General features: G+C 63.2%; 101 protein-coding genes and 4 pseudogenes (2 of these 105 only partly in view). 59 read left to right on the top strand and 46 right to left on the bottom strand.

Annotated features, from left to right (window positions below):
• The 4 genes from PFZ56_RS08310 to selO form a co-directional block, all read left to right on the top strand.
• On the top strand, positions 1 to 427 hold the end of the coding sequence (locus tag PFZ56_RS08310) for a methyl-accepting chemotaxis protein (protein ID WP_372342496.1). It extends 446 nt beyond the left edge of the window; only the last 427 of its 873 coding nucleotides appear in the window; its start codon lies beyond the left edge, outside the window; it ends in the stop codon at positions 425 to 427.
• Between the two features lie 176 nt (positions 428 to 603).
• Positions 604 to 2,346, top strand: a complete 1,743-nt coding sequence (locus PFZ56_RS08305; protein WP_102862839.1) for a potassium/proton antiporter — start codon at positions 604 to 606, stop codon at positions 2,344 to 2,346.
• Between the two features lie 67 nt (positions 2,347 to 2,413).
• Complete coding sequence (gene mscK / locus PFZ56_RS08300; protein ID WP_102882056.1) at positions 2,414 to 5,767, top strand: mechanosensitive channel MscK; 3,354 nt, start codon at positions 2,414 to 2,416, stop codon at positions 5,765 to 5,767.
• A gap of 49 nt (positions 5,768 to 5,816) precedes the next feature.
• The gene (gene selO / locus PFZ56_RS08295) at positions 5,817 to 7,280 is read left to right on the top strand and encodes a protein adenylyltransferase SelO (RefSeq protein ID WP_170004061.1); all 1,464 of its coding nucleotides are present in this window, start codon (positions 5,817 to 5,819) and stop codon (positions 7,278 to 7,280) included.
• A gap of 1 nt (position 7,281) precedes the next feature.
• Here the strand turns inward: selO and PFZ56_RS08290 are convergent.
• Positions 7,282 to 7,359, bottom strand: a pseudogene (locus PFZ56_RS08290) (transcriptional regulator); the annotation flags it as partial.
• An 87-nt stretch (positions 7,360 to 7,446) separates the two neighbouring features.
• Here PFZ56_RS08290 and PFZ56_RS08285 point away from each other — a divergent pair.
• The 4 genes from PFZ56_RS08285 (at position 7,447) to trxC (ending at position 10,398) form a co-directional block, all read left to right on the top strand.
• Positions 7,447 to 7,887, top strand: a complete 441-nt coding sequence (locus PFZ56_RS08285) for an IgaA/UmoB family intracellular growth attenuator (protein ID WP_110651000.1) — start codon at positions 7,447 to 7,449, stop codon at positions 7,885 to 7,887.
• Positions 7,888 to 7,963: 76 nt separating this feature from the next.
• Positions 7,964 to 8,908 carry a hypothetical protein gene (locus PFZ56_RS08280; protein ID WP_110595410.1) on the top strand — a complete coding sequence of 315 codons (945 nt, stop codon included), beginning with the start codon at positions 7,964 to 7,966 and terminating at the stop codon, positions 8,906 to 8,908.
• A gap of 26 nt (positions 8,909 to 8,934) precedes the next feature.
• Positions 8,935 to 9,885 carry a hypothetical protein gene (locus tag PFZ56_RS08275; RefSeq protein ID WP_110595409.1) on the top strand — a complete coding sequence of 317 codons (951 nt, stop codon included), beginning with the start codon at positions 8,935 to 8,937 and terminating at the stop codon, positions 9,883 to 9,885.
• A 78-nt stretch (positions 9,886 to 9,963) separates the two neighbouring features.
• Complete coding sequence (gene trxC, locus PFZ56_RS08270; protein ID WP_102882063.1) at positions 9,964 to 10,398, top strand: thioredoxin TrxC; 435 nt, start codon at positions 9,964 to 9,966, stop codon at positions 10,396 to 10,398.
• 47 nt (positions 10,399 to 10,445) lie between these two features.
• Here trxC and PFZ56_RS08265 read toward each other — a convergent pair whose 3' ends face one another.
• Positions 10,446 to 11,216: a ParA family protein gene (locus tag PFZ56_RS08265; RefSeq protein ID WP_102882064.1), complete on the bottom strand. Its 771-nt coding sequence runs from the start codon at positions 11,214 to 11,216 to the stop codon at positions 10,446 to 10,448.
• Positions 11,217 to 11,561: 345 nt separating this feature from the next.
• Between PFZ56_RS08265 and PFZ56_RS08260 the strand changes: the two genes are divergently transcribed.
• The 23 genes from PFZ56_RS08260 to PFZ56_RS08150 all read left to right on the top strand — a co-directional run bounded on the left by PFZ56_RS08260 (position 11,562) and on the right by PFZ56_RS08150 (position 31,437).
• Positions 11,562 to 12,281 carry a beta-ketoacyl synthase chain length factor gene (locus PFZ56_RS08260; RefSeq protein ID WP_102882065.1) on the top strand — a complete coding sequence of 240 codons (720 nt, stop codon included), beginning with the start codon at positions 11,562 to 11,564 and terminating at the stop codon, positions 12,279 to 12,281.
• On the top strand, positions 12,257 to 13,078 hold the full coding sequence (locus PFZ56_RS08255; protein ID WP_102862828.1) for a 1-acyl-sn-glycerol-3-phosphate acyltransferase: 822 nt from the start codon (positions 12,257 to 12,259) through the stop codon (positions 13,076 to 13,078). Before PFZ56_RS08260 ends, PFZ56_RS08255 begins: the two co-directional genes overlap by 25 nt.
• Positions 13,047 to 13,319, top strand: coding sequence for a phosphopantetheine-binding protein (locus tag PFZ56_RS08250; protein WP_011058851.1), 273 nt, complete (start codon positions 13,047 to 13,049; stop codon positions 13,317 to 13,319). Before PFZ56_RS08255 ends, PFZ56_RS08250 begins: the two co-directional genes overlap by 32 nt.
• 9 nt (positions 13,320 to 13,328) lie before the next feature.
• On the top strand, positions 13,329 to 13,583 hold the full coding sequence (locus PFZ56_RS08245) for an acyl carrier protein (RefSeq protein ID WP_016962653.1): 255 nt from the start codon (positions 13,329 to 13,331) through the stop codon (positions 13,581 to 13,583).
• A complete protein-coding gene (locus tag PFZ56_RS08240) occupies positions 13,580 to 14,125 on the top strand; it encodes a hypothetical protein (protein WP_102862827.1) in 546 nt (181 codons plus the stop codon). Before PFZ56_RS08245 ends, PFZ56_RS08240 begins: the two co-directional genes overlap by 4 nt.
• On the top strand, positions 14,122 to 15,795 hold the full coding sequence (locus tag PFZ56_RS08235; RefSeq protein WP_170004057.1) for an AMP-binding protein: 1,674 nt from the start codon (positions 14,122 to 14,124) through the stop codon (positions 15,793 to 15,795). Before PFZ56_RS08240 ends, PFZ56_RS08235 begins: the two co-directional genes overlap by 4 nt.
• Positions 15,796 to 15,826: 31 nt before the next feature.
• A complete protein-coding gene (locus PFZ56_RS08230; RefSeq protein WP_102882201.1) occupies positions 15,827 to 16,585 on the top strand; it encodes a glycosyltransferase family 2 protein in 759 nt (252 codons plus the stop codon).
• A complete protein-coding gene (locus PFZ56_RS08225; protein ID WP_102882067.1) occupies positions 16,582 to 17,538 on the top strand; it encodes a glycosyl transferase in 957 nt (318 codons plus the stop codon). The genes PFZ56_RS08230 and PFZ56_RS08225 overlap by 4 nt, the downstream gene beginning before the upstream one ends.
• Complete coding sequence (gene hutH, locus PFZ56_RS08220) at positions 17,519 to 19,066, top strand: histidine ammonia-lyase (RefSeq protein WP_102882068.1); 1,548 nt, start codon at positions 17,519 to 17,521, stop codon at positions 19,064 to 19,066. The genes PFZ56_RS08225 and hutH (PFZ56_RS08220) overlap by 20 nt, the downstream gene beginning before the upstream one ends.
• Positions 19,056 to 19,481, top strand: a complete 426-nt coding sequence (locus PFZ56_RS08215) for a thioesterase family protein (protein ID WP_102862823.1) — start codon at positions 19,056 to 19,058, stop codon at positions 19,479 to 19,481. The genes hutH (PFZ56_RS08220) and PFZ56_RS08215 overlap by 11 nt, the downstream gene beginning before the upstream one ends.
• Positions 19,478 to 20,158, top strand: a complete 681-nt coding sequence (locus tag PFZ56_RS08210) for an outer membrane lipoprotein carrier protein LolA (protein WP_170004055.1) — start codon at positions 19,478 to 19,480, stop codon at positions 20,156 to 20,158. The genes PFZ56_RS08215 and PFZ56_RS08210 overlap by 4 nt, the downstream gene beginning before the upstream one ends.
• The gene (locus PFZ56_RS08205) at positions 20,142 to 22,484 is read left to right on the top strand and encodes an MMPL family transporter (RefSeq protein ID WP_170004053.1); all 2,343 of its coding nucleotides are present in this window, start codon (positions 20,142 to 20,144) and stop codon (positions 22,482 to 22,484) included. Before PFZ56_RS08210 ends, PFZ56_RS08205 begins: the two co-directional genes overlap by 17 nt.
• Positions 22,478 to 23,668, top strand: coding sequence for a sodium:proton antiporter (locus PFZ56_RS08200; RefSeq protein WP_170004051.1), 1,191 nt, complete (start codon positions 22,478 to 22,480; stop codon positions 23,666 to 23,668). Before PFZ56_RS08205 ends, PFZ56_RS08200 begins: the two co-directional genes overlap by 7 nt.
• Positions 23,655 to 24,902 carry an NAD(P)/FAD-dependent oxidoreductase gene (locus PFZ56_RS08195; protein ID WP_170004049.1) on the top strand — a complete coding sequence of 416 codons (1,248 nt, stop codon included), beginning with the start codon at positions 23,655 to 23,657 and terminating at the stop codon, positions 24,900 to 24,902. The genes PFZ56_RS08200 and PFZ56_RS08195 overlap by 14 nt, the downstream gene beginning before the upstream one ends.
• Complete coding sequence (locus tag PFZ56_RS08190) at positions 24,899 to 25,660, top strand: class I SAM-dependent methyltransferase (protein WP_110595402.1); 762 nt, start codon at positions 24,899 to 24,901, stop codon at positions 25,658 to 25,660. Before PFZ56_RS08195 ends, PFZ56_RS08190 begins: the two co-directional genes overlap by 4 nt.
• On the top strand, positions 25,657 to 26,142 hold the full coding sequence (locus PFZ56_RS08185) for a DUF3261 domain-containing protein (protein WP_170004047.1): 486 nt from the start codon (positions 25,657 to 25,659) through the stop codon (positions 26,140 to 26,142). Before PFZ56_RS08190 ends, PFZ56_RS08185 begins: the two co-directional genes overlap by 4 nt.
• On the top strand, positions 26,139 to 27,335 hold the full coding sequence (locus PFZ56_RS08180) for a beta-ketoacyl-[acyl-carrier-protein] synthase family protein (protein ID WP_102862816.1): 1,197 nt from the start codon (positions 26,139 to 26,141) through the stop codon (positions 27,333 to 27,335). Before PFZ56_RS08185 ends, PFZ56_RS08180 begins: the two co-directional genes overlap by 4 nt.
• The gene (locus PFZ56_RS08175; RefSeq protein WP_170004045.1) at positions 27,332 to 27,805 is read left to right on the top strand and encodes a hotdog family protein; all 474 of its coding nucleotides are present in this window, start codon (positions 27,332 to 27,334) and stop codon (positions 27,803 to 27,805) included. The genes PFZ56_RS08180 and PFZ56_RS08175 overlap by 4 nt, the downstream gene beginning before the upstream one ends.
• Complete coding sequence (fabG, locus tag PFZ56_RS08170) at positions 27,802 to 28,530, top strand: 3-oxoacyl-ACP reductase FabG (protein WP_102862814.1); 729 nt, start codon at positions 27,802 to 27,804, stop codon at positions 28,528 to 28,530. Before PFZ56_RS08175 ends, fabG begins: the two co-directional genes overlap by 4 nt.
• Positions 28,530 to 29,756, top strand: a complete 1,227-nt coding sequence (locus PFZ56_RS08165; protein WP_102882075.1) for a beta-ketoacyl-ACP synthase — start codon at positions 28,530 to 28,532, stop codon at positions 29,754 to 29,756. Before fabG ends, PFZ56_RS08165 begins: the two co-directional genes overlap by 1 nt.
• A 25-nt stretch (positions 29,757 to 29,781) precedes the next feature.
• Positions 29,782 to 30,231 (top strand): hypothetical protein, encoded by a 450-nt coding sequence (locus PFZ56_RS08160; protein ID WP_102882076.1) that lies wholly within the window; start codon positions 29,782 to 29,784, stop codon positions 30,229 to 30,231.
• 62 nt (positions 30,232 to 30,293) lie between these two features.
• Positions 30,294 to 30,740 (top strand): excinuclease, encoded by a 447-nt coding sequence (locus PFZ56_RS08155; protein WP_102862811.1) that lies wholly within the window; start codon positions 30,294 to 30,296, stop codon positions 30,738 to 30,740.
• Positions 30,741 to 30,945: 205 nt separating this feature from the next.
• Positions 30,946 to 31,437 (top strand): excinuclease, encoded by a 492-nt coding sequence (locus PFZ56_RS08150; RefSeq protein ID WP_102882077.1) that lies wholly within the window; start codon positions 30,946 to 30,948, stop codon positions 31,435 to 31,437.
• Here the strand turns inward: PFZ56_RS08150 and PFZ56_RS08145 are convergent.
• A complete protein-coding gene (locus PFZ56_RS08145; RefSeq protein WP_102882202.1) occupies positions 31,405 to 32,304 on the bottom strand; it encodes a LysR family transcriptional regulator in 900 nt (299 codons plus the stop codon). The genes PFZ56_RS08150 and PFZ56_RS08145 overlap by 33 nt on opposite strands.
• A gap of 168 nt (positions 32,305 to 32,472) precedes the next feature.
• Between PFZ56_RS08145 and PFZ56_RS08140 the strand changes: the two genes are divergently transcribed.
• Entirely contained in the window at positions 32,473 to 33,702 is a 1,230-nt protein-coding gene (locus tag PFZ56_RS08140) for an MFS transporter (RefSeq protein ID WP_394304649.1), read from the top strand.
• Between the two features lie 66 nt (positions 33,703 to 33,768).
• On the opposite strand, the gene hemE is transcribed toward PFZ56_RS08140, so the two are convergent.
• The 11 genes and pseudogenes from hemE to pilM all read right to left on the bottom strand — a co-directional run bounded on the left by hemE (position 33,769) and on the right by pilM (position 48,962).
• Positions 33,769 to 34,836 carry a uroporphyrinogen decarboxylase gene (hemE, locus tag PFZ56_RS08135; RefSeq protein WP_102862808.1) on the bottom strand — a complete coding sequence of 356 codons (1,068 nt, stop codon included), beginning with the start codon at positions 34,834 to 34,836 and terminating at the stop codon, positions 33,769 to 33,771.
• Positions 34,837 to 35,047: 211 nt separating this feature from the next.
• The gene (locus PFZ56_RS08130; RefSeq protein WP_025130304.1) at positions 35,048 to 36,466 is read right to left on the bottom strand and encodes an FAD-dependent oxidoreductase; all 1,419 of its coding nucleotides are present in this window, start codon (positions 36,464 to 36,466) and stop codon (positions 35,048 to 35,050) included.
• Positions 36,467 to 36,590: 124 nt separating this feature from the next.
• Complete coding sequence (gene gltB, locus PFZ56_RS08125) at positions 36,591 to 41,039, bottom strand: glutamate synthase large subunit (protein ID WP_170002095.1); 4,449 nt, start codon at positions 41,037 to 41,039, stop codon at positions 36,591 to 36,593.
• A gap of 348 nt (positions 41,040 to 41,387) precedes the next feature.
• On the bottom strand, positions 41,388 to 42,971 hold the full coding sequence (locus PFZ56_RS08120) for an AAA family ATPase (protein WP_170002093.1): 1,584 nt from the start codon (positions 42,969 to 42,971) through the stop codon (positions 41,388 to 41,390).
• A gap of 10 nt (positions 42,972 to 42,981) precedes the next feature.
• The gene (gene aroB, locus PFZ56_RS08115; protein WP_102862804.1) at positions 42,982 to 44,082 is read right to left on the bottom strand and encodes a 3-dehydroquinate synthase; all 1,101 of its coding nucleotides are present in this window, start codon (positions 44,080 to 44,082) and stop codon (positions 42,982 to 42,984) included.
• Between the two features lie 146 nt (positions 44,083 to 44,228).
• Complete coding sequence (gene aroK, locus PFZ56_RS08110) at positions 44,229 to 44,747, bottom strand: shikimate kinase AroK (protein WP_011058824.1); 519 nt, start codon at positions 44,745 to 44,747, stop codon at positions 44,229 to 44,231.
• 4 nt (positions 44,748 to 44,751) lie between these two features.
• Positions 44,752 to 46,011 (bottom strand): annotated as a pseudogene (locus PFZ56_RS08105) (type IV pilus secretin PilQ); the annotation flags it as partial.
• 191 nt (positions 46,012 to 46,202) lie between these two features.
• Positions 46,203 to 46,730: a pilus assembly protein PilP gene (locus PFZ56_RS08100; protein ID WP_102882083.1), complete on the bottom strand. Its 528-nt coding sequence runs from the start codon at positions 46,728 to 46,730 to the stop codon at positions 46,203 to 46,205.
• Entirely contained in the window at positions 46,727 to 47,350 is a 624-nt protein-coding gene (locus PFZ56_RS08095) for a type 4a pilus biogenesis protein PilO (protein ID WP_110651022.1), read from the bottom strand. The genes PFZ56_RS08100 and PFZ56_RS08095 overlap by 4 nt, the downstream gene beginning before the upstream one ends.
• Complete coding sequence (locus PFZ56_RS08090; protein WP_102882085.1) at positions 47,347 to 47,913, bottom strand: PilN domain-containing protein; 567 nt, start codon at positions 47,911 to 47,913, stop codon at positions 47,347 to 47,349. The genes PFZ56_RS08095 and PFZ56_RS08090 overlap by 4 nt, the downstream gene beginning before the upstream one ends.
• Complete coding sequence (pilM, locus tag PFZ56_RS08085; RefSeq protein ID WP_170002089.1) at positions 47,913 to 48,962, bottom strand: type IV pilus assembly protein PilM; 1,050 nt, start codon at positions 48,960 to 48,962, stop codon at positions 47,913 to 47,915. The genes PFZ56_RS08090 and pilM overlap by 1 nt, the downstream gene beginning before the upstream one ends.
• A 218-nt stretch (positions 48,963 to 49,180) precedes the next feature.
• Between pilM and PFZ56_RS08080 the strand changes: the two genes are divergently transcribed.
• Complete coding sequence (locus tag PFZ56_RS08080) at positions 49,181 to 51,613, top strand: penicillin-binding protein 1A (RefSeq protein ID WP_394304648.1); 2,433 nt, start codon at positions 49,181 to 49,183, stop codon at positions 51,611 to 51,613.
• A gap of 169 nt (positions 51,614 to 51,782) precedes the next feature.
• On the opposite strand, the gene PFZ56_RS08075 is transcribed toward PFZ56_RS08080, so the two are convergent.
• From PFZ56_RS08075 to rpmE, 3 genes are all read right to left on the bottom strand, one after another.
• Positions 51,783 to 53,051: a malic enzyme-like NAD(P)-binding protein gene (locus PFZ56_RS08075; RefSeq protein WP_102862798.1), complete on the bottom strand. Its 1,269-nt coding sequence runs from the start codon at positions 53,049 to 53,051 to the stop codon at positions 51,783 to 51,785.
• Between the two features lie 187 nt (positions 53,052 to 53,238).
• Positions 53,239 to 54,018 (bottom strand): thermonuclease family protein, encoded by a 780-nt coding sequence (locus PFZ56_RS08070; RefSeq protein WP_110595391.1) that lies wholly within the window; start codon positions 54,016 to 54,018, stop codon positions 53,239 to 53,241.
• A gap of 41 nt (positions 54,019 to 54,059) precedes the next feature.
• A complete protein-coding gene (gene rpmE, locus PFZ56_RS08065; RefSeq protein ID WP_011058815.1) occupies positions 54,060 to 54,281 on the bottom strand; it encodes a 50S ribosomal protein L31 in 222 nt (73 codons plus the stop codon).
• Positions 54,282 to 54,580: 299 nt separating this feature from the next.
• On the opposite strand from rpmE, the gene PFZ56_RS08060 reads away from it, so the two are divergent.
• The 10 genes from PFZ56_RS08060 (at position 54,581) to PFZ56_RS08015 (ending at position 67,456) form a co-directional block, all read left to right on the top strand.
• Positions 54,581 to 56,800, top strand: coding sequence for a primosomal protein N' (locus tag PFZ56_RS08060; protein ID WP_170002085.1), 2,220 nt, complete (start codon positions 54,581 to 54,583; stop codon positions 56,798 to 56,800).
• 211 nt (positions 56,801 to 57,011) lie between these two features.
• On the top strand, positions 57,012 to 58,748 hold the full coding sequence (argS, locus tag PFZ56_RS08055) for an arginine--tRNA ligase (protein WP_102882089.1): 1,737 nt from the start codon (positions 57,012 to 57,014) through the stop codon (positions 58,746 to 58,748).
• A 1-nt stretch (position 58,749) separates the two neighbouring features.
• Positions 58,750 to 59,457: an SPOR domain-containing protein gene (locus PFZ56_RS08050; RefSeq protein ID WP_016962745.1), complete on the top strand. Its 708-nt coding sequence runs from the start codon at positions 58,750 to 58,752 to the stop codon at positions 59,455 to 59,457.
• Between the two features lie 198 nt (positions 59,458 to 59,655).
• Complete coding sequence (hslV, locus tag PFZ56_RS08045; RefSeq protein ID WP_003186641.1) at positions 59,656 to 60,186, top strand: ATP-dependent protease subunit HslV; 531 nt, start codon at positions 59,656 to 59,658, stop codon at positions 60,184 to 60,186.
• A 57-nt stretch (positions 60,187 to 60,243) separates the two neighbouring features.
• A complete protein-coding gene (gene hslU / locus PFZ56_RS08040) occupies positions 60,244 to 61,581 on the top strand; it encodes an ATP-dependent protease ATPase subunit HslU (protein WP_110595389.1) in 1,338 nt (445 codons plus the stop codon).
• Positions 61,582 to 61,672: 91 nt separating this feature from the next.
• Positions 61,673 to 62,050 (top strand): gamma-butyrobetaine hydroxylase-like domain-containing protein, encoded by a 378-nt coding sequence (locus PFZ56_RS08035; protein WP_102862793.1) that lies wholly within the window; start codon positions 61,673 to 61,675, stop codon positions 62,048 to 62,050.
• A 258-nt stretch (positions 62,051 to 62,308) separates the two neighbouring features.
• Entirely contained in the window at positions 62,309 to 63,988 is a 1,680-nt protein-coding gene (phaC, locus tag PFZ56_RS08030) for a class II poly(R)-hydroxyalkanoic acid synthase (RefSeq protein WP_102862792.1), read from the top strand.
• Between the two features lie 130 nt (positions 63,989 to 64,118).
• Entirely contained in the window at positions 64,119 to 64,979 is an 861-nt protein-coding gene (gene phaZ, locus PFZ56_RS08025) for a poly(3-hydroxyalkanoate) depolymerase (RefSeq protein WP_102862791.1), read from the top strand.
• A gap of 108 nt (positions 64,980 to 65,087) precedes the next feature.
• Positions 65,088 to 66,770 (top strand): class II poly(R)-hydroxyalkanoic acid synthase, encoded by a 1,683-nt coding sequence (phaC, locus tag PFZ56_RS08020; protein WP_110595388.1) that lies wholly within the window; start codon positions 65,088 to 65,090, stop codon positions 66,768 to 66,770.
• Between the two features lie 65 nt (positions 66,771 to 66,835).
• On the top strand, positions 66,836 to 67,456 hold the full coding sequence (locus PFZ56_RS08015; protein ID WP_102862789.1) for a TetR/AcrR family transcriptional regulator: 621 nt from the start codon (positions 66,836 to 66,838) through the stop codon (positions 67,454 to 67,456).
• 68 nt (positions 67,457 to 67,524) lie between these two features.
• On the opposite strand, the gene PFZ56_RS08010 is transcribed toward PFZ56_RS08015, so the two are convergent.
• From PFZ56_RS08010 to PFZ56_RS08000, 3 genes are all read right to left on the bottom strand, one after another.
• Positions 67,525 to 68,352 (bottom strand): phasin family protein, encoded by an 828-nt coding sequence (locus tag PFZ56_RS08010; protein WP_170002083.1) that lies wholly within the window; start codon positions 68,350 to 68,352, stop codon positions 67,525 to 67,527.
• Between the two features lie 10 nt (positions 68,353 to 68,362).
• Positions 68,363 to 68,785, bottom strand: coding sequence for a phasin family protein (locus tag PFZ56_RS08005; protein WP_110651030.1), 423 nt, complete (start codon positions 68,783 to 68,785; stop codon positions 68,363 to 68,365).
• 198 nt (positions 68,786 to 68,983) lie between these two features.
• Positions 68,984 to 69,259, bottom strand: coding sequence for a polyhydroxyalkanoic acid system family protein (locus tag PFZ56_RS08000; protein WP_102862786.1), 276 nt, complete (start codon positions 69,257 to 69,259; stop codon positions 68,984 to 68,986).
• Between the two features lie 155 nt (positions 69,260 to 69,414).
• On the opposite strand from PFZ56_RS08000, the gene ubiE reads away from it, so the two are divergent.
• The 11 genes and pseudogenes from ubiE (at position 69,415) to PFZ56_RS07945 (ending at position 77,509) form a co-directional block, all read left to right on the top strand.
• The gene (gene ubiE, locus PFZ56_RS07995) at positions 69,415 to 70,185 is read left to right on the top strand and encodes a bifunctional demethylmenaquinone methyltransferase/2-methoxy-6-polyprenyl-1,4-benzoquinol methylase UbiE (protein ID WP_011058802.1); all 771 of its coding nucleotides are present in this window, start codon (positions 69,415 to 69,417) and stop codon (positions 70,183 to 70,185) included.
• Positions 70,185 to 70,808, top strand: a complete 624-nt coding sequence (locus PFZ56_RS07990; RefSeq protein ID WP_102882093.1) for an SCP2 domain-containing protein — start codon at positions 70,185 to 70,187, stop codon at positions 70,806 to 70,808. The genes ubiE and PFZ56_RS07990 overlap by 1 nt, the downstream gene beginning before the upstream one ends.
• Entirely contained in the window at positions 70,805 to 72,409 is a 1,605-nt protein-coding gene (gene ubiB / locus PFZ56_RS07985; RefSeq protein ID WP_102882094.1) for a ubiquinone biosynthesis regulatory protein kinase UbiB, read from the top strand. The genes PFZ56_RS07990 and ubiB overlap by 4 nt, the downstream gene beginning before the upstream one ends.
• 80 nt (positions 72,410 to 72,489) lie before the next feature.
• Positions 72,490 to 72,882, top strand: coding sequence for a phosphoribosyl-AMP cyclohydrolase (gene hisI / locus PFZ56_RS07980; protein ID WP_011058799.1), 393 nt, complete (start codon positions 72,490 to 72,492; stop codon positions 72,880 to 72,882).
• A 1-nt stretch (position 72,883) separates the two neighbouring features.
• Entirely contained in the window at positions 72,884 to 73,216 is a 333-nt protein-coding gene (locus PFZ56_RS07975) for a phosphoribosyl-ATP diphosphatase (protein WP_011058798.1), read from the top strand.
• Positions 73,217 to 73,241: 25 nt separating this feature from the next.
• Positions 73,242 to 73,523, top strand: a complete 282-nt coding sequence (locus PFZ56_RS07970) for a twin-arginine translocase TatA/TatE family subunit (protein WP_102862782.1) — start codon at positions 73,242 to 73,244, stop codon at positions 73,521 to 73,523.
• Between the two features lie 10 nt (positions 73,524 to 73,533).
• On the top strand, positions 73,534 to 73,974 hold the full coding sequence (gene tatB, locus PFZ56_RS07965; protein WP_102882095.1) for a Sec-independent protein translocase protein TatB: 441 nt from the start codon (positions 73,534 to 73,536) through the stop codon (positions 73,972 to 73,974).
• Entirely contained in the window at positions 73,971 to 74,765 is a 795-nt protein-coding gene (gene tatC / locus PFZ56_RS07960) for a twin-arginine translocase subunit TatC (RefSeq protein WP_102882096.1), read from the top strand. Before tatB ends, tatC begins: the two co-directional genes overlap by 4 nt.
• A complete protein-coding gene (locus PFZ56_RS07955; protein ID WP_102882097.1) occupies positions 74,762 to 75,469 on the top strand; it encodes a 16S rRNA (uracil(1498)-N(3))-methyltransferase in 708 nt (235 codons plus the stop codon). The genes tatC and PFZ56_RS07955 overlap by 4 nt, the downstream gene beginning before the upstream one ends.
• A gap of 123 nt (positions 75,470 to 75,592) precedes the next feature.
• Positions 75,593 to 76,603 (top strand): annotated as a pseudogene (locus PFZ56_RS07950) (methyl-accepting chemotaxis protein); the annotation flags it as partial.
• A gap of 33 nt (positions 76,604 to 76,636) precedes the next feature.
• Complete coding sequence (locus tag PFZ56_RS07945; RefSeq protein ID WP_371826193.1) at positions 76,637 to 77,509, top strand: methyl-accepting chemotaxis protein; 873 nt, start codon at positions 76,637 to 76,639, stop codon at positions 77,507 to 77,509.
• A 62-nt stretch (positions 77,510 to 77,571) separates the two neighbouring features.
• Here PFZ56_RS07945 and PFZ56_RS07940 read toward each other — a convergent pair whose 3' ends face one another.
• The 19 genes from PFZ56_RS07940 to hutC all read right to left on the bottom strand — a co-directional run bounded on the left by PFZ56_RS07940 (position 77,572) and on the right by hutC (position 101,371).
• Positions 77,572 to 78,306 carry an amino acid ABC transporter ATP-binding protein gene (locus PFZ56_RS07940; protein WP_102862777.1) on the bottom strand — a complete coding sequence of 245 codons (735 nt, stop codon included), beginning with the start codon at positions 78,304 to 78,306 and terminating at the stop codon, positions 77,572 to 77,574.
• Positions 78,299 to 79,258: an amino acid ABC transporter permease gene (locus tag PFZ56_RS07935; RefSeq protein WP_102862776.1), complete on the bottom strand. Its 960-nt coding sequence runs from the start codon at positions 79,256 to 79,258 to the stop codon at positions 78,299 to 78,301. The genes PFZ56_RS07940 and PFZ56_RS07935 overlap by 8 nt, the downstream gene beginning before the upstream one ends.
• Before the next feature lie 146 nt (positions 79,259 to 79,404).
• Positions 79,405 to 80,202, bottom strand: a complete 798-nt coding sequence (locus PFZ56_RS07930) for a transporter substrate-binding domain-containing protein (protein WP_102862775.1) — start codon at positions 80,200 to 80,202, stop codon at positions 79,405 to 79,407.
• Positions 80,203 to 80,427: 225 nt separating this feature from the next.
• Positions 80,428 to 82,998, bottom strand: a complete 2,571-nt coding sequence (mdoH, locus tag PFZ56_RS07925) for a glucans biosynthesis glucosyltransferase MdoH (RefSeq protein WP_110651039.1) — start codon at positions 82,996 to 82,998, stop codon at positions 80,428 to 80,430.
• The gene (locus PFZ56_RS07920; RefSeq protein ID WP_115582461.1) at positions 82,991 to 84,814 is read right to left on the bottom strand and encodes a glucan biosynthesis protein G; all 1,824 of its coding nucleotides are present in this window, start codon (positions 84,812 to 84,814) and stop codon (positions 82,991 to 82,993) included. The genes mdoH and PFZ56_RS07920 overlap by 8 nt, the downstream gene beginning before the upstream one ends.
• A gap of 276 nt (positions 84,815 to 85,090) precedes the next feature.
• Positions 85,091 to 85,528 carry a D-aminoacyl-tRNA deacylase gene (gene dtd, locus PFZ56_RS07915; protein ID WP_102862773.1) on the bottom strand — a complete coding sequence of 146 codons (438 nt, stop codon included), beginning with the start codon at positions 85,526 to 85,528 and terminating at the stop codon, positions 85,091 to 85,093.
• On the bottom strand, positions 85,525 to 86,496 hold the full coding sequence (gene pip, locus PFZ56_RS07910; RefSeq protein WP_102862772.1) for a prolyl aminopeptidase: 972 nt from the start codon (positions 86,494 to 86,496) through the stop codon (positions 85,525 to 85,527). The genes dtd and pip overlap by 4 nt, the downstream gene beginning before the upstream one ends.
• 217 nt (positions 86,497 to 86,713) lie before the next feature.
• Entirely contained in the window at positions 86,714 to 87,514 is an 801-nt protein-coding gene (gene hutG, locus PFZ56_RS07905) for an N-formylglutamate deformylase (RefSeq protein ID WP_102882101.1), read from the bottom strand.
• A 10-nt stretch (positions 87,515 to 87,524) separates the two neighbouring features.
• Positions 87,525 to 88,730: an imidazolonepropionase gene (hutI, locus tag PFZ56_RS07900; protein ID WP_170002079.1), complete on the bottom strand. Its 1,206-nt coding sequence runs from the start codon at positions 88,728 to 88,730 to the stop codon at positions 87,525 to 87,527.
• Between the two features lie 12 nt (positions 88,731 to 88,742).
• Positions 88,743 to 90,155 (bottom strand): amino acid permease, encoded by a 1,413-nt coding sequence (locus PFZ56_RS07895; RefSeq protein WP_110595380.1) that lies wholly within the window; start codon positions 90,153 to 90,155, stop codon positions 88,743 to 88,745.
• A 156-nt stretch (positions 90,156 to 90,311) separates the two neighbouring features.
• Entirely contained in the window at positions 90,312 to 91,850 is a 1,539-nt protein-coding gene (hutH, locus tag PFZ56_RS07890; protein ID WP_170002077.1) for a histidine ammonia-lyase, read from the bottom strand.
• Between the two features lie 116 nt (positions 91,851 to 91,966).
• Complete coding sequence (hutH, locus tag PFZ56_RS07885) at positions 91,967 to 93,490, bottom strand: histidine ammonia-lyase (protein ID WP_170002075.1); 1,524 nt, start codon at positions 93,488 to 93,490, stop codon at positions 91,967 to 91,969.
• A gap of 69 nt (positions 93,491 to 93,559) precedes the next feature.
• Entirely contained in the window at positions 93,560 to 94,390 is an 831-nt protein-coding gene (locus PFZ56_RS07880; RefSeq protein WP_110595378.1) for a glycine betaine/L-proline ABC transporter ATP-binding protein, read from the bottom strand.
• Positions 94,387 to 95,238, bottom strand: coding sequence for a proline/glycine betaine ABC transporter permease (locus PFZ56_RS07875; protein WP_102862765.1), 852 nt, complete (start codon positions 95,236 to 95,238; stop codon positions 94,387 to 94,389). The genes PFZ56_RS07880 and PFZ56_RS07875 overlap by 4 nt, the downstream gene beginning before the upstream one ends.
• Positions 95,239 to 95,310: 72 nt before the next feature.
• Positions 95,311 to 96,276, bottom strand: coding sequence for an ABC transporter substrate-binding protein (locus tag PFZ56_RS07870; protein WP_170002073.1), 966 nt, complete (start codon positions 96,274 to 96,276; stop codon positions 95,311 to 95,313).
• Between the two features lie 75 nt (positions 96,277 to 96,351).
• Positions 96,352 to 97,821 carry a cytosine permease gene (locus PFZ56_RS07865; RefSeq protein WP_170002071.1) on the bottom strand — a complete coding sequence of 490 codons (1,470 nt, stop codon included), beginning with the start codon at positions 97,819 to 97,821 and terminating at the stop codon, positions 96,352 to 96,354.
• Between the two features lie 145 nt (positions 97,822 to 97,966).
• Positions 97,967 to 99,649, bottom strand: coding sequence for a urocanate hydratase (hutU, locus tag PFZ56_RS07860; RefSeq protein ID WP_102882108.1), 1,683 nt, complete (start codon positions 99,647 to 99,649; stop codon positions 97,967 to 97,969).
• A 403-nt stretch (positions 99,650 to 100,052) separates the two neighbouring features.
• Positions 100,053 to 100,625, bottom strand: a complete 573-nt coding sequence (locus PFZ56_RS07855) for a HutD family protein (protein ID WP_102862761.1) — start codon at positions 100,623 to 100,625, stop codon at positions 100,053 to 100,055.
• On the bottom strand, positions 100,622 to 101,371 hold the full coding sequence (gene hutC / locus PFZ56_RS07850) for a histidine utilization repressor (RefSeq protein WP_102862760.1): 750 nt from the start codon (positions 101,369 to 101,371) through the stop codon (positions 100,622 to 100,624). Before hutC ends, PFZ56_RS07855 begins: the two co-directional genes overlap by 4 nt.
• Positions 101,372 to 101,478: 107 nt before the next feature.
• Here hutC and PFZ56_RS07845 point away from each other — a divergent pair, with 107 nt between their 5' ends.
• Positions 101,479 to 102,843: a formimidoylglutamate deiminase gene (locus tag PFZ56_RS07845; RefSeq protein WP_170002069.1), complete on the top strand. Its 1,365-nt coding sequence runs from the start codon at positions 101,479 to 101,481 to the stop codon at positions 102,841 to 102,843.
• 85 nt (positions 102,844 to 102,928) lie between these two features.
• Here the strand turns inward: PFZ56_RS07845 and PFZ56_RS07840 are convergent, their stop codons facing one another.
• On the bottom strand, positions 102,929 to 103,498 hold the full coding sequence (locus PFZ56_RS07840; protein ID WP_102862758.1) for a lipocalin family protein: 570 nt from the start codon (positions 103,496 to 103,498) through the stop codon (positions 102,929 to 102,931).
• Between the two features lie 36 nt (positions 103,499 to 103,534).
• Positions 103,535 to 103,789 (bottom strand): hypothetical protein, encoded by a 255-nt coding sequence (locus PFZ56_RS07835; RefSeq protein ID WP_011058771.1) that lies wholly within the window; start codon positions 103,787 to 103,789, stop codon positions 103,535 to 103,537.
• A 281-nt stretch (positions 103,790 to 104,070) separates the two neighbouring features.
• Between PFZ56_RS07835 and PFZ56_RS07830 the strand changes: the two are divergent.
• The 4 genes and pseudogenes from PFZ56_RS07830 to PFZ56_RS07815 form a co-directional block, all read left to right on the top strand.
• A pseudogene (locus PFZ56_RS07830) lies at positions 104,071 to 105,057 on the top strand (cache domain-containing protein); the annotation flags it as partial.
• A gap of 141 nt (positions 105,058 to 105,198) precedes the next feature.
• Positions 105,199 to 105,963, top strand: coding sequence for a methyl-accepting chemotaxis protein (locus tag PFZ56_RS07825; protein ID WP_371826192.1), 765 nt, complete (start codon positions 105,199 to 105,201; stop codon positions 105,961 to 105,963).
• A 168-nt stretch (positions 105,964 to 106,131) separates the two neighbouring features.
• Positions 106,132 to 106,404: a type II toxin-antitoxin system Phd/YefM family antitoxin gene (locus PFZ56_RS07820; RefSeq protein ID WP_102882112.1), complete on the top strand. Its 273-nt coding sequence runs from the start codon at positions 106,132 to 106,134 to the stop codon at positions 106,402 to 106,404.
• Positions 106,401 to 106,733 carry a type II toxin-antitoxin system RelE/ParE family toxin gene (locus PFZ56_RS07815; RefSeq protein ID WP_170002065.1) on the top strand — a complete coding sequence of 111 codons (333 nt, stop codon included), beginning with the start codon at positions 106,401 to 106,403 and terminating at the stop codon, positions 106,731 to 106,733. Before PFZ56_RS07820 ends, PFZ56_RS07815 begins: the two co-directional genes overlap by 4 nt.
• Positions 106,734 to 106,746: 13 nt before the next feature.
• Here the strand turns inward: PFZ56_RS07815 and PFZ56_RS07810 are convergent, their stop codons facing one another.
• The 5 genes from PFZ56_RS07810 to PFZ56_RS07790 form a co-directional block, all read right to left on the bottom strand.
• The gene (locus tag PFZ56_RS07810) at positions 106,747 to 107,349 is read right to left on the bottom strand and encodes a DUF924 family protein (protein ID WP_102882114.1); all 603 of its coding nucleotides are present in this window, start codon (positions 107,347 to 107,349) and stop codon (positions 106,747 to 106,749) included.
• Positions 107,350 to 107,352: 3 nt separating this feature from the next.
• A complete protein-coding gene (locus tag PFZ56_RS07805; RefSeq protein WP_170002063.1) occupies positions 107,353 to 108,363 on the bottom strand; it encodes a class 1 fructose-bisphosphatase in 1,011 nt (336 codons plus the stop codon).
• 174 nt (positions 108,364 to 108,537) lie between these two features.
• Positions 108,538 to 109,917 carry a DUF3999 domain-containing protein gene (locus tag PFZ56_RS07800; RefSeq protein WP_170002061.1) on the bottom strand — a complete coding sequence of 460 codons (1,380 nt, stop codon included), beginning with the start codon at positions 109,915 to 109,917 and terminating at the stop codon, positions 108,538 to 108,540.
• Positions 109,914 to 113,555, bottom strand: a complete 3,642-nt coding sequence (locus PFZ56_RS07795; protein WP_170002059.1) for a DUF2339 domain-containing protein — start codon at positions 113,553 to 113,555, stop codon at positions 109,914 to 109,916. The genes PFZ56_RS07800 and PFZ56_RS07795 overlap by 4 nt, the downstream gene beginning before the upstream one ends.
• 239 nt (positions 113,556 to 113,794) lie before the next feature.
• Positions 113,795 to 115,343 carry the 3' portion of a glycogen/starch/alpha-glucan phosphorylase gene (locus PFZ56_RS07790; protein ID WP_170002057.1) on the bottom strand. Its footprint extends 902 nt past the window's final position, so 1,549 of the gene's 2,451 nt are visible here — the last part of the coding sequence; its start codon lies beyond the right edge, outside the window; the stop codon is at positions 113,795 to 113,797.

Genomic DNA, 115,343 nt, shown 5'->3' with positions numbered 1-115,343 from the left:
CGAGGCCGGTCGTGGCTTTGCCGTGGTCGCCGACGAAGTGCGGGCCCTGGCGCACCGTACCCAGCAGTCCACCAGCGAAATCGAACGCATGATCGGCAGCATCCAGAGCGGCACCGAGCACGCGGTGGACTCCATGCGCAACAGCACCGAGCGCGCCGAGTCGACCCTGAACATCGCCCGCGGCGCCGGCCTGTCGCTGGACACCATCAACAGCGCGATCATCGAGATCAACGAACGCAACCTGGTGATCGCCAGCGCCGCCGAAGAACAGGCCCAAGTGGCCCGGGAAGTGGACCGCAACCTGGTGAACATCCGCGACTTGTCGGTGCAGTCGGCCACCGGCGCCAACCAGACCAGTGCAGCCAGCAACGAGCTGTCGCGACTGGCCGTGGACCTCAACAGCATGGTCGCGCGCTTCAGCCTCTGAAGCCGCTCGCCAGCCCCGCAACACGCCGGTAAATCGGCGCCGGAATTCACACCAAAAAAATCCGCCACTGTCATCAAAAGCTTTTTGACAGTGGCGCATTTCAACAGGTTAGAATCGCTGGCACGCAGACTGCATGGTCAGTTTGCGCCCGCCTTTTTCGCTCTGGAGTACTGCCTTTGAATGCGACGACCATCAACAGCCTGTTCTTGATCGGCGCGTTGCTGGTAGGTGCGAGCATTCTGGTGAGCTCACTTTCATCCCGTCTCGGCATCCCGATCCTGGTGATCATCCTCGCCGTGGGCATGAGCGCCGGAGTCGACGGCGGCGGCATCATCTTCAACAACTACCCGACCGCCTACCTGGTGGGCAACCTGGCCCTGGCCGTGATCCTGCTGGACGGCGGCCTGCGCACCCGGGTCGCGAGTTTCCGCGTGGCCCTGTGGCCGGCGCTGTCCCTGGCCACGGTGGGGGTGTTGATCACCACTGGGCTGACCGGCATGGCTGCCGCCTGGCTGTTCGACCTGAACCTGATCCAGGGGCTGCTGATCGGTGCCATCGTCGGCTCCACCGACGCCGCGGCGGTGTTCTCCCTGCTGGGGGGCAAGGGCCTCAACGAGCGGGTCACCGCCACCCTGGAGATTGAGTCCGGCAGTAACGACCCGATGGCGGTGTTTCTCACCGTGACCCTGATCGACATGCTCGCCAAGGGCCACACCGGCTTGCACTGGAGCCTGCTGGGGGACCTGATCCGCGAATTCGGTATCGGCGCGTTAATCGGCCTGGGGGGCGGCTGGCTGATGCTGCAACTGGTCAATCGCATTCATCTGGCCAACGGCCTGTACCCGATCCTGGTGGTGGCCGGCGGTCTGGTGGTGTTCGCCCTGACCAACGCCCTGCACGGTAGCGGTTTCCTCGCCGTGTACCTGTGCGGCCTGGTGATCGGCAACCGCCCGGTGCGCAGCCGCCACGGCATCCTGCACATGCTCGACGGCATGGCCTGGCTGGCACAGATCGGCATGTTCCTGGTGCTCGGGCTGCTGGTCACCCCCCACGACCTGCTGCCCATCGCCCTGCCGGCCCTGGGCCTGGCGCTGTGGATGATCCTGTTCGCCCGGCCGCTGTCGGTGCTGGTGGGCCTGGCGCCGTTCAAGGCCTTCCACGGCCGGGAAAAGGCCTTTATCTCCTGGGTCGGCCTGCGCGGCGCGGTGCCGATCATTCTCGCGGTGTTCCCGTTGATGGCCGGGCTGCCCAACGCCCAGCTGTACTTCAACCTGGCGTTCTTTATCGTGCTGATCTCGCTGCTGGTCCAGGGCACCAGCCTGCCGTGGGTGGCCAAGTGGCTCAAGGTCACGGTGCCGCCGGAGCCGGCACCGATTTCCCGGGCGGCCCTGGAGGTTCACGTCACCAGCGAGTGGGAACTGTTCGTCTACCGCCTGGGGGCGGAAAAATGGTGCATCGGCGCCGCCCTGCGGGAGCTGAAAATGCCCGAAGGCACACGGATCGCGGCCCTGTTTCGCGGCCAGCAACTGCTCCATCCGTCGGGTAGTACCGTGCTTGAGGCCGATGACCTGCTGTGCGTGATCGGCCATGAACACAACCTTCCAGCCCTGGGCAAACTCTTCAGCCAGGCTCCGGAGCGCGGGCTGGACCTGCGCTTCTTCGGCGACTTCGTTCTTGAAGGCGACGCCCAGCTGGGCGCGGTGTCGGCGCTCTATGGGCTCAAGCTCGACGGCCAGGACGCGGACATGCCCCTGGGCGCGTTCATCGCCCAGAAGGTCGGCGGTGCACCGGTGGTCGGCGACCAGGTGGAGTGGAACAACACCATCTGGACCGTGGCGGTGATGGACGGGAACAAGATCGGCAAAGTGGGCGTCAGATTCCCCGAAGGAAGTCGCCCCGGCCCCGGCCTCTTCCTCTAAACTGCGGAGCGCGTCAGACCTGGTCGCGACGCGTCTCCCCCCATTCCTATTTGCTTGACCGACTTCTATGCCTAACTTGCGTAAATTTTTCGCTGTTGCCCTGCTGGGTCTGAGTCTCTCTGTCGGCGCCGCACAGGGCGGCGATCCGCCCAGTGCCGAGTCGGTCCAGCAAAGCCTGGACAAGATCGCCGAACGCAAACTGCCGGAAGCCGATCAAAAGGCCCTGCAGACCCTGCTGCAAAACACCCTGAATCACCTGAACAACAAGCAGGACTACGAGCGGCGCCTCAACGACCTGCGCCAGCAATTGAGCAACGCGCCGCGCCAGACCACGGAAAACCAGCGCGAGCTGGCACGCCTGAAGGCCAGTAAAGTCGCACCGGTGGCCCAGCGCTATGGCTCGCTGGCGGTGTCGCAACTGGAGCAACTGCTGAGCGAACGCACCACCTTGCAAGGCGAGCTGCAAAAGGCCCTGGCCGACGCCAACACCCTGACCATCACCGCCCAGACCCGTCCCGAACGGGCCCAGGCGGAAATCAGCAACAGCCAGACCCGCATCCTGCAGATCAACGCCGCACTCAAGTCCGGCAAGGACGGCGGCAAGCTGCTCGGCGCCGATCAACGCAATCTGCTGAATGCCGAACTGGCGGCGATCAATGCCCTGATTCCCCTGCGCCGCCAGGAACTGGCGGGCAACAGCCAGTTGCAGGACCTGGGCAGCAGCCAGCATGACCTGCTGATGGAAAAGACCGCGCGCCTGGAGCAGGAAATCCAGGACCTGCAAACCCTGATCAACCAGAAGCGCCTGGCCCAGTCCCAGGAAACCGTGACCCAGCAGTCCATCGAGGCGCAGAAGGCCGGCAGCAGCAGCCTGCTGACCACCGAAAGCGCCACCAACCTCAAGCTCTCCGACTACCTGCTCAAGAGCACCGACCGCCTCAACGAACTGACCCAGCAGAACCTGCAGACCCGACAGCAACTGGACAGCGTGACCCAAAGCGACGCGGCCCTGGACGAGCAGATCAACGTGCTCAAGGGCAGCCTGCTGCTGTCGAAGATTCTCTACAAGCAGAAACAGGCCTTGCCACGCCTGAAGCTGGATCGCGACCTGGCGGACGAAATCGCCGATATCCGCCTTTATCAATTCGAGGTCAACCAGCAGCGCGAATTGCTGGGCAGCCCCAGCACCTACGTCGACAACCTGCTCAAGAGCCAGCCGCCGGAGCAGGTCACGCCGCAACTGCGCCGGACCCTGATCGAGCTGGCCATGACCCGCGTCGATCTGCTGGAGCGCCTGAACCGCGAGCTCAGCGCCCTGCTCAATGAATCCATCACCCTGCAACTGAACCAGAAACAACTGTTGAGCACGTCCCAGAGCCTGCGGGCGACCCTCGACGAGCAGATGTTCTGGATTCCCAGCAACAAGCCTCTGGACGCCGAGTGGCTACAGGACGTCCCTCAGCGCCTGGAGAAACAGATCACCACCCTGCCCTGGGCCTCCAGCCTCAGTGAGCTGACCGACGGTCTGGCGCAGCGGCCGCTGCTGTTCCTGCCCCTGGCGCTGCTGATCGGCGCCCTGCTGTGGCGGCGCAAGAACCTCTATGCGCGCCTGAACAAGGTGCACAAGGATATCGGTCACTTCAAACGCGACAGCCAGTGGCACACGCCCCTGGCGATCCTGGTGAACATTCTTCTGGCGATGCCGGTCACCCTGGCCCTGGCGCTGTGCGGCTATGCCCTGCAGATCGATGCCCGGGGGCAGAACGCCAACCTCGGTGCGGCGCTGCTGCAGATCGCCCAGGCCTGGCTGGTGTTCTACACCGCCTATCGGATACTCGCCCCCGGCGGCGTGGCCGAACTGCATTTCCGCTGGGAAAAACCCCAGGTGGAATTCCTCCAGGGCTGGGTCCGGCGCCTGGGGCTGGTGGTCCTGGCGCTGGTGGCCGTGGTGGCGGTGGCCGAGCACCAGCCCGCGGCCCTGGCCGATGACGTGCTCGGCATCGCCGTGGTGCTGACCTGCTACGGGCTGATGGCCTGGCTGCTGAGCCGCCTGTTGCTGAGCAGCCCGGCCCACGAGAATGCCTCGCTGTTCCGCAAGGCGTTGGGCCTGCTATTCACCCTGCTGCCAATCGCCTTGTTCATCGCCGTGTGCTTCGGCTACTACTACACCGCGCTGAAGCTCAGCGACCGCCTGATCAACACCCTGTACCTGCTGATGTTCTGGCTGGTGATCGAGGCAACCTTCGTCCGCGGACTCGGTGTTGCAGCACGGCGCCTGGCCTACCAGCGGGCCCTGAGCAAACGCCAGGCGGCCAAGGAAGCCGGGGAAAGCGGCGACGCGGTGGTCGAAGAGCCGACCATGGACATCGAGAAGGTCAACGAACAGTCCCTGCGCCTGATCCGCCTGGCCCTGCTGGGCGGCTTCATCGCCGCGCTGTACTGGGTCTGGTCGGACCTGATCACGGTGTTCTCCTACCTGGACAACATCACCCTCTACGAATACACCAGCGGCACCGGTGCCAACATGAGCATGGTGCCCATCAGCATCGGCGACGTGATCGGTGCGCTGATCATTGTCGGCATCACCTTAGCCCTGGCGCGCAACCTGCCAGGCCTCTTGGAAGTGCTGGTGCTGTCCAAGCTGAATCTGGCCCAGGGCAGCGCCTACGCCACCACCACCCTGCTGTCCTACGCCATTGCCGGAATAGGTTTCGTCTCGACCCTGGCCACCCTCGGCGTCAGTTGGGACAAGCTGCAGTGGCTGGTGGCGGCCTTGTCGGTGGGTTTGGGTTTCGGCATGCAGGCGATCTTCGCCAACTTCATCTCCGGCATCATCATCCTGTTCGAGCGGCCGGTGCGCATCGGCGACACCATCACCATCGGCAACCTGTCGGGCACGGTGAGCAAGATCCGCATCCGCGCCACCACCATCACCGACTTCGACCGCAAGGACATCATCGTCCCCAACCAGACCTTCATCACCGGGCAACTGATCAACTGGTCGCTGACCGACACCGTGACCCGGGTGACCCTCAAGCTCGGCGTCGACTACGGCTCGGACCTGGACCTGGTCAAGGAGCTGCTGCTCAAGGCCGCCCGAGACAACCCGCGGGTGCTCAAGGAACCGGAGCCTCAGGTGTACTTCCTCAACTTCGGCGAAAGCACCCTGGACCACGAACTGCGCATGCACGTGCGCGAGCTGGGGGACCGCAACCCGGTGGTGGACGAGGTCAACCGCTTCATCAACCGCGAGTTCAAGAAGCAGCACATCAACATCTCGTTCCGGCAGATGGAGGTCTACCTGAAAAACCTCCACGGCCAGGAATACAAGATGGTGCCCATCGAGCCGGAGGCCAAGACCATCGTCCCGATGCCCGGGGGCAAGCCGCTGCAGGAACCGCCGCCGAGCAAACTCGACTAAGGCCCCTATCCCTAGCAGAATGCTCGGACATTCTGCTGGGAGATGGCCGTTGAAAGCCCTCGACGAACTGACCTTCGACAACCGCTTCGCCCGCCTGGGCGACGCCTTCTCGACCCACGTACTGCCCGAACCCCTCGACAACCCCAGGCTGGTGGCCGCCAGCCCGGCGGCCATGGCGCTGCTGGACCTGGACCCGGCCGTGGCCGAAAGCCCGGTGTTCGCCGAACTGTTCGGCGGGCACAAGCTGTGGGCCGAGGCCGACCCCCGGGCAATGGTCTATTCCGGGCATCAGTTCGGTTCCTACAACCCGCAACTGGGAGACGGTCGCGGGCTGTTGCTGGGCGAGGTCTACAACCAGGCGGGAGAACACTGGGACCTGCACCTGAAGGGCGCCGGGCAGACGCCGTATTCGCGCATGGGCGATGGTCGTGCCGTATTGCGCTCGTCGATCCGTGAATTCCTCGCCTCCGAGGCCCTGCATGCCCTGGGCATCCCCAGCAGCCGCGCCCTGTGCGTGATCGGCTCGGACACCCCGGTATGGCGCGAGAAACAGGAACGCGGGGCGATGGTCCTGCGCCTGGCGCAGAGCCATATCCGCTTCGGGCATTTCGAATATTTCTACTACACGAAGAAACCCGAGCTGCATAAACAGCTGGGGGAGCATGTGCTGGCCCTGCATTTTCCCGAGTGCCTGGAGCAGCCTGAACCCTATCTGGCGATGTTCCACGAGATCGTCGAACGCAACGCCGAACTGATCGCCAAATGGCAGGCCTACGGTTTCTGCCACGGGGTGATGAACACCGACAACATGTCGATCCTGGGCATCACCTTCGACTTCGGCCCGTTCGCCTTTCTCGATGATTTCGACGCCCACTTCATCTGCAACCACTCCGATGACCAGGGCCGCTACTCCTTCAGCAATCAGGTGCCCATCGGCCAGTGGAACCTCAGCGCCCTGGCCCAGGCCCTGACGCCATTCATCAGCGTCGAGGCGCTGCGTGAAGCCCTGGGCCTGTTCCTGCCGTTGTACCAGGCCCATTACCTGGACCTGATGCGTCGGCGCCTGGGCTTCACCCAGGCCGAGGACGACGACCAGAAGCTGGTGGAACGCCTGCTGCAACTGATGCAGAACAGCGGCGTCGACTACAGCCTGTTCTTCCGCCGCCTGGGGGAGCAAGCGCCGGACCAGGCGCTGGCCCGGCTGCGGGACGATTTCGTCGACCGCAACGGCTTCGATGCCTGGGCCGAGCAATATCGGCAACGGGTCGCCCGCGATCCGCTCCAGGGCCAGGACCTGCGCCGGGAGCGCATGCACGCGGTCAACCCGCTGTACATCCTGCGCAACTATCTGGCGCAGAAGGCCATCGACGCCGCCGAGTCAGGCGATTACTCAGAAGTGCGTCGCCTGCATCAGGTGCTGAGCCGGCCTTTTGAAGAGCAAGAGGGCATGCAAGGCTATGCCGAACGTCCGCCAGAGTGGGGCAAGCACCTGGAAATCAGCTGCTCGTCCTGACTCAGGCGAAGGTCTCCATCGACACCTTGAAGCGCTCGGCCAGCCAGCGGATCTGCCGCAGGTTGAGCTGGCGCTTGCCGCCCGGCACTGGCAATTACGCATGGACCCGTCGACAGCGGATACGGATAATGCGCAACCCTGATTTCCAGTACCTGCAAGGATGCGCATGAACCTGTTCCTCACCCTGGTCGCCGGAGTCTTCACCGTCATTGGCCTGGTGTCGGCGATCATCTACCTGAGCCGCCGCGCCAAGTACCGCATGAACCTGCAGGACCTGCGCCTGCACGGCAAACCGCACCGCACCATCACCCAGGTCGAACTGGACGAACTGGCCAAACAGACCGCCAGCCTGCAGCGAATCCAGGGCCGCGGCGGCATGTCTTACCAGCCGGTCAGCGACAACGTCTACCTGATTGGCGGCGGCGCCGGGAGCGATAGCATCGAGCTGCAGTCCCAGACGCTGAAGCACATGTCGATCGGCGGCATCCCCGTGGAATTCCCCTACCCGATGGAAAATTTCCTGACCACCAAGAACCAGGCCGAAGTGGTGATCGCCAAGAAGTTCGCCGTGGTCATCGCCCTCAACGGGCATCGCCTGGCCCAGTGACACACTGAAAGCCTGGCTGCCACTTTCACCGCTCGCCCATGCCACTACCCCCGTCGATGCCCTGCAAGAGTCCACCATGAAAACTCGCTACCTGCTGCTGTTACCCCTGCTGCTCTGGCTGACCGGGTGCAAGGAAGACTTCGCCACCCTGCACTTCCAGGACTCGGTGCGCTCCGATCCCAAGGCCGGCCCGCAATTCTCCGACCAGTTGGTGCACGAGGCGTACAAGCAGAGTATTTACACGGCGCTCAGCGCCCAGGGCCTGGACCCGGATGCCATCGCCCTGGAGCGCGACAAGGAGGATGACAAAGTGATCCACCTGCGCCTGGTGGACTACTCCCTGAGCCCGGAACAACGGGGCCGCCTCAAGGCCGTCTTCGAGCAGGTTACCGACGCGCGCAAGGCCAGCTCCATGAACCTGCACCTGGAGTTGGACAACGCCCAGGCCAGCGTTACCCCGTCCGGCCCCAGCGGCCTGCCAGACAGCATCGACGCCACCCTCAAGTTCGACCCGGCGTTCGAGATGCTGCTGGACCGCAGCTACGACGACAGCCTGCGTGCCATCGTCAACCGCAGCGAAATCGAAGGCCCGGTCAGTTGCAAGATCACCGCACACCTGACAATGCCCACGCGCTTGAAACTGATCGGCTACGAAGCCCTTGAACAGGACAACAGCGAGCGCGGCCTGATCTCCTTGCTGACCCGCAGCGGCAGCATTGCCAAGGTACCGCTCAAGGTGCATTTCGATGACCCGGACCTGAACCGGCACATGCAGCAGAAAACCATCCAGGCCTGGCCTTCCAGCTCGAAAAGCACCCAGCCCGCGCCGGTGCCCCTTGACGAATTCGCCATCGTCATCGGCTCCATCGGTGTCCAGACCCTGACCTCAGCCCTGCCCTTCGACACCCGAAAGGACGAGCTGCAAGCGCTGTGCGAGCAAAAGATGCAGACCCTGGGTCGGCCATTCACCTTTCAAATGGGCCGGACCCTGGATCGCTTGACCCGCGTCGACTACCGCTAAGCGCCATGGCGCAACAAGGACCTCCATTGAACCGACGCCTCTACACCGCAGCCCTGCTGCTGATGCTGCTGACCGGCTGCAAGCAGACCTACCTCACCCTGCACTTCCAGGACACCGTGGGTAACCCCAAGCAGGCCCAGATCGTGCCGTACTTCGCCGAGACCATCACTCAGATGGCCGCCGGGATCGGCATCGAGCCTGACCACATCGGCCTGGAGATGGACCGCAAGGACGACAAGACCCTGCATATCAGCCTGGACAGCAGCGTGCCCGAAACCCAGCGCCAACGCCTGCGGGAGCTGTTCAGCGAGATTGTCGAGGCGCGCGCAGCCGGCACCTTCGAAGCCGTTCTGGAGATCGCCCCGGAAACCGGGAAATACACCAACCCCGAGTACCGCAAAAGAGCCATGGCCTTGCCGCGGCGCTTCTCGCTGGCGCTGGAGCCGGTGAAATACGCCGATGTGCTGTTTCATTACTCGATGGAGGAATTGATCAGCGGCAAGCTGTCGGCCACCGGCACGCCCAACGAGGCGTTTTGCCAATACCAGGCCACTCTCCAGGCACCGGGCATGCCGTTCAGCCAGATGGGCAGCAAGGCCGGGAGCGGAACAGGGGATTACAACGTGTATCTGGAGTGGAAAGACAACAAGCGCGAACCGGCGCAGTTCTTGTTCGGCAACATCAGGTTCGCCAACCCCACGCTCAACCAGATGCTGTTCGACAACCGCATCCAACTGTCTGCGATCAAGACCTCCTGGGGCACGCGCGAGGATCGCCGCGCCGACCGCGTCGGCTTCAGTGTCGGTTCCCTGGGCTTGCAGTACCACGAGGATGGAGAGATTTCTCCGTTGCAACACATAGGCTTCATGGGCAAGTGCGAGGGCATGGCCATGGACCTGGGCCGGCCCTTTACCTTTTACATCGGCCGCTCCATGGACCGTCTGGTCAGCGTCGAACTGGCCCCGCCCAGCACGTGAAGCCATGGCGGCGCCGACTTGATATTCACCCCGGGCGCCGCCATTTAAGGCGCTCTACCCTGTTTGCGGAGCCCAACCATGTCCGAGCCACTGCTGATCCCCTGCCCTCACTGCAACGGCCTCAACCGCATTCCCGCCGAGCGCCTGGGCGATCAGCCCAAGTGCGGGCGCTGCAAGGCCGAGGTGTTGCTGAGCAAACCCTTTGACTTGCAACAGGGCGACTACGCCAGCCAGATCAAGGGCGACCTGCCGTTACTGGTGGATGTGTGGGCTGACTGGTGCGGACCGTGCAAATCCTTTGCGCCGATCTTCCAGCAGGCCGCCGCGCAACTGAGTGGCAAGTGCCGGCTGGCCAAGCTGGACAGTGAAGCCAACCCGCAGCTCTCGGGGCAATTGGGCATTCGCTCGATTCCCAGCCTGATCCTGTTCAAGAACGGCCGGGAAGTGGCCCGCCAGAGCGGCGCCCTGCCCTTGCCGCAACTCTTGGGCTGGTTGCGCAGCCAGGGCATCTGAACACGCCCTGACAGGAGACTTGCACTCCTGCCACCGCGGCGCCGAGTTCAGGCGTTTTCCAGCAGGTTGTGCAGGTCAACGAATTGCTGGGTCAGCTTGTGTCGCGGATCGAGATAGATCAGCGGCAGGCTGGCCTGGTGGGATTCACGCATGCGCACCGAGCTGGCCAGGTACACCGGCAGCACCGGCAACCCCTCGCTGATCAGTTCGTCGAGCATCTGTTGCGGCAGGCTGGCCCGAGCCTGGAACTGATTGACCACGATCCCCTCGACTTGCAGGTCCTCGTTGTGGTCTTCCTTCAACTCTTCGATCTCCGCCAGCAGGCCGTACAGCGCCTGACGGGAGAAGCTGTCGCAGTCGAAAGGAATCAATACCCGATCAGCGGCGATCAACGCCGAAACCGCATAGAAATTCAGGGCCGGCGGGGTGTCGAGATAGATCCGGTCATAGTCCTCGGCCAATTCGTCCAGCAACTTACGCAGCTTGTTGATCTTGTGCTTGGCCTCAAGCTTGGGCTGCAGATCCGCCAACTCGGCGGTGGCGGTCACCACATGCAGGTTGTCGAACGGCGTCTCGTAGATATCCACCTGGTTCTTTTTCGAGAAGGGCCCGGAAGACAGGGTCTGCTTGAAGAAATCGGCAATGCCCATGGGAATGTCATCGCCGGTCAGGCCGGTGAGGTACTGGGTCGAGTTGGCCTGGGCATCCAGATCCACCAGCAAGGTGCGATACCCCTCGCTGGCGCTGACCGCCGCCAGATTGCAGGCAATACTGGACTTGCCCACGCCACCTTTCTGATTGAACACCACTCGCCGCATGTCTAAACCTCCGTGTATCAAAGATCACCGAGTGTAGTAGTCCTCCGCGCCCGTTAGCTACCTCGGCAACACAAGAGTTTCCCAACCTCCGCCACCCCTGGAACAGGCGATGCAAAGCCTCGGCGGCGAGGGATCGGGGCGCAAAGGAAACTCGATAGTGGCAAATAGACACCCATGATCGCGGCAGATTCGACGCTTTTGCGACCAACAGCCCAAGCAGCATTTGCTACAAGCCAGTCGCACCGGGATAATGCGCGCCACTGACGCCTTCGCGTCATCCAGGTCAATCGCCAATCGAAGCGATACACCGCGTCAAGGAAGCCCGCAGGGGCGGGATGAAATCAAGTGATCAAGTTCAACATCGCTCAATGGCGTGCATGGGCCCCTGGGCTCGAAAGCGTGGACGCCTGGCAGGCCTGGAGCCGTCAGCCGAGCCTGCCTGAGAGCAGCGATGCCGCTCCCGATGTGTCTTTTCTGCCCGCCATGCAGCGCCGCCGTCTCAGTCGCCTGGCGCGCATGGCTTTCAGCGTTGGCTGGCCCCTGGCCGAAGGCCTGGAGCAATTGCCGCTGGTGTTCATTTCCCGGCACGGCGAAACCCCGCGAACCTTCGAGATCCTCAGCGACCTGGCCGCCGAGCAGCCGCTGTCGCCCACCCAGTTCAGCCTCTCGGTGCACAACGCGGTGATCGGCCTGTGGTCGATCATGCGCGGCGAAACCAGTGAAATGACCGCCCTGGCCGCCGCCGGCGACGGCCTGGAACACGGCCTGCTGGAAGCCGCCACCCTGCTGGCGGACGGCGCTCCCCATGTACTGCTGGTGATCACCGAGGAACAGCCGCCCGAGGCCTACGCCAGCTGGATCGACGACGTGCCATTTCCCTATGCCCTGGGTCTGTTGCTGACCCCAGGCGACGACTGGCAACTGTCCCTGGACAGCCACGACGGTCAAATCCCCAAGACCCAGTGGCCCCATGCCCTGAACCTGCTGCGAACCCTGCTCGGCTCGCAGACCTTTTGCCAACATGCCTGGATGAATCGTGTATGGACCTGGCAACGCAACCACTGAGCGCCAAGGGCCGCAATGCCTACTACTGGCGCCTGCTGGCCACCGGTCTGAGCTTTGCACTGTTCGGAATAGGTGGTTTGTGCCTGCGCCTGGTGATTTTCCCGCTCCTGGCCTGCCTGCCCGGCGACGCCGCGAGCCATAGCCGGCGCGCACGCCGGACCGTCAGTCGGCTGTTCTGGCTGTTCATCCGCTTCATGGCCAAGAGCGGCGTGCTCACCTACGAAGTCCAGGGCGCCCACCTGCTCGGCCGTCCGGGGCAGATGATCATCGCCAATCACCCGTCGCTGATCGACGTGGTGTTCCTGATCGGTCTGGTGCGCGATGCCAACTGCGTGGTGAAGCAAAGCCTCTGGGACAACCCCTTCACCCGCAGCCCGGTGCGCGCCACCCAGTACATCAGCAACGACGGCAGCATGGACATGCTCGACAGCGCCTCCGGGGCGTTGCAAGCAGGCCAGACCCTGATCGTCTTTCCCGAAGGCACCCGTACCCAGCCGGGCGCCGCTCCCGCCTTTCATCGGGGGGCCGCGGCGATTGCCCTGCGGGGTGCGAAAATCATTACCCCGGTGGTGATCAAGGTCAGCCCCACCACCCTGACCAAGGCCGAGCCCTGGTATCGCATTCCGCAACGCCGTGTGCACTTCAGTTTTCACGTCGGTGCCGATATAGACCCACAGACCTTTGCCGCCCAAGGCCCCGCGCCTCAGGCGTCGCGCAAGCTCAATGAGCACTTGCACCACTATTTCATCAAGGAGCTCGCCAGAGATGAGCGATACACACCCGGATCTGATGCTTGAAATCAAACTGCTGATCATCGACGCCCTGGGCCTCGAAGACATCAGTGCCCAGGACATCGGCAACGATCAGACCCTGTTCGGCGAAGGCCTCGGCCTGGACTCGGTGGACGCCCTGGAACTGGGGCTGGCGATCCAGAAAAAGTACGGTATCAAGATCGATGCCGACGCCAAGGACACCCGCAACCACTTCAGTAACGTGGCGAGCCTTGCGGCGTTCGTCACTGCAAAACAGGCAGCTTGAGAACCGACCATGCAAACCCGTGACGACATCTTCAACACCCTGCGCGATGCCCTGGTCGAACTCTTCGAGCTTGAGCCTGACAGCATCAGCCTGGATTCCAACCTGTACCAGGACCTGGAAATCGACAGCATCGACGCCGTCGACCTGATCGACCACATCAAGCGTCAGACCGGCAAGAAAATCGCCGCCGAGGAATTCAAGTCGGTGCGTACCGTCAATGACGTGGTCGAGGCGGTCTACCGTCTGGTCCAGCCGGCCGCATGAGCCGGCTGATCGGCCTGGGCTTGTTGCTGGCCGGCCTGCTTTACCCCTTTGCGGTGTATTTCGGTATGGAGCACTTCGCTCCGTGGCAATTCGGCCTGCTGCTGGGCGGCCTGTGGCTGGCCCGGGCGCTGACCGGGGAACGTCGTCCCGGCAGCCTGTGGATGGCAGCCGCGGCGCTCGTCTTCTGCCTGCTGCTGGCGTGGTTCGACCACCCGGCGCTGCTGCGCTGGTACCCGGTGCTGATCAGCAGCTTCATGCTCGGCCTGTTCGGCCTGAGCCTGAAGTACGGCCCGCCGGTGGCGGAGCGCCTGGCGCGCCTTGGCGAGCCGGACCTGCCGGAAAAAGCCATACGTTATACCCGCCAGGTGACCATCGCCTGGAGTGTGTTTTTCCTTTGTAACGGAGTAATCGCCGCGGCCCTGACCCTCTGGGCGCCGCTGAGCTGGTGGACGTTGTACAACGGCCTGATCGCCTACGGGCTGATGGGTTTGCTGTTTGCCATTGAGTGGCTTTTACGACAACGGGTACGAGGCCGTAGATGAACTGGATTGCCCTTGAGCGGCTATTGCTCAGGACCCAAGCACCGCGGGTGGTCAGCGCCCACCCCGATATCGACCTGGAAGGCTTGCAGACCCGGGCCCTGGGCCTGGCCGCGGCCTTGCAAGCGCGCGGCGTGCGACGCCTGGCGCTGCATCTGGAAGATGCCGTCGACCTGGCCGTGGCCCTGCTGGGTGCCTGGCGCGCCGGGGTCAGTGTGTTGCTGCCCGCCGACCTGCAGGCCCAGACCCGCCAGCGCTGGGCGGCGGACGTCGACCTGTGGCTGACCGACCAGGACCCGCCCTTGCAGCCACTGCAGGCTGCGCCGCTGGAACCGGCGGAGCTGGACCTGGACGCCTGCCAACTGAGCCTGTGCACCTCAGGCTCCAGCGGCGAACCCAAGCGCATCGAGAAAAACCTGCGCCAGCTGGCCAACGAGGTCCAGGCCCTGGAGCACCTGTGGGGCGCCGACCTGGGCCCGGCCTGGATCATCGGCAGCGTCGCCACCCAGCACATCTATGGCCTGCTGTTCCGCGTGCTCTGGCCGCTGTGCGCCGGGCGTCCCTTCGTGCGCCGTCAATTGCCGTTCCCCGAAGACCTGCAACGGGCCAGCCGCGAATGCCCGGCATTCGCCTGGGTGGCCAGCCCGGCGCTGCTCAAGCGCATGGGCGACAACCTCGACTGGCCGGCCCTGAGCCCGGTGCGCCGGGTGTTCTCCTCCGGCGGCGCCTTGCCTGCCGAGGCCGCCAGCGGGCTGCAACAGCGCCTGCAGCAATGGCCGACGGAGATCCTCGGCAGTTCGGAAACCGGTGGTATCGCCTGGCGCCAAGGGCCAGAGCTGTGGCAGCCCTTTGCCGAGGTGCACCTGAGCCAGGACAGCGACGGCGCACTGCTGATTGCCTCGCCCTACCTGCCGCCCGGGCATGTCGAACACACGGCCGATGCCGCGCGCATCGCCGCCGACGGCCGTTTCGAGCTGCTGGGCCGCCTGGACCGCATCGTCAAGCTGGAAGAAAAACGCATCTCCCTGCCCATGCTCGAACAGGCCCTGGAGCAGCACGACTGGGTCGCGGAAGCGCGCCTGGGGGTGATCGAAGACAACCGCGCCTACCTTGGCGCCCTGCTGGTACTCAGTGAGTCCGGCCTGCATGCCCTGCGCAACCAGGGTCGACGCCACCTGACCCAGGCCCTGCGCCAGCACCTGGCCGGGCATTGCGAAGCCCTGGCCCTGCCCCGGCGCTGGCGCCTGCTGCGGCAAATGCCCCTGAACAACCAGGGCAAGCTGCCCCAGGCCGAGGTCCAGGCCCTGCTGTTGGCGCCGCGTCCGCAAGCGCCGGAGGTACTGGAGCAGGTGCAGCACGCAGAAGAGTGGCAACTGCAACTGGCAATTCCGCCAGACCTGGCCTACTTCAGCGGGCACTTCCCCCAGACTCCGGTGCTACCGGGGGTGGTGCAAGTGGACTGGGCCCTGGCCCTGGGTCAGCAATTGCTCGATCTGCCAGGCCGCTTCGCCGGCATGGAAGTGCTGAAGTTCCAGCAACTGGTGCGCCCCGGCGACCGCATCCAGCTCAACCTGCGCTTCGACGTCCAGCGCCAGAAACTGTATTTCGCCTTCCTGAATGACGGCGCCCCCTGCTCCAGCGGACGGATCATCCTGGAGGCCAGCTGTGGATAACGCCTCCCACTTCGCGGTTGCAGGCGCTGGCTTGCCAGCCAAGGGTCCAGCGCCGACCCACAAGCCCTGCGCCGTCATTCCGGTCTACAACCATGAAACCGCCGTGCCCGCCGTGGTCGACGCGCTCCTGGCCCGGGGCCTGCCCTGCGTATTGGTGGACGACGCCAGCAGCCCGGCCTGTGCGGCGGTGCTGGAACAACTGGCCGAGCGCGAGCAGGTGTTCCTGATTCGCCTGGCCATCAACCAGGGCAAGGGCGGCGCGGTCATGGCCGGCCTGCGCGAAGCCGCTCAGTTGGGCTTCAGCCACGCCTTGCAGGTGGACGCCGACGGCCAGCACGACCTGGCGGATGTGGATCACTTCATCCAACGCTCACAGGCCCATCCCGAGGCGCTGATCTGCGGTTATCCACAGTACGACGCCAGCGTGCCCAAGGGGCGCCTGTACGCCCGCTACCTGACTCACGTCTGGGTCTGGATCAACAGCCTGTCGCTGCAGATCCCGGACTCCATGTGTGGCTTCCGAGTCTATCCCCTGCCAGCCACGTTGGCCCTGCTGGACTCGGTGCAACTGGGGCGGCGCATGGACTTCGACCCGGAGATCCTGGTGCGCCTGTCCTGGCGCAACCAGCCCATGCACTGGCTGCCGACCCGGGTGCACTACCCCCAGGACGGCCTCTCGCACTTTCGCCTGTTCCACGACAACGCGCTGATTTCCAAGATGCACGCCAAGCTGTTCTTCGGCATGTTGCTGCGCCTGCCGCTGATTCTCTGGCGCCGGTGGCGTTCATGAGCCTGGAGCAACCCAAGGAGCCCGGCAGCGAACACTGGGCCGGCCATCAGGAGCGTGGCAGCTTCTGGCTGATGAAGCTCACTGCCTTCGGTGTACGGGTGCTGGGGCGCCGGGTGCTGAGCCCGGTGCTGTACGCCATAGTCTTCTACTTCTTCCTGTTCGGCCGCCGCGCCCGCCGCAGCATCTGGCAGTACCAGCAGCGCCTGGCCCAATGGAGCGGGCGCGATGAGTTGCGCCCCAGCCACTGGCGGGTGTTCGGCCAGTTCATGGCCTTTGCCGATGCCCTGCTGGACAAGCTCGATGTGTGGAACGGCAAGTTGCGCATCGAACAGATCGAAATCGTCGACCCGGCGCAGCTGCGCCATCAGCTGCGCGGGGAACGCGGACAGCTGCTGGTGGGCGCGCACCTGGGCAACCTGGAAGTCTGCCGGGCCCTGGCCGAGCTGGGCGAGCAAGTGACCATGAACGTGCTGGTGCACACCAAGCACGCCGAACGCTTCAACCGCCTGCTGGGCGAGGCCGGGGCCAGCAACCTGCGACTGATCCAGGTCAGCGAGCTGGACCCGGCGATCATGCTGCAACTGAGCCAGCGCCTGGATCGCGGCGAGTGGCTGGCGATTGCCGGCGACCGCGTACCGCTGCACGGCGGGCGCAACGTGCGGGTGGATTTCCTCGGCCATCAGGCCGCTTTCCCCCAGGGCCCCTGGCTGCTGGCCGGGCTGCTCAAGTGCCCGGTCAACCTGCTGCTGTGCCTGAAACAGCAGGGCCGCTACCAGGTGATCCTCGAACCCTTCGCCGAGGCCGTGCAGTGGAAGCGCAATGACCGCCAGCAGGTGATCGCCCAGTGGACCGCCCGCTACGCCGAGCGCCTGGGCCAGTACTGCCTGCAGGCACCGCAACAATGGTTCAACTTTTACCCATTCTGGAAGACCGATGACGACCTCGACCCATGAGCCGGTAACCTTCGGCGAACACCCCCTGCGCATCGAAGACGTGCTGGCCCTGGCCAACCGCCAGGTGCCGACGCGCCTGCAAAGCGACGCCGCCTGGCGCCAGCGGATTGCCAAGGGTGCACAGTTCCTCGACTCCCTGCTGGACAAGGAAGGGGTGATCTACGGCGTGACCACCGGCTACGGCGACTCGTGTGTGGTGGCGGTGCCGCTGCAGCATGTCGAGGCCCTGCCCCGTCATCTGTACACCTTCCACGGCTGCGGCCTGGGCAAGCTGCTGGACGCCCAAGCCACCCGCGCTGTATTGGCCGCACGCCTGCAGTCGCTGTGCCACGGGGTTTCCGGGGTCCGGGTGGAACTGCTGGAGCGCCTGCAGGCCTTCCTCGATCAGGACATCCTGCCGCTGATCCCGGAAGAGGGCTCGGTGGGCGCCAGCGGCGACCTGACGCCGCTGTCCTACGTGGCGGCCACCCTGTCCGGCGAACGCGAGGTGCTGTTCCGCGGCGAGCGTCGTGAGTCCGCCGACGTGCACCGCGAGCTGGGCTGGGAGCCCCTGGTGCTGCGGCCCAAGGAAGCCCTGGCGCTGATGAACGGCACCGCAGTAATGACCGGGCTGGCCTGCCTGGCCTTTGCCCGGGCCGATTACCTGCTGCACCTGGCCACCCGCATCACTGCCCTCAACGTGGTGGCCCTGCAAGGCAACCCGGAGCACTTCGACGAACGCCTGTTCGCCGCCAAGCCGCACCCGGGGCAGATGCAAGTGGCCGCGTGGCTGCGCCAGGACCTGGCCATCGACGCGCCGACCGCGCCCCTGCACCGCCTGCAGGACCGTTACTCGCTGCGCTGCGCGCCCCATGTTCTCGGCGTGCTGGCCGACAGCCTGAACTGGCTGCGGGGCTTTATCGAAACTGAACTCAACAGCGCCAACGACAACCCGATCATCGACGCCGAGGCCGAACGCGTGCTGCACGGCGGACACTTCTATGGCGGGCATATCGCCTTCGCCATGGACAGCCTGAAGAACCTGGTGGCCAACGTCGCCGACCTGCTGGACCGGCAGTTGGCGCTGCTGGTGGACGTGCGCTACAACCACGGCCTGCCGAGCAACCTGTCCGGCGCCAGCGCCGAACGCGCCATGCTCAATCACGGCTTCAAGGCGGTGCAGATCGGCGCCAGCGCCTGGACTGCCGAAGCCCTGAAAAACACCATGCCGGCCAGCGTGTTCTCCCGTTCCACCGAGTGCCACAACCAGGACAAGGTGAGCATGGGCACCATCGCTGCCCGCGACGCGATCCGCGTGCTGGAGCTCACCGAGCAAGTGGCCGCGGCCACCTTGCTCGCAGCCAACCAGGGCGTCTGGCTGCGCCGCCAGGAAGCCGATGCCCGGCCATTGCCACCGGCCCTGGAGGCCATGCACCAGCAACTGGCCGCAGACTTCCCACCGGTGATCGAGGACCGCGCCCTGGAGCGCGAGCTGCGCCTGTGCCTGCAACGTATCGCCGAACAACACTGGAGGCTGCATGCGCAGTAAGGGAGTGATCCACGCCGACACCCAGGTCCAGGTGCCGTTCTTCGACGTCGACACCATGCATGTCGTCTGGCACGGGCATTACGTCAAGTACCTGGAAGTCGCCCGCTGCGCCCTGCTGGACAAGCTCGGCCACAACTACAACCAGATGCTCGAATCCGGCTACGCCTGGCCGGTGATCGACCTGCAACTGCGCTACGTGCGCGGCGCGGTGTTCGGCCAGACCCTGAACGTGCGCGCCAGCCTGGTGGAGTGGGAGAACCGCCTGAAGATCAACTACCTGATCACCGACCTGGCCAGTGGCGAGCGCCTGACCCGCGCCAGCTCGGTGCAGGTGGCCGTGGAGATCGCCAGCCGGGAGATGCAGCTGGCCTCGCCCAAGGTGTTCACCGACGCCGTTGCCAGGGCCCTGCCATGAGGGTAGGAGCGAGCTTGCTCGCGAAGATCGTTGGTCTATCTGCCCGTTGCACAGGGCTAAGCACCCTGGTGCGGCGGTTCGCGAGCAAGCTCGCTCCTACGGTTTTGGTGCTGTGGTGTGTGCCGGGGTTGGCCCAGGCCTTCGATCTGCAACAACTGAGCGACCAGCTGTCGCGGCCGGAGGTGATCCACGGCCGCTTCATCCAGGAAAAGCACCTGCGCGCCCTGCCCCAACCTTTGACCAGCAAGGGCCACTTCGTCCTGGCGAAAAACCATGGCCTGCTGTGGCTGCTGCGGACCCCGTTGCAGCAGGACTATCGCATCACCGCCACCGGCATTGCCCGGCGCGATGCCGGCGGCTGGCAGATGCTTCCGGGCAAGAGTGCCGGTGCCGAACAGAACCGCCTGTTCCTCGCCGTGCTGCAAGGCGACAGCAGTGGCCTGCAGCGGGACTTCGAACTCAAGCTGCAAGGCAGCGCGCAGAACTGGCAGTTGCAATTGATCCCCCGCTCCCTGCTGCTGAAACAGATCTTCAACCAGATCAATATCGACGGCGGCGCGCTGGTGCAACGCATCGAACTGCTGGAAGCCCAGGGCGACCGTACCTTGCTGATCATGCAGGACAGCAGCAGTGCCCAACCCTTGAGTGAAGCGGAGCAACATGACTTTGCCGAGTGAACGCTGGCTGCCGCGATCCTTCCTGATCCTGCTGGCCCTGGTGCTGGCCTTGGGCGCCTGGCAATGGCGCCACGGCGCGCCCCTGTCCGCCAACCTGATGGAGCTGGTGCCCGGCACCGCCCCGGACGCCCTGGAGCTGCAGGCCGAACAACGCATGCAGGAACCGCTGAACCGGGAAATCCTGGTGCTGGTGGGGCATGCCGAGCGCGAAAAAGCCGTGGCCATGGCCCGGCAACTGGCCGAGCAATGGCAGGCCAGCGGGCTGTTCGAGAAGGTCCAGTGGAACCTGCAGGCCGACCTGCCGGCCTTGCGCAAGCAACTGCTGCAAGGCCGCCTGGCCATGCTCTCGACCCATGACCGCGAGCAGTTGATCAGCCAGCCCCAGGCGTTCATCGAGCAGCGCGTGCAAAGCCTCTTCGACCCCTTTGCCGGCTTCTCCCTGGTGCCGAGCCAGGATGATTGGCTGGGCCTGACCGGACGTATTCAGAACAGCCAGCCGCAACACGGCGCGGTGCAATTGGACATCGGCAGCGGCGCCCTGGTGGCCGACGCCGATGGCAAACAATGGGTACTCCTGCGGGCCCGCACCAACGGCAATGCCTTCGACCTGCAATTGCCCTTGCAGGTGGCCGAACTGCTGGACCACAGCCGCGAACAGGCCGGCCACAGCGATGTACAACTGCTGGCGGCCAGCGGCTTGCTGTACGCTGCGAACGGCCAGCAACAGGCCAGCCGGGAAATCACCTGGGTTGGCGGAGGCGCCACCCTGGGCATCCTCTTGCTGCTGCTCCTGGCCTTCCGCCGCTGGCGCGCCTTGCTGGCCTTCGTCCCGGTGCTGGTGGGCATGCTGTTCGGCGCCGTGGCCTGCGTCGCGCTGTTCGGGCGCATGCACGTCATGACCCTGGTGCTGGGCTCAAGCCTGATCGGCGTGGCCGTCGACTACCCCCTGCATTACCTGTCCAAGAGCTGGAGCCTGAAACCCTGGCGCAGCTGGCCGGCCCTGCGCCTGACCCTGCCCGGGCTGAGCCTGAGCCTGATCACCAGTTGCATCGGCTACCTGGCCCTGGCCTGGACCCCATTCCCGGCGCTGACCCAGATCGCCGTGTTCTCCGCCGCCGGCCTGCTGGGGGCCTACCTGTCGGCGGTGTGCCTGTTGCCGGCCCTGCTCAAGGGCGTCGAACTGCGTCCGGCGCAATGGCCGCTGCGGGTCGCCGAAGCCTTGCTCGGGGTGCGTGCCGCGCTGCTCAAGCGTGTGCCGAGCCCGGCGTTGCTGGCCCTGTTGGCGCTGTTCTGCGCCGCTGGTTTGTGGCAGCTCGAGAGCAAGAACGACATTCGCCAATGGGTCGGTGCACCGCCGCAACTGATGCAAGAGGCCCAGGCCATTGCCCGGATCACCGGTTATCAACCCACCAGCCAGTTCTTCCTGGTGCGCGCGGCCGATCAGCAGCAATTGCTGGAACGCCTGCGCGCCCTGGACCTGCGCCTGCAACAACTGGTGAGCCTGGGCAAGCTCAAGGGCTACCTGTCCCTGGACCAACTGGTGAGCCAACCCGCCGAGCAGCAGCAAGTACGCGAGGCCCTCAAGCAACTGCCGGGCGTCTGGCAGCCGCTGCTGGCGCTGGGGGTGCCCCTGCCGGCCCTGCAAGCGGAGTTGAAACAACTGCAGGACCTGCCCGTGGCCGACATTGATACCGCGCTCATCGGTCCCCTGGCCGAGCCTTATCGCCCGCTGTGGCTGGGCAGCAACGCCAGCGGCGTAGCGGCCATGGTCAGCCTGCAAGGCCTGAACGACGCTGCCCTGCTGCGGGTCCAGGCCGATGACCTGCCAGGGGTGCAACTGGTGGATCGCCTGGGCGAGCTGAACCGAGTGTTCGCCGCAACCCAGGTCAGCGCCGCCGAACTCAAGCTGGCGTCCTGCGTGCTGATCGTGCTGCTGCTGATCCTGCCCTTCGGTTTCGGTGGCGCCTTGCGCCTGGTGGCCCTGCCGCTGCTGGCAGCCTTGTGCAGCCTGGCCAGCCTCGGCTGGCTGGGCCAGCCGCTGACCCTGTTCAGCCTGTTCGGCCTGCTGCTGGTGACCGCCATCAGCGTCGACTACGCGATCCTCATGCGCGAGCAGATCGGTGGCGCCGCCGTGAGCCTGCTGGGCACCTTGCTGGCGGCCCTGACCACCTGGCTGTCGTTCGGTCTGCTGGCGGTGTCCAGCACCCCGGCGGTGAGCAACTTCGGTCTGGCGGTGAGCCTGGGGCTGACCTTCAGCTTTATCCTCGCGCCCTGGGCCGGCCACACGCCGCATCCGACGCCGGCCGCGGAGAACCCGCCATGCTGATCCTGCTGTTCTGGCTGCTGGCCCTGGCCCTGTTCGCCCTGGCCACCTACATCGGGCGCCACCTGGGCCTGATTCCGATTGTCAGCCAACTGCTGCTGGCGACCTTCGGCCTGCCGTTGCTGATGCTGCTGTGGATCGAACCCCACTGGCAGCTCAGCGGCGCGCAGCTGGTCTCCCCGCAATGGCTCAAGTTCCTCTACGGCCTGAGCTTCGCCCTGCTGCTGGGGCACATCCTCAGTGATGTGATCGACCTGCGCCTGGACCGTCAGAGCCTGAAGATCGCCGTGCCGAGCTTCTGCATACCCTTTGCCTGTGGCCTGGCCACGGCCTTCTGGCTGCTGCCGGCGCAACCCTGGATCAGCTCCCTGGCGGTGGGCCTGCTGTTCGCCATTACCGCAATCCCGGTGCTCTACCTGTACCTGCGACACATCCAGTACCCGCCCGCCGCCACCCGGCGCCTGGTGCAGACCGCGATCCTCATCGACCTGACCTGCTGGACCCTGTTCGCCCTGGCCCAGGGCAGCCTGCAGGTCAGCAGCCTGCTGCTGCCCCTGGCGGGCGCCTGCCTGCCCCTGGTGCTGCGGGTCCTCGGCCTGCGCCAGCCCCTGCTGCACAGCCTGGGGTTCTTCGGCCTGCTGGTGCTGGCCGAGCACTACAAGCTCAATGCGCTGATCTTCGGCATCGGCTACCTGTTGTGCATGGCCGCCCTCAAGCTGCCGCTGGTGCTGCCGTTAAAGGCTGCCTGGATGAACCGCTTGCAGACCTTGGTCGCCATCCCGCTGATCCTGACGTTCGGCATCGTGCAGATCAACGTGCACAGCGCCATGGACAGCCTCGGCTGGGTACAACTGGCGGCGCTGCTGTTGCTGCCGATTGCCAGCAAGCTGCTGGGCAACTGGCTGGGCCTGAGCTTGGCCGGCGCCTCCTTCGAGGGCGCCAGCCGCTGGCGGGAAAGCCTGCTGCTGAACATTCGCGGCTTGAGTGAGATCGTCTTTCTCAACCTGCTGCTGCAACAACAGTTGATCAGCCCGGCGCTGTACTTCGCGCTGATGCTCATGGGCCTGATCGCCACCCTGCTGCCGGCCCTGGCCGGGATGCACCGAACGCCTGCGGCCGCGGTAAACGCGGCCCCCTTGAACCTGAACATCGCCGAACCGGCAAGGAGCCCCAGTGCCAACAGTTGAAATGCAACGTCGCCAGGTCGTGGTGATTGGTGCCGGCCCCTCGGGGGCCATCGCGGCCGCGCTGCTCAAGCGCCAGGGCCACGACGTGCTGATCGTCGAGCGGCAACATTTCCCGCGTTTTTCCATCGGTGAAAGCCTGCTGTCCCACTGCCTGGATTTCGTCGAGGAAGCCGGCATGCTGGAGGCGGTGCAAGCCGCCGGTTTCCAGCTCAAGAACGGCGCAGCCTTCGCCTGGGGCGAGCACTACAGCGCCTTCGATTTTGGTGACACCTTCAGTAACGGCAAGCCCACCACCTTCCAGGTGCAGCGCGCCGACTTCGACAAGCTGCTGGCCGACCAGGCCGCCCTGCAAGGGGTCGAGATCCGCTACGGCGAAGAGATTGTCGCCGTAGACGTGGAACGGCCGTTGCCGCAGCTCGACTGCCGCCGTGAGGACGGCAGCCAGTACCGCATCGAAGCCGACTTCATCCTCGACGCCAGCGGCTACGGCCGGGTCCTGCCACGCCTGCTGGAACTGGAAGCACCGTCGAACTTTCCGGTACGCCGGGCGGTGTTCACCCATGTCGAGGATCGCATCGACTGCGAGCATTTCGACCGTAACAAGATCCTTATCACCACCCACCCGGAACACCGCGACATCTGGTTCTGGAGCATCCCCTTCAGCAACGGCCGCTGCTCGGTGGGCGTGGTGGCCGCCGACGAACACTTCGCCGGGCGCGATGGCGACCTGGACGCCTGCTTGCGCGGCTTCATCAACGAAACCCCGAGCCTGGCCCAGGTCCTGAAAAACGCCGAGTGGGACACCCCGGCGCGGACCATCGGCGGTTACTCGGCCAACGTCACCACCCTGCACGGCCCGGGCTTCGCCTTGCTGGGCAATGCCGCGGAATTCCTCGACCCGGTGTTCTCCTCCGGGGTGACCATCGCCATGCGTTCATCGAGCATGGCCGCCGCGGTGCTGCACCGTCAGCTGCAAGGCCAGAGCGTCGATTGGCAGAGCGAGTTCGCCGAACCGCTCAAGCGCGGCGTCGACACCTTCCGCTGCTACGTCGAAGGCTGGTACGCCGGCACCTTCCAGGACGTGATCTATCACCCGGGCAGCTCGCCGGAAATCCGCCGCATGATCAGCTCGATCCTCGCCGGCTACGCCTGGGATGAGCGCAACCCCTTCGTCAGCGAGCCCAAGCGCCGGCTCAAGGCCCTGTCACAAGTCTGTGCGAGGGACGTGGCATGAGCGAACCATCCAGCCAGTACCTGAGCGCCAGCTACGTCGAGGAAACCCGCTTCGGCTTCTGGTTCCTGCGCAGCCACACCTGGCAGCACCATGTGCTGCGGGTGGCGATCAATGACCTGCGTTCGCTGTTCGATGGTGAGCTGCCGGCCCACCCGGTGCTGCTGGATGCTGGCTGCGGCCAGGGCAAGTCGTTCCAGTACCTGCGCCAGGTGTTCGCTCCGCAGCGCCTGATCGGCCTCGACGCCGACCCCCACAGCCTCAAGCTCAGCGCCGAGGAAGCCCGGCGCCAGCAACTGCAGGTGGAACTGATCGGCAGCGACTGCGCGACCCTGGAGCTGGCGGACGCCAGTGTCGACCTGTTGTTCTGCCACCAGACCTTCCATCACCTGGTGGAGCAGGAAAAGGCCCTGGCCGAGTTCTACCGGGTGCTCAAGCCTGGGGGCTACCTGCTGTTCGCCGAATCCACCGAGGCCTACATCGATACCTGGGTGATCCGCTGGCTGTTCCGCCATCCGATGCATGTACAGAAAAGCGCCGCCGAGTATCTGGAGATGATTCGTCGGCAGGGCTTTGAGTTCGGCCCGCAGAACGTGTCTTATCCTTACCTGTGGTGGAGCCGCGCCAAAGACTTCGGCCTGTTGGAGCGCTTCGGCCTGCGCCAGCCGCCGCCGGTGGGCCAGCGCGAGGAAACCCTGGTCAATGTGGTGGCCCGCAAGCCCCTGAATCCCCCGGTCGCCGAGGAAGGTCTGCCCGCATGATCCGCGCTCTGCTGCTCGGTTGTGTCCTGTTGCTGAGCGCTTGCGTCAGTCAGGCTCCGCTGCCCGAGCGCATGCCTACCCTGGTGTTGCCGTTGCAGTTGCATGTGCAGCGCCAGGCGAATGGCCAACGCCAGGACTGGCTGCTGGTGATCCAGGCTGAAGGCGCGGACCTGCGCTGGTCGCTGATGGACCCATTGGGCATTCCCCAGGCCCGTCAGCGCCTGGTGGCAGGCCGGTGGCAGGCCGATGGCCTGCTGCCCCCCAACCCGGAGGCCCGGGAGCTGTTCGCAGCGCTGCTGTTCGCCCTCACACCCGAGGCGGAACTGGCCGCCAACTACCCGGGCGCCCGTCAGCAAGGCACCCAACGTACCCTCGGCCCACGCTGGCGGATTGACTATCAACAACTTCTGGATTTCGAGTTGAACCTGCCTCAAGGCCCGCACTACCACATCACTGCACTGAGTACCGAGGCCACCCCATGACGGCCTACCTCAATGCCCTCGGGGTGATTTGCGCCCTGGGCCGCAATCGCCAGGAAGTCGCCCGCAGCCTGTTTGCCGGCGACTGTTCAGGCATGCGCGACGAAAGCCACTGGGTGCCCGAGCGCACCTTGCCGGTGGCGGCGGTGCGCGGTCCACTGGCCCCCATGCCCAGTGGCTTCCAGGCGCAAAACAGCCGCAACAACCAATTGCTGCTGGAGGCCACGCTGCAGATCGAGGACGACATCCGCCAGGCGATCCAACGCTATGGCCGTGGCCGCATCGGTATCGTCCTGGGCACCAGCACCTCGGGCATCGACGAAGCCAGTCGCGGCATTGCCCGTTATCTGCAGGACCGGCAATTCCCGGCGGATTACGACTACCGCCAGCAGGAACTCAGCGCGCCGGCAAACTTCCTCGCCGACTGGCTGCAACTGTGCGGCCCGGCCTATGTGATTTCCACCGCCTGCACCTCCAGCGCCCGGGCCCTGATCAGCGCCCGGCGCCTGCTGGACCTGGGCCTGTGCGACGCCGTGCTGTGCGGCGGGGTCGACAGCCTGTGCCAGCTCACCCTGAACGGCTTCACCGCCCTGGAGGCGGTGTCCGCCCAGCGCTGCAATCCGTTTTCCCGCCACCGCGACGGCATCAACATCGGTGAAGCGGCGGTGCTGTTCCTGATGAGCAAGGAACCGGGACGTGACTCGCCCATTGCCCTGCTGGGCGGCGGTGCCAGTTCCGATGCCTACCATATTTCCGCCCCGGCCCCCGACGGTCGAGGAGCCTTGCAGGCCATGAAACTGGCCCTGCACAGTGCCGGCTTGCAGCCACAACAGATCGGCTACCTGAACCTGCACGGCACCGCCACCCAGCACAACGACGCCATGGAGAGCCTGGCGGTGGCGCAGCTGTTCCCCGAAGGCGTGCCCTGCTCATCGACCAAGCCCATGAGCGGCCACACCCTGGGGGCCGCTGGTGCCCTGGAGGCCGCGTTCTGCTGGCTCAGCCTGAGCGCCGAGAACCCCGCCCAGGCACTGCCGCCGCACCTCTGGGACGCCCAGGCCGACCCGGCCCTGCCGGCACTGCGCTGGGTCACCCCGGCCGACCGCCTGGACCCGCACGCCCCGCGCCGCCTGATGAGCAATTCCTTCGCCTTCGGCGGCAACAACGTCAGCCTGATTATCGGAGACGCCCCATGATTGACTGGCCGCTCGCCGAGTTGCTGCCCCATGCCGGGGACATGATCCTCATCGATCAGGTCCTGGCCTTTGATGAAGAACAGATCCGCACTCGCCTCCAAGTTCGCCCCAGCGGCCTGTTCAACCGCGCCGATGGCAGCCTGCCGGCCTGGGTCGGCATCGAACTGATGGCCCAGAGCGTCGCCGCCTACGCCGGTTGCCGCGCCCGCCAGCAGGGCTTGCCGGTGGAGCTGGGTTTTCTTCTGGGCACCCGTAAATTCGAGTGCAACGTTGAACATTTCCCCGTCGGCAGCACCCTGGAAATCCACGCACTGCGCTCCCTCGAAGACGACAACGGCATGGGCGTGTTCGAGTGCCACCTCAGCGGCCCCGGCATTGCCGCCAGCGCGCGCCTGAATGTGTTCCGCCCGCCCCAGGCCGCCGACTATCTGCATGAAACACCTGCCTCTTCTACAGGAACCCCGTCATGACTGACTCCGTACTGGTCACCGGCTCCAGCCGTGGCATCGGCCGTGCCATCGCCCTGCGTCTGGCCCAGGCTGGCTATGACCTGGTGCTGCATTGCCGCAGCGGCCGCAGCGAAGCCGAAGCCGTCAAGGGCGAAGTCGAGGCCCTGGGCCGCAGCGCCCGCATCCTGCAATTCGACGTGTCGGACCGAGCGGCCTGCAAGGCCGCGCTGGAAGCCGACGTTGAGACTCATGGCGCCTATTACGGCGTGGTGCTCAATGCCGGACTGACCCGCGACGGCGCCTTTCCGGCCCTCAGCGAAGAGGACTGGGATCAGGTGCTGCGCACCAACCTCGACGGTTTCTACAACGTGCTGCACCCGGTGATGATGCCGATGATCCGCCGCCGCGCCGCCGGGCGCATTGTCTGCATCACCTCGGTGTCGGGGCTGATCGGCAACCGTGGCCAGGTCAACTACAGCGCTTCCAAGGCCGGGTTGATCGGCGCCGCCAAAGCCCTGGCCATCGAGCTGGGCAAGCGCAAGATCACCGTCAACTGCGTGGCCCCGGGCCTGATCGACACCGCCATGCTCGACGAGAACGTGCCGGTGGACGAACTGATGAAGATGATTCCCGCCCAGCGCATGGGCACCCCGGAAGAAGTCGCCGGCGCGGTGAACTTCCTGATGTCCGCCGAAGCCGCCTACATCACCCGCCAGGTGCTGGCGGTGAACGGGGGCCTGTGCTGATGAAACGCGTGGTCGTCACCGGCATGGCCGGCATCACCTCCCTGGGCAGCGACTGGGCCCGCATCGCCGAGCGCTTCGCCGCCAACCGCAGCGGCATCCGGCGCATGGACGAGTGGGACAGGTTCAGCGAGCTCAATACCCGCCTGGCCGGCCCCATCGATGACTTCCAGGTGCCCGGCCACTGGACCCGCAAGCAACTGCGCAGCATGGGCCGGGTTTCGCGCCTGGCCGTGGGCGCCGCCGAGCAGGCCCTGGCCGACGCCGGGCTGCTGGGCGACCCGTCGATCAAGGACGGGCGCATGGGCGTGGCCTGCGGTTCTTCCACCGGCAGCACCGACGAGATCAAGGCCTTCGGCAACATGCTGCTGAACTCAGTGGCCGAAGGGCTCAACGCCAACTCCTACGTGCGCATGATGCCCCACACCACCGCGGCCAATATCAGCATCTTCTTCGGCCTCACCGGGCGCCTGATTCCCACCTCCAGCGCCTGCACCAGCGGCAGCCAGGGTATCGGCTACGCCTATGAAGCGATCAAGTTCGGCCGTCTGCCGCTGATGCTCGCCGGTGGCGCCGAAGAGCTGTGCCCCACCGAGGCCATGGTGTTCGACGCGCTGTATGCCACCAGCCTGAAAAACGATGCGCCCCACACCAGCCCGCGGCCCTACGACACCGACCGCGACGGTCTGGTGATTGGTGAAGGCGGCGGCATGCTGGTGCTCGAAGAACTGGAACACGCCCTGGCCCGCGGCGCGCGCATTCACGCGGAAATCGTCGGCTTCGGCAGCAACGCCGACGGCCAGCACACCACCCGTCCCGAGCAGAGCACCATGCGCCGGGCCATGGAGCTGGCGCTGGAGGATGCGGCCCTGTTCCCGGCGGCCATCGGCTACGTCAACGGCCATGGCACGGCCACCGAACAGGGCGATATCGCCGAGACCCAGGCCACCAGCAGCCTGTTCGGCAGTCGCATGCCCATCAGCTCGCAGAAGAGCTTTCTCGGCCACACCCTGGGCGCCTGCGGCGCGCTGGAATCCTGGTTCAGCATCGAGATGCTCAACCGCGACCTGTACGTGCACACCTGCAACCTGGACCAGGTCGACCCGCGCTGCGGCGAGCTGGACTACCTGCAGGGCGGTTTCCGGGCCATGAGCCACGAATACGTGATGAACAACAACTTTGCCTTTGGCGGCGTCAACACCTCGTTGATCTTCCGCCGCTGGCGCTAATGCCTCACCTCACTGGAGAAATGGAATGTCTTCCCTGTTTCGCGCCACCCTCATCGTCCTCGCCCTGCTGAGCGTCACCGCCTGCACCAGCAAGCGCATGTACACCCCCAACCGAGTGATCCCGGCCACCATCCAGGCCGATCAGGAGCAGGTCAAACAGGCGATCCTGAAGAACCTGGTGGCCCGCAAGTGGACCGTGCAGCGCATCAGCCCGGAGCTGATCCAGGCCGAGATCACCGTGCGTGAGCAGTTCCACGCCGAGATCGATATCCAGTACTCCGCCAGCTACTACAAGATCGTCTACCGCGACAGCCGCGACCTGGATTACAAGGACGGCAAGATCCACAAGAACTACATCCGCTGGGTACGCCTGCTGGACAAGGGCATCCTGCGCGAGCTGCGGGACAACCAGAACGAGCGGACCGCGCAGCAGCTGTCCGACGCCGCGGCCAAGAGCTTCCCGGCCGCGCAATGAGCCCTTCCCTGTGACCCCGGTCACAGGGCTGCTTCACCCCCTTTAATGTCATGGAGAATGCGATGCGTTTGAAGACACTGGCGGCCACCGCCACCCTGCTGCTGTGCACCCTGCCCGGCATCAGCCAGGCCCGCGATACCACCCTGTTCCTGCCCTTCGACAAGGTGGTGGCCGAGGCCATCAGCACCGGCAAGATCGATGGCAGCGTGAAGTTCTACCTGGCGGGCAACAAGCCGGCCGGCAAGGTCAGTGTGCTGAGCCCGGGCGCCGTGACCAACAAGAAGACCAATGCCTTCGGCAAGGCCGACCAGGTGGCCTGCGAGTGGGCCTTGCAGTCGGCGCTGATCACCCTGCATGAAGCGGCGAAGAAAGTCGGCGCCAACGCCGTGACCGACATCGCCAGCTTCTACAAGAGCCGTGAGCGCAAGGACGCCACCACCTATGAGTGCCATGCTGGCGCCATCATGGCTGGTGTCGCGCTGCGCGGGGATCTGTCCAAGGTCCAGTGAGCTGCGGCTGACAATGAAAAGGGCGCCCCACACAGCCTGGTGGGGCGCCCTTTTTGTTTCCGGGATTTTTTCGGGAGCCCGGCCAGCGCCGTCTACACTCGCAACAGCAGGCCGGGCCACCGTCGCCTGCGGGAGCCAAGCGCTGCGACTGGACCTGGGCCGGCGCGACGCTGGCTCTTCTTTCACGTCCGTCAAGGAGCTGACCATGCAAGTGAAAGCGCTGATTGCCCTGGCCCTGCTAGCCGTCCTGAGCCCCACCAGCCAGGCCACCAACCTGATGTACATGCCCTTCGAAAAAGTCGTGGCCGACGCCGAGCGCGCCGGGCGCCTGGATGGCAGCGTGAGCTTCCACCTGGCCGGCAACCCGCTGCCACCGGTGCTCCAGGTGCGGCTCACTGAAGTGACCACCCACAAGAAGACCAATGCCTCCAACAAGAGCGATATCGCTGCCTGCGAGTGGGCGTTGCAGTCGGCGCTGATCACCCTGCAAGCCGCAGCCAAGCGGGTCGGCGCCAACGCGGTGACCAACATCGTCAGCTACTACAAGCGCCGCGTACGCAAGGACCTCAACACCTACGAATGCCGCGCCGGGGTGCTGATGGCGGGCGTCGCCCTGCGCGGCGACCTGGTCATCCTGCAGCCCCCGGTGCGCCCCAACAGCCCCTCAGGACGCGGCCCCGGTCTTGCGCGTCAGTAGCTCGACAAAGGCCTTGGCCATGGGCGAGGCCTGGTCCTTGCGCTGTACCAGCCACACCGCCGACATGGCCTCCGGGTCCAGCAGCCGCCGATAGACCACGCCGTCGATGCGCATGCGCTGGTAGGACGCCGGCAGTACCGAGACGCCCAGCCCCGCTGCGACCAGGCCGATGATGGTCATGGCTTCACCCGCCTCCTGGGCGAAATGCGGGGTAAACCCGGCCTCCCGGGACAGGCTCAGCAACTGGGCATACAGGCCGCTGCCATAGCTGCGGGGGAAGAACACAAAAGGCTCCTGGGCCAGTGCCGCCAGGTGCAAGCCTTCTTCACTGCCGCTGGCCAGCGGATGCTTGGCGCTGAGCACCGCCACCAGCGGCTCGCGCAGCAGCTCCACCACCGACAAGGAGTCCGGCAAGGGCAAGGGCCGCATGATGCCCACCTGGATCGTCTGGTCCACCAAGGCTTCGGCCACCTGGGTGCTGCTCATTTCCTTGAGCTTGAGGTGCACTGCGGGAAAGCGCTGGCGAAAGGCAAAGATGGCCTGGGGAATGGTCGAGTTGAAGGGGGCTGACGAGGTGAAGCCGATCTTCAGCTCGCCCAGTTCGCCCAACTGCGCGCGCCGGGCCACGTCTGCCGCCTTGTCCACCTGAGCCAGCACCAGGCGCGCCTCTTCGAGGAACAGGCGCCCGGCCTCGCTAAGCTCGACCCGACGATTGGTACGCTCGAACAGCCGGGCGCCCACCTCCTGCTCCAGGGCCTGGATCTGTTGGCTCAGCGGTGGCTGGGAAATGCCCAGCACCTGGGCCGCGCGGCCGAAGTGCAGCTCTTCGGCGACGGCAATGAAGTAGCGCAAATGACGCAATTCCATGGGCAACTCCATTGAGTCGTTAAAGCTATCAAACAGGTCGAACAATATATTGGAAATGATCATTAGCCAGCTATATGCTTTTTTCCATTGCCTGACCGGCTGCGTCTCCCCGAGGTTCCCGTGAAAACCGCTGTTGCCCCCCTTGCCCACACCCTCGCCGCTACGCCCCTGGACGAGGTGGTCGCCCAACTCAACGAGGTCTACATCGAGAAAGGCACACCGCTGTTCATGCGCACGGTGCTGGCGCTGTTCTCCGGGGGCTTTGCCACCTTCGCCCTGCTGTACTGCGTGCAACCGATGATGCCGCTGCTGTCCCAGGAGTTTTCCATCAATGCGGCACAAAGCAGCCTGATTCTCTCGGTGTCGACGGGCATGCTGGCCATCGGTCTGCTGATCACCGGGCCCATTTCCGACCGCATCGGCCGCAAGCCGGTGATGGTGGCGGCCTTGCTCGCCGCCGCCCTGTGCACCATCGCCAGCGCACTGATCCCCAGCTGGCACGGAGTGCTGGTGATGCGGGCGCTGGTGGGGCTGTCCCTGAGCGGGCTGGCGGCGGTGGCCATGACCTACCTCAGCGAAGAGATTCACCCCCAGCACATCGGCCTGGCCATGGGCCTGTACATCGGCGGCAATGCCATTGGCGGCATGAGCGGGCGACTGATCACCGGGGTGCTGATCGACTTCGTCAGCTGGCACACAGCGATGCTGGTGATCGGCGGCCTGGCATTGATCGCCGCCGCGGTGTTCTGGCGCATCCTTCCCGAGTCGCGCAACTTCCGCCCCCGCTCGCTGCACCCACGCAGCCTGCTGGACGGCTTTACCATGCACTTTCGCGACGCCGGCCTGCCCTGGCTGTTTCTTGAAGGTTTCCTGCTGATGGGGGCCTTCGTCACCCTGTTCAACTACATCGGCTACCGCCTGCTGGCCGATCCCTATCAGCTGAGCCAGGCCTGGGTCGGGATGCTCTCGGTGGTCTACCTCTCGGGGATCTACAGCTCGGCGAAGATCGGCGCCCTGGCGGACCAACTGGGCCGACGCCGAGTGCTCTGGGCCACCATCGTGCTGATGCTGGCGGGGATCGCCCTGACCCTGCTGACGCCGCTGTCCCTGGTGCTGATCGGCATGCTGCTGTTCACCTTCGGCTTCTTCGGTGCCCACTCGGTGGCCAGCAGCTGGATCGGCCGCCGGGCCACCAAGGCCAAGGGCCAGGCCTCCTCGCTGTACCTGTTCAGCTACTACGCCGGTTCGAGCATTGCCGGCACCGCTGGCGGGGTGTTCTGGCACCTGGCGGGGTGGAACGGCATCGGCCTGTTCATCAGTGCGCTGTTGCTAGGCGCGTTACTGGTCGCCATGAAGCTCGCAAAACTTCCCCCTCTGACCCGCAGCGAAGCGGCCTGAGCGCGCGCCAAACCTTCAGCAACGAAAACGCCCGGCATTGGCCGGGCGTTTTTGATGGGGTGGTGCTTATACGTGGTACTGCGCCGACAACTCGTGCACCGCTTCCAGGAAAGCACCGGCATGCTCCGGCTTCACTTCCGGGGTGATGCCGTGGCCCAGGTTGAACACGTGGCCGCTGCCGGTGCCGTAGCTGGCGAGGATGCGCGCGACTTCGCTGCGGATCGCCTGCGGATTGGCGTAGAGCACGGTAGGGTCCATGTTGCCTTGCAGGGAAACCTTGCTGCCGACACGCCGACGGGCTTCGCCAATGTCGCAGGTCCAGTCCAGGCCCAGGGCATCGGCGCCAGCATCGGCAATGCTCTCCAGCCACAGGCCGCCGCCCTTGGTGAACAGGATCACCGGCACCTTGCGCCCCTCGTGCTCGCGGATCAGGCCGCTGACGATCTTGCGCATGTAGGCCAGGGAGAATTCCTGATAGGCCGCCGACGAAAGGCTGCCGCCCCAGCTATCGAAAATCTGCACCGCCTGGGCACCGGCCAGGATCTGCCCGTTGAGGTAGGAAGTGACCGACTGCGCCAGCTTGTCCAGCAGCAGGTGCATGGCTTGCGGGTTGTCGTAGAGCATGGCCTTGGACTTGCGGAAGTCTTTCGACGAACCGCCTTCGACCATGTAAGTGGCCAGGGTCCAGGGGCTGCCGGCAAAACCGATCAGCGGCACGCGGCCATTGAGTTCGCGACGAATGGTGCTGACCGCGTCCATTACGTAGCCCAGGTCCTTTTGCGGATCGGGGATCGGCAGCGCTTCGATGTCGGCCAGGGTGCTGACCACTTTCTTGAAGCGCGGGCCTTCACCAGTCTCGAAGTACAGGCCTTGGCCCATGGCGTCGGGGATGGTGAGGATGTCGGAGAAGAGGATCGCCGCATCCAGCTGTGGATAGCGGTCCAGAGGCTGCAGAGTGACTTCGCAGGCGAACGCCGGGTTCATGCACAGGCTCATGAAGTCACCGGCATTGGCACGGCTGGCGCGGTATTCAGGCAGGTAGCGCCCGGCTTGCCGCATCATCCACACCGGGGTGACGTCTACGGGTTGCTTGAGCAGGGCACGAAGGAAACGGTCGTTCTTCAGGGCAGTCATGTCGGCATCCGGAAAAAAAGTGGGGGCATTTTCTCAGAGCGCGACACAAAAGGCACGGCAAGAGCCGTTTCTTTATGTCTATGGGGTCAATTTGTCACGGGGACGGGCACAGATCCCGTAGGAGCCCGCTTGCTGGCGAAACGATCGACGCGGTGCATCAACAGCACCGCGTTATCGTTGTTCGCCGGCAAGCCGGCTCCTACAGGAGCGATCAGACGCCCAGGTAGTCTAGGATGCCTTCGGCAGCGTTACGCCCTTCGAAGATCGCCGTCACCACGAGATCAGAACCGCGCACCATGTCGCCACCGGCAAAGATCTTCGGGTTGCTGGTCTGGTGCTTGTACTGGCCTTGCTCCGGTGCCACGACGCGGCCCTGGCTGTCGGTCTGGATGCTGAACTGCTCGAACCACGGCGCCGGGCTTGGGCGGAAGCCAAAGGCGATGACCACGGCGTCGGCCGGGATGATCTCTTCGGAACCGGGGATCGGCTCGGGGCTGCGGCGGCCACGGGCGTCCGGCGCACCGAGACGGGTCTCGACCACCTTCACGCCTTCGACCTTGTCTTCACCGACGATGGCGATCGGCTGGCGGTTGTAGAGGAACTTCACGCCTTCTTCCTTGGCGTTCTTCACCTCTTTGCGCGAGCCGGGCATGTTGGCTTCGTCACGACGATAGGCGCAGGTCACCGACTTGGCGCCCTGGCGGATCGAGGTGCGGTTGCAGTCCATCGCGGTGTCGCCACCGCCCAGTACCACGACCTTCTTGCCCTTCATGTCGACGAAGTCTTCCGGCGACTTTTCAAAGCCCAGGTTGCGGTTGACGTTGGCGATCAGGAAATCCAGGGCGTCGTACACGCCCGGCAGGTCCTCACCGGCAAAGCCGCCCTTCATGTAGGTGTAGGTGCCCATGCCCATGAACACCGCATCGTATTCGGCGAGCAGTTGCTCCATGGTCACGTCCTTGCCCACCTCGGTGTTGAGGCGGAACTCGATGCCCATGCCGCTGAAGACTTCGCGACGATTGCTCAGCACGGTCTTTTCCAGCTTGAACTCGGGGATGCCGAAGGTCAGCAGACCGCCGATTTCCGGGTTCTTGTCGAACACCACCGGGGTCACGCCGCCACGCACCAGCACGTCGGCACAGCCCAGGCCCGCCGGGCCCGCACCGATGATCGCCACGCGCTTGCCAGTGGGCTTGACCTTGGACATGTCCGGGCGCCAGCCCATGGCGAAGGCGGTGTCGGTGATGTACTTCTCCACCGAGCCGATGGTCACCGCGCCAAAGCCGTCGTTGAGGGTGCAGGCACCCTCGCACAGCCGGTCCTGGGGGCAGACCCGGCCGCAGACTTCCGGCAGGGTGTTGGTCTGGTGCGACAGCTCGGCGGCAGCGAGGATGTTGCCCTCGGCCACCAGCTTGAGCCAGTTGGGAATGAAGTTGTGCACCGGGCACTTCCATTCGCAGTACGGGTTACCGCAACCCAGGCAGCGGTGGGCCTGGTCGGCCGACTGCTGGGGTTTGAAGGGTTCGTAGATCTCCACGAACTCTTTCTTGCGTTGACGCAACAGTTTCTTCTTCGGGTCTTTACGCCCGACCTCGATGAACTGGAAGTCGTTATTGAGACGTTCGGCCATGTTCAGGAACCTCTTTACGACAGCCTCAAGCGACGAGCTTCAAGCTGCAAGACAATCACATTAAGTCGGCACACCGCGCACGAGCTTCAAGCTTGCCGCTTGAGGCTCGTAGTCTGCAGCTGCGTTACTGCGGATTCGCACGAGTACTGGAGAGCAGGGACTTCAAGCTCGCCGCCTTGGGCTTGACCAGCCAGAAGCGACGCAAGTAGTCGTCGAGGTTCTCAGCGAGGTTACGACCCCATTCGCTGTCGGTTTCCTCGACATACTCATTCAGCACGCGCTGCAGGTGGCTGCGATAGGCTTCCATCGCTTCGCCGCTGATCCGCTGGATTTCCACCAGTTCGTGGTTGACCCGGTCAACGAAGGTGTTGTCCTGGTCGAGCACGTAGGCGAAACCGCCGGTCATGCCTGAGCCGAAGTTGTAACCGGTCTTGCCCAGGACGCAGACGAAACCACCGGTCATGTACTCGCAGCAGTGATCGCCAGTGCCTTCCACCACGGTGTGGGCACCGGAGTTACGCACGGCGAAGCGCTCGCCCGCGGTGCCGGCGGCGAACAGCTTGCCGCCAGTGGCGCCGTACAGGCAGGTGTTGCCGATAATCGCGCTGTCCTGAGTCTTGTAGACGCTGCCCTTGGGCGGAACGATGACCAGCTTGCCGCCGGTCATGCCCTTGCCCACGTAGTCGTTGGCATCGCCTTCCAGGTAAAGGTTCAGGCCACCGGCGTTCCACACGCCGAAGCTCTGCCCCGCAGTGCCCTTGAAGCGGAACGTGATCGGTGCCTGGGCCATGCCCTGGTTGCCGTGCAGCTTGGCGATTTCACCGGAGATCCGCGCACCGATGGAACGGTCGCAGTTGCAGATATCCAGGCTGAAATCGGCGCCGCTCTTGTCGTTGATCGCCGAACGCGCCATCTCGACCATTTTCTCGGCCAACAGGCCTTTGTCGAACGGTGGGTTGCGGTCAACCTGGCAGAACTGCGGTTTGTCCGCCGGGATATGGTCGCTGCCCAGCAACGGGGTCAGGTCCAGGTGGTGCTGCTTGGCGGTCTGGCCTTCGAGGATTTCCAGCAGATCGGTACGACCGATCAGTTCTTCCAGGGAGCGCACGCCGAGCTTGGCCAGCCACTCACGGGTTTCCTCGGCGACATAGGTGAAGAAATTCACCACCATGTCGACGGTGCCGATGTAGTGATCCTTGCGCAGCTTCTCGTTCTGCGTCGCCACGCCGGTGGCGCAGTTGTTCAGGTGGCAGATGCGCAAGTACTTGCAGCCCAGGGCGATCATCGGCGCGGTGCCGAAGCCGAAGCTTTCGGCGCCGAGGATGGCCGCCTTGATCACGTCGAGGCCGGTTTTCAGGCCGCCGTCGGTCTGCACCCGGACCTTGCCGCGCAGGTCGTTGCCGCGCAGGGTCTGGTGGGTTTCCGCCAGGCCCAGTTCCCACGGCGCACCGGCGTACTTGATCGAGGTCAGCGGCGAAGCGCCGGTGCCGCCGTCGTAGCCGGAGATGGTGATCAGGTCGGCATAGGCCTTGGCCACGCCAGCGGCGATGGTGCCGACGCCGGCTTCCGCCACCAGCTTCACCGAGACCAGGGCCTGAGGGTTGACCTGCTTGAGGTCAAAGATCAGCTGCGACAAGTCTTCGATGGAATAGATGTCGTGGTGCGGCGGTGGCGAGATCAGGGTCACGCCAGGCACGGCGTAACGCAGCTTGGCGATCAGGCCGTTGACCTTGCCGCCGGGCAGTTGGCCGCCTTCGCCGGGCTTGGCGCCCTGGGCCACCTTGATCTGCAGCACTTCGGCATTGACCAGGTATTCCGGGGTCACACCGAAACGGCCAGTGGCCACTTGCTTGATCTTGGAGCTCTTGATGGTGCCGTAGCGCGCCGGGTCTTCGCCGCCTTCACCGGAGTTGGAACGCGCGCCAAGGCGGTTCATGGCTTCGGCCAGGGCTTCGTGGGCCTCGGGCGACAGGGCGCCCAGGGAGATGCCGGCGGAGTCGAAGCGCTTGAGGATCGATTCCAGGGGCTCGACTTCGCTGATGTCCATTGGCGTGTCCAGGGTCTTCACCTGGAACAGGTCACGGATCATCGACACCGGGCGGTTATCCACCAGCGCGGTGTATTCCTTGAACTTGGCGTAGTCGCCCTGCTGCACAGCGGCTTGCAGGGTGTTGACCACGTCCGGGTTGTAGGCGTGGTATTCGCCACCGTGGACGAACTTCAGCAGGCCGCCTTGCTGGATCGGCTTGCGCGGGCTCCAGGCTTCGGTCGCCAGGGCTTTCTGCTCGGCTTCGATGTCGACGAAACGTGCGCCCTTGATCCGGCTCGGCACGCCACGGAAGCTCAGGTTGCAAACTTCCTCGGACAAGCCGATGGCTTCGAACAGCTGCGCGCCACGGTAGGAGGCGATGGTGGAGATGCCCATCTTCGACAGGATCTTCAACAGGCCCTTGGTGATGCCCTTGCGGTAGTTCTTGAACACCTCGTAGAGGTCGCCCAGCACTTCACCGGTACGGATCAGGTCACCCAGCACTTCATAGGCCAAGAACGGATAGACCGCCGAAGCACCAAAACCGATCAGCACCGCAAAGTGATGCGGATCGCGGGCGGTGGCGGTTTCCACCAGGATGTTGGAGTCGCAACGCAGGCCTTTTTCGGTCAGGCGGTGGTGCACCGCGCCCGTGGCCAGGGAGGCGTGGATCGGCAACTTGCCCGGCGCGATATGACGGTCGCTGAGGACGATCTGGGTGCGGCCGGCGCGCGCGGCTTCTTCCGCCTGGTCGGCGACATTGCGGATTGCCGCTTCCAGACCGACGCTCTCGTCGTAGTTGAGGTCGATGACCTGGCGCTCGAAGCCCGGGCGATCGAGGTTCATCAGCGAACGCCACTTGGCCGGGGAGATCACTGGCGAGCTGAGGATCACCCGCGAAGCATGCTCAGGCGACTCCTGGAAGATGTTGCGCTCGGCGCCGAGGCAGATCTCCAGGGACATGACGATGGCTTCGCGCAGCGGGTCGATCGGCGGGTTGGTGACCTGAGCGAACTGCTGGCGGAAGTAGTCGTAAGGGGTACGCACGCGCTGGGACAGCACCGCCATCGGCGTGTCATCGCCCATGGAGCCCACCGCCTCGTAGCCTTGTTCGCCCAGCGGACGCAGCACCTGGTCACGCTCTTCGAAGGTGACCTGGTACATCTTCATGTACTGCTTGAGCTGGTCGACATCGTAGAAGGCCGAACCGTGGTCGTTGTCTTCCATGGTGGCCTGGATGCGCAGAGCGTTCTTGCGCAGCCATTGCTTGTACGGATGACGGGACTTCAAACGGTTGTCGATGGCGTCAGTGTCGAGGATCTGCCCGGTTTCGGTGTCCACGGCAAAGATCTGCCCTGGCCCCACACGGCCCTTGGCGATCACGTCCTCGGGCTGGTAGTTCCACACGCCGATTTCCGAAGCCAGGGTGATGAAGCCGTTCTTGGTGGTGACCCAACGCGCCGGGCGCAGGCCATTGCGGTCCAGCAGGCAGACGGCGTAGCGACCGTCGGTCATGACCACGCCGGCCGGGCCGTCCCACGGCTCCATGTGCATGGAGTTGTATTCGTAGAACGCGCGCAGGTCGGCGTCCATGGTCTCGACGTTCTGCCACGCTGGCGGAATGATCATGCGCACGCCGCGGAACAGGTCGATGCCGCCGGTGACCATCAACTCCAGCATGTTGTCCATGCTCGAGGAGTCGGAACCCACGCGGTTGACCAGCGGGCCGAGCTCTTCCAGGTCAGGGATCAGGTCGTTGGCGAACTTGGTGCGCCGGGCCACGGCCCAGTTGCGGTTGCCGGTGATGGTGTTGATCTCGCCGTTGTGGGCGAGGAAGCGGAATGGCTGGGCCAGCGGCCATTTCGGCAGGGTGTTGGTGGAGAAACGCTGGTGGAACACGCAGATCGCGGTTTGCAGGCGCGGATCGCCCAGGTCCGGATAGAAGGCGGCGAGGTCCGCCGGCATCATCAGGCCTTTATAGATGATGGTCTTGTGGGAAAAGCTGCAGATGTAGTGGTCGGTGTCGGCGGCGTTGGCCACCGAGGAGCGACGACGGGAACTGAACAGCTTGATGGCGAAGTCCTGGTCGCTCAGACCCTGGCCGCCGATGAACACTTGTTCGATCTGTGGCAGGCGCTCCAGGGCCAGACGCCCGAGCACACTGGTATCGATCGGTACTTTGCGCCAGCCCACCAGCTGCAGGCCGGCGGCCAGGATCTCGCGGTTCATGTTTTCGCGAGCGGCTTCGGCTTTCACCGGGTCCTGGTTGAAGAACACCATGCCCACTGCATATTGCTTGGGCAGTTCGACGCCGAAATGCTCCGTGGCGACGGCGCGCAGGAACAGGTCGGGCTTTTGCATCAGCAGACCGCAACCGTCGCCGGTCTTGCCGTCCGCGTTGATCCCACCGCGGTGGGTCATGCAGGTCAGGGCCTCAATGGCCGTTTTCAACAGGGTATGACTGGGTTCGCCCTGCATATGGGCTATCAGGCCGAAACCACAGTTATCCTTAAACTCATCTGGTTGGTACAGACCTGCTTTCATAGACACTTTCTCACCAGGCTGCCTCTTATCGAGACAAATTTCTTTTCAATTCAACCACTTACCGTCCACGCCGAACGTATGCCAGCTTTGCGGGGGCAAAAGGGAGGTCATTGTACACACCGACACAAAGCCCCACAAATTTGACGACGATCTGTCGCAAATTCATGTCGCATTTATGAACGTTTTAAAGCGATATGCTGTGCTAGTCAAAAAGTTTTGTTTTTGACTGCCGCGACTCAAAAACTACTGTGACGCAGACACCACAAGGCACGCGGCCTGTAAGGCAGCATGCCGATGCGGAAATTTGAGGTTGCCGGGAGAGGCGGCCTGGGTAAGGCCGCCGAATCTTCAGCGAGTTGTTGCCAGTTCTTGTTGAACGCTAGCGACAGTGCGAGGCCAAGGTTTACCAGCCTGAACCTTCGCTGGCAAGGATTTGATGGCGCTGACCGCTGCATCGCGGCTTGCGAAGTTGCCGTAGGTGATCACATACAGCGGCTTGCCGTTGAGGACTTTCTTGAAGTAGCGGTATTCGCCGCCCTGTTCCTTAACAAAATTCTGCGCGGCGGCTTCCGAGCTGGTGCCGAGAATCTGCACCACGTAGTTGCCTGGCGCTTGTCCGGCGTACCAACTGCCACCGGCAGCCTTGGCTACAGTGACCGGCTTTTCCGCCGGCTTGGCGGCCGGAGCAGGCTTGGCAGCAACCGGTTTCTCTACCGGCTTGGGCGCAGGGGTCGGCTTGGCGGTGGCGACCTGGGTCGGGGCCGGAGTCGGAGTCGGAGTCGGAGTCGGTGCAGGGCTGGCCACTGCACCAGCAGGTGGCGCGGTGGTGGTCACGGTTGGCGGAACGGCACTGGAGCCTTCCACAGGAACCCCATCGTCGCCCTCGGTGATACCGCCTGCGGCTTCAGCCAGAGGACCGCGCATGACCGGTTGCGACTGGCCGACCAACGGCAGCGGCATCGGCTGAGACGAGCCGGCAAATTCCACCGATGGACTGCCATTGGCATTCGGTGTCGGTGTCTGCCCGAGGGGCAGTTGCGCTTGCTCGCTGGCCGGAGCCCCGGTGGTTGGCGCCTTACTGCGACCCGGCATCAACCAGGCTGCAGCCAGGGCCACAACCACTACAGCGGAAATGGCCAATACGTGTTTCTTCGGCATGTTGAACCCCATACTTGGACGCTTGACCGCGGAGCGGCTGGCGATCATGGCTTCGATCATTGCATCCCTGGCGACCTGGTTGATGTTGCCCGGCCAGCCATCGGAGCTTTCGTGAATATCACTGATCTGATCTGCGGAGAAAAGTTCGATGCCCTGACCCGCGCCTTCGAGGCGCTGAGCCAGATATTCACGGGTTTCCTCTTCGGTGTATGGCTGCAATTCGATGACGTGGAAGCGCTCTTCCTCGGCGCTCAACTGATCCAGGGACGCGATCAGCGACGACTCGCCGAACAGGAATACATGAGGGCGACCTTCCGGAGCGCCCGCCGCCAGGGCCAGCAGGGCCTCAAGTGCAGACTCGTCAAGCTGCTCGGCATCATCCACCAGCAGGTAGACTTCCTGACCGGTCAGGGCCAGTTGCACCACTTGGGCGAGGATTGCGCCGATCTCGGCCTGGGCCACGTTCAAGGCCTGGGCTACCTGGTGCAACACTCCGGCAGCATCGCTGGCGCCACGGGCGGAAACCACCACGCTTTGCACCGATTGCTTGTTGGTACTGGCGACCAGAGCCTGACGCAACAGCGTCTTGCCACTGCCCTGAGGGCCGGTAACCACCAGCAGCAGCTGACTGTAACGTGCCAGGTGATGCAACTGCCCCAGCACAGGCTTGCGTTGGGCAGGAAAGAATTTGAAGCCAGGGACCCGGGGAGCGAAAGGATCATGGCTCAACTGGTAATGGCCGAGGAAAGCCTCGTCGGCGTGCAAACTAGTCATCGGGATCTTATTAACCTTTAAGCTGAGCCAGGGCGCGGTAATCCGCTCCCAGCGTGGCCTGTAAAATCTCTTTCGGATAATCGTCGGTCACTACGGCTTCGCCCATGCGGCGCAACAGCACCAGACGCAAACGACCGTCGATCACTTTCTTGTCAATTGCCATATGTTCGAGGAAGTCCGCTTCGGTCATCTCTTCAGGCGGGATGACCGGCAAGCCCGCGCGCTGGAACAGACGAATACCGCGGTCACGCTCCTGGCTGGTGATCCAGCCCAGGCGCGCGGACATTTCCAAGGCCATTACGGTGCCAGCAGCCACCGCCTCACCATGCAGCCAGACACCGTAGCCCATATGAGTCTCGATCGCATGGCCGAAGGTATGGCCCAGGTTGAGGGTGGCACGCACCCCCGATTCACGCTCGTCGGCACCGACCACCGCAGCCTTGGCCGCGCAGGAGCGTTCGATGGCATAGGTCAGCGCCTGCTGGTCCAGGGACCGCAGGCGATCGACATTCTCTTCCAGCCAGGTCAGGAACGGCTCGTCGCAGATCAGGCCGTACTTGATCACTTCCGCCAGGCCCGCCGACAGTTCACGGTTCGGCAGGGTATTGAGGCTGGTGGTATCGATCAGCACCACGTTCGGCTGATAGAAAGCGCCAACCATGTTCTTGCCCAGGGGGTGGTTGATGCCCGTCTTGCCCCCCACCGAGGAGTCCACCTGGGACAACAGGGTGGTAGGAATCTGGATAAAGTCCACGCCGCGCTGATAGCAGGCTGCGGCAAAGCCGGCCATGTCGCCGATCACTCCGCCGCCGAGGGCAATGATGGTGGTTCGACGGTCGTGGCGCGCAGTGAGCAGGCCGTCGAAGATCAGTTGCAGGGTTTCCCAGTTCTTGTAGGCCTCGCCATCGGGCAGGACCACCGAAATCACCGAAAACTGCGCCAGACTGCGGGTCAAACGCTCAAGGTACAGCGGCGCAACGGTCGCATTGGAAATGATCGCCACTTGCCGCCCGGCGATATGGGGCACCAGCAGCTCGGGCCGGTCCAACAGTCCTTCACCAATGTGAATCGGGTAGCTGCGCTCGCCTAGATCGACCTTAAGTGTCTGCATGTGTCCCCACAGTGAAGATGGAAGCAGGCGTTGTGCCTTGTATTGACGATGGGCCTCGTCTGGTCTTCTGACGCTGCCCGATAGCTCTGCGCCACACCTTGGCGGTCATGGCGCGACGCCGAGAATAGCGCATTTCGCTCGACGCATTAACGGGGTGGCAGCTGCTGCAGGCGCTCGAGTATGTCCAGCACCACCATTCGTGGCGGCCGCTCATCGGTTTCCACCACCAGGTCGGCGATTTCCCGATAAAGCGGATCACGGATTTCCAACAGGTCGCGCAGGGTCTTGGCCGGATCGGCGGTGCGCAGCAAGGGACGATTGCGGTCCCGGGCGGTGCGCCCTACCTGCTGTTCCACCGAAGCGTGCAGATAGACCACGCGTCCACCGGCATGCAGCGCCCGACGATTGGCTTCGCGCATCACCGCGCCACCGCCGGTAGCCAGGACCACGCCGTCGGTGCCACAGAGCTCGGCGATCATTGCCTGCTCACGATCGCGAAAGCCCGGCTCGCCTTCTTTATCGAAGATCCACGGAATATTCGCGCCTGTACGCAGTTCAATTTCCTTATCGGAATCTTTGAATGGCAGGCGCAGCTCTTTGGCCAGTAAGCGGCCTATGGTGCTTTTTCCAGCCCCCATCGGCCCAACAAGAATCAAATTTCGCACAGAATCAACGACTCACAGCAATCGCCTGGTTGTTCATGATACGCGGAGTGAGAAATACCAGCAGCTCGGATTTTTTCTCCGACACCACGTCACGCCGGAAAAGGCGGCCAAGATACGGCACATCGCCAAGAAATGGCACTTTATCTACAACCTTGCTTTGGGTATTGGAGAAAACCCCACCGATGACGATGGTCTCGCCATCAGTGACCAGGACCTTGGCATTGACCTCGTTCTTCTTGATCGGCGGCACATCCTGAACCTTGTTCAGGTAGTCCGGCTCATCCTTGGTGACCTTGACGTCCATGATGATGCGATTGTCCGGGGTGATCTGCGGCGTCACCTCAAGAGACAGCGAGGCTTCCTTGAACGACACCGAAGTGGCGCCACTGGAACTGGCTTCCTGGTAGGGAATTTCGGTGCCCTTGAGAATCCTCGCGGTTTCCTTGTCGGAGGTGACCACCTTGGGCTGGGACACGATTTCACCGTTGCCGGTCTTCTCCATGGCGGTCAGCTCCAGGTCCAGCAGCACGCTGTCAGTGATGTAGGCAATGCCGAGGCCCGAGGTGTTGGCCGTGACACCCAGATCGACGAAGGGCGAATTGCTGCCACTGCTGCCCGGGGTGCCGATGGTCGAAGAGCCTTTGGCGCCGCCCTGCACCCCGGAAGCATTCCAGTTGCCACTGTTTTGCACCGAGCCGCCCCAGCGCACGCCCAGGCTCTTGTCGTAGTCGATGTTGGCCTCGACGATTCGCGCCTCGATCATCACCTGACGCACCGGGACGTCCAGCTGAATGACCATGCGCCGCAGCTCATCGAGGCGCTCCTGGGTCTGATAGGCAATGATGTTGTTGGTGCGTTCATCCACGGTGATGGAGCCACGTTCGCCAGCCTTCTCCTCGGTACCGGTCACGGACTGGAACAGCCTGGCGATATCCGCAGCCCTGGCGTAATTGACCTGCAGCAGACCCCGGCGCAGGGGCGCCAGGTTTTCCAACTGCTTCTGCAACTCCAGCTCCTGGCGCTCGCGGGCCGCGATCTCATCCGCCGGAGCCACCAGCAAAACGTTCCCGACCTTGCGCTTATCCAGCCCCTTAGTCTTGAGTACCAGATCCAGAGCCTGGTCCCAAGGCACGCTCTGCAAGCGCAAGGTGATATTGCCTTGCACGGTGTCACTGGCCACCAGATTGAGCCCGGTGAAATCGGCGATCAGTTGCAGCACCGCGCGCACCTCGATGTCCTGGAAATTCAGCGAAAGCTTTTCACCGGGCAGACGCGTTGCGCCCTCACCTGAAACGCCAATGTTTTCCGGCTCAAGCGGGGGGCTGCTGGCAAATCGATTGTGCTCTTCAGAGGCGAAGGCCCTGAGCGCGGTGGCGCCAACCAGCGATGCCAGCAGCACTATCCATAGCGCCACACCGAAGGCTGAAACAGTCCTGTTCATTGTGCAGATTCCACTTAAGAGTGTTTTTTCAGAGACAGTGTTCGCGGCCGCTCCTGCCAGGCTCCCGCTCCATCGGCGACAATTTCCACCACGTCCACCCGGGACTCGCTGATGGCCACGATCCGGCCCTCGTTTCGCCCCAGGTAATCACCGACCTGCAAGGGAAAGACACCGCCTGCGCTGCGCAACAGCGCAAAGCGGCCGGAGGCACGGGACAGAGTCCCGACCATTTGCAACTGCTCGATATCGAAGCCCTCAAGATGTTGCCGGACCCGCCGCGAATTGGGCCGGACAGCACTAGCGCCCTGTCGAGCAGTGATCTGCTCGACTCTTTGGGGTGGCTGAAATGGGCTGCGCAGCGCGCTGGCGCCATAGGTGACCGAGGGGTAGGAGCGCATGACCGGAGGCGGATCAATCGCCCCCGGTGATTGCAGGTGCACCTCACTCATGTAGGCATCCAGGTCGGCAAAGTCAGCGCCACCTTCACATCCCAGCAGTGCCACACAGAAACAACCGAATACCCAGCAACGCGAACCGATCATGAGTGAGGCTCCCGACTGTCATACCTGTAGGTCCGCGCCTCGATGCTCATGCGCAGTTGTGTGGAATTGCCCCTGTCCACGGGCTTGATCTGAAAATCATGCAAGGTGACGACTCTCGGCAGACCGGCGACGCCACTGACGAAAGTCGCCAGGTCGTGATAGGCACCAGTGACCGCGATCTGAATTGGCAGCTCGACATAAAACTCCCGGACCACCTCCGGTTGCAGCTTGATCTCCTCGAACGCCAGGCTGCTGTCCTGCCCCATGCGACTGATGTCTTCCAGCAGTCCTGGGACCTCGGTCTCGCTGGGCAACTGGCGCACCACCAGAGAGAAGCTGTCCTGCAGGGCCCCAAGCTGCTCACGGTAGCGCTCAAGATTGGCGACCTTTCCAGCTTTGTCAGCGAACTGCAGCTTGAATCGATGCTCCTCCCGGCGCAGTTGCCCCAGCGTCTCCAGATGCGGATTCAGGTAAAAGCTATAGCCCGCCACCTGGGGCAGTAGCAGAAGCAAGACCGCCAGCAGCGCCTTGATCGGCCCGGGCCAGCAACCGAGGTTGCTCAGTTCCAGCTCACGTAGATCGGTACTACGCAACTGCGCCAACCAATGTCCCAGGCTCATCGCGGGGCCTCCTGCGGCAGCAAGGGCATCCACCCAACGTTGAGCCGAAACAGATTGCCCAACCCCTGATCCGCCGCCACAACATGCTTTACCTCGGTCAGACTGGGTGCGGCAAACCCCTCGGCGGACTGCAGATTGCGCATCAACTCGGACACCCGCTGATTGGACTCCGCGGCCCCGCTAATGCTCAGGCTCTGCCCCAGCAGACCCACCTCGGTAAAGTACAAGCCAGCGGGCAGGCTGCGGGCCAATTGCTGGAAAATCCGCACACTGGCCGAGCGACTGCCTTGCAGGTCCTCAATGATCCCCATGCGCTCCACCAGTTGCTGACGCTGGACCTTGAGTTGGTGAATGGTGGCAATTTGGTTATCCAGGCCAGTCGTCGCCTGCCTCAGATACTGGTTGCGAGCCTGTTGCCGACCGATCAGCCGGTCGATGCAGGCATCGGCCAGGAGCACAAGCCCTACGCCCAGCACCAGCATTGCCGCCAATGCCTGGAGGAAACGTCGGCGGCGCAACGCTCGTGCGGCCTCGCGCCAGGGAAGAAGGTTGATGCCGGCCATCAATCAAACCCTCGCAGGGCCAGACCGCAGGCACGCAGCAGGTACGGCGCCTGTTCAGCAAGCGCTCGGGCATCCACATGGGGAGCAATGGACATGCTGACGAACGGATCGGCGATGACTGTGACGATTCCCACTTGTTTTGCTAGCCGACCATCAAGACCGGTCAAGCGGCTGCCGTCACCGGCCAGCAGCAACCGCTCAACAGGCTGTTGTTGCGGCGACTCGGCAAACAGTTGCAAGGAACGATGCGCCTGCTGCAACAACGCTTGCTCGAACGGCCGCAGCGTGTCCTCGGCACAACCTTGGGGCAAACAGCCCTGGCGCTCGGCCAGCAACGCCTGATCCAGGGTCAGCGCGTAGCGGCGCTCCAACGCCTGGGTCAGCTGTCGACTGCCAAACAACTGCTCCCGGCTATAGATGATTCGCTGGCCGTGCATCACGCAGAACGTGGTCATATCCGCACCTATGTCCAGTAGCGCCACGGCCAAGGGCGATGCAGACGGCAACGACTCTGTCAGCATTGCCAGACAACGCTGCAGGGCCAGGGGCATGGTATCCACCACCCTTGGCGTCAGGCCTGCCAAGGTCATTGGCGCTTCCAGGGCTTCGACATCCTCGTTGCGACAGGCCACCAGCAGCACCTGAACCCGCCGGGGATCACCGGGCACGGCGCCCTGGACCTCGAAATCAATGGCCACGTCCTCCAGGGGATACGGAATGTACTGGGCCGCCTCCAGCTGGAGCTGATGTTCCAGCTCATCGTCGCCGAGCCCGGCCGGCATCTCGATCAGCTTGCTGATCACTGCCTCGCCCGACACCGCCACAGCCACATCCCGGCGACGGCTGCCGCTCTTGAGCCAGGCCCGGGACAACACCCTGGCCAGCGCCTCGGGATCGGCCCCGAACGGGTCCGAAGCCAAGTCTTCCCTCGCATAAGCCTCGACTCGATAGCTGCGCCCCTGGTGACTCAGAGCCAGAAGCGTGACCGATGTCGCACTGATGTCGATCCCCAGCAGGGAACCCGACTTTTTGCTGAAGAGTCCAAGCACGATCATTTCCCTATGAGTATCCGTAACTTACGAACTTCCTGAGCTCAATTGCACTCGTTCGCCACGTCTTGACAGACGGGCAAATGACGCTCTCGGCGGAAAATGCTTATAATGCGCAGCGTTTTTTTTCCGCTTTCCTGCTGCGTAGGTCGGTCCCTGAATACCTTGAATGCCCTGACGCCTAATTCATTCCTTTCTCTGGAAATCCAAAAGCCTTGATTCGTCTGCTGAAGTTTTTCGGGTGGTCCATCGTCGCTGTGTTCTGCGGGCTGCTTCTCGCCCTCTCCGGTGCGTTTCTCTATCTTAGTCCCGGCCTTCCCTCGGTTGAGGCCTTGAGAAGTATCCAGTTGCAGATTCCTCTGCGGGTGTACAGCAGCGACGGCAAGTTGATCGCAGAATTTGGCGAAATGCGCCGTACCCCTATACGTTTCGCCGAAATTCCCCCCAACTTCATCAATGCGTTACTAAGTGCTGAAGACGACAACTTCGCTAACCATTACGGAGTTGACCCCAGCAGCCTGATGCGCGCTGCGACCCAATTGGTCAAGAGCGGACACATCCAGTCCGGCGGCAGCACCATCACCATGCAGGTGGCAAAAAACTTCTTCCTCAGCAGCGAGCGCAGCTTCTCGCGCAAGACCACCGAAATCCTCCTGGCCCTGCAGATCGAGCGGCAGTTGACCAAGGACGAGATCCTCGAGCTGTACGTCAACAAGATCTATCTGGGCAACCGCGCCTATGGCATCGAGGCTGCGGCCCAGGTGTATTACGGCAAGTCCATTCGCGACGTGAGCCTGGCGCAGATGGCGATGATCGCCGGCCTGCCCAAGGCCCCATCGCGCTTCAACCCCCTGGCCAACCCGGCGCGCAGCAAGGAGCGTCGTGACTGGATCCTGGGGCGCATGTACAAGCTCGGCAAGATCACCGAAGCGGCCTACACCGAAGCCATCAACGAGCCGCTGAACGCCAGCTATCACGTGCCGACACCGGAAGTGAGCGCGCCGTACATCGCCGAGATGGCCCGTGCCGAAATGGTTGGCCGCTATGGCAGCGACGCTTATACCGAAGGTTTCCGAGTCACCACCACGGTGCCCAGCAATCTGCAGGAAATGGCCAACACCGCGGTCCATGAAGGCTTGATGACCTACGACCAGCGCCACGGCTATCGTGGGCCTGAGTCCCGCCTGCCAGGCAAGACTCAGGCGGCCTGGGCCACCGAACTGACCAAGCAGAGGACCATCAGCGGCCTGGAACCGGCGATCGTCACCCAGATCGAGAAGAACGGCGTACAAGTGCTGACTCGCAACGGCGAGGAGCACGTGGCCTGGGACACCATGAAATGGGCCCGGCCGTTCCTCAACACCAACAGCATGGGCGCCGTCCCTCGCCAGCCGGCGGACGTGGCTCAGGTCGGCGACCTGATTCGCGTACAGCGTCAGCCGGACAATTCGCTGAAGTTCAGCCAGATTCCGGTCGCCCAAGGCGCCTTGGTGACCCTGGACCCGAAAAACGGCGCGATCCGTGCGCTGGTGGGGGGCTTTGCCTTCGAGCAGAGCAACTACAACCGTGCAATGCAGGCCAAGCGCCAACCCGGCTCGAGCTTCAAGCCGTTCGTCTATAGCGCAGCCCTGGACAATGGCTACACCGCGGCCAGCCTGGTCAATGACGCCCCGATCGTGTTTGTCGATGAGTACCTGGACAAGGTCTGGCGTCCGAAGAACGACACCAACACCTTCCTCGGCCCGATCCGCATGCGTGAAGCGCTGTACAAGTCGCGCAACCTGGTATCGATCCGCCTGCTACAGAGCATGGGTGTGGACCACACCATCGACTACATCAGCAAGTTCGGCTTCAACAAGCAGGACCTGCCGCGCAACCTGTCCCTGGCACTGGGCACCGCGACCCTGACGCCCATGGAGATCGCCACTGGCTGGAGCACCTTTGCCAACGGCGGCTACAAGATCACCCCATACATCATCGACAAGATCGAAAGCCGCAACGGCGAGATGCTGTTCAGCGCCAACCCGCCCAGCGTCCCCACCGGGGATACCACCAGCAGCGGCATTGCGGCGCCGGAACACAGCTTCACGGTCAATACCGTGGCGGGCGAAAATCCGATCCAGGCCCCCGTGCAGACCCCCGCGGTCGCCGAGCGGATCATCGACGGGCGCACCACCTACATCCTCAACAGCATGCTCCAGGACGTGATCAAGCTGGGCACTGGACGCCGGGCCCTGTCCCTGGGCCGTACGGACCTGGCCGGCAAGACCGGTACTACCAACGAATCCAAGGACGCTTGGTTCTCCGGCTACAACGCTGACTACGTGACCACCGTGTGGACCGGCTTTGACCAGCCGGAAAGCCTGGGACGCCGTGAGTACGGCGGCACTGTGGCTCTGCCGATCTGGATTAACTTCATGGGCGCCGCCCTCAAGGACAAGCCGGCGCACACCCAGGCGGAGCCGGAAGGCATCCTCAGCCTGCGGGTCGACCCGGTCAGCGGCCGCGCGGCCACCCCAGGCACACCGAATGCCTATTTCGAGCTGTTCAAGAGCGAAGACACTCCGCCCTCAGTCAACGAGCTGGGCAATGGGGTCGCTCCGGGCAGCCCGTTGCCGGCGGACGAGGCGGCACCGATCGATCTGTTCTAGGTCTGCTGGGGCCGACTGGCCAGCGCAGGTCGATGGGTGTCTTACCTGGTTTATCGGCCTCTTCGCGGGCGAGCCCGCTCCTAAGGCAAGGCCATGACAGGGCGCAAAGCGCCCACAAAAAAGCCCCGGCTCGCGAGAGCCGGGGCTTTTTGCATGACGCTACAACAGCTTAGCCGTTGAACACATCATCCACGCTTTTGAGCGGGTAGTTCTTCGGATACGGCAGGGTCGCAACGCCGGTCTCGATGGCAGCCTTGGCCACGGCATCGGAGATCACGGTGATCAGGCGGGCATCCATTGGCTTCGGAATGATGTACTCACGACCGAATTCCAACTTGATGCCGCCATAGGCGTCGCACACTTCCTGAGGCACTGGCAGCTTGGCCAGTTCACGCAGGGCGTTGGCTGCAGCGATCTTCATTTCTTCGTTGATGCGCTTGGCGCGAACGTCCAGGGCACCACGGAAGATGAACGGGAAGCCCAGAACGTTGTTCACCTGGTTCGGGTAGTCCGAACGGCCAGTGGCCATGATCACGTCATCACGGGTGGCGTGAGCCAGCTCTGGAGCGATTTCCGGATCAGGGTTCGAGCAGGCGAACACGATCGGGTTCGGCGCCATGGACTTCAGGCCTTCAGCGCTCAGCAGGTTCGGACCGGACAGACCCACAAACACGTCGGCGCCTTGCAGGGCATCGGCCAGGGTGCGCTTGTCGGTAGCGTGGGCAAACACGGCCTTGTACTGATTCAGGTCGTCACGGCCGGAGTGGATCACACCGGTACGGTCAACCATGAAGATGTTCTCGATCTGCGCACCCATGCTCACCAGCAGTTTCATGCAGGAGATGGCGGCAGCACCGGCACCCAGGCAGACGATCTTGGCGTCGGACAGGGTTTTGCCAGCGATTTCCAGGGCGTTGATCATGCCGGCTGCGGTCACGATCGCGGTGCCGTGCTGGTCATCGTGGAAGACCGGAATGTCGCACTGCTCGATCAGAGCGCGCTCGATCTCAAAGCACTCTGGGGCCTTGATGTCTTCCAGGTTGATGCCACCGAAGGTGATGGAGATGCGCTTGACGGTGTCGATGAAGGCTTGCGGGCTTTCGGAGTCGACTTCGATGTCGAATACATCGATGCCGGCGAAACGCTTGAACAGTACGCCCTTGCCTTCCATCACAGGCTTGGAGGCCAGTGGGCCGAGGTTACCCAGGCCGAGAATCGCGGTGCCATCGGAAATGACGGCAACCAGGTTGCCTTTGCCGGTGTACTTGTAGGCCAGTTCCGGATCGCGAGCGATTTCGCGTACCGGTTCGGCTACGCCGGGGCTGTAGGCCAGCGCCAGATCACGAGCGGTAGCAGTGGCCTTGGTGAGCTCGACACTCAGCTTTCCTGGACGAGGATTGGCATGATATTCGAGAGCGGCAGTTTTCAAATCAGACATGTGGGCATTCCGCTTTTTACTGTTGGACAGACGGACCGCCGAGGATACGCGTGTCGCATAGTCCCTACAAGACTGCCCAGTCACCCCTGTCAAGGCCTGTAGCGTACGACTTTGGGCCAAGAGCCACGGTGCACAAGGCTTTCAACTGTTCACAATCCAATTAAAAAATGTCTACAATTTTTCTTTATCAGAGACGTCTGACCATGGAAGTGTCGGTCACTGACAACATCCAGCGCGCCCCACCCGATGTGGAACCCTCTCGACGCGAGCGCTCCACCACCCAGCCGCGAGCCTCGATTCGCTGCCCCGAAAGCCCCTTGAGCCAGCGACGATCAAAACGCTCCAGGACATTGGGTGCAATGCGCAATACAACCGCGCCCCGCAATGTGATCCAAACACCCCCGCGATTGCGCTGCACCTTGCTCACACGCCCTTCAAGCACAACAAAACCCGAACCGCGAATCTGCTCCGCTTTCAGTACAGGTGAACGCCGCCAGAGCCCCAGCCCGGCTCGGCGCGCATGTTTTTCAGCGGCTTGCTGACAAGCCACCAGGGCGACGTTCGGCGCCAGTGCAATCTGGTAGGCCAGCCCTTCAGCGATCAAGCGCGCCTCAAAGTTGATGCCATTGGCACCATAGACATGAGCCAGGGTCCGGCCATAGCGATCACGCCGCTCACGCCCGGGCAACAAACCGACTCGACCACCACTCTGCGTCACCAATTGCTGCAAGCGTTGCCGCGCCGCCACCGCGAAAGGCTCGGCCGACCGCCCTTTAGCGGCCAGCTCCGGCGCATTGAGGCCGATCATGCGTACGCTGCGGCCATCCTTGAGGCGCAGCGTGTCGCCATCCACCACCCGCTGCACGGTTGCAGGAATCAGTCCCTTCGGTACCGGGCAAAACGCCTCGGCGGTGGTCAGCCAAATCGCAGACACAAAAAAGGCGCCCACTAGGGACGCCTTTTTCATCAGCGAGGAAAGTCGGTAACGGCTTTCCAGAACGATCAGCCTCAGGCCTTTTTCGTTGCGCCGAAAGCACCGAAGCGCGACTTGAACTTGTCGACACGACCGCCAACGTCCAGAGTCTTTTGCTTACCGGTGTAGAACGGGTGGCACTCGTTGCACACGTCCAGGCTCAGAGGCTTGGCCAGGGTGGAGCGAGTTTCGATGACGTTACCGCAGCTGCAAGTGGCGGTAATGGCTTCGTATACTGGATGGATATCGGCTTTCATGGTGTATTCCTCAGGCTAGCGTGCCGCCACCCAACACTATTGTTGAATACCGCACGAATTAGGGCGCGAATTCTACCAGACCCCGTCAATCGCGCAAGAGATCCTGACTGCACTCCATCAGAAAAACCCCGAGCAGCCTTGACAGCACCCGGTTTGCCGTTCCGTGAGCGACGACGGCCGTCCCGGCACAGCTCAAAGGTCGCAGGAACCGGAGCCGTACACGCTTGTGCAGGACACTCCAGAGCGCCTCTGTTAGGCTCCGGGGCTTATTTACTGTCCGCTCAACGAGATTTTCCCGCGTGCCCGACGCCATCCTGCGCCTCGCCCTGCCTTCGCCCCTGCGCCGCTTGTTCGACTACCGTGCACCCGCCGGCGTGCTGCGCACCCAGTTGCACCCGGGCATGCGCCTGCGGGTGCCGTTCGGCCGTCGGGAAATGATCGGCATTCTGGTGGAAGTGGCGGATCACAGCGAAGTCCCGGCCGAGAAACTCAAGCCGGCGCTGGCCTTGCTGGACCCCACCCCGCCACTGCCACACGCCCTGCTCAAGCTGTGCCTGTGGACCGCCCAGTATTATCAGCACAGCCTGGGCGACACCCTGAGCTGGGCGCTGCCGGTGCTACTGCGCCAGGGAGAGCCGGCCGAGGCCCGCCAGGAGCGTTTCTGGTCGATTGCCCCTGGCGCCCGCCTTGATGACCCACGCATCGCCCGTGCCCCGCGCCAGCGTGAAGCCCTGGCAACCCTGGCCCAGCATCCCCATGGCGTGCCCCATGCATTGCTGAGCAAGCTGATGCTGAGCAAGGACAGCCTGGATCTGCTTCTGGCCAAGGACCTGGTGCAGGTGGAAGTACGCAAGCACGCTCCGGGCGTGCGCCACGAACACTGGCTGGCCCAGCCCGAGTTGCCGCTCAACAGCGAGCAGCGCGCCGCCTACGAGGCCATCCGCGCCGGGTTCGACAGTTATCACGCCTTTCTCCTGGCTGGCGTCACCGGCAGCGGCAAGACCGAGGTCTACCTGCAGCTGATCCGCGAAACCCTGGAAGCCGGCAAGCAGGCGCTGGTGCTGATCCCGGAGATCAACCTGGGGCCGCAAACCCTGGCGCGCTTCGAGCAGCGCTTCAACGCACGCATCGCCCTGCTGCACTCGGCGGTCAATGATCGGGAACGCCTGGACGCCTGGCTCGCGGCCCGGGATGGCGAAGCCGATATCATCATCGGCACCCGCTCGGCCCTGTTCACCCCGATGAAGAATCCCGGGCTGATCATCATCGACGAGGAGCACGATGGCTCCTATAAACAGCAGGAAGGCCTGCGCTACCACGCCCGGGACCTGGCGCTGGTGCGGGCACGCCAGGAAAACATCCCGATTGTCCTGGGCTCGGCCACCCCATCCCTGGAAAGCCTGCACAACGCCTACACCGGTCGCTATGGCCTGCTGCGCCTGAACGAGCGGGCCGGTGGCGCCAAACAGCCACGCTTCCTGCGCCTGGATGTGAAGAGTCGCCCCTTGGACAGCGGTATTTCAGGCCCCATGCAACAAGCCATCGGTCAGACCCTGGCCGCCGGGCAGCAAGTGCTGGTGTTTCTCAACCGCCGGGGCTTCGCTCCGACCCTGCTCTGCCATGACTGCGGCTGGATGTCTGAATGTCAGCGCTGCGATGCCCGGATGACCGTGCACCAGCGCTCCGGCGAGTTGCGCTGCCACCATTGTGGCCACGTCGAGCGCGTGCCCCGGCACTGTCCGCAATGCGGCAAGGTCGACCTGCGCCCCGTGGGTGCCGGGACCGAGCGGGCCGAAGAACGCCTGGGAATACTCTTCCCCGACTACCCGGTACTACGGGTGGACCGCGACAGCACCTCACGCAAGGATGCGATGAACCAACTGTTCGCCACCATCCAGAAAGGTCATCCGTGCATCCTGGTGGGCACCCAGATGCTGGCCAAGGGGCACCACTTCCCCCGGGTCACCCTGGTATCGATCCTCGATGCCGACGGCGGCCTGTTCTCCGGCGACTTCCGTGCCAGCGAGCGCATGGCGCAACTGATCGTCCAGGTGGCCGGGCGCGCGGGACGCGCCGAAGAACCGGGCAAGGTGATCATCCAGACTCACCTCGCCGACCACCCGCTACTGGTGCAACTGACCGAACAGGGCTACTTCGCCTTTGCCGAGCAGGCCCTGAGCGAGCGCCGCGCCGCCGGCCTGCCACCCTTCGCCCATCTAGCGCTGCTGCGGGCCGAAGCCCACAAGCCAGGCCAGGCCGAAGGTTTTCTGGACGAAGCCTGCAGCGAAGCCGAGCGCTTGCTGACGGAACAGAACCTGGGCGGCATCGAACTGTTGGGCCCGGTGCCGGCGCCGATGGAGCGGCGCGCCGGACGTTACCGTGCGCAATTGCTGCTGCAGGCCAACGCCCGGGCACCGCTGCACCGGCTACTCAGCAGTTGGCTGCTGGTGCTGGAGCAGATGCCCAGCGGGCGCCAGGTACGCTGGTCGCTGGATGTGGACCCAGTGGATTTGTATTGATCAACATCGCGCCTTTGCGAGCAGGCCGGCTCCCACGATAGATAGCAACCCACCCACAAGAGCAGGCTCGCCCGCAGACGGGACCCAGTAGCCACCACCGATCCCTCAGCAGCCCTCTATAGTTGGCAAGCCCGCTTCAGCAACGGATAATGCCCAGTTTTTCCACCCGCGCACCGAAGCGCCGCCGCGCCAGCGGTCGAACGAGAAGACCATGAAAGACACCATTCGCCAGCTCATCCAGCAAGCCATCACCCAACTCGTCACCGAAGGTGTGTTGCCAGAAGGCCTGACGCCGGCGATCCAGGTCGAAAACACTCGCGACAAGACCCACGGTGACTTCGCCAGCAATATCGCCATGATGCTGGCCAAGCCCGCCGGCATGAAGCCTCGCGACCTGGCGGAAAAAATCATTGCCGCATTGCCGGCCCATGAAGACCTGAGCAAGGCAGAAATCGCCGGCCCGGGCTTCATCAACTTCTTCCAGAACACCCAGGCCCTGGCCGCGCGCCTGGACGCCGCCCTCGGCGACGAACGCCTGGGCGTGCGCAAGGCCAGCCCGGCACAACGCACCGTGGTCGACATGTCGGCGCCTAACCTGGCCAAAGAGATGCACGTCGGCCATCTGCGCTCCACCATCATCGGCGACGGCGTGGCGCGGGTCCTGGAGTTCCTCGGCGATACCGTGATCCGCCAGAACCACGTCGGCGACTGGGGCACCCAGTTCGGCATGCTGATGGCCTACCTGGAAGAGAACCCGATCACCAGCGACGAGCTGTCGGACCTGGAGAACTTCTACCGCGCCGCCAAGCAACGCTTTGACGAATCCGAAGCCTTTGCCGATCGTGCCCGCAGCCTGGTGGTCAAGCTGCAAGCCGGCGATCCGGACTGCCTGGAGCTGTGGACCAAGTTCAAGGACATCTCCCTGTCCCACTGCCAGAAGATCTATGAGCTGCTGAACGTCAAGCTGACCATGGCCGACGTCATGGGCGAAAGCGCCTATAACGACGACCTGATCAATGTGGTCAACGACCTCAAGGCCAAGGGCATGCTGGTGGAGAGCAACGGCGCCCAGTGCGTGTTCCTCGACGAGTTCAAGAACGCCGAAGGCGAACCGCTGCCAGTGATCATCGTCAAGGCCGACGGCGGCTACCTGTACGCCACCACCGACCTGGCCGCCGTGCGCTACCGCAGTGGCAAGCTCAAGGCCGATCGCGCCCTGTACTTCGTCGACCAGCGCCAGGCCCTACACTTCCAGCAAGTGTTCGCCGTCGCCCGCAAGGCCGGCTTCGTGACCCATCCGATGGAAATGGAGCACATGGGCTTTGGCACCATGAACGGCGCTGACGGCCGTCCGTTCAAGACCCGCGACGGCGGCACCGTAAAACTCATCGACCTGCTGACCGAAGCCGAAGAGCGCGCCTACGCCCTGGTCAAAGAGAAAAACCCGCAACTGCCGGAAGCCGACCTGCGCAGCATCGCCAAGGTAGTGGGCATCGACTCGGTGAAATACGCCGACCTGTCCAAGCACCGCACCAGCGACTACAGCTTCAACTTCGACCTGATGCTCAACTTCGAAGGCAACACCGCCCCTTACCTGTTGTACGCCTACACCCGCGCCGCCGGTGTGTTCCGCAAGCTGGGCAAGGACTTCAGCGAAGTCGGTGGCCAGATCGAACTGCACGCGGCCCAGGAACTGGAGCTGGCGGCCAAGCTGGCGCAGTTCGGCGAGATCCTCAACAACGTCGCCGACAAGGGCACGCCGCACATCCTCTGCACCTACCTGTACGACGTGGCCGGGCTGTTCTCCAGCTTCTACGAGAACTGCCCGATCCTGGCGGCCGAGACGCCGACGCAGATGCACAGCCGCCTGCGCCTCACCGAACTGACCCGTCGCACCCTCAAGCAAGGTCTGGAACTGCTGGGCCTCAAAGTCCTGGAGCAAATGTAAGTTGGCTGCCAAGAAAAAACCTGCACCCAAGCGTGGCGCCAGCCGTTACCAGGCCCCGGCCAAGAAGCCGATTCCGGGCTGGTTGTGGCTGGCCATCGGCCTGACCATTGGCGCCTTCATCGTATTCCTGATGAAGCTCGAACCAGGCAAGGGCGGCGACAGCGTCAAGCGCGAGAAGATCGAACAGCAGAAAGCCAGCAAGATCGCCGAGGCCAACAAGACCCCGCCGAGCCCGCAGCAACCGGTGAAGCCCAAGTACGACTTCTATACCCTGCTGCCGGAATCGGAAGTGATAGTGCCGCCCGAGGCCGTGCCGGAGAAAACCCTGCCGACGCCGCAAGTGCCACCGGTGCCCACCACCCCGGTGACCCCGGCGGAAGCGGCGAAGATCGACACCGCCCGGGCCCAGGCGGCCCTGGCCGGCATCACCCCACCGCCAGCGCCACCGGTGGCCAAGGCGGCGCCGGTGACCAAGTTCTTCCTCCAGGCCGGCTCGTTCCGCAAGCAGGCCGATGCCGACAAGGTACGGGCGCAGATCATCCTGCTGGGCCAATCGGTGGCGGTGGAATCCGGCACGGTGAAGGACGAAACCTGGTACCGGGTATTGGTGGGGCCGTTCAGCAACCGTGAACAACTGACCGTGGCCCAGAAACAACTGGCCGGTGCCGGCTTCAGCAACCTGTTGTTACAACAGCGCCAGAGCCGCTAAGCCGACGGCTACACGATTGATCGCGAACAAGCCCACTCCTGCACAACGCGCGGTAGGAGCGGGCTTGCCCGCGAAGCGCTTGCAGCTTGCAACAAAGACCGCCGGTCCCCCGCTACAGCCTCCAGTTGAAAAACGCTCAGCCACCCCCATATGAGTTTCCATCAGGGCACTTTCGCCCCGCTGTGTGGAGACTTCCCCTTGACCACCATCGTTTCAGTCCGCCGCCACGGCAAAGTCGTCATGGGCGGCGACGGCCAGGTATCTCTCGGCAACACCGTGATGAAAGGCAACGCGAAAAAAGTCCGTCGCCTGTACCACGGCCAGGTGATCGCCGGTTTTGCCGGGGCCACCGCTGACGCCTTCACCCTGTTCGAACGTTTCGAAGGCCAGCTGGAGAAACATCAGGGTCACTTGGTGCGAGCCGCTGTTGAACTGGCCAAGGAATGGCGCACCGATCGCTCCCTGAGCCGCCTGGAAGCCATGCTGGCTGTCGCCAACAAGGACGCTTCCTTGATCATCACCGGCAACGGCGACGTGGTTGAGCCCGAAGACGGCCTGATCGCCATGGGTTCCGGCGGCGCCTACGCCCAGGCCGCAGCCAGCGCCTTGCTGAAGAAGACCGACCTGTCGGCCCGTGAAATCGTCGAGACCGCCCTGGGTATCGCCGGCGACATCTGTGTATTCACCAACCACACTCAAACCATCGAGGAGCAGGATCTCGCGGAATAAGCCTGTTACGGCGCTCGCGCCACGGCATTCATTCTTGCTTGAGGACCGCCAATTACTATGTCCATGACACCCCGCGAAATCGTCCACGAACTCAACCGCCATATCATCGGCCAGGACGATGCCAAGCGCGCCGTCGCTATCGCTCTGCGTAACCGCTGGCGCCGCATGCAGCTACCGGCCGAGCTGCGCGTTGAAGTAACCCCCAAGAACATCCTGATGATCGGCCCGACCGGTGTCGGCAAGACCGAAATCGCCCGGCGCCTGGCCAAACTGGCCAATGCCCCCTTTATCAAGGTCGAAGCCACTAAATTCACCGAGGTCGGCTATGTCGGCCGCGACGTTGAATCGATCATTCGTGACCTGGCCGACGCGGCGATCAAGATGTTCCGCGAACAGGAGATGATCCGGGTTCGCCACCGCGCCGAAGACGCCGCCGAAGAACGCATCCTCGATGCCCTGCTGCCACCGGCACGCACGGGTTTTGGCGGCGATGAAGCGCCAGCCCAGGACTCCAACACCCGCCAGCTGTTCCGCAAGCGCCTGCGCGAAGGCCAACTGGACGACAAGGAAATCGAGATCGAAGTAGCGGAAATCAGTGGTGTCGACATCTCTGCGCCACCAGGCATGGAAGAAATGACCAACCAGCTGCAAAGCCTGTTCGCCAACATGGGCAAGGGCAAGCGCAAGAGCCGCAAGCTCAAGGTCAAGGAAGCGCTGAAGCTGGTGCGCGACGAAGAAGCCAGCCGCCTGGTCAACGATGAGGAACTCAAAGCCAAGGCCCTGGAGGCCGTCGAGCAACATGGCATCGTGTTCATCGACGAGATCGACAAGGTGGCCAAGCGCGGCAATTCCGGCGGCGTCGACGTGTCCCGCGAAGGCGTACAGCGCGACCTGCTGCCGCTGATCGAGGGCTGCACCGTCAACACCAAGCTGGGCATGGTCAAGACCGACCACATCCTGTTCATTGCCTCCGGCGCCTTCCACCTGAGCAAGCCCAGCGATCTGGTGCCAGAGCTGCAAGGCCGCCTGCCGATCCGTGTGGAGCTCAAGGCACTGTCGCCGGAAGACTTCGAGCGCATCCTCAGCGAGCCCCATGCTTCGCTGACCGAGCAGTACCGGGAGCTGTTGAAGACCGAGGGCCTGAATATCGAGTTCCTGCCCGACGGCATCAAGCGTCTGGCGGAGATTGCCTGGCAGGTCAACGAGAAGACCGAGAACATCGGTGCCCGTCGCCTGCACACCCTGCTCGAGCGCCTGCTGGAAGAGGTATCGTTCAGCGCCGGTGACCTGGCCAGCGCCCATAACGAAGAGCCGATCCGTATCGATGCTGCCTACGTCAACAGCCACCTGGGCGAATTGGCGCAGAACGAAGACCTGTCCCGTTATATCCTGTAAGCCTTCACTACCCACGTAGGAGCCGGCCTGTCGGCGATAGGGCCAAACCCGATCGCCGACAGGCCGGCTCCTACCGGAAGGACTACAGGTCATGAGCAAACTCCCCACCGGCATCAACCTGCATAAAGCCTCGAAAACCCTGACCCTGACCTATGGGCCAGACGAGGTCTATCAGCTGCCTGCAGAATTCCTGCGGGTGCACTCCCCCTCCGCCGAGGTCCAGGGCCACGGCAAACCCATCCTCCAGTTCGGCAAGCTAGGCGTGGGCCTGAGCAAGGTTGAACCGGCTGGCCAGTACGCACTGAAATTGACCTTCGATGATGGCCATGACAGCGGATTGTTCACCTGGGAATACCTGTATCAGTTGGCGCTGCGCCAGGACGATCTGTGGAACGATTATCTGGCGGAGCTCAAAGCCGCCGGAAAAACCCGCGATCCGAATCAGTCCGTCATCAAGCTGATGCTCTAACTCAAGCCTCCGACTGTTTAGAGGGCATTTTCTAATTCCATCTGTTTGAATGCTGGGCTGTATGGCCAATGAATGGCCTGCTTGCGAAAAAAATTAAACTCGGGTAACCAATGGAGCTGGCAAGTTCCCTGCAGAGTTTTGCGAGCCTGTAAGGCAGCGGTGCGCAATTAACGGTCACCCGAGCAGTAGTACCTGGCATCGTGCTGTGTGACTGCACAGCAGGTCCGGTACTCGTCTCAGGACAATGGAGCGTCGTAGATGAGTAACAAGAATAACGATGACCTGAAACGCCAAGCCTCGGAAAACACCCTGGGGCTCAATCCGGTCATCGGCTTGCGTAGAAAGGATCTGCTTACCTCTGCTCGAATGGTGCTTGCCCAGGCCATCAAACAACCCATCCACAGCGTCAAGCACGTTGCGCATTTCGGCCTCGAACTGAAGAACGTGATGTTCGGCAAGTCGACGCTGCAACCGGAGAGCGACGACCGTCGCTTCAACGATCCGGCCTGGAGCCAGAACCCGCTGTACAAACGCTACCTGCAAACCTATCTGGCATGGCGCAAAGAGCTCCACGACTGGATCGGCGACAGCAGCCTGTCGGAACAGGACATCAGCCGCGGCCACTTCGTGATCAACCTGATGACCGAGGCCATGGCCCCGACCAACAGCGCGGCCAACCCTGCCGCAGTCAAACGCTTCTTCGAAACCGGCGGCAAGAGCCTGCTCGACGGCCTGTCCCACCTGGCCAAGGACCTGGTGCACAACGGCGGCATGCCCAGCCAGGTGAATATGGACGCCTTCGAAGTCGGCAAGAACCTGGGCACCAGCGAAGGGGCTGTGGTGTTTCGCAACGATGTCCTGGAACTGATCCAGTACCGGCCGATCACCGAGCAGGTGCATGAACGCCCACTGCTGGTGGTGCCGCCGCAGATCAACAAGTTCTATGTCTTCGACCTCAGCCCGGACAAGAGCCTGGCGCGGTTCTGCCTGCGTAACAATGTGCAGACCTTCATCGTCAGCTGGCGCAACCCCACCAAGGCACAGCGGGAATGGGGCCTGTCCACCTATATCGAGGCCCTGAAAGAGGCCGTCGACGTGGTGACCGCGATCACCGGCAGCAAAGACGTGAACATGCTCGGTGCCTGCTCCGGCGGCATCACCTGCACGGCCTTGCTGGGCCACTATGCAGCGCTGGGGGAGAAGAAGGTCAATGCCCTGACCCTGCTGGTCAGCGTGCTCGACACCACCCTGGATACCCAGGTAGCCCTGTTCGTCGACGAGCAGACTCTGGAAGCGGCCAAGCGCCACTCCTATCAGGCCGGTGTCCTCGAAGGCCGGGACATGGCCAAAGTGTTCGCCTGGATGCGCCCCAACGATCTGATCTGGAACTACTGGGTCAACAACTACCTGCTGGGTAATGAGCCGCCGGTGTTCGACATCCTGTTCTGGAACAACGACACCACCCGCCTACCTGCCGCATTCCACGGCGACCTGATCGAGATGTTCAAGAACAATCCGCTGATCCGCCCCAATGCACTGGAAGTGTGCGGGACGCCGATCGACCTGAAGCAAGTCACGGCCGACATTTTCTCCCTGGCCGGCACCAACGATCACATCACTCCGTGGAAGTCCTGCTACAAGTCGGCACAACTGTTCGGCGGCAATGTGGAGTTCGTGCTGTCCAGCAGCGGTCATATCCAGAGCATCCTCAATCCGCCAGGCAACCCGAAAGCGCGCTACATGACCAGCAGCGATATCCCTGCCTGTCCCGATCAGTGGCAGGAAAACTCGGTCAAGCACACCGACTCCTGGTGGTTGCACTGGCAAGCCTGGCAAGCCGAGCGCTCGGGCGAACTGAAAGCGGCACCCAGTGTTCTGGGCAACAAGAAATACCCAGCCGCCGAGGCTGCACCGGGGACCTACGTCCACGAACGTTGAGCCCAGGTAGTAAACGACGCGGCGCCAGGAGGTGCCGCCAAGCCCTATTCTTGGTACGAGGCCTGGCCTCAGGAAATCCGGAGGACGCCCGGGAAGGCTCCTCCAATGGTTCAATTCACAGGGCTACGGCATGCCACACTCTTTCATCTTCCGTACCGTTGATCTGGACGGCCAGACCATCCGCACTGCGGTACGCCCCGGCAAGCCTCACTTGACGCCGCTGCTGATCTTCAACGGTATCGGCGCCAACCTGGAGCTGGTGTTCCCCTTCGTCCAAGCCCTGGACCCGGACCTGGAGGTCATTGCCTTCGACGTCCCGGGGGTTGGCGGCTCCTCGACCCCAAGCCGGCCTTATCGTTTCCCGGGCCTGGCCAAGCTGACCGCACGCATGCTCGATTACCTGGACTATGGCCAGGTCAACGCGGTGGGCGTTTCATGGGGCGGGGCCCTGGCCCAGCAATTCGCCTACGACTACCCGGAGCGCTGCAAGAAGCTGGTGCTGGCAGCCACCGCCGCCGGCGCTTTCATGGTCCCCGGCAAGCCCAAAGTGCTGTGGATGATGGCCAGCCCGCGGCGCTACGTGCAGCCCTCCCACGTAATGCGCATCGCCCCGCTGATCTACGGCGGCTCCTTCCGCCGCGACCCGAACCTGGCCGCTGAACACGCGGCCAAGGTGCGCTCGGCCGGCAAGCTGGGCTATTACTGGCAGCTGTTCGCCGGCCTGGGCTGGACCAGCATTCACTGGCTGCACAAGATCCGCCAGCCGACCCTGGTGCTGGCCGGTGATGACGATCCGCTGATCCCCTTGGTCAACATGCGTATGCTGGCCTGGCGAATTCCCAACGCCCAGCTGCACATCATCGATGACGGCCACCTGTTCCTGATCACCCGGGCCGAGGCCGTTGCCCCCATCATCATGAAGTTCCTCCAGGAGGAACGACAAAGGGCAGTGATGCATCCGCATCCCCAACCTTTGCGTCCCGTGAAGTAAAAGATACCTGTCGACAGGATCGTCGCGCGCAAGAAGGGCCAGGACCGACTATGTTGTCTGTCTTGGATTGGTCTGCTTGTTAGTGGTTTGACGAAGGAGTGTTGACTCATGCAAGACAAACCTGCGCAGGGCTCGCTGCCCTCCCCCGCAGCCTATATCAACGCACAGAGTGCGATCACCGGTCTGCGCGGCCGGGATCTGCTTTCCACGTTGCGCAGCCTCGCGGCCCACAGTCTACGTAATCCGTTGCACAGCGCCCGTCATACCTTAGCGCTGGGCGGCCAGCTGGGACGCGTGCTGCTGGGGGAAACCCTGCACAAACCCAACCCCAAGGACAACCGTTTCGCCGACCCGGCCTGGACCCTCAACCCTTTTTACAAACGGGGTCTGCAGGCTTACCTGAGCTGGCAGAAGCAAGTCCGGAACTGGATCGACGAGAGCACAATGAGCGAGGACGACCGGGCCCGGGCACACTTTGCCTTTTCCCTGCTCAATGACGCCGTGGCGCCCTCCAACACCCTGCTCAACCCGTTGGCCCTCAAGGAGATTTTCAACACCGGTGGCAACAGCGTGGTGCGCGGCATCAGCAACCTGGTGGATGACCTGCTGCACAACAACGGATTGCCCAGCCAGGTGACCAAACACGCCTTCGAAGTCGGCCGGAACCTGGCCGTAACCCCGGGTTCGGTGGTGTTTCGCAATGAATTGCTGGAACTGATCCAGTACAGCCCCATGAGCGAAAAACAGTACGCCAAGCCAGTGCTGATCGTGCCGCCACAGATCAACAAGTACTACATTTTCGACCTCAGCCCGGCCAACAGCTTCGTTCAGTACGCGCTGAAGAACGGCCTGCAGGTGTTCATGATCAGCTGGCGCAACCCGGACGTGCGCCATCGCGAATGGGGCCTGTCGAGCTATGTGGAAGCGGCCGAAGAGGCACTGAATGTCACTCGCGCCATTACCGGCAGTCGGGAAGTCAATCTGGTGGGCGCCTGCGCTGGCGGCCTGACCATCGCCGCCCTGCAAGGCCACCTGCAGGCCAAGCGGCAACTGCGCCGGGTTGCCAGCGCCACCTACCTGGTGAGTCTGCTGGACAGCCAGCTGGACAGCCCGGCCACCTTGTTTGCCGATGAGAAAACCCTGGAGGCAGCCAAGCGTCGCTCCTACCAGCAAGGGGTGCTGGACGGTCGCGACATGGCCAAGGTGTTTGCCTGGATGCGCCCCAACGACCTGATCTGGAACTACTGGGTCAACAACTACCTGCTGGGCAAGGAGCCGCCGGTCTTCGACATCCTGTACTGGAACAACGACAGCACCCGCTTGCCCGCCGCCTTGCACGGCGATCTGCTGGACTTCTTCAAGCACAACCCGCTGAGCCACGAGGGTGGACTGGAAGTCTGCGGCACACCGATCGACTTGCAGAAGGTCACGGTGGACAGCTTCAGCGTGGCCGGGATCAACGACCACATCACGCCCTGGGACGCGGTGTACCGCTCGACCCTGCTGCTGGGAGGCGAGAAACGCTTTGTACTGTCCAACAGCGGGCACGTGCAGAGCATCCTCAACCCACCAAGCAACCCCAAGGCCAACTACGTGGAGAACCACAAGCTCAGCAGCGACCCTCGAGCCTGGTACTACGACGCCAAACACGTCGACGGTAGTTGGTGGAGCCAATGGTTGACCTGGGTTCAGGAACACTCCGGAGCGCAGCGGGAAACCCTGACCACCCTGGGCAACCAGAACTACCCACCGATGGAGGCTGCTCCAGGCACCTACGTGCGCGTGCGCTGAAGACACTTTGCACCACGACTCCGCCGCTGGAGTCGTACCCCTCAATGGACCGACAAGAAGTCAGGATGAAGACCCGCGACCGGATACTCGAATGTGCCCTGCAACTGTTCAACCAGAAGGGCGAGCCCAATGTCTCCACCATGGAGGTGGCCAATGAAATGGGGATCAGCCCCGGCAACCTCTACTACCACTTCCATGGCAAGGAACCTCTGGTGCTCGGCTTGTTCGAGCGTTTCCAGAACGAGCTGACACCGCTGCTGGACCCTCCGTCCGATGCCCAACTGGCGCCGGAAGACTATTGGTTGTTCCTACACTTGATTGTCGAGCGCCTGGCCCACTACCGCTTTCTGTTCCAGGACCTCTCCAACCTTGCGGGACGCCTGCCGAAACTGGCCAAAGGCATTCGCAATCTGCTCAACGCCCTCAAGCGCACCCTGGCTTCCCTGCTGGCTCGGCTCAAGGCCCTAGGCCAACTGGTCAGCGGCACCCAAGCCCTGGGCCAGCTGGTGGAACAGATCACCATGACCTTGCTGTTCTCACTGGATTACCAACGGATTCTCGATCGCGAAGGCGAAGTACGCCTGGTGGTCTACCAGATCATGATGCTGGTGGCGCCGCACCTACTGCCACCGGCAAAACTGGCCACGGAACAGATGGCCCTGCGTTACCTGGATGAACAGGGGTAGCCGATGGCTACCCAATAAAAAACGCCCGACCTTCGCAGGCCGGGCGTTTTTTTGTGTGCCTGATGTAATCAGGACTGGCTGCTTGGCGTCACTGGAGTTGGCGCTGCAGTCGGAGTTACAGCCGGGCCAGGTGCTGCGGCGGAATTCGCCGAGTTGGCCGAGGCCACTGGTGCCGCAGTTGCAGGCTTGGCTGTTGCAGCGGGCTTGGCTGCTACAGGCTTTTTCGCCACGGCCGGCTTCGCAGCGGGTTTGGCGGCGGCTTTCACCGCTGGCTTGGCAGCGGGTTTGGCCGCTGGCTTGGCGGCAACGGGCTTGGCGGCGGGTTTGGTTGCCGGTTTGGCGGCCGCTGTTTTCGCTGCTGGTTTGGCAGCAGGTTTTGCGGCGGCCTTGACTGCCGGTTTGGCGGCAGGCTTGACCAGTGGTTTGGCAGCAGGTTTTGCCGCCGGTTTGGCGGCAGCGGTCTTGGCCGCAACCGGCGCGACCTTGGCACCTGTGAGTTTCTCGATCTGCTTGGTCAGGGTATCGACCTTGTCGTGCAGCGCCTTGACCTCATTGCGGCTCGGTACGCCCAGACGCGAGATGGCACTGTTCAAACGCTTGTCGAAAGCGCCTTCCAGTTCATCCCACTTGCCCAGGGCGCGGTCCTTGACGTCGCTGATGCGTGACTTGGCGGAACTTGCGGAGTCTTTGGCAGCATCCACTTTCTTGCCAACTACGCTCTTGGTCAGTTTCTCGGCTTTCTCACCGTCCTTGACCAGTGTCTCGAAAAGCTTGCTGCCGTCAGAGTCGATTTTCGAGTACACGCCTAAACCAGCAAGCCAAATTTTACGGGAGTACTCTTCGACTTTCCCGATCCACGAGCTGCCTTCTTTTTCAGTATTCTTTTTACCAGCCATCCCGTTCTCCTTAATGTTTACGCGCGACACGTTCGAGCAACGCCGTCAGCTCATCGAGCTTAGCAGAGAGTGTCTCAACGTCATGTTTAGACGGAATGCCGATACGATTCAAGGCACTGGCGACGCGCGTGTCAAAAGCCTTCTCGACTTTATCCAGTTGCACTTCGACTTTGCCTTTAAGAGTGCTGACATCCCCTTTAACGCTATCAATCTGACTGTTGGCAGCTTCAAGTTGTTCAGTGACAACTTTTTTGCCTTTCTTTTCAACGGATTGACCAGCCTTGATCAACTCCTGGAAGTAGTCGCTGCCCTCCTGGCCAACTTTGGCGTAGGCACCCAGGCCTGCCAGCCAGATCTTGCGGGCATAGGTTTTGACTTCGCTCAGAGCTGTTGATTGAACATCAACTTTTTTCTTCAGAATTACTTTGGCCATGGTGCACCTCACGCGCAGAAGGTTTGAGGAACTGCCCTCGGAAAGAGGACCTGAGGCACAACCTAAAGAGAAAAATTAGAATCGGCACCCTAACGAATGTCATCAAATCATGTAGGAGCCTGCTGGCCGGCGATGCGCTTTGCCTGGCACCGTTGCAGTGCCTGCGATGCGCCGACAAGCCGGCTCCTGCGGGTGGACTCAGGTCAGGGCCTTGTCCAGGGCCTTTTCGATTTCCGACTTGATGGTGCCGCTCATGGCGGACATCAACAGCCCCAGTTCCACATCGATACGGATCGATTCTTCGCCCACATGCACTGCGCCTTTGACGCCTGAGCGCTTGAGATTCAGGGTATCCCCTGCCCATTGCGGCTCCAGGCCATACTGATCGGCGAGTTTCTGCGCCAGTTTGTCGGCCTTTTCACGGGCCACCTGCTTACCCAGGCCATGGGCACGTTCAACACTAATACGGGCCATTGAAGGACTCCTGCTGTTTCGGGACTTGCCTGAAGCATCTTGACCCTGAGTGCGTCAAAACGTCCCGGCGGATCGCTATCTTACATTCAGCCTTGCCAAGACAAAGACCGCCACCGGCATTAGAATGTCGCGCATTCTCTTTTGGTGACAGCGATATGACTGATCAGCGCAAAGGCAGCGATGCCGAACCCACCACGCACTTCGGCTTCAAGAACGTTCCTGAAAGCCAGAAGGCGGAAAAAGTCGCAGAAGTGTTCCACTCGGTAGCGGCCAAGTACGACCTGATGAATGACGTACTGTCCGGCGGCATGCACCGCTTGTGGAAACGCTTCACCATCGAGCTGTCGGGCGTACGCGCCGGCAATCGCGTATTGGACATCGCCGGCGGCACTGGCGACCTGACCAAGCGCTTCTCCCACCTGGTAGGCCCTACTGGCCAAGTGGTACTGGCCGACATCAACGAGTCCATGCTCAAGGTCGGTCGCGACCGCCTGCTGGACCTGGGTGTGGCCGGCAACGTCGAATTCGTCCAGGCCGATGCGGAAAAACTGCCCTTCCCGGACAACCATTTCGACTGCGTGACCATCGCCTTCGGCCTGCGCAACGTCACCCATAAAGAAGACGCCCTGCGCTCCATGCTGCGAGTGCTCAAGCCCGGCGGCCGGCTGTTGGTGCTGGAGTTCTCCAAGCCGACCAACGCGCTGATGTCCAAGGTCTACGACGCCTATTCGTTCGCCTTCATGCCCCTGGCCGGCAAGCTGATCACCAACGATTCGGAGAGCTATCGCTACCTGGCCGAATCGATCCGCATGCACCCCAACCAGGAAACCCTGAAGTCGATGATGGTCGAGGCCGGTTTCGACCGCGTGACCTATCACAACATGACCGCAGGCATCGTCGCCCTGCACCGCGGCATCAAGCCCTGATGTTGCTCAGCGGCCTGCTCGCCAGCGTCGAGACCGGCATCAATCGGGTGTTGCGTCTGGACAGTACGGCCCTGCCGCGCCTGCAGCACCTCAATGGCAAGGTGATCGCAGTGGATTGCCGCAACCCGGCATTGCAGCTGTTCATCCTGCCCAGCGACGAAGGCCTGATGCTGGCCTCCCAGTGGGCTGCGGACCCTGACTGCACCCTCCGCGCACCGGCTTCAAGCCTGATGCGCCTGGCACTGAGCAAGGACAAGACCGCGATCCTGCACAGCCCCGAAGTAGAGCTGGAAGGCGACAGCGGCGTGCTGCTGGACCTGGCGGCCATCCTCCAGGACCTGGAGCTGGACTGGGAATACGAACTGTCCCGGTGGCTGGGCCCCGTGGCCACCCAACTGTTCAGTGGCCATGTGCGCAGCCGCGCCCGCTGGTATCAGCAAGGATTTGCCAGCCTGAATCAGAACCTCGCCGAATTCCTCGCCGAAGAATCGCGCACCCTGGTGGGTCAGCGCGAAGCCGAAGCGCGCTTTCGTGAGCTGGATCAGGCCAAACTCGACCTGGAACGTCTTGAGGCGCGCTTCGAGCGCCTTTCCCGCTCCCTTGACCCAAGCGATAACGCATGAAGCTGCTTGCCGTCCGCCGTCTGTTGCGCATCCAGCGCGTCGTGATCCGTTACCGCCTCGATGACCTGCTGTTTGCCCTGCCCCTGCCCTGGTTTCTCCTGGCCCTGCGCTTCGCCCTGCCCTGGCGCTGGTTCCCGCGCAAGCCGCTGGAACTGAGCCGCGGTGCCCGGCTGCGCCTGGCGCTGCAGGACCTGGGGCCGATCTTCATCAAGTTCGGGCAGATCCTCTCCACCCGCCGCGACCTGCTGCCGGAAGACATCGCCGACGAACTGATGCTGCTGCAGGACCGGGTGCCACCGTTCGATTCGCAGAAATCCGTGGCCCTGATCGAAGAGCAACTGGGCAAGAAGATCAGCGACGTGTTCAGCCGCTTCGATATCGAGCCGCTGGCCTCGGCCTCGGTGGCCCAGGTCCACGCCGCCAAGCTCAAGACCGGTGAAGAAGTGGTGGTCAAGGTGATCCGCCCCGGGCTCAAGCCAATCATCGCCCAGGACCTGGCGTGGCTATTCATCCTCGCCCGCGCCGCGGAAAAGCTTTCGGCCGACGCGCGCCTGCTGCACCCGGTGGACGTGGTCAGCGACTACGAGAAAACCATCTACGATGAGCTCGACCTGCTGCGCGAGGCGGCCAACGCCAGCCAGCTCAAGCGCAACTTCGAAGGCTCGCCGCTGCTGTATGTGCCCCAGGTCTACTGGGACTGGTGCCGGCCGAAAGTGCTGGTGATGGAGCGCATCTACGGCATTCAGGTGACCGATCTGGCAACCCTGGCCGACCAGCGCACCGACATGAAAATGCTCGCCGAGCGTGGTGTGGAGATCTTCTTCACCCAGGTGTTCCGCGACAGTTTCTTCCACGCCGACATGCACCCGGGCAACATCTTCGTCAGCACCGTGCAGCCCTGGAGCCCGCAGTACATCGCCATCGACTGCGGCATCGTCGGCAGCCTGACCCCGGAAGACCAGGACTACCTGGCGCGCAACCTGTTCGCCTTCTTCAAGCGCGACTACCGCCGCGTGGCCCAGTTGCACATTGATTCCGGCTGGGTCCCGGCAGAAACCAAGCTCAACGAATTCGAGGCGGCGATTCGCACCGTGTGCGAGCCGATCTTCGAAAAGCCGTTGAAGGACATTTCCTTTGGCCAGGTACTGATGCGCCTGTTCCAGACCGCCCGGCGCTTCAACATGGAAGTGCAGCCGCAGCTCGTGCTGCTGCAGAAAACCCTGCTCAACATCGAGGGCCTGGGCCGCCAGCTGTACCCGGACCTGGACCTGTGGAACACCGCGCAACCTTTCCTCGAACGCTGGATGCGCGAACGGGTCAGCCCGAAAGCCGTGTTCGGCAATATCCACAACCAGATCGAACAGCTCCCCCACCTGGCCAACATGACCCGCGACCTGCTGGAACGCATGTCGCAGCCCCACGCCGCCAACCCTCCGGCGCCCTGGCACAAGCGCAAGGACGACTGGTTCCTGCGCCTGCTGGGTACCGCCCATCTGGGTGGCGGCGCCGTTCTGGCCGCCGGCGGTCCGCTGCAGGAGCTGGGCCACTGGCCTGCCGGCATCATGATTGCGGTGGGTTTGTATCTGATCGTTCGCCGATAGCCAGTGGCGCGACCTGCTGGCAAACTGTCGAAATCGCCGAGGCGTCACCAGCGGGTTGAGCCCGGTTGTCGGAGTCGAAAATGAAAGATTGGCTGGACCAGATCAAGTGGGATGCGGACGGCCTGGTGCCGGCCATCGCCCAGGATCACAAGACCGGGCGCGTGCTGATGATGGCCTGGATGAACCGCGAGGCCCTGAGCCTGACCGCTGCCGAGAACCGCGCCATCTATTGGTCACGTTCCCGTGGCAAGCTATGGCGCAAGGGCGAAGAGTCCGGGCACGTGCAGAAGCTGCATGAAATGCGCCTGGACTGCGACGCTGACGTGATCATCCTGATGGTCGAGCAGATCGGCGACATTGCCTGTCACACCGGCCGCCACAGCTGTTTCTACCGCGTCTACGAAGACGGCGAGTGGAAAACCGTCGAACCGGTCCTCAAGGACCCGCACGCGATTTATTCTGCAGGACACTGACATGAGCGATACCCTCACCCGTCTGGCCCAAGTGCTGGAAGAGCGTAAAGACGCCGCAGCCGACAGCTCCTATGTGGCCAGCCTGTATCACAAGGGGCTGAACAAGATTCTGGAAAAAGTCGGTGAAGAATCGGTGGAAACCATCATCGCCGCCAAGGACGCCGCCATCAGCGGTGACTGCAGCGATGTGATCTATGAAACCGCAGACCTGTGGTTCCATACCCTGGTCATGCTGGCACAGTTGGGTCAGCACCCCCAGGCCGTGCTCGATGAACTGGATCGCCGCTTCGGTCTGTCTGGACACGCCGAGAAAGCCTCGCGTCCGTCCGCCTGAACAACTTTCTAAGAGGAAACGCAGCATGGGCATTTTTGACTGGAAACACTGGGTCGTCATCCTGGTGGTCGTGGTACTGGTATTTGGCACCAAGAAGCTCAAGAACCTGGGCACCGACGTCGGCGAATCGATCAAGGGCTTTCGCAAGGCCATGAACGACGACGAAAAGCCCGCCGAGCCCGTAGTACCGCCAGCGGCACAGCCCGTGCCACCGGTTCAGCCACAACAAAGCGCTCCGCTGAACCAGCCGCACACCATCGATGTGCAGGCACAAAAAGTCGAAGAGCCGACCCGCAAAGACTCGTGAGCACTGACTAATGTTTGGTATCAGCTTCTCTGAACTGCTGCTGGTGGGCCTGGTGGCCCTGCTGGTGCTCGGCCCCGAGCGCCTGCCTGGCGCGGCGCGTACCGCCGGCCTGTGGGTCGGGCGCCTGAAGCGCAGCTTCAACGCGATAAAACAGGAAGTTGAACGTGAAATCGGGGCCGACGAAATCCGCCGGCAACTGCACAACGAGCACATTCTGTCCCTGGAGCAGGAAGCGCGGAAGATCCTCGCCCCGACCCAGCAGCAACCGACTCCGGTCGAGCCGATAGCCGAGCAGACGATTCACTCGCCGAGCTCTGCGCCGGTAGCTGGAACGGCCCCTGTGACCGAAGCGCCGCTGCCAACGACTCCGATTGCCGAGCCTGCGGCCCCGGTGGCGACACCCGCCACCACGGCCCCCCACGACCCCACTTTGCCGCCGCGAGCCCCATGAGCGATATCCCAGAGAACGACCAACACATGCCGCTGGTGTCGCACCTCACCGAGCTGCGTACCCGCCTGCTGCGCTGCGTAGCGGCAATCTTCATCATCTTCGCCGGGTTGTTCGCCTTCACCCAGCAGATCTACACCATCGTCTCCACGCCACTGCGCCAGTACCTGCCGGTGGGTGCGACGATGATCGCCACCGATGTCGCCTCGCCATTTCTCACCCCGCTGAAACTGACCATGATGGTCTCGCTGTTCCTGGCGATCCCGGTGATCCTGCATCAGATCTGGGGCTTTATCGCCCCCGGACTCTACAAGCATGAGAAGCGCATCGCCGTACCGCTGTTGGTGTCGAGCATCCTGCTGTTCTACATCGGCATGGCCTTCGCCTACTTCCTGGTGTTTCCGCTGATCTTCAAGTTCTTCGCTGCCGCCACTCCGGCCGGCGTGGAGATGATGACAGACATCACCAGCTACCTCGATTTCGTCATGACCCTGTTCTTCGCCTTCGGCGTGGCTTTCGAAATCCCGGTAGCGGTGGTGCTGCTGGTGTGGATCGGCGTGGTCAACGTGGCCTACCTGAGGAAGATCCGGCCTTACGTGATCATTGGCTGCTTTGTGGTGGGCATGATTCTCACCCCGCCGGATATCTTCTCCCAGACCCTGCTGGCCGTGCCCATGTGGCTGCTGTTCGAAATCGGCGTGCTGTTTGGCGGGCTGATCAGCAAGCGCGGCGACCACCCGGACGATGCCCCGGCTGACGATCACAACGACCAGCCGCCAGCGACCCAAGCGTGAACCTGCTGCTTCTGGAAGAGGCCGACTTCATCGCGGCCGACCTGGTGGTGCTGCGCGACCGGCGCCTGACCCATATGCAGGAAGTGCATCGGGTAGCGGTAGGCGACAGCCTGCGGGTCGGGCGTATCGGCGGGCTGATGGGTTCAGCCCAGGTGCTGCGCCTGGAAGCCACCGAAGCCGAGCTGCAAATCACCCTGGACCAGCCCCCCCCGGCCAAGCTGCCGCTGACCATGGTGCTGGCCCTGCCACGCCCGAAGATGCTTCGTCGAGTGCTGCAGACCGTCGCCGCCATGGGCGTGCCACGGCTGGTGCTGGTCAACAGCTACCGGGTGGAAAAGAGCTTCTGGCAAACCCCATTCCTGGAACCCGGTGCCATTCGTGAACAGCTGATTCTCGGCCTGGAGCAGGCTCGCGACAGCGTGCTACCTGAAGTGGTCATCGAAAAACGCTTCAAGCCTTTCGTTGAGGATCGCCTGCCGGCCCTCAGCGCAGGCACCCTGGGCCTGGTGGGACACCCCGGCCAGTACCCGCCCTGCCCCCGCGGCCTGGATGAACCGGTCACCCTGGCCATCGGCCCCGAAGGTGGCTGGATCCCCTACGAGATCGATCTGTTGGCCAAGGCCGGCCTGCAACCGGTGCAACTGGGTGAACGCATCCTGCGGGTCGAAACCGCCGTCACAGCCCTCCTCTCACGCCTGTTTTGAGCAAAGGCTCCGTGCCAGCCGGAGCTTTCACCCGCAATATCAATTAGCCATCTACCTACAGAATCCACCGCTCCCGCCGATAGCCTATGGTTAAGCCCATCTTGCTAAAAGGGAGTTCGCAGCATGTACCGTTGGCTAGCCAGGAACCTGGGAAATGTAAGCGTCAGCCGCAAACTCGGTATCGGCTTCGGCCTGGTACTGCTTCTGACCCTGTTGATCACCGCCACTGGCTGGACTGGCCTGGGCCGAGTGATCGACCGTGGCGACAAACTCGGCAACATCTCCACGCTCTATGGCATGACCAAAGACCTGCGCATCGCCCGTCTCAACTACGAGATGCACCATGGCGACCAAGGCCCGGCCGCCGTCAACGACATACTCAAACAACTCGACGAAGGTCTGCGGGCCGCCCGTGAGCAACTGCAGCAACCCGAAAGCATTGCCATGCTGGACCAGCAACTGAGCGCCGTGGCCGAGTACCAGAAAGCCTTTGCCGACATGACCCGCGCCACTACCAGCCGCGAGGCCGCCCGGGCCCAGCTCGGCGCCAGTGCCGACAATGCCGTGGCCCGTGTGACCGAGGTCGAGAAGTCGCTGCTGCAAGGCGACAGCGTGGCTCAGTTCAACAGCGTCATCGACCTCTCCAAACTGATCCAGCAGGCACGCTTCCAGGTGCGTGGCTACACCTATAGCGCCAAGCCGGCAGCCAAACAGCCGGCTCTGGATGCCATCGATAACGCGCTGAACAACCTCACCAGCCTGCCGACCCGCCTGCCGGAGCAGCACATTGCCAACCTGCAGCAGGCCAGTGACTCGCTTAAAGCCTACCGAGCGGCCGTCAGCAACTTCAGCGACGCCGAAGAGGCCAGTGCCGCGGCCCTCCTGCGCATGGCTGCCCAGGGCGACCGGCTGATGACACTGAGCAACCAACTGACCAGCGTACAGACCGCCAAGCGTGACAGCGATGCCAGCCAGGCCAAGAGCACCCTGCTGATTGCCACGGTACTGGCGTTGGTGTTTGGCCTGATTGCCTCGTGGGTCATCACTCGACAGATCATCCAGCCGCTGCAACAGACCCTCAAGGCCGCCGAACGTGTGGCGGCCGGCGATCTCAGTCAGAACCTGGCAGTGGATCGCCACGATGAACTTGGCCAACTGCAGAAAGCCATGCAACGCATGACCCTCGGCTTGCGGGAACTGATCGGTGGCATCAGCGACGGCGTGACCCAGATCGCCAGCGCCGCCGAACAGTTGTCGGCCGTCACCGAGCAGACCAGCGCCGGGGTCAACAGCCAGAAGGTGGAAACCGATCAGGTGGCCACGGCCATGAACGAAATGGCCGCCACGGTGCAGGAAGTCGCGCGCAATGCCGAAGAGGCCTCAGAGGCCGCTGTAGCCGCCGATCAGCAGGCCCGCGAGGGTGATCGCGTGGTGAACGAGGCCATTGCCCAGATCGAGCGCCTGGCCAGCGAGGTAGGCCACTCCACCGAAGCCATGGGCCACCTCAAGCAGGAAAGTGACAAGATCGGCAGCGTACTGGATGTCATCAAGTCGGTGGCCCAGCAGACCAACCTGCTGGCCCTCAACGCCGCCATCGAAGCGGCCCGGGCCGGTGAAGCCGGACGTGGTTTCGCCGTGGTTGCCGACGAAGTACGCAGTCTTGCCCAGCGCACCCAGCAATCCACCGAAGAGATTGCCGAGCTGATCGTCGGCCTGCAAAGCGGCACCCAGCAAGTGGCCAGCACCCTGGACACCAGCCGCAGTCTCACCGACAGCAGCGTTGAACTGACCCGCCGGGCCGGGGGGTCGCTGGAGAACATCACCCGGACCGTGTCGGCCATCCAGGCGATGAACCAGCAGATCGCCGCGGCAGCCGAGCAGCAGAGCGCGGTAGCGGAAGAGATCAACCGCAGCGTGTTGAATGTGCGTGATGTGTCTGAACAGACTTCATCGGCCAGCGAAGAAACCGCGGCCTCCAGCGCCGAGCTGGCGCGGTTGGGGATTCACCTGCAAAGCCTGGTGGGGCGTTTCAGGGTCTGAACCGCTTCGCCGGCAAGCCGGCTCCTACAGGGGATGTAGGAACCGGTTTGCCGGCGAAAGCCTCACAACACCTGACGCAGGAAAGCCTGGGCCCGAGGGTCTTTCGGCGCAGCGAAGAACACCTCCGGCGCCGCATCTTCCAGCAGCTTGCCGTGATCGAAAAACAGCACCCGATCCGCCACTTCCCGGGCAAAACCCATCTCGTGAGTGACGCAAACCATGGTCATGCCTTCCAGGGCCAGGGTCTTCATCACATCCAGCACCTCGCCGACCATTTCCGGGTCCAGGGCCGAGGTCGGCTCATCGAACAGCATGACCTTGGGCTCCATCGCCAGGGCCCGGGCAATCGCCACCCGCTGCTGCTGGCCGCCGGAAAGCCGCGAAGGAAACTCGTGGGCCTTCTGTGCGATACCGACTTTCTCCAGCAACGCCAGGGCCTTGGCCTCGCGCTCCTGCTTGCCCCGCTTGCGCACCACCTTCTGCGCCAGGCAGAGGTTTTCCAGCACGGTCATGTGGGGGAACAGGTTGAAATGCTGGAACACCATGCCGACTTCCCGGCGATAGGCGTTCACATCGGTCTTGGGATCGGCCAGTTGCAGGCCGTCGATGCTCACCGAACCCGAGTCGAACTCTTCCAGGCCATTGAGGCAACGCAGGAAGGTCGACTTGCCGGAGCCCGACGGACCGATCACCACCAGCACTTCGCCCTTGGCCACCTGGGTGGTGACGTTATCCACCGCACGCACCACCTGGCCGCGGGTGTCGAAGACTTTTACCAGATCGCGGACTTCAATCACTTTGCGCGAGCCTCCGCTCAAGCCGACTGGCCATCTTCGACAGCGGCAGGTTGATCAACAAATACAGGCCCGCCACACAGAACAGGATCTCGAACGGCGAGAACGAGGTGGTAATGACTTCCCGACCGCTCTTGAGCAGCTCGGTAATGGCAATCACCGACACCAGCGAAGTGTCCTTGACCAGGCTGATGAACTGCCCGGCCAGGGGCGGCAGCACTCGCTTGAACGCCTGAGGCAGTACCACGTGACGCATCGACTGGCCTGCGCTGAGCCCCAGGGAGCGGGCCGCTTCGTTCTGCCCGCGGGTGATGGACTGCACCCCGGCACGGACGATTTCCGCCACATAAGCCCCGGTAAACAGCGACAGCGCAGCGATCCCGGCGAACTCCCGGGACAGGTTGAGCACCGTGCCGATGAAGAAATAGAAAATGAAGATCTGCACCAGCAGCGGCGTACCCCGCACCAGCTCGACATAAATCGTCGACAGGTCGCGCAGGGTCGGGTTGCTGGACAGCCGGCACAGGCCAGTGCCAAGGCCGATGAGCAGGCCCAATACGCCAGACACCACCGACAGCCACAAGGTGGTCCACAAGCCCCACAACAGGGGGCCCGCCGCCCAATGCCGGGTCACGCCAATCACGTCGCCTTCGGCCACGTCATCGCCGCTAGCTACCTGCAGGCTGCCTTCATCGACACTCAGATGCTGCTCGGCACCCGAGTCACCGCGCAGGGTGACTTGAGCCTTGCCGCCCTGGCGCACAACCTCGGCGACGGTGGAGATCTCCGCCGCCCGCTGGGATTCTTCGGCCTGGTAAACGAAGTATTGGGGGACACGGTTCCAGCGCCATTCGTAGGACATCAGCGAGGTGGCGTAGTAGAGGGCGCCGGCCAGGCCGATCAGCACCAGCACGGTCAATACGTGCCAGGGCCATTGGGCTTTTTTCTGTTTCATTGCTGTGCAGGTTCCGGAGTGGGTATTGCGAAATCAGACGCTTTCGCCGGCCAGCCGGCGCCTACACATGCCCCCGTAGGAGCAGGCTGGCCGGCGAAGGAGAACGGTGCGCGGTCACTGAAACGACCCGCACCGCCCAAGCAGCGTTACTCCATGTCCTTGAGCCACTCGGTGCTCTTGAACCACTTGTCATGGATGCGATCGTAGGTGCCGTCTTCGCGGATCTGGTGCAGGAAGTTGTTGATAAAGTTGATGCTGTCGTAGTCACCCTTCTTCAGGCCAAAGGCCAGAGGCTCGTAGGTGAACGGCTTGTCGAGGAACGTCAGCTTGCCGTTGCCCACCTTGTTCACCGCCACCACGTTGTACGGGGCGTCGTAGATAAAGGCGTCGGCCTTGCCGTTGACCACGTCCAGCACCGCTTCCTGCTCGTTGTCGTAGCCGTGGTACTTGGCCTTGGCGATCAGCTTCTTGGCGACCATTTCCCCAGTGGTGCCCAGCTTGGAGGTGATGCGGTAGTCGGCGCTGTTCAGGTCCTTGTAGGACTTGATGGTGCCTTCCAGGTCTTTGCGGATCAGCAGGGTCTGACCGACCACGATGAAGGGCTCGCTGAAGTTCAGGCGCAGGTTGCGTTCCTGGGTCAGGGTCATGCCGCTGCCGATCATGTCGAACTTGTCGGTGAGCAGGGCCGGGATAATGCCGTCGTAGCCAGTGGAAACCAACTCCAGCTTGACTCCCATGGACTTGGCCATGGCCTTGAGCAGGTCGACTTCGAAGCCGATGATTTCGCCACGCTTGTTGGTCATCTCGAACGGCATGTAGGTCGGGTCCATGCCGACCTTCAGCGTACCGCGCTTGACCGCGTCATCGATGGCGCCAGCCTGGGCGGTAGTGACCGCCAGCATGGCGGCGGCGCCTGCCAGCAGCAGCGAAAGATACTTCTTCATCTCAAGTCCCCTGAAGCCATTTTATTGTGGTGTCTGCACGCGGCGGGCCTGGAATGAAAATCTTCGGATATCAAGCCATTGTCGATCACGCACAGAAATTTGCGGGAGCGATGCTAACGCACTCGGCCGTTTGCACAAGGATTTTTGTTGTTACAAAGGGGGGATACGGGGCTATTGGCCACGCAAAGCAAAACGCCCTTGAGTGGAGGCTCAAGGGCGTTGGCTTCAGGCCGGTTGCGGCGCCGCCATCAGCGGCTGCAACGGCAGCAGCGGCGCATGGGGATCAGCATCCACCGACTGGCGCCAGGCATCCAGCCAATCGCTGTGGCCCTCGCTCCAGACTTGCTGGTGCAAGCGTCCCAGGGCCACCGGATCGCTCAACAGCGCCAGGCGCTCGCTGTTGTTCAAGGCCGCCGGGCCGACTTTCAGGGCATGGCGCACCCGCTCCTGGCGCAGCCACTCGATCGGCTCGGCCTGGGTGTGACGGGAGGTGGCCAGAGCACAGGCCAGAGCGTTCTGCTGCGGGTCCACCACGGCGCGGATAAAGCCGTCGTTGAGCGCATGCCAGCGGTTCTCGTGGGTGTACTGGTCGGTGGCCAGCAGCGCCTGGGGCGGAGCGTATTCCTCGGGAATCAGGAACAGGCTCTCGTCACGGGACTTCAGGCCCAGACCGACACGACTGGAGATCACCGACACCGGGATCGACAGCATCAGCGAACCGACAATCGGCACCAGCCACCAGAGGAAGCTGGGGTTCAGCCAGATCACCAGCAAGGCCCAGCAGAAGCCCAGCAGGGTCTGCGGACCGTGGCGGCGCACGGCTTCGCTCCATGGCGTGGAGTCGTCGTCACGTTGTGGCGAGTTCCAGGTCGCGGCCCAACCGAGGAACGCGGCCAGGACGAAACGGGTGTGGAAAATCATCCGCACCGGCGCCAGCAGCATGGAGAACAGCATCTCCAGAAGCATCGACAGGGTCACCTTGAACTTGCCGCCGAACTCTTTCGCACCCTTGGCCCAGATCAGGATGATGCTCAACAGCTTGGGCAAGAACAGCAGCACGATAGTCGTGGAGAACAGCGCGATGGCTTTGTCCGGGTGCCACTGCGGCCACAGCGGATACAGCTGCCGCGGTTCAAGGAAGTACTGCGGCTCCATCAGGGTATTGACCGCCAGCAGAGCCGTGGACAGCACCAGGAAGAAGAACCACAACGGCGCCGACAGGTAGGACATCACCCCGGTGAGGAACACCGCGCGGTGCACCGGGTGCATGCCCTTGACCAGGAACAGGCGGAAGTTCATCAGGTTGCCGTGACACCAGCGACGGTCACGCTTGAGTTCGTCCAGCAGGTTCGGCGGCAGCTCTTCGTAACTGCCAGGCAGATCGTAGGCAATCCACACGCCCCAGCCGGCGCGGCGCATCAGCGCGGCTTCGACGAAGTCGTGGGACAGGATCGCACCGGCGAAGGCACCTTTACCGGGCAATGGCGCCAGAGCGCAGTGCTCGATGAACGGCTTCATGCGGATGATCGCGTTGTGGCCCCAGTAGTGCGACTCGCCCAACTGCCAGAAGTGCAGGCCGGCGGTGAACAGCGGGCCGTAGACCCGGGTGGCGAACTGCTGCATGCGCGCATACAGCGTGTCCATGCCCGACGCCCGTGGCGCGGTCTGGATGATCCCCGCGTCCGGAGTGGCTTCCATCAGGCGCACCAGGCTGGTCAGGCATTCGCCGCTCATCACGCTGTCGGCGTCGAGCACCACCATGTACTTGTAGTCGCCGCCCCAGCGACGGCAGAAGTCGTCGAGGTTGCCGCTCTTGCGCTTCACGCGACGACGGCGGCGGCGATAGAAGATCTTGCCGAAGCCCTTGGCTTCCCGGCAGACATCCAGCCAGGCCTGCTGCTCGGCGACGCAGATATCACTGTCGTTGCTGTCGCTCAAGACGAAGAAGTCGAAGCGATCCAGATCGCCAGTAGCCGCCACCGACTCGAAGGTGGCGCGCAGGCCGGCAAACACCCGCGGCACGTCTTCGTTGCAGATCGGCATCACCAGTGCGGTACGCGCGTCCTTGGGAATCGGCTCGTTGCCGGCGCTGGCCCCGGAAATGCGGTACTTGTCGTGACCGGTCAACAGCTCCAGGAAGCCCATCAACGCAGTCCAGAAACCCGCCGACACCCAGCAGAACAGGATGCCGAAGAGGATCAGGATGCTGGTCTGCAGAGCATAGGGCAGCACTTGCTGCGCGGTCTGCATCAGCGGCTGGTGCATCACCTCTTCCAGGTCGACGAAGGACCAGCCCTGATACGGCATGATGCCTTTCATGTACCAGCCGGCGACGATGGTCTGGCCGAGCATCAGCACCAGCAGGATGTAGCGGCGGATCGAACCCACGGTGCGCCAGCGGGCAGCCGGCAGCACACGCTCATCCTTCTTCGGCGCCGGCGGGTTGGTGCGCCCGGTCAGGCGCCGCCAAGCTCGCACCAGGATATTGGTGCGCCACGGCTCCGGTACCACCTTGGTGCGGCGGATCGGCGGCGTGGCCTTGAGGCAGACCCGACCTTCGGCGTCGACCGCAAGCATCTCCGCTTCTTCGAGTTCCGCGGCGGTGCTCAGGGACAGACGCTGGCCCACCGATACCTGGGCGGCATCGGTTGGAGCGTCGAAGGTCGTTGACGACAGACGTTGGTGCAGTTCGCTGAAGGACTGGCAGCCCGCGAGCTCCGCGCGCTGCGCATCCGACATCGGCAAGTGCGCCAGGTACTCGGCAAGAGTCTCTGGCTGTAGTTGAGAGTTACTCATCGGCAGGCAACTGATAGCTCCAGGTCTCGGTCAGGACTTGTTCAGTTTTAACCGGTTCCGGTGTGGCTGGGGCCGCCTCGGCAGCAGGCTGCTTGGCGTCTTTGTGGTCCTTGGCGTTCTTGGCGTCTTTGGCGTCTTTGGCCGGCTTGGCGTCAGCCTGCTTGGCCGCTGCCGCAGCGGCTTCCTTCTCCTTCTTCTCCTGTTGCTTGGCGGCGATCTTGTCGGCCTTGGCAACGGAGGAGTTGGAGTTTGGCGTCGAGGCCTTGGCCGGCTCGGCTACCGGGATGTTGCGCACCAGCGCGGCCCGCATCTCGGTGGCCTTGCTCGCATCCTTGATCTTCATCCGCAGAGTCAGGCGCCAGCCTTTGGTTTCCGGGTTGTAGCGAACGCTGTTTTCCACCAGTTCGGCGTTGTCGCCAACACTGACCTGGCTGCGCACTTCGGCGTTTTCCGGCAATGCCGCCAGGGATGGGCCCTGGAAGTCCACCAGGTAGGCAACGCTGCCATCGGGTTGACGAATCAGGTTGGATTGCTTGACGTCACCGGTGGAGCGCAGGGTCTGCTGCACCCAGGCGCTGTCAGGCGAATGCAGGGCGGCTTCGTCGATGGTCCAGTGCATACGGTAGGCGAAGTCCAGCGGCTGGCCCGGTTCAGGCTGCTTTTCCGGGCTCCAGAAGGCCACGATGTTGTCGTTGGTTTCGTCCGCAGTCGGGATCTCTACCAGGTCGACGGTGCCTTTGCCCCAGTCGCCCTTGGGCTCGATCCAGGCGCTTGGGCGCTTGTCGTAGCGGTCGTCGAGGTCTTCGTAGTGGCTGAAGTCACGGCCACGCTGCAGCAGGCCGAAACCACGCGGGTTCTCTACCGAGAAGTTGCTCACGGCCAAGTGTTTCGGGTTGTTCAGAGGACGCCAGATCCACTCGCCGTTGCCGGCATGGATCGACAGGCCGCTGGAATCGTGCAGCTCGCGGCGGTAGTTGAGGACTTTCGACGGCTGGTTGGCGCCGAACAGGTACATGCTGGTCAGCGGGGCCAGGCCCAGCTTGCCCACCTTGTCACGCAGGAACACCCGAGCCTTGACGTCGACGACGGTGTCGGCGCCCGGACGCAGGGTCAGGCGGTAGGCGCCAGTGGCCCGTGGCGAGTCCAGCAGGGCGTAGATCACCAGGTGCTTGTCGGTTGGCTTGGGCTGCTGGATCCAGAACTCGCTGAAACGCGGAAACTCTTCGCCGGACGGCAGGGCGGTGTCGATCGCCAGACCACGAGCGGACAGGCCATAAGTGTGGCCTTTGCCAATGACGCGGAAGTAGCTCGCGCCCAGCATGGTCATGATTTCGTCTTGCTTGTCAGCCTTGTTGATCGGGTACAGCACACGGAAACCGGCATAGCCGAGCTTTTCGGTGGCCTTGGGATCAAACTTGACGTCGCCGAAATCGAAGCGACTCGGGTCGTACTTGATCTCGGAAACAGTGTTGGCGCTGATCTCGTTGATCTTCACCGGCGTGTCGAAGTGCATGCCCTGGTGATAGAACGACAGCTTGAACGGGGTCTTCTGATTGGCCCATTCGGCTTTTTCGCTGAGGAAGCGGATTTTCTGGTAGTCCGCGAACTTCATCTCACGGAACTCGTTCGGCAGGTTACTGCGCGGGGCCTCATACTTCTGCCCGGCCAAGTCTTTGGCCTTGGCCGACACATCATCCAGGTTGAATGCCATGAGTTGACCGGCGCCGAACAGGCAGACCAGCGCAGAGCCCGTCACCAGTGCGTTTCGTAACCGTTTGGCAAACAAGTTTGGTGCATTACAGGGACTAACAATCACGAGCAACCCTCGCCGAAAACAGATCAAAGAACCAACGGCCAGCTATCTATATGCCAGGTTGGCGAGCATTGTTCCGACTCCGATGGGGCTAAATGATTCCCCAAACGGCCGTGGACAAGTCTCTACTAAAGTCAAAATGGACCAACGAACGCTGATCCCCGTAGCGCGCGATTATCTAGTAGCCCGCGTTACAACGCATCAGGGGTAACAAAGTATTTATCGTGAAAAACAGCAGTTTCCGGCTCAAATCGGCGGAAAAAGCTGTTTCAGGCGTTTTCAGGTCTGTAACAGGAAGGTTACCGGGCCATCGTTGACCAGATGCACCTGCATGTCCGCGCCAAAACGCCCTGATGCCACTTTGCCATGCAACTGTTGCGCCTTCGCTATCAGGTAGTCAAAAAGCTCTTCGCCAAGGGCCGGTGGTGCAGCCGTGGAAAAGCTTGGGCGCAACCCGCTCTTGGTGTCTGCCGCCAAGGTGAACTGCGACACCAGCAGCAGCCCGCCCTGCACATCCGCCAGGGACAGGTTCATCTTGCCCTCAGCATCGCTGAACACCCGATAGTTAAGCAGCTTGTGCAGGAGTTTGTCGGCGCTGGCCCGAGTGTCCTCAGGCTCTACCGCCACCAGCACCAGCAAGCCCTGGTCCACCGCACCGACTATTTCCCCGGCCACTTCCACCCGCGCGCCGCGCACGCGCTGCAACAGGCCCTTCATGCTTCTTCGGGCGGCAGGTCAAGCAGGCGGCGCGCCATCTGATCAGTGGCGCGTACCAGAGCGTCGGTAATGCCGGGTTCCGAGGCGGCGTGACCGGCGTCGCGTATCACCTGCAGCTCGCTGTTGGGCCAGGCCTGATGCAGCTCCCAGGCGTTGTCCAGGGGGCAGATCACGTCGTAGCGACCGTGGATGATGACCCCGGGCAGATGGGCAATCTTGCCCATGTCGCGGATCAACTGGTCCGGTTCGAGGAACGCGTTGTTGATGAAGTAATGGCATTCGATCCGGGCAATCGACAGCGCCCGCTGTGGCTCGGAGAAGCGATCCACCACCAGCGGGTTCGGACGCAGGGTCGCGGTGCGCCCTTCCCAACCCGACCAGGCCTTGGCGGCATGCATCTGGGCGATCTGGTCATTGCCGGTCAGGCGCTTGTGGAAGGCGCTGACCAGGTCATGACGCTCCTCCAGGGGAATCGGTGCCACGTAGTCCTGCCAGTAATCCGGAAACAGGCGGCTGGCGCCACACTGGTAGTACCACTGGATTTCCTGGGGACGGGCCAGGAAGACGCCCCGCACGATCAGGCCCAGCACCCGATCCGGGTGGGCCTGGGCATAGGCCAGGGCCAGGGTCGAACCCCAGGAGCCACCGAACAGCACCCATTTGTCGATGCCCAGGTGCTGGCGAATCCGCTCCAGGTCCGCCACCAGGTCCCAGGTGGTGTTGTTCTCCAGGCTCGCGTGGGGGGTGGAACGCCCGCAACCGCGCTGGTCGAAAGTGACGATGCGATACAGGTTCGGGTCGAAATAGCAGCGACTCGCCCCATCACAGCCCGCCCCCGGGCCACCGTGAATGAACACCACCGGCAAACCTTCCGGTGAACCACTTTCGTCGACATACAGCACATGGGGCTTGTCGACGGCCAGATCGTGCCGGGCATAGGGTTTGATCTGCGGGTACAAAGTCTGCATTACGCGCTCCGTGGAGGTCGGGTTCATCCCTGCTGGGGACTTCATTTATTCTGCCGTTTGGCATCATAAACCCGAATTACGCAATCAGCATGTCCTTGAAGAAAACAGGGTTGTTCAAGGGATTGCAACGAGTTGCGCAGCGCGCTTGGCGAGCAAGCTCGCCCCTACATAAAGGCGTGCATCCGCGATAGGAGCCAGCTTGCAGGCGCAAGCAATGTCAGCGGTAACGCTCCTGCCCCCAGGCCAGCAGCCCCTGCAGCAATGCCTTGAGCACCACCTGGGTCGGGGCCGCCAGGTCCTCGCGATAGCGGAATGGCTCGAACTCCTCCATATAGGCGCTCTGCGCCAGTTCCAGTTGCACCGCATGAATGTGCTCGGCCGGGTTGCCGTAATGCCGGGTGATATGACCGCCCTTGAAACGACCATTGAGCACATGAGTGTAATCGCCGTGGGCGGCGCAGATGCTCTCCAGACGGCCGGCCAGTTGCGGATCGCAGCTGGCGCCGTTGAAGGTGCCGAGGTTGAAGTCCGGCAGTTTGCCCTCGAACAGATGAGGGATCAGCGAACGAATGGAGTGGGCATCGAACAGCAAGGCATAGCCGAACTCGGCCTTGAGCCGCGCCAGTTCCTCCTGCAGGGTGCGGTGATAGGGCCCCCAGACCTGCTCCAGGTACTGTTGCCGCTCTTCTTTGGACGGCGCCTGCCCTTCAACGAACAACGGCTCGCCATCGAACAGCGTCGCCGGGTACAGCCCGGTGGTAGCACCGACGTACAGCGGCTTGTCATCGGACGGCCGGTTCAGGTCGATGACGAAACGCGAGTATTCGGCCGCCAGGGTGCTGGCTCCCAGCTCCTCGGCGAACTGATACAGCCGCGGAATATGCCAGTCGGTGTCCGGCAGGCTTTGCGCCTGTGGAACCAGCCCGGCCATCACTGCCGGGGTCAAGCGCGTACCGGCGTGGGGCATGCTGATCAGCAGGGGCACCCGGCCTTGTTTGAATGTCAGAACCTTATCCACAACCTGTCTCCTAAACAGTCACTTCAACGCCGTGTCGCACGACGCGTTTTTCCAGGTCGCCGCCCAGCCAGTAGGCCAGGTCGGCGGGACGATCGATCTGCCAGGCGACAAAGTCCGCCACCTTACCCACCTCCAGTGAACCATGGGTCTGCTCCATGCCCAGGGCCTGGGCCGCGTGCAGGGTGACCCCGGCCAACGCCTCTTCCGGCGTCAACCGCAAACAGGTGCAGGCCATGTTCAGCATCAGGCGCAGCGACAACGCCGGCGAAGTCCCGGGATTGAGGTCGCTGGCCACGGCAATCTTCACCCCGTGCTTGCGCAGGGCTTCCATCGGCGGCAACTGGGTTTCCCGGAGGAAATAGAAAGCCCCCGGCAACAGCACTGCCACGGTTCCCGAAGCCGCCATGGCCATGGCATCGTCCTCGGTCATGAACTCCAGGTGATCGGCAGACAGCGCCCGGTAGCGCGCCGCCAGGCTTGACCCGTGCAGGGACGACAACTGCTCGGCGTGCAGTTTCACCGGCAGGCCGAGCTGTTGCGCGGCGATAAACACCCGCTCCACCTGCTCCGGAGAAAACGCCAGGTACTCACAGAAGGCATCCACCGCATCCACCAGCCCTTCGGCCGCCAGGGCCGGGAGCATCTCGCTGCAGATGTGCTCGATGTAGTCGTCGCTGCGCTCGGCATATTCCGGCGGCAGAGCGTGAGCCGCCAGGCAGGTGCTGCGCACACTGACCGGCAACTCCTCGCCAAGACGGCGGATCACCCGCAGCATCTTGCGCTCGCTGGCCAGGTCCAGGCCGTAGCCGGACTTGATTTCGACGCTGGTGACACCGTCGCGCAACAGGCTCAGCAGACGCTTGCGGGCGCTGACGAACAGCTCCTCTTCAGTGGCCGCGCGGGTCGCCCGCACGGTGCTGGCGATACCGCCACCGGCTGCGGCGATCTCGGCATAGCTCACGCCCTGCAGGCGCTGCTCGAACTCGCCACTGCGGTTGCCGCCGAACACCGTATGGGTGTGGCAATCGATCAAGCCCGGAGTCACCCAGGCGCCCGCCAAGTCCTGGACCTGGTGGTCATCGGCGACCGGCGCCTGCTGGCGCCGGCCGATCCACTCGATGTGCGCCCCTGACGTCACGATGGCCGCGTCCTCGATGATCGAGTAAGTGCCCTGGGCCATACTGGCGACGTTGCAGTGTTGCCAAAGAGTTCTCATCCAAGGCCTCCGTTAATGATCAGTAGGTAAAGAAGAATCGACGCGGATCTGCTGAGCCTGCCCCGCCGCCGGCTTGACCCACAGCATATAGGCCACTACCAGCAGAACGATCCACACCACGCCCACCATCAGCGCCGCTTGAGTTTTCGGGAAATAGCCCAGCACGCCGAAGATGAACAGCATGAAGGCAATCGCCGCTGCCGGCGCCCAAGGCCAGAACGGCACCTTGAACTGCAACCGGGCCACTTGCTCGGCGGTCATGGAGCGGCGCATCGCCACATGGGTCAGCAGAATCATCAGCCACACCCAGACCGTGGCGAAGGTGGCCAGGGAAGCGATCAGCAGGAAGATGTTTTCCGGGATCAGGTAGTTCAGCACCACCCCACCCAACAGCGTCACGGCCATCACCACCACGGTCATCCACGGCACGCCGGCCTTGGAAATCTGGGCAAAGCCCTTGGGCGCCTGCCCTTGCTGGGCCAGGCCGTACATCATGCGCCCGGCACCAAAGATATCGCTGTTGATCGCCGACACCGCCGCCGAAATCACCACGATATTAAGGATGGTGGCCGCCGAGCTGATGCCCAGGCTGTCGAATATCTGCACGAAGGGGCTGCCCTGGGTGCCAATCTGCGGCCAGGGGAAAATCGACATCAGCACGAACAGGGTCAGCACATAGAACAGCAGGATGCGCAGCGGCACCGCGTTGATCGCCTTGGGGATGACCCGCTGCGGGTCCTTGGCCTCGCCGGCGGTGACACCGATGATCTCGATGCCGCCAAAGGCGAACATCACCACCGCAAAGGAAGCGATCACCCCGCTGATGCCATTGGGCATGAAACCGCCATGGGCCCAGAGGTTGCTGGCGCCAGTGGCCTGCTCGGTGGCCGCGCTGCCGATACCGAACAGCATGATGCCGAAACCACCGAGGATCATGGCGATGATCGCCCCGACCTTGAGCAGCGACAGCCAGAACTCCATCTCGCCGAAAACCTTGACGCTGCACAGGTTCAACCCGCCGATGAGCAGGACGATGCCCAGCACCCAGATCCAGCGCGCCACCTCGGGAAACCAGAAGCCCATATAGATGCCAAAGGCGGTGACGTCCGCCAGACAGACGATCAGCATCTCGAACGCGTAGGTCCAGCCCAGGATAAAGCCCGGCAAGGGCCCCAGGTACTGGCTGGCGTACTGCCCGAAGGAGCCGGACACCGGGTTGTGCACGGCCATCTCCCCCAGGGCGCGCATCACCATGAACACCGCTGCACCACCAATCAGGTAGGCCAGCAGCACCGCCGGGCCGGCCATCTGGATGGCGGAGGCCGAGCCGTAGAACAATCCGGTGCCAATGGCCGACCCCAGGGCCATGAAGCGAATATGGCGGGCCGTCAGCCCCCGACGTAATCCTGTTTCTTGCGATTGCATGTCATCGTCCCTTTTATTGTTATCGGACAAGTGCGCCCCGCGCCGTAGCGCGGGGCGGCAGAAGCGGACGCTCCGCGCCCATCTTGCAGGTGAAGCGAACCCAATCGGGCCACCGCTCTCGGCCGAGCGCGGAGTGATCTGGCGGCCCGGCGTGCATTACAGGCTCGGCAACAACTGGGCTGGCAGCAGCCCATTCAGGCACCGCGAAGCCAACAACTCGCTGGCCGCGTTGATATCCGGTGCAAAGAAACGGTCCTTCTCGTAATACGCCACTTTCTCGCGCAGGGTGGCGCGGGCTTTTTCCAGGGTCGGCGAGGTTTTCAGGCCTTCGCGCAGGTCCAGGCCCTGACAGGCCGCCAGCCATTCCACGGCCAGCACACCGCGGGTGTTCTCGGCCATTTCCCACAGGCGCTTGCCGGCGGCCGGCGCCATGGAAACGTGGTCTTCCTGGTTGGCGGAAGTGGGAATGCTGTCCACCGAGTGCGGGTGGGCCAGGGCCTTGTTCTCGCTGGCCAGGGCCGCAGCGGTCACCTGGGCGATCATGAAGCCGGAGTTGACCCCGCCATTGGCCACCAGGAACGGCGGCAGCTGGGACATGTGCTTGTCCATCATCAGCGAGATACGGCGCTCGCTCAGGGACGCGATCTCGGCGATGGCCAGGGCCATGTTGTCGGCCGCCATGGCCACGGGTTCGGCGTGGAAGTTGCCACCGGAAATCACATCGCCTTCGGCAGCGAACACCAGCGGGTTATCGGACACCGCGTTGGCTTCGACCACCAGCACTTCGGCGGCCTGGCGGAACTGAGTCAAGCAGGCGCCCATCACTTGCGGCTGGCAACGCAGGGAGTACGGGTCCTGGACCTTGTCGCAGTTCTGGTGCGAGGCGGACACCTCGGTGCTGTCCCCCAGCAAGGCGCGATAAGCCGCAGCGGTATCGATCTGCCCGCGCTGACCGCGAGCGGCGTGAATCCGTGGGTCGAACGGCGAGCGCGAACCCAGCACCGCTTCCACCGTCAGGCCGCCGCACACCAGAGCACCGGCAAACAGGTCTTCACCTTCGAACAGCCCGCGCAAGGCGAACGCGGTGGACACCTGGGTGCCATTAAGCAGCGCCAGGCCTTCCTTGGCGGCCAGGGTCAGCGGCTTGAGGCCGGCGACTTCCAGGGCCGCGGTCGCTTCCAGCCACTGGCCCTTGTAGCGCGCCTTGCCCTCACCCAGCAGCACCAGGGACATGTGGGCCAAAGGCGCCAGGTCGCCGGAAGCGCCCACCGAGCCCTTGAGCGGGATATGCGGATAGACCTCGGCGTTGATCAGGGCGATCAGGGCATCGATCACCTGACGGCGGATGCCGGAGAAACCGCGGCTCAGGCTGTTGACCTTGAGCACCATGATCAGGCGCACCAGATCGTCGCTGATGGGCTCGCCCACGCCAGCGGCATGGGACAGCACCAGGGAGCGCTGGAGGTTTTCCAGATCGGCGCTGGCGATGCGGGTCGAAGCCAGCAGGCCAAAACCGGTGTTGATCCCGTAGGCGGTGCAGTTCTCGGCGAGAATCTGCTCGACACAAGCGACGCTGGCGTCGATCTGCGCCGAGGCGCTGTCGTCCAGGGTCAGGGTCAGCGGCTGCTGATAGATGGCCCGCAGTTGGGCCAGGGTCAGTTGGCCGGGAATCAGGTTTAGCGCAGTCACATTCATGCTCCTTTTGAGAGTTTTGTAATAACTACCAGTCGCTCCGGAAGCTTCCGTTATCCGTCGTCATTCGCGGTTTTGCACGAGTGACGCCTTGGCACGCTGGTGATGGAAAAAACGGTTCATTGCACCTTGGAAAAGCGTTTGTGCAGCAGCTCCGGGTCCTTGAGCAGGGCCGCAGCGCTGGCAATGTCCGGCGCCAGCCAGCGGTCCTGGTCATAGGCCGGGACCCGCTCGCGCAGCAGGCACCAGGCGATACCGGTGCCGGTGCCGAAACGCTGCGCCTTGAGAAACTCGAAAGCCTGGGCCGCCAGCAGGTACTCGATGGCCAGGATCTGGGTGCAGTTCTCCAGCACCTGATGCAGCTTCAGGGCGGCATTGGTGCCCAGGCTCAGGTGGTCCTCCTGCAGGCCCGAAGTCACGTAGTTGTCCAGCACCGCCGGCTGGGCCAATTGACGGTTCTGGGCACACAGCGAAGCCGCTACGTATTGCACGATCATCATTCCGGAGTTGACCCCGGGCTCGCTCACCAGGAACGCCGGCAAGCCGCTGACATGGGGGTTGATCAAGCGGTCCAGGCGACGTTCGGCAATGGAGCCGATCTCGGCCATGGCGATGGCCAGCAGATCCGCCGCCAGCGCCACCGATTGCCCGTGGGGGTTGGCCTGGGACACCACCCGATAGTGATCCGGGGTGCCCAGCAGCAACGGGTTGTCGGTCGCGCCATTGAGCTCGGTTTCCACCTGTTTGACCGCATGGGCCAGTTGATCCCGGGCTGCACCATGTACCTGGGGAATGGAGCGGATACTCAAGGCGTCCTGGGTGCGGATGCCGCGGCTAGCGGCGATGACTTCACTGCCATCGAGCAAGGCCCGCAGGTTGCTGCCCACCACCTGCATGCCGGGGTGCGCCTTGAGAGCGATGATCTCGGCATCGAAGGCGTCGATCTGGCCCCGCTGGGCTTCGAAGCTCATGGCGCCGATCACGTCGGCCCACTGCAACAGGCGACTGGCATCGGCCAGGGCCAGGCAACTCAAGCCCGTCATGCACGGCGTGCCGTTGACCAGGCACAAGCCATCCTTTGCCCCCAGTTGCACCGGCTGCAGCCCCTCTTCGGCCAGGGCCTGTTCGGCGCTGACAACACGACCGCGATAGCTGACCTGACCGACGCCAAGCAAGGCGATGCCAATGTGGGCCATATGGGTCAGATAACCCACCGACCCCTGGGACGGCACCTGTGGAGTGATACCGCGATTGAGCAGGGTCAGCAGCGCCTCGACCACTTGCCGGTGGATGCCGGATTTGCCGTGGCTGTAGTTGATGATGGCGGCACAGAGGATCGCCCGGGTCTGCTCATCGGCCAGCGCCGGCCCGACACCGCAGGCATGGCTGAGCAAGGTGTTGCGCGACAGCTGGCTGAGTTGCTCACCGGCCAGCACCACGTTGCACAAGGCGCCAAGGCCCGTGCTGATGCCATAGGCGCGCTCGCCACTGTCCACCACCTGGCGGACGATGGCCTGGGCATTGTCGATACGCGCCCAGGCCTGGGCCGAAAGCGCCAGCTGCGCGCCATGACGGGCGACAGCGACAACATCCTGCCAACCCAGAGGGGCGTCGGCGATAACGATTTTTTCAGCCTGGGACATCGGGGACCTCTTCTTGCAAACCTTGGGTTGTCTGCCGCTTTGCCGGACCTTTGGCCGGCAAGCCGGCTCCTACACGGTGGCGGCGCGGCGCTGGACGAAACGATCGACGTACTCATCCGCCGGCGAATGCAGGATCTCCTTCGGCGTACCCACCTGGATCAGGCGGCCGTCCTTGAGGATCGCGATGCGGTTGCCGATGCGTACCGCCTCGTCCAGGTCGTGGGTGATAAAGACGATGGTCTTGTGCAGGGTCTTCTGCAGCTCCAGCAGCTGGTCCTGCATCTCGGCGCGGATCAACGGGTCCAGGGCGCTGAAGGCTTCATCCATGAGGATGATGTCGGTGTCCGCGGCCAGGGCCCGGGCCAGGCCGACCCGTTGGCGCATGCCGCCGGACAGCTGGTGCGGGTACTTCTTCTCGTAACCCTTGAGGCCCACGGTGTTGATCCAGTGCAGGGCCCGCTCGGCGCACAGCGACTTGCTCTCGCCACGCACCTTGAGGCCGTAGGCGACATTGTCCTGAACATTGCGGTGGGGCAGCAGGCCGAAGCTCTGGAACACCATGCTGATCTTGTGCCGGCGAAATTGGCGCAGGGCTTCCATGTCGTATTGCAGGATGTCTTCGCCATCCACCAGGATCGCCCCGCTGGTGGGATCGATCAGGCGGTTGAAGTGGCGCACCAGGGTCGACTTGCCGGAACCGGACAGGCCCATGATGACGAAGATCTCACCGGTGCCGATGCTCAGGGACAGATCGTTGACCCCCACCACGCAGCCGGTCTGGGCCAGTACCTGATCCTTGCTCTGGCCCTGGCGGATCATCGCCAGGGCATCAGAGGGGCGGTTGCCGAATATCTTGAAGACGTTCCTGACTTCGATCTTGCTCACGGCAGCACTGCTCATTTGCTCACCTCATGACGTGGACGACCGTAGGCCTGGGTAATGCGGTCGATCACCACCGCCAGAATCACGATCGCCAACCCCGCTTCCAGGCCGCGCCCGACGTTGAGGGTCTGGATTCCCACCAGCACATCCTCGCCCAGGCCGCGGGCTCCGATCATCGAGGCGATCACCACCATCGACAGGGCCATCATGGTGGTCTGGTTGATCCCCGCCATGATGCTTGGCAGGGCCAGAGGCAGTTGCACGCCGAACAGCTGTTGCCAGCGGTTGGCGCCGAAGGCGTTGATCGCCTCCATCACTTCACCGTCCACCTGGCGGATGCCCAGGTCGGTAAGACGAATCAGCGGCGGTGCGGCGTAGATCACCGTGGCGAAAATCGCCGGCACCTTGCCCAGGCCGAACAGCATCAGCACCGGGATCAGGTACACGAAGCTGGGCATGGTCTGCATGATGTCCAGCAGCGGCATCAATACCGAACGCAAGCGGTTGCTGCGAGCCGAGAGAATCCCCAGGGGAATGCCGATCAGCACCGAGATCACGGTCGCCACCAGCATCAGCGCCAGGGTCTGCATCAGCTTGTCCCACAGGCCGACGGCGCCCACCAGGAACAGCAGGCCGACAATCACCGCCGTGGTCAGCAGCTTGCGGGTGGAGTGCCAGGCGATGCCGCCGACAATCGCCAGCATCAGCCACCAGGGCGCCATGCGCAGCAGGCCTTCAAGGTTGACGATGGCCCACAACAAGGTGTCGGAAATGTGCCGGAACACATCACCGTAATTGGTCACCAGGGAGTCGACCCAGCCGTTGACCCAGTCGGCGATGGAAAAGGTGAAACTTTCTGGAAACATAAGAAACTCTCGATCAAAGGAGGTTGTGGTCCAGCCTCCGACGGCTCTTGTGAACCGTCGGAAAAGCCCGACCTACAAGGCCGCGTCGATTTTCCTGGCAGCGTCGTCGCTGACCCATGGGTGCCAGACTTCAGGATGTTCCTTGAGGAAGAGTTTCGCCAGTTTCGGCGACTCGATGCGTTCGCGAGTCATGCGCGCCAGATTCTGGTTAAGCAGATCGATGGGCAGGTTGGCCTTGGCCAGTACCGCCACCAGTTCAGGAGCTTCGTCATGGAAGGTCTTGGACAGGCCGACCTTGATGCTCACGCTCTTGTCGACGCCGGGTTTCTCCTCCAGCTTGACCAGATCCACCTGGCCCATGAGCGGGGTCGGCGACCAGTAGTAGAAGAGAATCGGTTCGCCACGCTTGTAGCTCGACAACACCGCCGCATCCAGGGCCGGGCCGGTACCCGGACGGAAGTTGGTGTAGCTGCTTTCCAGGCCGTAGCTCTTGAGCATCTCGCTGTTGTCCAGCTCACAGGTCCAACCGGCCGGGCAGTTGTAGAAGCGGCCCTTGCTCGGTTCTTCCGGGTCTTTGAACACGCTGGCGTACTGGCCCAGGTCGGCGATGTTTTTCAGGTTTGGCGCCTTGGCTTCGAGCTTGCGCTTGGCGTCGCCCTCGATCACATAGCGCGGCACGTACCAACCTTCGACGGCTCCCACCACCGGCGCGCCGACGCCCACCACCTTGCCGGCCTTCTCGGCCTTGTTCCACACCTCGCTGCGGCCCACCCACTCTTCGGCGAAGACCTGGATGTCATTGCTGCCCAGGGCGTTCTCCATGGTGATGGAGTTGCCAGGCAGGCTATCGGTCTTGCAGTCGTAGCCCTTCTCCAGGACGAACTGCAGGACGTCGGTCAGCAACATGCCGCTTTCCCAATTCAGGCCGGCGAACTTCACCGGTTTGCCCGACTCGCACCAGCCGGCCGCCTGGGCGCCGGAAGCGGCCAGCAAGCCCAAGGACAGCAACGTGGTCAGCAGGGTCTTATGCATTTTCATTGTGTGACGCTCCTAATCATGAGTTGGCTTACGGCAGTTAAGAGGCATCCAGCCCTGTCCACGTCCCGTCAAGACTCACACCGCAGCAGCGCGACGGGCCTGACTCAGCTTTTGTTCGGTGGGCGCGTCCTGCTCTACCGGCAGGATCAGGTGCTCGGGCACCGCGCCATGCCACTTCTTCGCGCAGGCGTAGTACAACGCCGCGGGCACCACCAGGCCGATGATCCAGGAGATATCGGTATCGCCCAGACTCGCCACCAGGGGGCCGGTATAGAAGTGGGTGGAAATGAACGGCATCTGGATCAGCACGCCGAACACATAAATAGTGATGCCCATGGCATTCCAGCGCCCGTAGCGGCCGTCCGGATTGGACAGCGCCGGGATGTCATAGCGCTCTTTGGTGATGCAGTAGAAATCCACCAGGTTGATCGCGCTCCAGGGCGTGAAGAACGCCAGCAGGAACAGGATGAAAGACTTGAATGCGCCGAGGAACGAGTGCTGGCCCAGCAGCGCGATCAGGGTCGCGGCACCGACGATCAGCAACACGAAGATCAACCGCTGCAAGCGCGTCACTTTCAGCTCGCCGCGAAAGCCACTGATGATGGTGGCGATACACATGAAGCTGCCGTAGGAGTTCAGCGTCGAGATGGTCACCTTGCCGAAGGCAATGCTGAAATAGAGCAACGCCGCTATGGCGCCAGTGCCGCCCAGGCCGACAATGTAAGCCACCTCACGACCGGCGAACTGGCCCTTGGACAGGGCCGCGGCGAACACCCCGAGTACCATCGCCACCTGGGCACCGATCACCGAACCTGCGCCCGCGGCGAGGAAGGTCTTCAATGGCGACGTCTTGCTCGGCAGGTAGCGCGAATAGTCGGCGACATAAGGCCCGAAAGCGATCTGCCAGGATGCGGCCAACGACACCGCCAGGAGGAAGCTGCTCCAGCTGAAGTGCCGAATCGCCAGCAAGGCGCTGACGTCGGTCTGGCTCAGCAGCCGGCTGAACAGGTAGAAAAAGGCGATCACGCCGATCACGCTGGCAACCCGGCCGATGTAGTGAATCACCCGATAGCCAAGCACCGTGACCAGCACAATGACGCTGGCGAAAATCAGGATGCCGATGCTGTCACTGACACCGAACATCTGGCCCAGCGCCTGCCCGGAAAGCACCGTGCCGGTTGCGGTGAAACCCAGGTACATCAGGCACACCAGCACCATCGGGATGGCCGCGCCATAGACCCCGAACTGCACCCGGCTGGAAATCATCTGCGGCAGGCCGAGCTTCGGTCCTTGCGCCGCATGCAGCGCCATCACTGCGCCGCCCAGCAGTTGCCCGATCAACAGCCCGATCAACGACCAGAACACATCACCGCCCAACACCACCGCCAGAGCGCCGGTGACGATGGCCGTGATCTGCAGGTTGGCACCCAGCCACAGGGTGAACTGGCTCAAGAGACGACCGTGTCTTTCCGCTTCCGGGATGTAGTCGATCGAACGCCTTTCGATCAACGGCTTGCTGCTTGCACGATCATTCGCTAAGGCCATGGACGTCAAACCTCTATGGGCACTGCAGACGATTTCCACTGTAGGAGCGAGCTTGCTCGCGAGGCGGTGCAGCTGATGCACCGTGGTGCTTGCTTCGCCAGCAAGCTGGCTCCTACAGGGAGAGTGGGGTGAACCGATGCTGCGGTTACTTACCGGTGATCATCGGCAGGTTCAGGCCCTGTTCCTTGGCGCAGTCGATGGCGATCTGGTAGCCGGCGTCGGCGTGACGCATGACCCCGGTGGCCGGATCGTTGTGCAGCACCCGGGCAATCCGCTCGGCCGCTTCATCGGTGCCGTCGCAGACGATGACCATCCCCGAATGCTGGGAGAAGCCCATGCCGACACCGCCACCGTGGTGCAGGGAAACCCAGGTCGCACCACTGGCAGTGTTCAACAGGGCGTTGAGCAGCGGCCAGTCGGACACGGCGTCGGAGCCGTCCTGCATGGATTCGGTTTCACGGTTCGGGCTGGCCACCGAGCCGGAATCCAGGTGGTCGCGGCCGATGACGATCGGCGCCGACAGCTCGCCGCTGCGCACCATCTCGTTGAACGCCAGGCCGAGCTTGGCGCGCTGGCCCAGGCCGACCCAGCAGATCCGCGCCGGCAGGCCCTGGAAGCTGATGCGCTCGCGCGCCATGTCCAGCCAGTTGTGCAGGTGGGCATCGTCAGGGATCAGTTCCTTGACCTTGGCGTCGGTCTTGTAGATGTCCTGCGGATCACCGGACAGCGCCGCCCAACGGAATGGACCGACACCACGGCAGAACAGCGGACGGATGTAGGCCGGGACGAAACCTGGGAAGTCGAACGCATTTTCCACGCCCTCTTCCTGGGCCATCTGGCGGATGTTGTTGCCGTAGTCGAAGGTCGGGACACCCATCTTCTGGAAGGCCAGCATGGCTTTGACGTGCTCGGCCATGGACTGCTTGGCGGCCTTGATCACGGCAGCCGGCTCGGTCTTGGCGCGGTCGCGGTACTGCTCCCAGGTCCAGCCTTTGGGCAGGTAGCCGTTGAGCGGGTCGTGGGCGCTGGTCTGGTCGGTGACCATGTCCGGACGCACGCCACGGCGCACCAGCTCCGGCAGGATTTCTGCAGCGTTGCCACACAGGGCGATGGAGATCGCGCGGCCTTCGGCGGTGTACTTCTTGATGCGTGCCAGGGCGTCGTCCAGGTCGGTGGCCTGCTCGTCGACGTAGCGGGTCTTGAGGCGGAAGTCGATGCTGGTCTGCTGGCACTCGATGTTCAGCGAGCACGCCCCGGCCAGGGTCGCGGCCAGCGGTTGCGCGCCGCCCATGCCACCCAGACCAGCGGTCAGGACCCAGCGGCCCTTGAGGTTGGAGTCGTAATGCTGGCGACCGGCTTCAACGAAGGTTTCATAAGTGCCTTGGACGATGCCCTGGCTACCGATGTAGATCCAGCTGCCGGCGGTCATCTGGCCGTACATGGCCAGGCCCTTGGCGTCCAGTTCATTGAAGTGCTCCCAACTGGCCCAGTGCGGCACCAGGTTGGAGTTGGCGATCAGCACCCGCGGCGCGTTGCTGTGGGTCTTGAACACGCCCACCGGTTTGCCGGACTGCACCAGCAGGGTCTCGTCGTCATTCAGATGGGTCAGGGCTTCGACGATCTTGTCGTAACACTCCCAGTTGCGCGCGGCGCGGCCAATGCCACCGTAGACCACCAGTTCCTTGGGATTCTCTGCAACTTCCGGGTCGAGGTTGTTCATCAGCATGCGCAGCGGCGCTTCGGTCAGCCAGCTCTTGGCGGTCAGCTTGTTGCCACGTGCAGCGCGGATTTCGACGTTGCGGAATTGGGTGGGTTTGCTGTCAGTCACGGAAAAACTCCTCGGCGATGAGTCCAAGGTGCGAAGAGGATTCCATCGACTCTTACGCACACATATTTACTTGTACATACAAGCATATGCAATCAAGCGGCCAACTCGCTTGAGACGTACCTGAAAAACCTTGAGAGCAAACCGCAAGCCTTGCTGGACAAGGCTTTCAACAGAGCGAGAATTTTCCAGAAGAGTTTTTTGGCCGCAGCGAAGCTGTTACCAAAACCCGGTTTTGCGCTGTGCTGGGGCGTTCGGTAACAAACTGGTGCGCGAGAGAAACAGCAATTGCAGGGAGATGTGTGCCCGTTCTGCACGGCAGGTGCGGGCTGGGGTTCCGGCGCAGCGAGGGAACGAATAGAAGCCGGTAGCAGGCCGTATCCCGGCCTGCACCCAGCCACAATGATCAGATGGCGGTGAGTTCGATGACGCAGCAGCGTCCATCGGTGGCGATTTCCATAACCCCGGCATTGTCATCCAGGCGCAGGCAGTCATAACGCCCCAATGCCTGCACCGGGATGCTGCCCGTGTCCACCCAGGTCTGCTCGGCGACACTGAACACCAGCACGGTGTGCGCCTGGGTGAAGAAGCGTTGCTGACCATCGAACCACTGCAAGCGGGCGACGTAACGCTCAGGGCAATAGATCAGGTTGAAATCGCGGATCGCGCCCTCCAGCAAGGTGCAATTGACCTGGCTGGCACCGCTGAAGGCAAAGGGGTCCAGGGGCAGCAAGGGCCGAACCTCTTCGCCATCGACCGTCAGTTGCATGCCCGCACCCTGCAGCACGGTGATGATCCGCTGATAACCGGCAAAGCTGGAAAAGCCGCCGGATTCGCCGATATCGGCAATCGACAGGCGCCAGCCAAAACCTTCCAGGCCAGTGCCGGCGTCACGAGTGATTTCTTCGGTGCTGCCGCCGCCGTTTTTCCATGGCATGCGCGGGTAGTCGGCGGCGCGTAACAGAGTGGACTGGATCATTTATGAAAGCGCCCTTCCAGACGATGACGGGAACCGGGGTGGATCAAGCGGGCGGCGGTCACCGGCTGGCGCCCGGACCAGGTGCGACGCCGAATCAACAGGCACGGCTCGCCACGCTCGATCTGCAGCAGCTCGCACTCTTCGGGCTCGGCGAGAATCGCCTCCACCACATGCTCGCCCTCGGTCAGGGGGGCGACCTGGGACAAATAGGCGTAAGGGGTTTGCAAGGTGAAGTCCTGCTTGAGGTACTCCGGCGCCACCAGGGCGTTGACGAAGCGATCCTCGATCTGCACCGGGATGTCATTCTCGAAATGCACGATCAGCGAGTGGAAGACTCGCTGCCCTTCGCGCATGTCCAGGGCCAGGGCGCGCTCGGAACCGGCAGCCTCTTCGCCCAGGGTGACGACCCGGCAGGTGTGGCGATGACCGCGGGAGGCGATCTCGTCGGCAATGTTGTGCACTTCGAACAAGGCCGATTGGCTCTTGGGTTCGGCGACGAAGGTCCCCACGCCCTGCATGCGCACCAGCATGCCCTCAGCGGTCATTTCCCGCAGTGCGCGGTTGATGGTCATGCGGCTGAAGCCCAGCTGATTGACCAGCTCGCTTTCCGAGGGAACGCGGTAATGCGGCGGCCAGTTTCCGCTCTCGATCTGCTGGGTGATCATCTGTTTGACGCGGGCATACAAGGGCGCCGGACTATCGCCCAGATGGGCAGCCAGCGGCGATTTGGCAGGCGGAGTCGGCACGGGAAATCCTTGTTGAGCAAAAAAGGTGACTAGCTTGCCGGAGTTTACCGAGCAGGCAAACGTCTGTATATGTATATACAAATAACACACGATGGGGTGCTTGAACCATGTCCGCCTTCTTCGCCGAACGCGCACTGCTGCCTGATGGATGGGCCAACCATGTACGTCTTGAAGTCAGTGCCGACGGCCTGCTGACTCACATCCAGGCCAACGCCAGTGCAGAAGGTGCAGAACAGCTCAAGGGCCCGCTGCTACCCGGCATGCCCAACCTGCACTCCCACGCGTTCCAGCGAGCCATGGCCGGGCTGGCGGAAGTGGCCGGCAACCCCAACGACAGCTTCTGGACCTGGCGCGACCTGATGTACCGCCTGGTGGGCAAGATCAGCCCTGAACAGTTGGAGATCATCGCCCGCCAGCTGTACATCGAAATGCTCAAGGCCGGCTACACCTCAGTGGCGGAATTCCACTATGTGCATCACGACACCGACGGCCAGCCCTACGCCGACCCTGCCGAGCTGTCCCGACGCATCAGCCAGGCGGCCGCCAGCAGCGGCATCGGCCTGACCTTGCTGCCCGTGCTGTACAGCCATTCGGGATTCGGCGGCCAGGCCCCCAATGACGGCCAACGCCGCTTTATCAACAGCACGGAAAACTACCTCCAACTGCAACAGCGCTTGCAGCCCCTGCTGGCGCAACAGGCCAACCAGCAGCTGGGCCTGTGCTTTCACTCGTTGCGCGCGGTCACGCCACAGCAAATCAGCGAAGTCCTGGCCGCCAGCGACCGCCAATGCCCCGTTCACATCCACATCGCCGAACAGCAGAAGGAAGTCGACGACTGCCTGGCCTGGAGCGGACGCCGCCCGCTGCAATGGTTGCATGAGAACGTCGCGGTGGATCAACGCTGGTGCCTGGTCCACGCCACTCACGCCAATCCGGAAGAAGTCAGCCTCATGGCCGAAAGCCGGGCCATTGCCGGCCTGTGCCTGACCACCGAGGCCAACCTGGGCGACGGTATCTTCCCGGCGGTGGACTTCCTCGCCCAGGGCGGACGCCTGGGCATCGGCTCCGACAGCCACGTGTCTTTGAGCGTGGTGGAAGAACTGCGCTGGCTGGAGTACGGCCAACGCCTGCGGGACCAGCGTCGCAACCGCCTGTACCGCGCGGACCAGCCCATGGTCGGCCGCACTTTGTACGATGCCGCGCTCGCTGGCGGCGCTCATGCGCTGGGGCAACCCATAGGTACATTGACCGTGGGCAAGCGCGCCGATTGGCTGGTGCTGGATGGCAACGACCCTTACCTGGCCACCGCGGATGGCGACGGGATTCTCAACCGTTGGTTGTTTGCCGGCGGCGACCGCCAGGTACGGGATGTGATGGTGGGTGGTCAGTGGGTGGTGCGTGACGGACGTCACGCCGCCGAAGAAGACAGTAGCCGGGCCTTCACCCAAGTCCTGCGCGAGCTGCTCAACTGACCCCAAGTTCGTAGGAACCGACGTGCTGGCGAAAGCATTCTCACGAACGCCTTCGCCGGCCAGCCGACTGCTACAGGGAATGAATCTATTTCGAGGTCTTGGCCATGGCCGAGTCCGACACCCGCCAGATCAGTCGCGTGGTGTCGTAGCCCTGCTGACGCGCCTTGCTCAGCAACTCTTCACGCACCGTCTCATTGACCTCCTTGGTCCGCGACAGCAACCACAGGTAACGGCGGTTGGGATTGCCGACAATCGCGGTCTTGTAGTCATCGCTGACATACAGCACCCAGTAGTCGCCCTTGGTCGCCCCCGGCAGCAGCCGCGAGAACCAGTTATCGAACTCGACCCACAGCTTGTCGGTCTTGCCCGGCACCTGAGGCGTTGCCGTGCCACGAGCCTCCTCCCACTTCCACTCCGGGGTCAGGCAGCGGTTGAGCACCGCCACGTTGCCCTCCGGCAACAGGGTGTAGCGGGCCTCGGATTGCGCACAGTTACGCTGGAAATACATCGGCAACCGCGCCAGCTCGTACCAGGTCCCCTGGTAACGCTTGAGATCGACGTGGTTGACGGTCTTGGGCGCCAGCGAATCGTCCCGGGACGTGGCGCAGCCGGCCAAGAGCAGGCCGACCAGAAGAGTGAAAACAAAACGCATCATTATTTTTCTCCCGTGGGCCCGAAGCCCCGGTTTTTTTTACTTCAGGCCTTGCCCGGAAAACATCAGAACCTTGTCACCGGCATACTGCACGCTGATAAAGCTGTTCTTGTCGCCCCAGGTGCAGCTGGACATGCCCAGCGCGCCCGAACAGTCAGTCGGCTTGCCCAGGAGTTGTTCAACCTCGGCCTTGGGCATGCCCGCCGAGAGCTTGGAATAGTTTTCCTGATTGACCTTGCTGCACGCAGCCAGCAGCACGCAGAACGACAACAGAGCGAGAGAACGCAGGGACATGGTGAACTCCTGGACGAAAGGGGGAAGGCCTGTCAGCCAACCAGAAGCTTAGAAGAGAAAACCCCCTTCTGGTTCCCCGCTCGGCCGGGTATTTCTTGCCCGCTGCTCCGGGCATTTTCCCGGTAAATCAAACACCTTTTCGCCTTGCCCTGCTGTTCGTCGGTTTTTCTCCACGAGGCCTCATCTTCAGTAATAGCCAGTCGACATAACTGCAGCGCAAAGCCCTCCACTGTGGCAAATTGACGCCCCTCGTTGACCAGCCCATCGCGGTAGTTCACTTAATGACCAGCAATATGAAATTCAGCCACAAGATCCTGCTTGCCGCCGCCCTTGTGGTGGCCGTCGCGTTCGCCTGTTTTATTCTGTTCAATGACTACCGACAGCGTGAGGCCCTGCGCAGCAGCACCGAGTCCACCATGCAGGAACTGGGCAGCCTGACCACCAGCAATATCCAGACCTGGCTGGAAAGCCGCATCCAGCTCCTGCAGTCTCTGGCCCAGCAGATCGCCGTGGACGGCAACGGCGCCGAGAGCCTGAAACGCAGCGTCGGCCTGCCCGCCTATACCAGCAACTTCCAGCTCAGCTACTTCGGCGGCCAGGACGGCGTGATGTTTTCGGTGCCGGCCGGCAATCGCGCCGCCGACTACGACCCCCGCGCCCGCGGCTGGTACAAGGCGGCCACCGGCTCGCAACGGACCATCGTCACCGAACCCTACATCGCCGCTTCATCCGGCAAACTGGTGATCACCGTGGCCACCCCGGTGCAGCATCAGAACCAGATGATCGGCGTGGCCGGCGCCGATATCGACCTGTCGAGCATCAGCGCCATCATCAACTCGCTGAACTTCGGCGGTCATGGCCAGGCCTTCATCGTCAGCGCCGACGGCAAGATCCTCATCCACCCCGACAGCAAACTGGTGCTCAAGAGCCTCGCCGAAGCCTATCCCGCGGGTGCCCCGAGCATCAGCCCCGGCCTGAAAGAAGTGCAACTGAACGGCAAGACCCAGTTCATCTCCTTCACCCACGTCAACGGCGTGCCCTCGGCCGACTGGTACGTGGCCCTGGTCCTGGACAAGGACACCGCCTTCGCCGTGCTCAGTGAGTTTCGCACCTCGGCGATCATCGCCATGCTGATCGCGGTAGTGATCATCATCAGCCTGCTGGGCATGCTGATCCGCATCCTGATGCAGCCGCTGCACGTGATGGGCCGGGCCATGCACGACATCGCCGAAGGCGAAGGCGACCTGACCAAACGCCTGGTGATCCATGGCCACGACGAATTCGGCACCCTGGGGGTGTCGTTCAACCGTTTCGTCGAACGCATCCACAGTTCGATCCGCGAAGTGTCCTCGGCCACCGGCCAGGTCAACGAAGTGGCCCTGCGCGTAGTCGCCGCCTCCAACTCGTCGATGTTCAACTCCGACCAACAGGCTTCGCGCACCAGCAGCGTGGCCGCGGCCATCAACCAACTGGGCGCCGCCGCCCAGGAAATCGCCCAGAACGCCGCCCTCGCCTCGCAGCACTCCAGCGAGGCCCGCAGCCTGGCGCAAGACGGCCAGCAAGTGGTGGATCAGACCATCGCCGCTATGCATCAGCTGTCGGCAAAGATCAGCAGCTCCTGCGACAACATCGAGACCCTCAACAGCAACACGGTGAACATCGGGCAGATCCTCGAAGTCATCACCAGCATTTCTCAGCAGACCAACCTGCTGGCCCTCAACGCCGCCATCGAAGCGGCTCGCGCCGGTGAGGCCGGACGCGGTTTCGCGGTGGTAGCGGACGAGGTGCGTAACCTCGCCCACCGCACCCAGGATTCGGCGCAGCAAGTGCAGAAAATGATCGAGGAGCTGCAAGTGGGCGCCCGTGAAGCGGTGGGCACCATGACCGAGAGTCAGCGTGAGAGCGAAAGCAGCGTCGGCATCGCCAACCAGGCCGGCGAACGCCTGGGCAGCGTGACCCAGCGCATCGGTGAAATCGACGGCATGAACCAGTCGGTGGCCACCGCCACCGAGGAGCAGACCGCGGTGGTGGAGTCGATCAACGTCGACATCACCGAAATCAACACCCTGAATCAGGAAGGGGTGGAAAACCTGCAAGCCACCCTGCGCGCCTGCGCCGACCTGGAACAACAGGCCAAGCGCCTGCAGCACCTGGTGGGCAGCTTCCGTATCTGAGGAGCAGCTTCGCCGGCAAGCCGCCTCCTACCAGTATTCGTAGGAACCGGCTTGCCGGTGAAATCATTCGATTGCGGACATTCGGCAATACAGTCGCTGGTCTGCACGCCCCCAACAGAACTGGATTAAGACTAAACTCAGGCCTGCCTTTACAGTCGAGCCCGCCCCATGAAGCTTTCATCCCAGATCAAGCCCATCAGTTACCTGAAAAGCCACACCGCCGAGATCGTCAAGCAACTGACGGAAAGCCGCGAGCCTCTGGTTATTACCCAGAATGGCGAAGCCAAGCTGGTGGTTATGGATGTACAGAGCTTTGAGGAACAGGAAGCGACCCTGGCCATGTTGAAACTTCTGGCCTTGGGCAACCGGGAGATTGAAGCCGGTCAGTTCCGTGATGCAGAGCAGGTGTTTGCCGACCTGGAGCGGGACGACCTGCAATGAAATTCAAGGTGGTCATTCTGCATTCGGCAGAACGCGACCTGAAAGAGCTCAGACAATACCTGATCAGTCGATTCTCTCCCCAAGCCTGGCACAGCACCTTCCAGCACTTGAAATCCACCGTGGCTCAACTGGCGACCTCGCCCTACGCTGGCGTGGTACCTGACGAAATTCAGCAGCTCAATCTGCGCCACTATCGTCAGGTACTTTGCGGTATGAACCGGGTGATCTACGAAGTGCGGGAGAACACCGTCTTTATCCACATCATTGCCGATACACGCAAAGACCTGCCGTCATTGCTGATGAAGCGCCTATTGCGAGCGGGCAAGTAATGCTTGCCGGCCGTCAGAAACGCGAACCAGGCTCGCGCAGGAAAGCCAGCTCCTCGGCAGTGGACTCACGACCGAGGATGGCGTTGCGATGGGGAAAGCGCCCGAAGCGGGCAATGATTTTCTGGTGCCGTTCGGCGTAGTCCAGCTGATCAGCGAACACCGGGCGATCTTCCTCCGGTTGTTCGTCGTGCAGGGCAGCAAAGCGGGAAACCCCTTCGTTCTGCACCGCCAGGTGCTCGCAATGCTCGAACACCAGGTAGATGAAGCTGCGCTGCATGGCCGGCAAGCGCCGGTCGAGGTCCGCGGCAATGCCTTGCGCCACCAGTGCCTGGGCACGGGTATCGCCGGAGAACGCCTTGGGCGTATCGCGATAGATCATCCGCGGCAACTGATCGAGCAACAGCACCAGGGCCAGCCAACCTTGGGGACTTTGCGTCCACTCGGTCAATCCGCCAGCCAGTGCCTGCTCCACCAGACCACCAAAGCGCTGGCGCGCTTCGAGGTCCTGGCTGTCGCGTTTGCCAAACCACAGCCTGCCCTTGGCAGCGACCACCTCTGCCGGCTTTTCGGCTGAACCGAACCACCAATCAAGCAGAGGCTGCCAGGACTGGGCCATGTCTTATTCCTTGTGGTAGCCCGTCACACGAGCCACTTCTTCCTTGGAACCAAGGAATACGGCAACACGCTGGTGCAGGCCTTCAGGCTGAATGTTGAGGATGCGCTGGCGACCGTCGGTAGAAGAACCGCCAGCCTGTTCGATGAGGAAGGACATCGGATTGGCTTCGTACATCAGCCGCAGTTTGCCCGGCTTCTCCGGCTCGCGGCTGTCGCGTGGGTACATGAACAAGCCGCCACGGGTCAGGATACGGTGCACGTCGGCGACCATGGCCGCGACCCAGCGCATGTTGTAGTTCTTTTTCAGTGGACCGGTGTCGCCGGCCAGCAGCTCACTCACGTAGCGCTTGACCGGGGCTTCCCAGTGACGCTCGTTGGACATGTTGATGGCGAATTCCTGGGTGGATTCCGGGATCTTGATGTCTTCGTGGGTCAGCACGAAGCTGCCCATTTCACGGTCCAGGGTGAAGCCCTTGACGCCATGACCCAGGGTCAGGATCAGCATGGTCTGCGGGCCGTAGATGGCGTAACCGGCAGCAACCTGCTGGGTGCCCGGCTGCAGGAAGGCCTTTTCGTTCAAGGCTTCGTTCTGGCTCAGGTACTCGTTCGGGCAACGCAGCACCGAGAAGATGGTGCCAACGGGCGCGTTGATATCGATGTTCGACGAACCGTCCAGCGGGTCGAATACCAGCAGGTAGGCGCCTTTCGGGTATTTGCCCGGGATCTGGTAGGCATTGTCCATTTCCTCGGACGCCATGCCGGCCAGGTGACCGCCCCATTCGTTGGCTTCCAGGAGGATCTCGTTGGAGATCACGTCGAGCTTCTTCTGCACTTCGCCCTGCACGTTTTCCGTGCCCATGCTGCCCAGAACACCACCCAGGGCGCCTTTGGACACAGCGTGGCTGATCTCCTTGCAAGCACGCGCCACCACTTCGATCAGGAAGCGCAGATCGGCAGGAGTGTTGTTGCTGCGGGTCTGCTCAATCAAATAGCGACTCAGGGTAACGCGGGACATGGAAGGCTCCGGAGGAATGGGGGACTAAAAACCCGCGCAGTTTAACGCGAGTCGGGGCGCATTTCCTCCTCTCAGACAGGGAACCGGCAGATAGAGTTCAGGCACCGGTTTCAGCGTAGCCACAAAACCCCAGGCATGACTGGCCACAGCGCCCTCTGCCATCCCCGCAACCGCTCAGGATTTGACCGCCGGCTTGCGCAGCAGACTGAAGGCCATGCCGGCCAATGCCAGTACCCCCAGGAGCAGCACCGCCCACAGGCCGATTTTTTTCCAGTCAGGCCCGCTGGCCACGGCGACGTCCGGCGACGCCGCAGTGGACGTCGTCAGTTGCGCCGCGCCCTCGACCTTGGCCTGGCCCAGTTCCTTGAGACGCTGCGGACTGTAGTCAGGAATCAGGGTGGCCAACGGCAGGTTGGCCGCTGTTGCGGTCGGGTTGCCCAGCGCCAGGGTATAGGGCCCGGCGCCACGAGCCAGGAACACCAGTTGCGTGCCGCGCACGGCAAATTGCAGGGTCGGCGCCTCGGCGCCCAGGCCGCCGCCACGCTCATCCACTGTCAATTTGAGCTGCTGCACGGTCTGCCCCGGCAATTGCAGTTCGTTCTGCTGCACATCCTGGCCGTTCTGGGTCAGGCGGTACAGCAGGCCATTGCTCAGGGGCTGCCAGGGCAGGCTGCTCTCACGGCGTCCATACAGTGTTGCGGGCGCCAGGCTATTGGCCTGTTTGAGCTCGACCCGCACGCGCTCGACATTCAGCCCCTTGGGCAACTGCCAACTGTACTCACCGGCCTTGGCGGCCGTGCCGCCCAGCGGTTGCGACCACAGCAGCGGCGACGGCAGGCTGCTGGTGGTACTGCTCTGCAACTGCGCGGAAGTGAGCACCGGCGCCGCCTGCGGGGTGTTCCACAGCAAGCGTAGGTAACGTGCCGACTGCCCGGGCAAAGCCACCTCATGCTGCTCGACCCGCTCGTCGGCAAACGACAGCCGTGCCACCTGGCCTTCTCCCCAGGATTGCCAGTGCTGCAGATCGTCACTGGCCTCGATGCTGAAACGCTGGAAACCGTCGCGCTCACTGGTCCAGTCCAGCACCAGTTGTTGCAGCGGCGCCTTGATGGCGCTGGCATCCAGCAACCAGCCTCGCAGGACTTCTTCACCCGCCTCCAACTCAGTGGCCGGCTGCACTTCCACCAGCGTGCCATTGGCGTTGGACTGCACCCGCACACTGGGGATGCTGTCGCCAGCTTGCGCCGAGTTGTACAGCGGGAACCACTTCACATCAGCAAGGCTGCGCTGCTCGCGAGTCTGCGCCTGCTGACGGGCCACGGCATAGGCCTGGGGCTCGCCGGCGGCGTTGAATACGCGCATATCCCGCAGATCGGTCTGGCTGGCCTGGAGCTGCACGGCGAGCGGCAGCTCCAGGCGGTACCAGGGGCCTTCGCCGCTCAGGGTCAAGGGCACCTGGGACTTGAAGTCCCCGGGCTTGTCCTGGGCCACGGCGGACAATGCCACACACAGGCCCGCAGCCCCCCACCAGCCCAGGTTCAACTTCTGACTCAAGACGACACTCCTTCATTCAAGGGCTTGCCGGCTTCAGGCTCGGCCTCGACCCGCTTGGGCGGCAAGGGGGCGAAATACCCCACCACCAGCAACAACACACCGACCCCGATGAAAGAGACGATCCGCGCCAGCCCGCCACGGTTGCTCAACTCCACCAGGAACAGCTTGGCCACCACTACCGCGATCAACGCCGCGCCGATCAGCCAGACTTCGCGGCGATGGCGCACATGCCCGCCAATCATCAAGCCCAGGGCAATCAGGGTCCAGACGATGGACAGCCCGGCCTGGACCATCATCGACTCAAGCAACGCATCCGCCTGGAACGGCACGCCGCTCCAATGATGAGCCGCGCGCATGACCAGCACGGTGAAGAAGGCGAACAGGGAAACCCCCGCCACCAACTGGGCGCCGCGCTCGGCGTAATCGCTCCGAAGCGCCAGCACCTGCACCGCGCTGCGGGACCACACATAGACCCCGAACAGGGCAAACAGCAGCCCCAGCTCCAGGGGATTGAGCAGCGGCAAGTAAGGCAACGGCTCGGCACGGCCGTCGCTGAAGGTATTGGCCAGCCAGAACCAGCCCAGCATCAACACCGCCAGGGGCAGCGCGGCATACAGGCGGTATTCCCTGGAATGCGCGGCAACCGGCCACGGCCAATGGCGCGGCGCGGCCATGGCCACCAGGTACAGGCTCGGCAGGATCGCCCAGCCCAGCCAGCGCCAGGCGTTGTACTGCTCGGACAACAGCAGCAAGGCGTAGCGCAGTTCCAGCGCCAACACCCCCAGCAGCAGCCAGCAACCCAGCACATGGGCGATGCTCAGGACCCGCGTCGGCAGCCATGCCGCCAGGCGCCGCAGGCTGAAGAAGTGCACGGCAAACAGCAGGGTCCAGGCCAGCCAGCCCAGATCCGCCGCCGGGTGATAACGCGGTGCCCAAGCCGCCAGCAGCACCAGGGCGCCCAGCGGTATCAGCAGGCTGCACACCAGCCCCAGGGACTTCCACTGCAGGCGCACCGCCAGCAGCGCGCAGAGCAGCACGCTGGCGGCGGTGATCAGCAGCAACAGGCTCGCCTGCCAATGGGCCGGGGCGAAGCGCAGTACCTCCTTGAGCCAGGTAAAGGCCCACCAGCAAGCCCCCCAGGCCAACAACAGGTCAGACAGGCGCCCCAGGCTCAAGGCATTGAACGCCGAGCCATGATGGCCCCGCTGCAAGCGCCAGGCCCCTACCAGCGCCGCCAGGGCCAGGACCATCGGCGTCCAGAAGTCGCCATTGGCCAGGGGCCGCGCAGCGTCCGCCACCGCCACGAAATACCAGTCCGAACCGGCCAGCAGGAAGGTGCTGCCGCCAATCACCTGGAGCACCAGGCCAAAGACAAAACTGGCCCGCTGCTGCAAGTACAGGCTGAGCCAGATGATCAACAGCCCGCTGGCGGCCCAGACCCCACTGGCGGTACGCCAAGGCAGCACAAACAGCACCGCCAGGTTGATCATCATCAAGCCCGCCAGCAGCACCACCGACAGCCCCCGCAACAAGCGCGGGTCCTTGCGCACCATGTCATTGCGGGCGGCCAGGAGCATGCCGCCAATCAGCGCCAGCCCAATCAGCGAGGCGCTCATCAGGCCGCTCCAGCCGGCGCTGAAGACTGCACTCGCGTCGCCGTCCGCCCCTTGCAGGCGCATCAGGAACAAGGCCCCGCCGAGCAACTGGACGCCAAATGCCGTGAACAGGAAGGCCCGCGATTGCAGGCGCAGGCCGACCCACAAGGTCACCAGCCCGGCCAAGGCCCAACTGATGGCCGTGCCCTGGGTGAAGAAGAACAAGGGCGCTAGCAGATACAGGAAACCCAGCCCAAGCACCCCCAAGAGCGGCGCAATGCCCTGCTCCCAGGTCGAAGGCAAGGACTTATCGGCCCGTCGCAGTTGGTCGAAGCTGAACAGCAACGCGCCACCGAGCAGCAATGCCCCCAAAGGCGCACCGGCCAGCAGGCTGGTGTTCCCGGGACTCAATTCGCTGAGGAAAGCCAGGGCCGAGCCCACCTGCAACAGCAAGGCGAAGGCCCGGGCCAATGGCCGCTGCTGACGCAGGCCGAGCCAGAAGATCCCCGCGCCCTCCACGGCCCAGGCCGCGGACGTCCAGCGCGCATCCAGACCCAACGGAATGGCCAGGCTGGCGAAAATCACCCCCAGGGCCAGGCAGGTTTCCCCCAGCAACAGGGCGCGACCGCCCATCAGCACCCGCGCCAGGACCATGTAGATCAAACCCAGGGCCAGGGCACTGAAAGACGCCGCGAACTCCAGATGCCGGACCAGCGCAAGTTGTAAACCGAAAGCCACCAACGGCGGGCCGAAGAGCAGGCTGCCATCGACGTAGTCACCCTTGCGTGCGGACCAGTGCAGCAGCGCCTGACGATCGGCGTCCGCCGGAGCATCGGTCATTTCCAGCAGCTTACGCCGGGTGAACAGCAGGCCAATGGCCAGGTACATGAGGAAGAACAGGATCAGGAACGGCTCGGTACTCCACAGCAGCTCCGGGGCATAGGAGCGCAGGCCCCATGCGAAACCGATGCCGAAGGTGCCGACAAAGCCGATCAGGTTCAGCAGGCGCCAGGCCTTGAACCAGGCAATGCCGAGGATGCCGGCATTGAGCAGGGCGAAGTAGCTGAACAGCGCCACATGGCTGCCGGCGCCGGTGGACGTCAGGATGGGCGCGGCAAAACCGCCCAGGGCGGCGGCCGCCGCCAGACCCAGGGCATCCTGGGTAATGGCCAGGATCGCCGAAAACACGGTCACGGCCACCAGCAGGCCCAAAGCCGCAGAAGGGTCGAGCAACGGATGCAGGCGCATGGCCGCGAACACCGTCAGGTAGAGCACGGCGATGCCGGTGCCCTGGAGCATCAGCGCGTAGTTGCTGTTGCGTCGCCGCAGCCACCAACCCAGCCCCAAGAGGCCCAGGGAGCTGGCCGCCACTCCGGCATAACGCAATTCGATGGGAACCACCATGCCTTCGGTGGCATAGCGCAGGAGGAAGGCCAGGCCGAGGAACAACAGCACCACGCCGACCCGCAGCACGGTGTTGCCGCCAAACAGCCAGTTGCGTGCACCGCTGATGGCGCGTTCGATCAGGTTCGGTTGCAGGTCCACAGGGGCCGCAGCTGGCTGTGGCTCCCGGGACGACACCTGGGGCCCGGGTTGCCAGACCGACTCCGGCAGCGGCTGGCTGGCTTGGATTGCCGCGGCAGGACGCACCGCAGCGGGCAGTTCCCAGACCAGCTCGGGAGCAGCCGGCTCCACAGGCTGGACTTCATCAAGAATGAATTCAGGCAGGTCTTCGCGTTCCGCCGCGGCGCTCGTGCCTGCGCGAGCCTCGGCAAGCGGGGCATTGACCAGGGGTTCGGCCGCAGGTTCGGCGGCGGGGCTAGCGTTGCTTTCCAACAGCGCAAGACGCTGGCCCAGGGTGGCCAGGGCCTTTTTCGCCTGTTCCAGCTCGCGGTGCTGGTCGACAACCTGGCGATGCAGGGCGCCGAAGCGAATGACCAGGCCGACAGCCAGGCCCAGCAGGGCACCGATCAGGGCATCACTGATGGACTCATCAACGATCCACCCCAGCACCAACCCCAACAGCATGAACATCCATTGCATGTGTCGATATCCCTAAGCGGTCCACTAAAGGACAGGTACAGCTGTGTTGACGCGTTCACCGGCAAGCCGGCCCCTACGGAGATTGTAGGCGCCGGCTTGCCGGCGAAGGTCTGTCCCCGATTGGAAGCCGAGCGTGGCCCGAAAGACACCATCCGGGAGATAAAATCGGCGCTCAGTATATCGACCCGACCCAACAAACGTTGGGCCTTATGCACAGTTTGAGAATTCTCCCAAACGCCTCACTCCAGCGCCTTCCAGATCTGCGTAGCGTATTCACGGATGGTCCGGTCCGAGGAAAACCAGCCCATGCGCGCCGTGTTGAGCACCGCCGAACGCCACCACTCCTTGGCGTCGTGCCAACGCTCCTCGACCCGAGCCTGGGCACTCCAGTAGGCATCGAAATCGGCGCAGACCAGGAACCGGTCGTAGTCGATCAGCGAATCGATCAGCCCGGTGTAACGCGACGGATCATCCGGGGAGAACACCCCGCCACGAATCGCCTGCAGCACATCGCTGAGCCGATGGGAGGCGGCGATATCCGGCACCGCGCTGAATTCGCCATTGCGCTTGCGCGCCTCCACCTGCTGGGCGCTGAGACCGAAGATGAACATGTGCTCGGCGCCCACCTGCTCGCACATTTCGACGTTGGCACCATCCAGGGTGCCGATGGTCAAGGCACCGTTGAGGCCGAACTTCATGTTGCTGGTGCCCGAAGCCTCGAAGCCGGCGGTGGAGATCTGCTCCGACAGGTCGGCGGCGGGAATGATGCTTTCCGCCAGGCTGACGTTGTAGTTGGGCAGGAACACCACTTTGAGCAAGCCACGTACAGTCGGGTCGCTGTTCACCGTACGGGCGATGTCGTTGGTCAGTTTGATGATCAGCTTGGCCTGGTGATAACTGGCGGCCGCCTTGCCGGCAAAGATCTTCACCCGGGGCACCCAATCGGTTTCCGGCTCGGCGCGGATCGCCTGGTACAGCGCCACGGTATGCAGCAGGTTGAGCAACTGGCGCTTGTACTCGTGAATACGCTTGACCTGCACATCGAACAGCGCCGCCGGGTTGACCGCGATGCCCAGGCGCTCATGGATGATCGCCGCCAAAGCACGCTTGCTGTGCAGCCGCTGTTCGGCGAACTGCTTGCGAAAGGCGGTTTTCTCGGCGAAGGGTTCCAGCCCCAGTAGCAGCGCCTCGGGATTGTCCAGCAGCTCGGGGCCCAGGACGTCCACCAGCATTTCGGTCAGTTGCGGGTTGGCCTGATACAGCCAGCGGCGGAAGGTGATGCCGTTGGTCTTGTTGTTGATCCGCTCCGGGTACAGCTTGTGCAGCTCGGAGAACACCGTGCTGCGCATCAGCTGGGTATGCAGGCCGGACACGCCATTGACGCTATGGGAGCCGAGGAACGCCAGGTTGCCCATGCGCACCCGGCGGCCGTTGTCTTCCTCGATCAGCGACACCGCCCGCAGCACGTCGAAATCGTGCAAGCCCTTGGCCCGCAACGAGTCGATGTGCTGGGCGTTGATCAGATAGATGATCTGCATGTGCCGCGGCAGCATGCGTTCCATCAGGCCCACCGGCCAGGTTTCCAGGGCCTCGGGCAACAGGGTGTGGTTGGTGTAGGACAGGGTTTGCACGGTGACCTGCCACGCTGCATCCCAGGCGATGCCGTGCAGGTCCACCAATTGGCGCATCAGCTCGGCCACAGCGATCGACGGGTGGGTGTCATTGAGCTGGATGGCCGCGTGCTCGCCGAGGCTGAGCACCGAGTCGTGCATGTTCTTGTGGCGCCGC

The organism is Pseudomonas danubii, from assembly GCF_042980055.1.
Classification (GTDB): Bacteria; Pseudomonadota; Gammaproteobacteria; order Pseudomonadales; family Pseudomonadaceae; genus Aquipseudomonas; species Aquipseudomonas danubii.
The sequence above is the reverse complement of the archived record's forward strand: the minus strand, read 5'-3'. Positions and strand labels throughout refer to the sequence as shown.

Bases quoted from the DNA above. Each gene is read 5' to 3' on its own strand.
- mscK (WP_102882056.1), top strand. From the start codon at position 2,414: ATGCCTAACTTGCGTAAATTTTTCGCTGTTGCCCTGCTGGGTCTGAGT.
- PFZ56_RS08285 (WP_110651000.1), top strand. From the start codon at position 7,447: ATGAACCTGTTCCTCACCCTGGTCGCCGGAGTCTTCACCGTCATTGGC.
- PFZ56_RS08280 (WP_110595410.1), top strand. From the start codon at position 7,964: ATGAAAACTCGCTACCTGCTGCTGTTACCCCTGCTGCTCTGGCTGACC.
- trxC (WP_102882063.1), top strand. From the start codon at position 9,964: ATGTCCGAGCCACTGCTGATCCCCTGCCCTCACTGCAACGGCCTCAAC.
- PFZ56_RS08265 (WP_102882064.1), bottom strand. From the start codon at position 11,216: ATGCGGCGAGTGGTGTTCAATCAGAAAGGTGGCGTGGGCAAGTCCAGT.
- PFZ56_RS08255 (WP_102862828.1), top strand. From the start codon at position 12,257: ATGGACCTGGCAACGCAACCACTGAGCGCCAAGGGCCGCAATGCCTAC.
- PFZ56_RS08250 (WP_011058851.1), top strand. From the start codon at position 13,047: ATGAGCGATACACACCCGGATCTGATGCTTGAAATCAAACTGCTGATC.
- PFZ56_RS08245 (WP_016962653.1), top strand. From the start codon at position 13,329: ATGCAAACCCGTGACGACATCTTCAACACCCTGCGCGATGCCCTGGTC.
- PFZ56_RS08240 (WP_102862827.1), top strand. From the start codon at position 13,580: ATGAGCCGGCTGATCGGCCTGGGCTTGTTGCTGGCCGGCCTGCTTTAC.
- PFZ56_RS08235 (WP_170004057.1), top strand. From the start codon at position 14,122: ATGAACTGGATTGCCCTTGAGCGGCTATTGCTCAGGACCCAAGCACCG.
- PFZ56_RS08225 (WP_102882067.1), top strand. From the start codon at position 16,582: ATGAGCCTGGAGCAACCCAAGGAGCCCGGCAGCGAACACTGGGCCGGC.
- hutH (WP_102882068.1), top strand. From the start codon at position 17,519: ATGACGACCTCGACCCATGAGCCGGTAACCTTCGGCGAACACCCCCTG.
- PFZ56_RS08215 (WP_102862823.1), top strand. From the start codon at position 19,056: ATGCGCAGTAAGGGAGTGATCCACGCCGACACCCAGGTCCAGGTGCCG.
- PFZ56_RS08210 (WP_170004055.1), top strand. From the start codon at position 19,478: ATGAGGGTAGGAGCGAGCTTGCTCGCGAAGATCGTTGGTCTATCTGCC.
- PFZ56_RS08205 (WP_170004053.1), top strand. From the start codon at position 20,142: ATGACTTTGCCGAGTGAACGCTGGCTGCCGCGATCCTTCCTGATCCTG.
- PFZ56_RS08200 (WP_170004051.1), top strand. From the start codon at position 22,478: ATGCTGATCCTGCTGTTCTGGCTGCTGGCCCTGGCCCTGTTCGCCCTG.
- PFZ56_RS08190 (WP_110595402.1), top strand. From the start codon at position 24,899: ATGAGCGAACCATCCAGCCAGTACCTGAGCGCCAGCTACGTCGAGGAA.
- PFZ56_RS08185 (WP_170004047.1), top strand. From the start codon at position 25,657: ATGATCCGCGCTCTGCTGCTCGGTTGTGTCCTGTTGCTGAGCGCTTGC.
- PFZ56_RS08180 (WP_102862816.1), top strand. From the start codon at position 26,139: ATGACGGCCTACCTCAATGCCCTCGGGGTGATTTGCGCCCTGGGCCGC.
- PFZ56_RS08175 (WP_170004045.1), top strand. From the start codon at position 27,332: ATGATTGACTGGCCGCTCGCCGAGTTGCTGCCCCATGCCGGGGACATG.
- fabG (WP_102862814.1), top strand. From the start codon at position 27,802: ATGACTGACTCCGTACTGGTCACCGGCTCCAGCCGTGGCATCGGCCGT.
- PFZ56_RS08165 (WP_102882075.1), top strand. From the start codon at position 28,530: ATGAAACGCGTGGTCGTCACCGGCATGGCCGGCATCACCTCCCTGGGC.
- PFZ56_RS08160 (WP_102882076.1), top strand. From the start codon at position 29,782: ATGTCTTCCCTGTTTCGCGCCACCCTCATCGTCCTCGCCCTGCTGAGC.
- PFZ56_RS08155 (WP_102862811.1), top strand. From the start codon at position 30,294: ATGCGTTTGAAGACACTGGCGGCCACCGCCACCCTGCTGCTGTGCACC.
- PFZ56_RS08150 (WP_102882077.1), top strand. From the start codon at position 30,946: ATGCAAGTGAAAGCGCTGATTGCCCTGGCCCTGCTAGCCGTCCTGAGC.
- PFZ56_RS08145 (WP_102882202.1), bottom strand. From the start codon at position 32,304: ATGGAATTGCGTCATTTGCGCTACTTCATTGCCGTCGCCGAAGAGCTG.
- hemE (WP_102862808.1), bottom strand. From the start codon at position 34,836: ATGACTGCCCTGAAGAACGACCGTTTCCTTCGTGCCCTGCTCAAGCAA.
- PFZ56_RS08130 (WP_025130304.1), bottom strand. From the start codon at position 36,466: ATGGCCGAACGTCTCAATAACGACTTCCAGTTCATCGAGGTCGGGCGT.
- gltB (WP_170002095.1), bottom strand. From the start codon at position 41,039: ATGAAAGCAGGTCTGTACCAACCAGATGAGTTTAAGGATAACTGTGGT.
- PFZ56_RS08120 (WP_170002093.1), bottom strand. From the start codon at position 42,971: ATGACTAGTTTGCACGCCGACGAGGCTTTCCTCGGCCATTACCAGTTG.
- aroB (WP_102862804.1), bottom strand. From the start codon at position 44,082: ATGCAGACACTTAAGGTCGATCTAGGCGAGCGCAGCTACCCGATTCAC.
- PFZ56_RS08100 (WP_102882083.1), bottom strand. From the start codon at position 46,730: ATGATCGGTTCGCGTTGCTGGGTATTCGGTTGTTTCTGTGTGGCACTG.
- PFZ56_RS08095 (WP_110651022.1), bottom strand. From the start codon at position 47,350: ATGAGCCTGGGACATTGGTTGGCGCAGTTGCGTAGTACCGATCTACGT.
- PFZ56_RS08090 (WP_102882085.1), bottom strand. From the start codon at position 47,913: ATGGCCGGCATCAACCTTCTTCCCTGGCGCGAGGCCGCACGAGCGTTG.
- PFZ56_RS08075 (WP_102862798.1), bottom strand. From the start codon at position 53,051: ATGTCTGATTTGAAAACTGCCGCTCTCGAATATCATGCCAATCCTCGT.
- PFZ56_RS08070 (WP_110595391.1), bottom strand. From the start codon at position 54,018: ATGAAAAAGGCGTCCCTAGTGGGCGCCTTTTTTGTGTCTGCGATTTGG.
- rpmE (WP_011058815.1), bottom strand. From the start codon at position 54,281: ATGAAAGCCGATATCCATCCAGTATACGAAGCCATTACCGCCACTTGC.
- argS (WP_102882089.1), top strand. From the start codon at position 57,012: ATGAAAGACACCATTCGCCAGCTCATCCAGCAAGCCATCACCCAACTC.
- hslU (WP_110595389.1), top strand. From the start codon at position 60,244: ATGTCCATGACACCCCGCGAAATCGTCCACGAACTCAACCGCCATATC.
- PFZ56_RS08035 (WP_102862793.1), top strand. From the start codon at position 61,673: ATGAGCAAACTCCCCACCGGCATCAACCTGCATAAAGCCTCGAAAACC.
- phaC (WP_102862792.1), top strand. From the start codon at position 62,309: ATGAGTAACAAGAATAACGATGACCTGAAACGCCAAGCCTCGGAAAAC.
- phaZ (WP_102862791.1), top strand. From the start codon at position 64,119: ATGCCACACTCTTTCATCTTCCGTACCGTTGATCTGGACGGCCAGACC.
- phaC (WP_110595388.1), top strand. From the start codon at position 65,088: ATGCAAGACAAACCTGCGCAGGGCTCGCTGCCCTCCCCCGCAGCCTAT.
- PFZ56_RS08015 (WP_102862789.1), top strand. From the start codon at position 66,836: ATGAAGACCCGCGACCGGATACTCGAATGTGCCCTGCAACTGTTCAAC.
- PFZ56_RS08010 (WP_170002083.1), bottom strand. From the start codon at position 68,352: ATGGCTGGTAAAAAGAATACTGAAAAAGAAGGCAGCTCGTGGATCGGG.
- PFZ56_RS08005 (WP_110651030.1), bottom strand. From the start codon at position 68,785: ATGGCCAAAGTAATTCTGAAGAAAAAAGTTGATGTTCAATCAACAGCT.
- PFZ56_RS08000 (WP_102862786.1), bottom strand. From the start codon at position 69,259: ATGGCCCGTATTAGTGTTGAACGTGCCCATGGCCTGGGTAAGCAGGTG.
- ubiE (WP_011058802.1), top strand. From the start codon at position 69,415: ATGACTGATCAGCGCAAAGGCAGCGATGCCGAACCCACCACGCACTTC.
- PFZ56_RS07990 (WP_102882093.1), top strand. From the start codon at position 70,185: ATGTTGCTCAGCGGCCTGCTCGCCAGCGTCGAGACCGGCATCAATCGG.
- ubiB (WP_102882094.1), top strand. From the start codon at position 70,805: ATGAAGCTGCTTGCCGTCCGCCGTCTGTTGCGCATCCAGCGCGTCGTG.
- hisI (WP_011058799.1), top strand. From the start codon at position 72,490: ATGAAAGATTGGCTGGACCAGATCAAGTGGGATGCGGACGGCCTGGTG.
- PFZ56_RS07975 (WP_011058798.1), top strand. From the start codon at position 72,884: ATGAGCGATACCCTCACCCGTCTGGCCCAAGTGCTGGAAGAGCGTAAA.
- PFZ56_RS07970 (WP_102862782.1), top strand. From the start codon at position 73,242: ATGGGCATTTTTGACTGGAAACACTGGGTCGTCATCCTGGTGGTCGTG.
- tatB (WP_102882095.1), top strand. From the start codon at position 73,534: ATGTTTGGTATCAGCTTCTCTGAACTGCTGCTGGTGGGCCTGGTGGCC.
- tatC (WP_102882096.1), top strand. From the start codon at position 73,971: ATGAGCGATATCCCAGAGAACGACCAACACATGCCGCTGGTGTCGCAC.
- PFZ56_RS07945 (WP_371826193.1), top strand. From the start codon at position 76,637: ATGCAACGCATGACCCTCGGCTTGCGGGAACTGATCGGTGGCATCAGC.
- PFZ56_RS07935 (WP_102862776.1), bottom strand. From the start codon at position 79,258: ATGAAACAGAAAAAAGCCCAATGGCCCTGGCACGTATTGACCGTGCTG.
- PFZ56_RS07930 (WP_102862775.1), bottom strand. From the start codon at position 80,202: ATGAAGAAGTATCTTTCGCTGCTGCTGGCAGGCGCCGCCGCCATGCTG.
- mdoH (WP_110651039.1), bottom strand. From the start codon at position 82,998: ATGAGTAACTCTCAACTACAGCCAGAGACTCTTGCCGAGTACCTGGCG.
- dtd (WP_102862773.1), bottom strand. From the start codon at position 85,528: ATGAAGGGCCTGTTGCAGCGCGTGCGCGGCGCGCGGGTGGAAGTGGCC.
- pip (WP_102862772.1), bottom strand. From the start codon at position 86,496: ATGCAGACTTTGTACCCGCAGATCAAACCCTATGCCCGGCACGATCTG.
- hutI (WP_170002079.1), bottom strand. From the start codon at position 88,730: ATGAGAACTCTTTGGCAACACTGCAACGTCGCCAGTATGGCCCAGGGC.
- PFZ56_RS07895 (WP_110595380.1), bottom strand. From the start codon at position 90,155: ATGCAATCGCAAGAAACAGGATTACGTCGGGGGCTGACGGCCCGCCAT.
- hutH (WP_170002077.1), bottom strand. From the start codon at position 91,850: ATGAATGTGACTGCGCTAAACCTGATTCCCGGCCAACTGACCCTGGCC.
- hutH (WP_170002075.1), bottom strand. From the start codon at position 93,490: ATGTCCCAGGCTGAAAAAATCGTTATCGCCGACGCCCCTCTGGGTTGG.
- PFZ56_RS07880 (WP_110595378.1), bottom strand. From the start codon at position 94,390: ATGAGCAGTGCTGCCGTGAGCAAGATCGAAGTCAGGAACGTCTTCAAG.
- PFZ56_RS07875 (WP_102862765.1), bottom strand. From the start codon at position 95,238: ATGTTTCCAGAAAGTTTCACCTTTTCCATCGCCGACTGGGTCAACGGC.
- PFZ56_RS07870 (WP_170002073.1), bottom strand. From the start codon at position 96,276: ATGAAAATGCATAAGACCCTGCTGACCACGTTGCTGTCCTTGGGCTTG.
- PFZ56_RS07865 (WP_170002071.1), bottom strand. From the start codon at position 97,821: ATGGCCTTAGCGAATGATCGTGCAAGCAGCAAGCCGTTGATCGAAAGG.
- PFZ56_RS07855 (WP_102862761.1), bottom strand. From the start codon at position 100,625: ATGATCCAGTCCACTCTGTTACGCGCCGCCGACTACCCGCGCATGCCA.
- PFZ56_RS07845 (WP_170002069.1), top strand. From the start codon at position 101,479: ATGTCCGCCTTCTTCGCCGAACGCGCACTGCTGCCTGATGGATGGGCC.
- PFZ56_RS07840 (WP_102862758.1), bottom strand. From the start codon at position 103,498: ATGATGCGTTTTGTTTTCACTCTTCTGGTCGGCCTGCTCTTGGCCGGC.
- PFZ56_RS07835 (WP_011058771.1), bottom strand. From the start codon at position 103,789: ATGTCCCTGCGTTCTCTCGCTCTGTTGTCGTTCTGCGTGCTGCTGGCT.
- PFZ56_RS07825 (WP_371826192.1), top strand. From the start codon at position 105,199: ATGTTCAACTCCGACCAACAGGCTTCGCGCACCAGCAGCGTGGCCGCG.
- PFZ56_RS07820 (WP_102882112.1), top strand. From the start codon at position 106,132: ATGAAGCTTTCATCCCAGATCAAGCCCATCAGTTACCTGAAAAGCCAC.
- PFZ56_RS07815 (WP_170002065.1), top strand. From the start codon at position 106,401: ATGAAATTCAAGGTGGTCATTCTGCATTCGGCAGAACGCGACCTGAAA.
- PFZ56_RS07810 (WP_102882114.1), bottom strand. From the start codon at position 107,349: ATGGCCCAGTCCTGGCAGCCTCTGCTTGATTGGTGGTTCGGTTCAGCC.
- PFZ56_RS07805 (WP_170002063.1), bottom strand. From the start codon at position 108,363: ATGTCCCGCGTTACCCTGAGTCGCTATTTGATTGAGCAGACCCGCAGC.
- PFZ56_RS07795 (WP_170002059.1), bottom strand. From the start codon at position 113,555: ATGCAATGGATGTTCATGCTGTTGGGGTTGGTGCTGGGGTGGATCGTT.